Source organism: Burkholderia semiarida (genome assembly GCF_029268935.1).
Lineage (GTDB): Bacteria > Pseudomonadota > Gammaproteobacteria > Burkholderiales > Burkholderiaceae > Burkholderia > Burkholderia semiarida.
Map to the genome: position 1 here is coordinate 277,088 of NZ_JAHLCL010000007.1, position 107,753 is coordinate 384,840.

Sequence of the window (107,753 nt, forward strand, 5' to 3'; positions counted from 1 at the left end):
TGACGTTCGAGCGCTACATCCGCGGCATCTGGAAGTTCAAGGCGGTGGCGGAGGTGGACGGCAAGGTCGCGGCGGAAGCCGAGCTGATGTGCACGGTCAAGACGGCCGACGCGGCGCCCTGAGCGACGCGGCACGCATGGGCAACATAACGCGAGCAACGCGACACATGATATCGAGAGGCAACGGCGCATGACCAGGATTCATCCTACCGCGATCGTCGAGCCGGGCGCGCAGATCGACGAATCGGTCGAGATCGGCCCGTACGCGATCGTCGGCCCGCACGTCACGATCGGCGCGCGCACGACGATCGGCTCGCACAGCGTGATCGAAGGCCATACGACGCTCGGCGAGGACAACCGCATCGGCCATTACGCGTCGGTCGGCGGGCGTCCGCAGGACATGAAGTACAAGGACGAGCCGACGAAGCTCGTGATCGGCAACCGCAACACGATCCGCGAATTCACGACGATCCACACGGGCACCGTGCAGGACGTCGGCGTGACGACGCTCGGCGACGACAACTGGATCATGGCCTACGTGCACATCGGCCACGACTGCCGCGTCGGCAACAACGTGATCCTGTCGAGCAACGCGCAGATGGCCGGCCACGTCGAGATCGGCGACTTTGCGATCATCGGCGGCATGTCGGGCGTGCACCAGTTCGTGCGCATCGGCGCGCATTCGATGCTGGGCGGCGCGTCGGCGCTCGTGCAGGACATCCCGCCGTTCGTGATCGCGGCGGGCAACAAGGCCGAGCCGCACGGGATCAACGTCGAAGGGCTGCGCCGGCGCGGCTTCTCGGCCGACGCGATCTCGGCGCTGCGCAGCGCGTACCGCGTGCTGTACAAGAACAGCCTGTCGCTCGAGGAAGCGAAGGTGCAACTGCGCGAGCTCGCGGAAGCGGGCGGCGACGGCGATGCACCGGTGAAGGCGCTCGTCGAGTTCATCGACGCGTCGCAACGCGGCATCATCCGCTAAGCGATGCCGCTTCCGACCAACCAGCTCCGGCTCGCGATGGTGGCCGGCGAACCGTCGGGCGACCTGCTCGCGGCCTCGCTGCTCGGCGGCCTGCGCGAGCGGCTGCCCGAATCGGCCCAGTATTACGGGATCGGCGGGCCGCGCATGATCGCGCAGGGCTTCGACTCGCACTGGCAGATGGACAAGCTGACCGTGCGCGGCTATGTCGAGGCGCTGGGCCAGATTCCCGAGATCCTGCGGATTCGGGGCGAACTGAAGCGCCAACTGCTCGCCGAGCGGCCGGACGCGTTCATCGGCGTCGACGCGCCCGATTTCAACTTCAACGTCGAACAGGCCGCGCGCGACGCGGGCATCCCGTCGATCCACTTCGTGTGTCCGTCGATCTGGGCGTGGCGCGGCGGCCGGATCAAGAAGATCGCGAAATCCGTCGACCACATGCTGTGCCTGTTCCCGTTCGAACCGGCGATCCTCGACAAGGCCGGCGTCGCATCGACCTACGTCGGTCATCCGCTCGCCGATGAAATCCCGCTCGAACCCGATACGCACGGCGCGCGCATTGCGCTCGGCCTGCCGGCCGACGGCCCCGTGATCGCGGTGCTGCCGGGCAGCCGGCGCTCGGAGATCGCGCTGATCGGCCCGACGTTCTTCGCGGCGATGGCGCTGATGCAGCAGCGCGAGCCCGGCGTGCGGTTCGTGATGCCGGCCGCGACGCCCGCGCTGCGCGAACTGCTGCAGCCGCTCGTCGACGCGCATCCGCAGCTCGCGTTGACGATCACCGACGGCCGTTCGCAGGTCGCGATGACGGCCGCCGACGCGATCCTCGTGAAGAGCGGCACCGTCACGCTGGAAGCCGCGCTGCTGAAAAAGCCGATGGTGATCTCGTACAAGGTGCCCTGGCTGACCGGGCAGATCATGCGCCGGCAGGGCTACCTGCCGTATGTCGGCCTGCCGAACATCCTGGCGGGGCGCTTCGTCGTGCCCGAGCTGCTGCAGCATTTCGCGACGCCCGAGGCGCTCGCCGATGCGACGCTCACGCAGCTGCGCGACGACGCGAACCGCCGCACGCTGACCGAAGTGTTCACTGAAATGCATCTTTCGCTGCGGCAGAACACGGCCGCGAAGGCGGCCGAGGCCGTCGTGCGCGTGCTCGAACAACGTAAGGGGCGCGCATGACCGCAGTCCGTGCGCCACGCCGCCGCGCGTCGGCCGACGTGCAGGGCGGTTTCGATTTCAGCCGCCCGGACGAGATCGTCTGCGGCGTCGACGAAGCCGGACGCGGCCCGCTCGCGGGGCCGGTGGTGGCCGCCGCGGTGATCCTCGATCCGGCTCGGCCGATCGACGGGCTCGACGATTCGAAAGCGCTGTCCGCGAAGAAGCGCGACATGCTGTACGAACTGATCGTCGCGCGTTCGCACGCGTATTGCGTCGCGTCGGCGAGTGTCGACGAGATCGATACGCTGAACATCCTGCACGCGACGATGCTCGCGATGAAGCGGGCCGTCGAAGGCCTGTCGGTGCTGCCGACGCTTGCGCAGATCGACGGCAACCGTTGCCCGACGCTGAGCGTGCGCGCCGAGGCGATCGTCAGCGGCGACGCGCTCGTGCCGAGCATCTCGGCCGCGTCGATCCTCGCGAAGGTCACGCGCGACCGCATGCTGGTCGACCTGCACGAACGCTTCCCGGTGTACGGCTTCAACGTACATGCAGGCTACGGCACCGCGAAACATCTTGCCGCACTGCGCGAGCACGGCCCGTGCGAAGCGCACCGGCGCTCGTTCGCGCCGGTTCGTGCGGCGCTCGATCTGATTCGATGAAAAGCATCACTTCCCGCGACAACCCGCTGTACAAGCGCCTGAAGGCGCTCGCGGGTTCGACGCCCCAGCAGCGCCGCAGCGGCCAGGCGCTGCTCGAAGGTTTCCATCTCGCGAGCGCGTACCTCGATACGGGCGCGACGCCGGAGTTGTGCGTCACGACCGAAGGTGCGCTCGGCCACGCGGAGGCGCAGGCGATCGTCGCGCGCATCGACGCGCAGCGGGTCGTCTCGCTGCCGGACGCGCTGTTCGGGCAGTTGTCGAACGTCGTCAACGGCGTCGGCTTCCTGCTGCTGGTCGACCGGCCGGCGCACCCGCTGCCCGCGCGCGTGACGCATACGTCGGTCGTGCTCGACGGCGTGCAGGATGCCGGCAACGTCGGCTCGATCCTGCGCAGCGCGGCGGCGGCCGGCGTGCGTCACGTGTTCTGCGCGCCGGGGACGGCCTATGCGTGGTCGTCGAAGGTGCTGCGCTCGGGCATGGGCGCGCATTTCCTGTTGTCGATCCATGAGGACGTCGAAGCCGCGACGCTTGCCGAACGCCTCGACGTACCGGTCGCGCTGACCGATTCGCACGGCGCGCGCGCGGTTTACGACTGCGATCTGTCGGGGCCCGTCGCATGGGTGTTCGGCAACGAAGGCGCCGGCGTGTCGGCATTCTGGCGCGACGCGGCCACGCATCGTGTGACGATTCCGCAGCCGGGCGGGATGGAGTCGCTGAACGTCGCGGCCGCCGCCGCGGTGTGCCTGTTCGAGCAGGTGCGGCAGCAGCGGCCCGCGTGACGCCGCACGCGCGCAATGAATTACCGTAAAACGAAACAAGGCCGCGTTCGACGCGGCCTTGTTGCTTTCGGCGGCGGCTGGACAGCCGCCCGCGCATCCGCGCTCAGTACGACTGCCGGTCGAGGCGGATTTCCTGCAGGATCGTCGTCGCGATTTCCTCGATCGACTTGTGCGTCGACGACAGCCACTTGATCCCCTCGCGGCGCATCATCGCCTCGGCCTCGTTGATCTCGTAGCGGCAGTTCTCGGGCGCCGCGTACTTGCTGCCGGGCCGGCGTTCGTTGCGGATCTCCGACAGGCGCTGCGGGTCGATCGACAGCCCGAACAGCTTCTCGCTGTACGGCGCCAGCGCCGACGGCAGCTTGCCGCGTTCGAAATCCTCCGGAATCAGCGGATAGTTGGCGGCCTTCACGCCGTACTGCATCGCGAGGTACAGGCTCGTCGGCGTCTTGCCGCTGCGCGACACGCCGACCAGGATCACGTCGGCCTCCGACAGGTTGCGGTTCGACTGGCCGTCGTCGTGCGCGAGCGAGAAGTTGATCGCCTCGATCCGCGTCTTGTATTCCTCGGTGTCCGCGTTCTGGTGGCCGCGGCCCATCGCGTGGCTCGACTTGAGCTCCAGTTCCTGCTCGAGCGGTTCGACGAAGCGCTGGAACATGTCGAGCACGAGCGCGTTCGAGCGTTTGACGATGTCGTTCGACTCGCTGTCCACGAGCGTCGTGAACACGATCGCGCGACGGCCGTCGTGCACGGCGGCCTCGTTGATTTTCTCAACGGTCGCGTAGGCCTTGTCGAGCGAGTCGACGAACGGCACGCGCACGAGGCGGAATTTCTGGTCGAACTGGGAGAGGATCGAGTGCGCGAAGGTTTCGGCAGTGATCCCGGTGCCGTCGGAGACGATGAATACGGTAGGCAGCATGAATCTGGACGTCGAGCGTGAAGGGCGGTTGCGCGGACCGCTGGAGGTTCGCCTCCACACGCAGTGACAAGGTCGCGCCACATCCGGCAGCCGGCACGGTAGAATAGCGGCAACCTGTTGGATAAGCAATTGCGGGGCGGGGCGCGAACGGCGGCCCGTAGCTGGGCCGCACGATTCCAGAATTCCCGGCAAGTCTGGCGATTTGTCTGCAAATATCGCCCTTCTGCCGGGATTTTTGCAAATCGGGTCGGAACATTTTCGCCGCTGCGAGTGCTTATCTAACAGGTTGCGCAAGACGCGCCGCGCCTTTTTGCAAGCGCCCGCGTTCGAGCCCACTTGCGCGATCGAGCATTTTTTTCACACTTAGGGGCTTGTATGACTAACGCAGCAAACGTCGCAAAGGACCAGGCGTATGTAATTCCGTTCGAGCAGTTGCGGATGACCGATGTGGAAATCGTGGGCGGCAAGAATGCGTCGCTCGGCGAGATGATCAGCCAGCTTTCCGAAGCAGGCGTTCGCGTACCCACCGGTTTCGCCACGACCGCGCTCGCATTCCGCGATTTCCTCAAGCACAACGACCTCACCGATCGCATCGCCAAGCGTCTCGAGTCGCTCGACATCGACGACGTGAAGGCGCTCGCCGAAGCCGGTGCCGAAATCCGCAAGTGGATCGTCGACGCGCCGCTGCAGCCGCGCCTCGAGCAGGAAATCCGCGCGCAGTTCGAAGTGCTGAAGAACGGCTCGCCGAGCGAGCTGTCGTTCGCCGTGCGCTCGTCGGCGACCGCGGAAGACCTGCCCGACGCATCGTTCGCGGGCCAGCAGGAGTCGTATCTGAACGTCGTCGGCATCGACGACGTGCTCGACCGCATGAAGCACGTGTTCGCGTCGCTGTATAACGACCGCGCGATCTCGTACCGCGTGCACAAGGGCTTCACGCACGCCGAAGTCGCGCTGTCGGCCGGCGTGCAGCGCATGGTCCGCTCGGACGTCGGCGCCGCCGGCGTGATGTTCACGATCGATACCGAATCGGGCTTCAAGGACGCCGTGTTCATCACGTCGAGCTACGGCCTGGGCGAAACCGTCGTGCAGGGCGCGGTGAACCCGGACGAGTTCTACGTGTTCAAGACGACGCTCGCGCAGGACAAGTATCCGATCATCCGCCGCTCGATCGGCTCGAAGCTGATCAAGATGGAATTCACGCAGCCGGGCGAGCCGGGCCGCGTGAAGACGGTCGACGTGCCGCACGAGCAGCGCAACCGCTACTCGATCACCGACGAAGACGTGATCGAGCTCGCGAAGTACGCGGTCATCATCGAGAAGCACTACCAGCGTCCGATGGACATCGAGTGGGGCAAGGACGGCCGCGACGGCAAGATCTTCATCCTGCAGGCACGCCCGGAAACGGTGAAGAGCCAGGCATCCGGCAAGGCCGAGCAGCGCTTCAAGCTGAAGGGTCAGTCGCAGGTGCTCGCGACGGGCCGTGCGATCGGCCAGAAGATCGGTGCGGGCCCCGTGCGCGTGATCCAGGATCCGTCGGAAATGGAACGCGTGCAGCCGGGCGACGTGCTGGTGGCCGACATGACCGACCCGAACTGGGAGCCGGTGATGAAGCGCGCGGCGGCGATCGTCACGAACCGCGGCGGCCGCACCTGCCACGCGGCGATCATCGCGCGTGAGCTCGGCGTGCCGGCGGTGGTCGGCTGCGGCGATGCGACCGACATCCTGAAGGACGGCGCGCTCGTCACCGTGTCGTGCGCGGAAGGCGACGAAGGCAAGATCTACGACGGTCTGCTCGAGACGGAAGTCACGGAAGTGCAGCGCGGCGAACTGCCGGAAATCCCGGTCAAGATCATGATGAACGTCGGCAATCCGCAGCTCGCGTTCGACTTCTCGCAACTGCCGAACGGTGGTGTTGGCCTCGCGCGTCTCGAGTTCATCATCAACAACAACATCGGCGTGCACCCGAAGGCGATTCTCGAGTACCCGAACATCGACCAGGATCTGAAGAAGGCGGTCGAGAGCGTCGCGCGCGGCCACGCGTCGCCGCGTCAGTTCTACGTCGACAAGCTGACGGAAGGCGTCGCGACGATCGCGGCGGCGTTCTATCCGAAGCCCGTGATCGTGCGTCTGTCCGACTTCAAGTCGAACGAGTACAAGAAGCTGATCGGCGGTTCGCGCTACGAGCCGGACGAGGAAAACCCGATGCTGGGCTTCCGCGGCGCGTCGCGCTACATCGCCGACGACTTCGCGCAGGCGTTCGAGATGGAATGCCGTGCACTGAAGCGCGTGCGTGACGAGATGGGCCTGACCAACGTCGAGATCATGGTGCCGTTCGTGCGGACCGTGAAGCAGGCGGAGCGCGTCGTCGGCCTGCTCGAGAAGTTCGGCCTGAAGCGCGGCGAAAACGGCCTGCGCCTCGTGATGATGTGCGAAGTCCCGACCAACGCGATCCTCGCCGAAGAGTTCCTGGAACACTTCGACGGTTTCTCGATCGGCTCGAACGACCTCACGCAGCTCACGCTCGGCCTCGACCGCGATTCGGGCATGGAACTGCTCGCAGTCGACTTCGACGAACGCGACCCGGCCGTCAAGTTCCTGCTGAAGCGTGCGATCGATACCTGCCGCAAGATGGGCAAGTACGTCGGTATCTGCGGCCAGGGCCCGTCCGATCACCCGGATTTCGCGCAATGGCTGACCGACGAAGGCATCGCGTCGATCTCGCTGAACCCGGACACGATCATCGATACGTGGCAGGCGCTCGCCAACCGGAAGTAACGATCCGTCATGCAACTTCGGCGAAAGGGCGGTCCACCGCGCTTTCGTTGAAGGCAAAATGCAAGGTTCATGCTATAAACACCCCGGTAAGCACCGGGGTGTTTTTTTTCGTCGGTACGCGCCGGCCGCCCCTGGCGCGCCGACCGCTTCGTACAGTTGCAAGCGCGGCGAATATAGTGAGCATCGGGGGCGTTTTTCTGGAGACCACAATGATGTCGGGGCATCTGTTCTGGTGGGTCGGGGTAGGCGTGCTGGTCGTCGCCGAGTTGCTGACGGGTACGTTCTATCTGTTGATGATCGCACTCGGCTTTCTCGCGGGCGGCTTGCTGCAACTGGCCGGCTTCGCGCCGCACGTGCAGTTCGGCGCGGCGGCCGCGGTGGCGATCGTCGCGATGGTCGTGCTGCGCCGGTCGGGGCTCGGCCGCAAGCAGAAGCGCGACACGTCGGCGAATCCCGACGTCAATCTCGATATCGGCTCGACCGTCACGGTCGACGCGTGGCGTGACGGCCGCGCGCGCGTGCAGTATCGCGGCGCCGACTGGGACGTCGAGCTCGCGCACGGCGAGCGCGACGATGCGCACGTGTACCAGGTGAGCGCCGTGCGCGGCAATTGTCTCGTGGTCGTGGCGAAACCCGCGGGCTGATCGTCCGCCAATACAACAAGGAGGGAATATTTCATGGATTCGCTGATCATCTGGGTTGTCCTGCTCGTCATCGCGATCGTGATCGTGTCGAAGACGGTGAAGATCGTGCCGCAGCAGCATGCATGGGTGCTCGAGCGGTTCGGGCGCTATCACGCGACGCTGTCGCCCGGCCTCAATATCGTGCTGCCGTTCGTCGATCGGATCGCGTACCGGCACGTGCTGAAGGAAATTCCGCTCGACGTGCCCAGCCAGGTCTGTATCACGCGCGACAACACGCAGTTGCAGGTGGACGGCGTGCTGTACTTCCAGGTGACCGATCCGATGAAGGCGTCGTACGGGTCGAGCAACTTCGTGCTGGCGATCACGCAGCTCGCGCAAACCACGCTGCGCTCGGTGGTCGGCAAGCTCGAACTCGACAAGACGTTCGAGGAACGCGATTTCATCAACCACAACATCGTGTCGGCGCTCGATCAGGCCGCGGCGAACTGGGGCGTGAAGGTGCTGCGCTACGAGATCAAGGACCTGACGCCGCCGAAGGAAATCCTGCATGCGATGCAGGCGCAGATCACCGCCGAGCGCGAAAAGCGCGCGCTGATCGCCGCCTCCGAAGGCCGCAAGCAGGAACAGATCAACCTCGCGTCGGGTGCGCGCGAAGCAGCGATCCAGAAGTCCGAAGGCGAGCGGCAGGCCGCGATCAACCAGGCGCAGGGCGAAGCCGCCGCGATTCTGGCGGTGGCCGAGGCGAACGCGCAGGCGATCCAGAAGATCGCGAGCGCGATCCAGTCGCAAGGCGGGATGGATGCCGTGAACCTGAAGGTCGCCGAGCAGTATGTCGGCGCGTTCGCGAATCTCGCGAAGCAGGGCAACACGCTGATCGTGCCGTCGAACCTGTCGGATCTCGGCACCGCGATCTCGTCGGCGCTGACGATCGTCAAGAGCGCGGGCGCGGCGTCGGGCGCGAAGGGCTGAGCCGACATCGACGCGCGCGCGGCTGCCGCGTGCGCGTCGTCGTGCGGCGAATCGTCGCGCAGCCGCGCGACCGGCCGGTGCGATTCACCAGGTCCAAAGCAACACGGCCCGCTTCGAGCGGGCCGTGTCGTGTGCGATGAATGCGGTGGGCGTCAGGTGCCGGCGCGCATGATGCGCGCCTTCTCGCGTTCCCAGTCGCGCTTCTTTTCGGTTTCGCGCTTGTCGTGCAGCTTCTTGCCTTTCGCGAGTGCGATGTCGCACTTCACGCGGCCGCCCTTGTAGTGGAAGTTCAGCGGCACGAGCGTGTAGCCGCGCTGCTCGACCTTGCCGATCAGTTTCTTGATTTCCTCGCGGTGCAGCAGCAGCTTGCGCGTGCGAACCGGGTCGGGCTTGATGTGCGTCGAAGCCTCGGGCAGCGGACTGATATGGGTCCCGATCAGAAAGATCTCGGCGTTCTTCACCACGACGTAGCCTTCCTTGATCTGGCCGCGTCCGGCGCGCAGCGCCTTGACTTCCCAGCCCTCCAGCACGAGCCCCGCTTCGTAGCGTTCCTCGATGTGATAATCGAAGTGCGCTTTCCTGTTGTCGATGATGCTCATGAAAGGATTGGGCCAACTCGTTTAAAATCACGATTTTAGCAAAGCGGGGCGGCAATTGCCCGGCTTGGCGTTTCCACTTTCAGCGATGCCGCGCGATTTATGGCAGATGTCCAGAAAACCGTATTGATTCGCCATTCGGCGGAACAGATGTTCGACCTCGTCACCGACGTGGCCGACTACCCCAATTTCCTGCCCTGGTGCGGCGGTGTCGAGATTCGCCGTCAGGACGAGAGCGGAATGGAAGCGCGCATCGACATCAACTTCAAGGGCATCAAGCAGCATTTCGCGACGCGCAACACGCAGCAGCGCCCGACCCGCATCGACATGGAGTTCGCGGACGGGCCGTTCAAGAAGTTCACGGGTTCGTGGCGCTTCATTCCGCTGCGCGCCGATGCGTGCAAGATCGAATTCGCGCTGCACTACGAATTTTCGAGCATCCTGCTCGAAAAGATCATCGGGCCGGTGTTCAGCCACATCGCGAACACGTTCGTCGATTCGTTCGTGAAGCGCGCGGACCAGCGGTACGGAAAGGGGTGACGCGATGCTGTCGATCGAAGTCTGCTACGCATTGCCGGACCGCCAGACGCTGATTCCGCTGTCGCTGCCCGAAGGGGCGACCGTGCGCTCGGCCATCGACGCGAGCGGCGTGCTCGCGCTGCACCCGGAGATCGATCTCGCGCACGCGAAGACGGGCGTCTACGGCAAGCTCGCGCCGCTCGATGCGCCGCTCGTCGATCACGACCGCGTCGAGATCTATCGTCCGCTGATCGTCGATCCGAAGCTCGCACGCCAGCGGCGTGTCGACAAATCGCGCCGCGACGGCTCGATCGAGGGCCGCAAGTGGATGCACAAGGACGCGCGCTGACGCGCTTTTCGTTCCGATTGATCTGATCAAGCGCCGCGGCGCTCAGTGGGCCGCGGCGTTTGCGTTTGCGGGCGCGCCGCCCGGCGTGTCGCCGTGCCGTCGCACCGAGCCGTATACGCCCGCGAGCAGCAGCACGAGCGCGGCGATCTCGAGTGCGCGCGGCATCCGCTGGTCGTACACGAACGCATACAGCATCGCGAACACGGTTTCGAACACGATCAACTGGCCCGACAGCGTGAGCGGCAGCCGCTTCGACGCGGCATTCCACAGTCCGTTACCGAGCCACGACGCACCGATCGCAAGCACGAGGTTCAGCAGCCAGAACAATTGCCAGCGCGAGGCGGGGACGGCCGCCTGTACCGTCCCGGCGGGCAGCGCGAGGATCGCCAGCCAGCAGAGCCCGCCGATCAGGCCCGTCACGACACCCCACAGCACCGACCATTCGTTGCCGCCGAAGCGGTGATGGCGCTGCAGGTAGCGTGTGTTTGCCACCGCATACCAGGTCCAGCTCGCGAGCGCGCCCGCCGCGCAGGCGATACCCGCAAGCTTCTGGGCGAGCGTCGTCGCGTGCGCGGCTTCGGACGTAAACAGATCGACGTTGATGCACACGATGCCCGCGATCACAAGCGCGAGCGGGGCGGCGAGCCGCCGCAGCGGCATTGCGCCGTGGTCGCCGAGGCCCGCGAGCGTGACGGTCACCGGCAGCACGCCGACGATCAGCGAACTGGGCGCGATGCCGATCAGGTGCACGGCGCCGGACAGCAGCATGTAGTACGCGACGTTGCCGATGACGGCGAGCCTCACCAGTGCGACGAGATCCGCGCGGGTCAGCCGATCGAGCAGCGAGCGGGCGGCCGGCAGCGCGGCCGCGAGCGACACGAGGCCGTACATCGTGTAGCGGCCGGCGCTCAGCAGCAGCGGCGAGAAATCGGTCAGCAGCCGCGGAACCAGAAACACCATGCCCCACAGGGCGCCTGCCAGGACACCGTACACCACGCCGCGCTGCATCGACCGCTCCGAACGAATGACTGAGGTGCGCGCATCTTAGCGATGCCGGCGCGGCGGCGTCTTGTTCATTCCTGCACTCGCGGCCGGGTGCGGCCGTCACGCGGCTTCGGCGGGCGGCGAATCATTCGTCCGCCGAATCGGGGGTTGGCCGCGTGCCGTCGCCGGCAGCATCCGTGCGCGTCGGGCGGCGCACGGCACGCAGCTTGCCGCTGTTGCCGCCGCCGCAGTAGAAGCGGTCGCGGCCATCGGATTCGAGGCCCGACACGCCGACGCCGGGCGGCATGTCGACCTGCTCGAGCACTTCGCCCGTGCGCGGATCGATGCGCCGCAGGTCGCTGCGGTCGGCTTCCCACGTGCCGTGCCACAGCTCGCCGTCGACCCACGTCACGCCGGTGACGAAGCGGTTCGACTCGATCGTGCGCAGCACGGCGCCCGATTGCGGATCCACCTGATGAATCTTGCGCTCGCGGTACTGGCCGACCCACAGCGTGCCTTCCGCCCACGCGAGCCCCGAATCGGCGCCGCCGCCGGGCGCCGGAATCGTCGCGAGCACGCGGCCCGATTCGGGGTCGATCTTCTCGATGCGGTCCTCGACGATCTGGAACAGGTGGCGGCCGTCGAACGCCGTGCCCGCGTGCGCGGCGACGTCGAGCGAGCGGACGATCGTGCCGCGCTCGGGGTCGAGCGCATTCAGCTTGTCGCCGGACGCGTACCACACGTGCCGCCCGTCGAACGTGACGCCGTGCACGCCGTCGACGCCCGGAAACGGGCCGTACTCGTGAAGGATGTCTGCGGTGGAGCGCTTCATGTTCGTCACCTCGTCGTTCGATGAGGCCATCCTAATCGCCCGGCAGCGCAAGCGGGAGTAACAAGGTCGTCGCGAATCCGGGCAGCGGCGGCGTGAGCCAGCGGCGCGCGCGTCCGCGGCCGAGTGCCTGCACCTTGCCGGTTTGCGCGAGCGCATCGAGCGCGCGCTGCACGGTGCGCTGGCTCGCGCCGAGCGCGAGCGCCAGCGCGGAGCTCGACCACGCTTCGCCGTCGGCGAGGAGCGCGAGTACGGCCGCATGGCGATCGTCGACCGGCCGCGCGAGGACGACGGTTTCGCGCACGCCGAGCGGTTCGAGCGCGAAGCCGCGCGGCGTCGCGACGACGTTCGCGAGCGGGCGCAGCACCGCGCGCAGCCGGCCGATCTCGACACGCAGCCGCGCGCGGTGCGATTCGTCGGCCTGTTTCGCGCGGAACGCGGCGGCGACGAGCGCATTTCTCGACACGTCGGCTGGCCAGGCCTCGCCAAGTGCACGGACGAGCACGAACAACACCGGGCGTCGCGCGAGCGACACGGTCGTGCGCGCATCGCGCACCGTGTGGCGGCACGCGTCGACGACGAGCGCATTCGACTCGAACAGCGTCTCGACTTCGTCGAGCGGCACGAGCCGCGACGTGCCGCGCGCGATGAGCCGCGCGGCCGGTGCGTCGAGCACGCGCGCCGCGGTGTCGACCTCGGCCGCCAGCGCGGCGATGCCGGCGGCGCGGGCGGCTGTCCGTGCGCGGTCGAGCGCCGCGCGGGCCGCGTGCGTGCGGATGCGGCGCATCGCGATGCCGGCCGCGATCAATTCATGGGCGGCGCGCGACGCGGGCGGCAGCGGCGCGGGGTCGAGATGCGCGAGCAGCCGCTCGGCCTCGTCGAGATGGCCGATCAGCAGCAAGCGGCGGACGCCGAGATAGCGGCCATGCGCGGCGTTCGCGCGGTCGCCATGCGCGTCGAGCGTCGCGCAGGCCGCGTCGAGCGCGCGCGTCGGCCAGCGCAGGTCGCGCGACGCGAGCGCGATTTCCGCTTCCGCGACGACGCAGCGCGCCCGTGCGACCGCTTCCTTCGCGCCGAATGCGCGTGCGGCGCCGCGCACGAGCGACCGTGCACGTTCGAAATCGCCGAGCTGCGCCAGCGCGATCCCGCGCAGCGCGAGTGCCGGCGCATCGTCGCGCAGCGCGACGCGGTTCAGCGCGCCGAGCGCGTCACCGGCCGCGAGCGCGTGCGCGGCCGCCGTGATCAGCGAATCCATTCGAATCCCGACACACTTGTCACTCCCTTCGGTCCGATGCCCGCCACTAATCTAGCACCACGCACACGGCCCGTACGCCGTGCCCGGACACCCATCGGAAGGAGGACCCCACCATGACGACCCATCTCACCGGCACCCGCGACGAATGGCTGGCCGCGCGCCGCGCGCTGCTCGACGCGGAAAAGGCGCTGACGCGGCACAGCGACGAACTCGCGCGGCAGCGCCAGGCGCTGCCGTGGGTGCGCGTCGACAAGACCTACCGGTTCGACACCGAAGCAGGGCAGGCGACGCTCGACGACCTGTTTGGCGGCCGTTCGCAACTGCTCGTCTATCACTTCATGTTCGGCCCCGACTACAAGGCGGGCTGCCCGTCGTGCTCCGCGCTCGCCGACGGCTTCGACGGCTTTGCCGTGCATCTGGCGCATCACGACGTGACGCTCGCGGCCGTGTCGCGCGCGCCGCTCGCGAAACTGCTCGCGTACCGGCAGCGGATGGGGTGGACGTTCCCGTGGGCGTCGTCGGTCGGCAGCGATTTCAACTTCGATTTCAACGTGTCGTTCACCGAAGCGCAGCAGCGCGCGGGCGACGTCGAATACAACTATGCGAAGGCCGGCCATGCGATGGACATGGATCCGCCGCCGGCGCCCGTCGTGCAGTTCGCGGCCACGTGCGGCACCGATCCGGTCACGTATGCGCTCGATCGGCCGGGAATGAGCGCGTTCGTGCGCGAGGACGGCGCCGTCTATCACACGTATTCGACCTACGCGCGCGGCCTCGACGGATTGTGGGGGATGTATCAGTGGCTCGATCGCGCGCCGCGCGGACGCAACGAGGCCGGCCCGTGGTGGCGCCGTCACGACGAATACGCGCGTGGCTGAGCGGGCCGGCCACGGGCGGGAGCGCGCGATGACGCGAACGGCAACCGGCGAGGCGGCCCCCGATCCGCGGGCATTCGGCGTGGCGGCCACCGCCGTGTTCGCGCTCGCCGCGATGGCGACGTTGGCGCAGCACGCGTCGATGGGTGCGATGGGCGGCGAACCGATGCCCGGCGGCTGGATGGCTTCGGCCGTATGGCTGCGGCCGTGCGGCCAGGGCGCCGGCCGCGCATTCGCGGCCTTCGCCGGAATGTGGGGCGCGATGACGGTGACGATGATGCTGCCGGTGCTCGCGCCGCAGCTCTGGCATTACCGGCGGCGCATCGGCCCACGGGCGGCGGCGCGGTCGGCCTGGCTCGTCGTCGTCGCGGGGGCGGGATATTTCTCGGTCTGGATGGTGCTCGGGGCGCTCGTGTTGCCGGCCGGCGCTGCGCTGACGGCGGCCGCTGCCCGTCTGCCGGCGCTCGCCGGGGCGATGCCGTTCGTGGCCGGCGCCGTCGTGCTGGCCGCGGGCGCGTTGCAATTTTCCGGGTGGAAGGCGCGGCGGCTCGCGTGCTGCCGGCACCCGACGGCGCACGACGTGCATCGGCCACGGGCAGCAGCCGTCACGGCATGGCGGTACGGCGTGCACGCCGCGATCCGATGCGGCGCGTGTTGCGGGAATCTGATGGCGGTCGCGCTGGTGGCCGGCATGATGGACCTGCGCGTGATGGCCGCCGTGACGGTCGCGATCGCCGCCGAACGCGTTGCGCCTGCCGGCTGGCGCGTCGCGTGGATCGTCGGTTGCGGGACGGTGGCGGGCGGCATCGCGATGACCGCCCGTGCGGCCGGTCTGGCGTGAGGTCGGGCAGGCAAGCCGCTTCGGCGCGCGGGTCGCCGGGCCGTGCGCGGCCGCCGCCGTCGCGCCCGTGTCGCCTCGCCGCGACACGCGCACGTGCCGTCCGGCCGCCGGCGGCGCGAATGGCTCGACGCAGCGGTGAAACGAAAGTCGATCGAAAACGAACCGAACGGCGATCCGAACGATTCGGCCCCCGAACCGCCGAAACCGGCTAAGCCGTTGTTCGTGTTGTGAAAAATCACGGCGCTTCGCGTATAATTCGCTTTTGCGCCCATAGGATTTGCCATGCGTCTGATCCAAAAAGCACTCACTTTCGATGACGTGCTCCTCGTTCCCGCCTTCTCCGACGTTCTCCCGCGCGACACCAGCCTCAAGACCAAGCTGACCCGCAACATCTCCCTGAACATGCCGCTCGTGTCCGCCGCGATGGACACGGTCACCGAAGGTCGCCTCGCGATCGCGATGGCGCAGCAGGGGGGCGTCGGTATCGTCCACAAGAACCTCACGCCGGCCGAGCAGGCCCGCGAAGTCGCGAAGGTCAAGCGTTTCGAGTCGGGCGTCGTCCGCGACCCGATCACGGTGCCGCCGCAAATGAAGGTGCGCGACGTGATCGCGCTGTCGCGCCAGCATGGCATCTCGGGCTTCCCGGTCGTCGAAGGCCCGCAGCTCGTCGGCATCGTCACGAACCGCGACCTGCGTTTCGAAACGCGCCTCGACGAGCCGGTCAAGTCGATCATGACGTCGCGCGAGCGCCTCGTCACGGTCAAGGAAGGCACGCCGCTCGCCGAAGCGAAGGCGCTGATGCACAGCCACCGCCTCGAGCGCGTGCTGGTCGTCAACGACGCGTTCGAGCTGCGCGGCCTGATGACCGTCAAGGACATCACGAAGCAGACCGAGCACCCGGACGCGTGCAAGGACGAACACGGCAAGCTGCGCGCAGGCGCGGCGGTCGGCGTCGGCCCGGACAACGAAGAGCGTGTCGAACTGCTGGTGCAGGCCGGCGTCGACGTGATCGTCGTCGATACCGCGCACGGCCACAGCAAGGGCGTGCTCGAGCGCGTGCGCTGGGTCAAGCAGAACTTCCCGCACGTCGAGGTGATCGGCGGCAACATCGCGACGGCCGCCGCCGCGAAGGCGCTCGTCGAATACGGCGCGGACGCGGTCAAGGTCGGTATCGGCCCGGGCTCGATCTGCACGACGCGGATCGTCGCGGGCGTCGGCGTGCCGCAGATCAGCGCGATCGCGAACGTCGCGGAGGCGCTGAAGGGCACCGGCGTGCCGTGCATCGCCGACGGCGGCGTGCGCTTCTCGGGCGACGTGTCGAAGGCGCTCGCGGCCGGCGCGAACGCGGTGATGATGGGCAGCATGTTCGCGGGCACCGAAGAGGCGCCGGGCGACGTGTTCCTGTACCAGGGCCGCCAGTACAAGTCGTACCGCGGCATGGGTTCGGTCGGTGCGATGAAGGACGGCGCGGCTGACCGCTACTTCCAGGACAACTCGGCGAACATCGACAAGCTCGTGCCGGAAGGCATCGAAGGCCGCGTCGCGTACAAGGGTTCGGTCAACGCGATCCTGTTCCAGCTGGTCGGCGGCGTGCGCGCGAGCATGGGCTACTGCGGCTGCCGCACGATCGACGAGCTGCACGAGAAGGCGGAATTCGTCCAGATCACCGCGGCGGGCATGCGCGAGTCGCACGTGCACGACGTGCAGATCACGAAGGAAGCACCGAACTACCACGTGGACTGATCGCCGATGAAACCGCTGCTGCGAGCCGTGCTGATCGTCGATGCCGTACTGCTGCTGGCGTTCGGCGCGCTGTTCGTGCTGACGCCCTGGCAGGCGCTGTTCAATGCGCTGCAACTGGCGAACATCCAGCCCGCGATGCTCGGCCAGGCGTTCGGCATCGCGCTGCTCGGGCTCGCGTGGCTCGCGTTTCATGCGGCGTTCAACGGCGATCTCACGGCGCCCGTCGCGCGCCCGGTCGGCCACGTGTACTGGCTGACCGGCGTGCTGACGGTCGTGTGGTCGATCGGCACCGGCAGCGGGCCGGCGCTCGCGGCCGCCGGCCGGGTGCTGTCGGCCGTGGCCGGCGTCGCGCTGATCGTGCTCGGCCTCGGCGGCGTGCGGCTCGCATCGGCCGTGCGCCGGCGCGAAAGGGCCGACAAGGCGCAGGCGCTCGAGGGCCGCGATGCGAAGCGTCCGGTCGAACCGGCGCCGGCCTCCGTGGCGCAGCCGCGAGTCGAGCCGGTCGTCAGCCGTCCGGTGGCGCCTGCGGCGCCGGCCGCGGCTACCCCGTCGGCCGCATCCGACCGTGCGTCAGGCAGCGTCGCGTTCGACGCGCGCCCGCCGTCGCAGGATTGACCGGCGATGCGTCGCGCGAGCCGCCTGCCGCCCGACGCCGCTGTCCATGTTTTTGACGCAGCGCTCGATGCGCTGCTTTTCTTATTCTCTTCATCCCGTCCGCAGCCATGCACGACAAAATCCTGATTCTCGACTTCGGTTCGCAAGTCACCCAACTGATCGCGCGCCGCGTGCGCGAAGCGCACGTCTACTGCGAAATTCACCCGAACGACGTGTCCGACGACTTCGTCCGCGAGTTCGCGCCGAAGGCGGTGATCCTGTCGGGCAGCCACGCGAGCACGTATGAAGACCACCAGCTGCGTGCGCCGCAGGCCGTGTGGGATCTCGGCGTGCCGGTGCTCGGCATCTGCTACGGGATGCAGACGATGGCCGTGCAGCTCGGCGGCAAGGTCGAGTGGAGCGATCATCGCGAATTCGGTTACGCGGAAATGCGTGCGCACGGCCATACGCGCCTGCTCGACGGCATCGAGGATTTCACGACGGCCGAAGGCCACGGGATGCTGAAGGTCTGGATGAGCCACGGCGACAAGGTGGCCGAGTTGCCGCCGGGCTTCGCGCTGATGGCGTCGACGCCGAGCTGCCCGATCGCCGGCATGGCCGACGAGGCGCGCGGCTACTACGCGGTGCAGTTCCACCCGGAAGTCACGCACACGGTGAAGGGCCGGCAGATCATCGAACGCTTCGTGCTGCAGATCGCCGGCGCGAAGCCCGACTGGATCATGAAGAACCACATCGAGGAAGCCGTCGCGAAGATCCGCGAGCAGGTCGGTGACGAGGAAGTGATTCTCGGCCTGTCGGGCGGCGTCGATTCGAGCGTCGCGGCCGCGCTGATCCATCGTGCGATCGGCGATCAACTGACGTGCGTGTTCGTCGACCACGGCCTGCTGCGCCTGAACGAGGGCAAGATGGTGCTCGACATGTTCGAGGGCCGCCTGCATGCGAAGGTCGTGCACGTCGACGCGTCCGACCAGTTCCTCGGCCATCTGGCCGGCGTGACCGATCCGGAAGCGAAGCGCAAGATCATCGGCCGCGAGTTCGTCGAGGTGTTCCAGGCGGAAGCGAAGAAGCTGTCGAAGGCGAAGTGGCTCGCGCAGGGCACGATCTACCCGGACGTGGTCGAATCGGGCGGCACGAAGACGAAGAAGGCGACGACGATCAAGAGCCACCACAACGTCGGCGGCCTGCCGGAAACGCTCGGCCTGAAGCTGCTCGAACCGCTGCGCGACCTGTTCAAGGACGAAGTGCGCGAGCTGGGCGTCGCGCTCGGCCTGCCGCCGGAGATGGTGTACCGCCATCCGTTCCCGGGCCCGGGCCTCGGCGTGCGGATTCTCGGCGAAGTGAAGCGCGAGTACGCGGATCTGCTGCGCCGCGCGGACGCGATCTTCATCGAGGAACTGCGCGGCACGGTCGCGACCGCGCAGGATGCGGCGGCCGGCCTGTGCGGCGACGCCGACGTCGGCAAGAGCTGGTACGACCTGACGAGCCAGGCGTTCGCGGTGTTCCTGCCGGTGAAGTCGGTCGGCGTGATGGGCGATGGGCGGACGTATGACTATGTGACGTCGTTGCGGGCCGTGCAGACGACCGACTTCATGACCGCGCATTGGGCGCATCTGCCGTATGCGCTGCTCGGCCGCGCGTCGAACCGGATCATCAATGAAGTGCGCGGGATCAACCGGGTCGTGTACGACATCTCGGGGAAGCCGCCGGCGACGATTGAGTGGGAGTGAGCATTTCGGCTAAATCGGCGTTCGATTCCGCTTGTGTCGTGGCGCATCGCTTGATGTCGCGATAGTTCGCAAGCGGATGACCGATTCGGTTGGCTTGCTGCCCCGGCTCACGCAGGGGCAAGAAGCGGCCTGGCAATGGATTGCCAGGCCGTTTTGCGTTAACGCATGAAATCGGCGAGCGTGGCGTTTTCCGTTCCGGGACCGGATACGTCACACATGCGCCCGCCCGAGCGACCGCAGATACATCGGCACTTTCGCCTTGGTCGTCGCCTGAACGCGTGACATCAGCGCATGATCGATGCGATCCAGCCCATAAGTCCGCGAAATGTCCTGTTGCAACCGGCACCACAGATGGCCAGCCATCTCCGCATCGACCATCGCGCGGTGCGCACGGCCCGATTGCGGCAGCCGCAGCATCTCGGCCAGGCTCGACAGGCGGTGACTGCGCGCGTCCGGGTAGATCCGTCGCGCCACCAGCATCGTGCACGCAAATGCATGGTCGGCCGACATGCCGAGCATCCCGAGTTCCGACTGCCAGAAGCGTTTGTCGAAACCGGCGTTGTGGGCCACGACCGCATGCTGGCCGACGAACGCCGCCGCTTCCTTCATGACTTCGGAAGCCGGGGGCGCCGCCGCGATCATGTCGTTCGTGATGCCCGTGAGCGCGACGACGTCGGACGGGATGCGTCGGCCTGCATTCATCAAACTCTGGAAACGGTCGACGACCTGCCCGTCGCGCAGCAGGATGACGGCAATTTCGGTTGCACGGTCGCCCAGATTCGGCGACAGCCCGGTTGTTTCGAAGTCCAGTACCGCGACGGTTTGCATGGTTGAATTCGGGTGCTTCATTAGAGGATGTCGAGTGTGGCCGAGAGGGTAGCATCTTCGGGCGCGCGAACGGCGGGTTCGTCGAGCGGCGAGTGGGCAGGCTGCCGATTGACGATAATGAAAATCTCAGCCCGTCGGGATGATTTTCAGTCTCGACCGCCCCCGCGATAACGAAGATGAATCAGCGAATAAGGCCGCCCTTGTCCATCCAGCTCCGATCGCCCGCAGCGCTCGAATCCGAGCCGTTCATAGAATCGTGCCGCCGCTTCGTTCTGTTCGTTGACGTCGGTCGACAGGTCGGGATGGCGCTTGATCGCCTCTTCGACGAGCAGCCGCCCGATCCCCGCGCGATGGTGGGCGGGATCGACGAACAGCGCTTCCATGTGGCTGCCGTCGAGCAGCATGAAGCCGATCGGGCGATCGGTTTCGTCGACGGCCAGATCGAGCGGTGCGCCCGGCAGGAACGCGACGACTTCGGATTCGATCGCGCGACGATCGTCTTCGCTCAGGAAGTGATGCGTGGCATCGACGGCTTGGCGCCAGATATCAAGTACGCGTGTGCCGTCGGCCTCGGTGGATGGTCGGATTGTGATCATGGTCTGATGTGGGTGGTCCGGCGCTCGGCGGGTAGCCGGCTTAGTGACGGAGCGAACGCATCGCGATGATGCGCAAGCGACCGCGGAAGTGTTAGGCGGATGGCGGCCGCATGTTGTCCAGCACCGCCGCCCGCTCGATCGCCCGTCGCGCGACATCGCGCACGCCCGCGCTCATCGGCAAATCGTCGCGGTCGAGTTCGTCGAGGCCGAACCAGCGCGCGTCGAGCGCGTCGTCGCCGGCGGCTGGCGTGCCGCGCAGCCATCTGCACAGCACCGCGACCATGATGAAATGCTGGCGCACGGCGCCGTGCGCATCGTAATCGAACGCGTCCAGCGCGGTAAAGGCGTCGAGCGCCTCCACGTCGATCGTCGTTTCTTCCGCGATCTCGCGCACGACCGCCTCGGCAAGCGGCTCGCCGGGCTCGATCTTGCCGCCGGGGAAGCCCCAGCAGCCGGCATCGGGCGGGTTCGCGCGGCGCACGAGCAGCACGTCGCGTTCGCGCAGCACGATGCCGATCACGGCGGGAACGGGGCGCAACGGTGCAGCGTTGCCGGTTGCGGACGTGCCGGTTGCGGACATGGTTGTGCCTACCTGCCGCTGCGAACGAATAGGTGAGTGTGCACGCCGCTCATCGCATGTCCCCGGTACGCCGTTCGATCGCGCGGATCACGGCGACCATATCGGCCGCGCCATGTCCGGCCTGTTCGGTTTCGCCGTAAAGCGCATGGCAGATGTCGAGCAGCGGCGACGCGATGCCGATGCCGCGCGCGGACTCGGCGACGAGGCGCGCGTTTTTCAGCACGTCGCTGATCGCGGCCTGCACCGAGAAATCTTGCGTGACGAACTTGCCGAGCTTCACGCGCGACACGTCGCTCGCCATCGGGCCGGCATTCAGCACGTCGGCGAAGCGCGTGAGGTCGATGCCGTGACGTTGCGCGAAGTGCGTGGCTTCGGCGAGACCGGTGACCATCGTGATCAGGAACAGGTTGACGGCGAGCTTCATCGTCAGCGCTGCCGGCACGTAGCCGCACACGAAGCTGTCGCGGCACAGCGGCTTCACGAGCGTGCGGATGGCATCGACATCGTCCGGCGCGCCGGCCAGCATCACGACGAGCTGACCGGCTTCGGCCGGCTTGCGCGAGCCCGATACCGGCGCCTCGACGTAGCGGCCCGACGCGGCGGCGATGTCGTCGGCGAGCGCGCGAGAATACTCGGGCGCATTCGTGCCCATGTTGACGATCGTGTGTCCACCGACCCGCGCGGCAAAAGCACGTGTGCCGCGGGCGAGAGCGGCATCGATGGCCGCGTCGTTCGCGAGCATCAGGATCACGGTGCGGCAGGACGCGAATACGTCGTCGATGCCGTCGGCCACCTGTGCGCCGGCGTCGCGCAGTGCATCGTCGCTGCCGTGCGAACGACTCCACACGACGAGCGGCGTGCCGGCCCGCGCGAGATTGAGCGCCATCGGCGTGCCCATCACGCCGAGGCCGATGAATCCGACTGCGGTTTGCATGATGCTGCTCCCACGGTGAGTGATGCGATCGTGGGCGTCAGTATCGCAGCGTTTGCGCATGCCTGCCATCCGGCCCGCGCGACCGCGGCAGCCGGGTCATCGCCGCGACGCGATCTCCGCCAGGTACGGCCACGGATAGATGCCGCGTGCATGGCCGTCGCCGAACAGGAAGCGCACGCCGTAGCCGAGCGCTTCCACGCCGTCCAACGTCAGGCTGGCCCGCGCGTCGATATGGCCGCCATCGAAGCGGATTCTCCGGCATTGCGCACACGGGCAATCGCCGCGCAACCGCGCATAGCCGATGCGTTGCGTGACGCCGCCGGGCCAGTGCAACGTCAGTGCATGCGCGGGGTGATCGAGTGCAATTTCGGTCGGCGCGATCATCGCGACGCCTCGTCGATCTGTCCGATCGCGATCCGTGCGGCCTTGCGTACTTCGGGGTCGCGATCGTCGAGTGCGCCGTGCAGCGCCGGCAGCGTTTCCCGGTTGCGCAATTCGCCGAGCGCGAGTGCGGCTTCCTTGCGCAGATTGCTGATCGCATGCGAGAGCAGCGCGACGACGGCCGATGCCGCGGCCGCATCGCGCAATTGGCCGAGTGCGCGGACGGCGCGCACGCGCACTTGCCAGTAATCGTCGTCGAGCGCGGCGACGAGCGGGTCGCGCGCAACGGCGGCGCGCAGCTTGCCGAGCGTGGCAGCGGCTTCCTCGCGTACCTGCCATGCGGCGTCGCGCAGCGCGGCGAGCAATGCGGTGACGACGGCCGCATCGCTCGCCGAAGCAAATCCGATTGCGCCGACCGCGGCGCGCCGCACGTCCACATCGGTGTCCGTGGTCGCGACGCGCGCGAGCGGCGGCAGCGCGCGGCCGTCCTTGAGCCAGCCGAGCACGACGACCGCCTCGGCGCGGACGTCCGCATCGCTTGCATCGAGCGCGCGCAGCGCCGGCGCGAACGCATCGGGGTCGCGCAACTCGCGCAAGCCGCGCAGCACGGCGGCGCGCACGAACGGCTCGGGCCGGTCGGCCCAGCGGCACAGCACGGCGCCCGATGCCGCGCTCTTCAGTTCGGACAGGCTTTGCGCGGCGGTCGCGCGCACGCCGCCGTCCGGATCGAGCAGCGCGTGGCACAGCGCGTCGACGACATCGGGCTGCTCCCACGCGTCGAGCACGCGTGCAGCCTCGCGGCGCACATCGGCCGACGCATCGTCGCGCAGCGCCGCGACGAACGACGGCACGAGTTCGGGCGCTTCGAGGTCGGCGAGTTCGAGCAGCGCGATGCGGCGCACCGATGCATCGGCTGCGGCGAGGCGCGCGACGAGCACGGCGTGATCGGCGTGATCGCCGGCCGGCACGCCCGGCAGCGGAAAAGCGGAGGAAGAAGCGGTCATGGATAAAGTCGGTGCGGTGAACGGGCCGGCATGCGTACTGATGCGACGTTCGCGCAATAGCGCGAGACAGCGGCGCTCGATGTCGACGGAGGCCGGCTCGGTCGTGCCGTCGCCGGTGCGGGGCCGCGCGCCGTGTCAGCGCAGCAGGTAAGGGATGTCGACCTTGACCGCGCCGGTCGGGCAATCGCGTTCGCACGGCATGCAGTACCAGCATTCGTCGAACTGCATGTAGGCCTTGCCCTTGGTGACGTCGATCGCGAGCAGGTCGAGCGGGCATACGTCGACGCACACGGTGCAGCCCTTGTCGGCGATGCACAGCGACTCGTCGATCGTCACGGGCGCGCTGCTGCGCTGGAAGATGTCGTGCGGGGTATGCGGCATGGCAAGGCTCCTCAAAGGGCGGCCGCGAGCGCGGCCGGTTCGCGGATGCGCAATTGCGCGTAGGCGCCGCGTTCGTCGTCGGCAAGCGGCACGACGTACGGCTCGACCGGCCGCTTCTCGCTGCGCATCGCGCCTGCGGCATCCTTGCGCAGCCAGGTGTGGCAGAACCATTCGGCATCGTTGCGATGCGGAAAATCGACGCGATGGTGGTACAGGCCCCAGCGGCTTTCGGTGCGGAACAGCGATGCACGTGCGGCCATTTCCGCGCAGTCGCGGATCGCGCGCACTTCGGCCGCGCGCATCAGCTCGTGCGGATGGTTTGCTTTGATCTCTTCGATATCCTCGGTAATGGCGTCAAAGCGTTGCAGCCCGATTTCCATCTTGCGCGTCACCTTCGGCGGTTGCAGGTAGTCGTTCACCATGCGGCGCAGCTTGTACTCGACCTGCGCCGGCGCGAGGCCGCGCTCGCGCATCAGCGGTGCGAGCACGCGGGTGCGCTCGGCGTCGACCTGTTCGTCGTCCACCGGCGCATGGTCGCGGCCGGCCACGTAATCGGCCGCGTTCTGCCCGGCGAACCAGCCGTACGTAAACGCCCCGAGCATGTAGTTGTGCGGGACGGCCGCCATGTCGCCCGCTGCGTAAAGCCCCGGCACGGTCGTCTCCGCGCGTGCATTCACGTACACGCCGGATGCGCTGTGGCCGCTGCAGAAGCCGATTTCGGAGATGTGCATCTCGACCATCTGGCGGCGGTAGTCGGTGCCGCGCCCCGCATGGAAGCGGCCGCGGCTCGGCCGTTCGTTCGTGTGCAGGATCTGCTCGATGGTTTGGATCGTTTCTTCCGCGAGATGGTCGAGCTTCAGGAATACCGGGCCGTTGCCGCTTTGCAGTTCCTGGTAGAACTCCCACATCATCTGGCCGCTCCAGTAGTCGCATTCGATGAAGCGTTCGCCCTTGCCGTTCGCGGTGAATCCGCCAAGGGGCCCCGTCACGTACGCGCACGCCGGGCCGTTGTAGTCCTTGATCAGCGGATTGATCTGGAAGCATTCGAGATTCGCGAGCGCCGCGCCCGCGTGATAGGCCATCGCGTAGCCGTCGCCCGCGTTGGTCGGGTTCTCGTACGTGCCCATCAGGTAGCCCGATGCCGGCAGGCCCAGGCGGCCGGCCGCGCCGCAGCACAGGATCACGGCCTTCGCGCGGATCGCGTGGAACTCGGCGGTGCGGCAGTCGAAGCCGAGCACGCCGCTCGCGCGGCCCTGCGCGTCGGTCAGCACGCGCGTCGCGACGATCCGGTTCGTGATCGCGATGCGCGCGCGCTTCAGTTGCCGGTACAGCACCTTCTTGATGTCGTGTCCTTCCGGCATCGGCAGCACGTACGAGCCCATGTGGTGGACCTTCTTCACCGCGTAGTCGCCGGTGCCGTCCTTCTCGAACTTCACGCCCCAGCGGTCGAGCTGCTCGATCGTCGTGAAGCTGTGCGCCGCGTACGCGTACACGGCTGCTTGATCGACGATCCCGTCGTTGGCGATCGTGATCTCGCGCGTGTACTGCTCGGGCGTCGCATGGCCGGGAATCACCGCGTTGTTCAGGCCGTCCATCCCCATCGAGATCGCGCCGCTGCGTTTGACATTGGCCTTCTCGAGCAGCAGCACGCGCAGCGACGGATCGCGCTCCTTCGCCTTGATGGCCGCCATCGGCCCGGCCGTGCCGCCGCCGACCACGACGATGTCGTATTCGTGCACATGGGTGTTCATCGTGGGTTCCTTGCAGGTTTGCGCGCCTTCTGCCGGTCGACGCGCAACCGGTACTGGAAGGCGTCGCCGCGGAAGTACAGGTGTTCGTAGTCGATCGGCGCCCCCGACGCGTCGTGCGTGAGGCGCTCGATGCGCAGCACGGGGCTGCTTTCCTCGACGTGCAGCGCGTCGACGATGTCGTCGTCGGCGAGGATCGCGTCGATCGACACGTCGGCGTGGCCGAGCGGGATGCCGCAGTCGTTCTCCAGGATCAGGAAGATGTCGCGGGTCGCGAGATCGGCGCCCGCGAGCCGCTTGCCGAGCGCCTCCGGCACCCAGGTCTGTTCGAGCGACACGGGTTCGCGGTTCAGCAGCCGCACGCGATGGATCTCGACGAGCGGCGCGCCTTCCGGCACGTTCAGCTTCGTCGCGAGATGGCGATCGGCCTTCACGGTGCGCAGGCTGCGCAACTGGTTGACGATCTCGTAGCCCATCGACGACATCGCCTCGGCGAACCCTTGCAGCGACGTCACGTTCTGGAAGGCCTTCGGCTTCGACACGAACGTGCCCTTGCCGTGCAGCTTGAACAGCAGGCCTTCCTTCTGCAGGTCGCCGAGCGCCTGGCGCACCGTGATGCGGCTGACGTCGAACATCGCGCAGAGTTCGTGCTCGGACGGCATCCGGCTGTGCGGCGCATAGGTGCCGTCGAGAATGCGCGCGCGCAGCGTGTCCTTGATCTGCACGTAGAGCGGGGCCGCTGACAGCGGCACGACGTTGGGTGGGGGCATCGGTCAACTTGTTATGACAAGATGAGGCGAGTGTAGCCAGCGCAAGGGCGCGCCCCAACCAAGCATTTCTGATTTCGATTTCCCGTGGCGGAAAAAGGGGGCGGCGGCAGGCGGCGGCGCGAGCGGGTGAACCGACCCTTGCGAGCCGAGCGGGATCGCCGACAATAAAAGGCGTGGCCCGATGCGCGCCGCATGTCGATTCCCGGATGCGTCGCCCGTCGTATCGATATCGACCGGGCAGTGCGCCGCGCCATGCGGCCGGCACCCCGGTTTTCCGCGAATGGCGCAACGAACGAGGAGAGACCCCATGACACGCCACATGCCGGATTCCCGATACCGCTGGGTCATTGTCGCCGCGGGCGGCCTGATGGGGTGCGTCGCGATCGGCGCGATGTTTTCGTTGCCGGTGTTCCTGCGGTCCATCGCGCACGATACGGGCTGGTCGATGACCGGCATTTCCGCGGCGATGACGCTCGGCTTCATCGCGATGGCGTTTGCGAGCATGGCGTGGGGCAGCCTGTCGGACCGCGTCGGCACGCGGCCCGTCGTCATCGCGGGGGCCGTGCTGTTGTCGGCCAGCCTGGCGCTCGCGAGCCGCGCGCCATCGCTGCTGGTGTTCCAGCTCACCTTCGGGCTGGCCGTCGGCAGCGCGACGGCCGCGATATTCGCACCGATGATGGCGTGCGTGACCGGCTGGTTCGACACGCACCGCAGCCTTGCGGTGTCGCTCGTGTCGGCCGGCATGGGAATGGCGCCGATGACGATGGCGCCGCTGGCCGCGTGGCTCGTGTCGGTGCGAGACTGGCGCACGTCGATGCTGCTGATCGCCGTGCTGGCGGCCGTCGTGATGATTCCGGTGTCGCTGCTGGTGCGCCGGGCGCCCGCGCTCGAGCACGCGCCCGCGCAGGCGGCGGCCGAGTCGGCGCCTGCCGGCGCGCCGGCCCCGACGATGTCGGTCGCGGATGCGCTGCGCTCGCCGCAGTTCATGGTGCTAGTGCTGACCAACTTCTTCTGTTGCGCGACGCATTCGGGCCCGATCTTCCATACGGTCAGCTATGCGGTGACCTGCGGGATTCCGCTGATCGTCGCCGTGTCGATCTACAGCGTCGAAGGGCTGGCCGGCATGGGCGGCCGGATCGCGTTCGGGATACTCGGCGACCGCCTCGGCGCCAAGCGCATGCTGGTCGCCGGACTGCTCGCGCAGGCGTTCGGCGCGCTCGGCTACTACTTCGTGCGCACGCTCGACGGCTTCTACGCGGTCGCGACGCTGTTCGGCTTCATCTATGCGGGCGTGATGCCGCTGTATTCGGTGCTCGCGCGCGAGAATTTCCCGCTGCGCATGATGGGCACGGTGATCGGCGGCTGCGCGATGGCCGGCAGCCTCGGGATGGCCGCGGGCCCGGTGGCCGGCGGGCTGATCGTCGATGCGCTCGGCAGCTACGGCTGGCTGTACCTCGGCTCGTTCGCGATCGGGATCGGCGCGTTCCTGATCGCGACGCTGTTCCGCCCGTTCGCGAAAGCGCGACAGGAAACGGTGGCTGCGTAATCGGGCGGGGAGTGGGGCGCCTCGCGTTTTCGCCGGGCGCGCTGTGGCCACCTTCCTGGCGCGGATAAAAAATGGCTCGGACATCGCGCCCGTTCGGACGCGGTCGAACGGCGCTCGGCCTGCTGCGGCGCAGCAGCGCGGCAAGTGGCTGCGATCGGCGCGCATGCGCTGCGATTCGGCCCCTAAAAGCACAATATCGAGCATGTATTCGAAGGGCCTGTCATACCGGCGTCACCCTGATAGAATTCGGCCTGCCGCATTGTTCCGATTGACTGATGAGATTGCTTGACGCTCTGGTCGAACAACGTATTGCCGCCGCCGCCGCGCGGGGCGAGTTCGACGATTTGCCGGGTACCGGCGCGCCGCAGGCGCTGGATGACGACCTGCTCGTGCCCGAGGAGGTGCGGGTGGCTAACCGTATCCTGAAGAATGCGGGCTTCGTGCCGCCGGCCGTCGAACAACTGCGCGCGCTGCGCAACCTGCACGACGAGGTGCAGGCGGTCAGCGACCGCGCCGCGCGCTGCCGGCTGCAAGCGAAGATCCTCGCGCTCGACATGGCGCTCGAATCGCTGCGCGGCGGCCCGATGGTGATGCCGCGCGACTACTGCCGGCGTATCGCGGAACGCCTGTGCGAGCGCGGGCTCGACGAAGCGCCCGCCGAAGCGGGGCCGATGTGACGTCCGGCGCGCTGCCCGACGCAGCCCCTGCTGGCCTTGCGGCAGCCGCCTCGGGTGCCGAACCCGCCGCCGATTCTCCCGTTCTGGAAGCCGCGCCCATCTCGGCGCGCGATCTGCATTTCATGCGTCTTGCGCAGGCCGCCGCCGAAGAGGCGCGCGCGGCCGGCGAAGTGCCGGTCGGCGCGGTGCTCGTGCGCGGCGACGAAGTGATCGCGCGCGGCTTCAACCATCCGATCGGCGGGCACGACCCGTCCGCGCATGCCGAAATGGCCGCGCTGCGCATGGCCGCGCAGCACCTGCGGAATTACCGGATGCCCGGCTGCGAGCTGTATGTGACGCTCGAGCCGTGCCTGATGTGTGCGGGCGCGATCATGCATGCCCGCATCGCGCGGGTCGTCTATGGCGCGGCCGACCCGAAGACGGGCGCGTGCGGCAGCGTGATCGACGCATTCGCGAATCCGCAACTGAACCACCATACCGAAGTGACGGGCGGCGTGCTCGCCGACGAATGCGGCGCCGCGCTGAAGTCGTTCTTCGCCGAGCGCCGACGCGCGCTGCGCGAAGCACGGCTTGCCCGCGACGCCGAATCCGGCGCGTCATAGGCGCGTCGCCGCCGCGCCCGTCGTTGTGGGCGCGCATGGTTTCGTGAACCGCCCACGGTTCGGACCCTCTAAGCAGGTTTGACGACCCCGACACCTTTCGCCATGTCCTTCCAGCCCGCCGCGTCCTACACCATTCGCCTGCTGGCGCCGTCCGGCTATCCGCACGACCCCGACGCGATCAACCGCGCGCTCGAGCGCCTGAGCACCGCGCAGCAGCGCATCGAGAACATCGAGGCGACGCAGCGCCGCTTCCAGCGTTTCGGCGGCACCGACGGCGAGCGGGCAGGCGACCTGAACCGCCTCGCCGATCCCGCACGGCCGTTGCCGGACATCGGGCTCGCGGTGCGCGGCGGCTACGGCGCCGCGCGCATCCTGCACGGGCTCGACTATCGCGGGCTCGAACGCCGGCTGCGCGACCAGCCGGTCGCGCTCGTCGGTCACAGCGACTTCACGGCGATCCAGTTGGCGCTGTACGCGAAGGCGCGCATCAAGACGTTCGGCGGCCCGATGCTGTCGGCCGATTTCGGCGCGGAAACGCCGAGCGACTTCACGATGCAGCATTTCTGGCAGACGCTGACGCAGCCGAGCACGACGATCGTGGCCGACGCCCCGCAGGTGCAGGCGGTGAACGTGACGGGCACGCTGTGGGGCGGCAACCTCGCGATCCTCACGTCGCTGGTCGGCACGCCATACATGCCCGACATCGAGGGCGGCATCCTGTTCATCGAAGACGTCAACGAGCAGCCATTCCGGATCGAGCGGATGATCTATCAACTGCACCTGTCGGGGCTGCTCGCGCGGCAGCAGGCGCTCGTGCTCGGCCAGTTCACCGGTGCGCGGCCGTTCGAGTACGACAACGGCTACGACATGCAGGCGATGATCGACCAGGTACGGGCGGTGGTCGGGATTCCGGTCGTCACGGGGCTCCAGTTCGGCCATGTGCCCGACCTGTTGACGCTGCCGTTCGGCGCACAGGCGCAACTGGTCGCGAATGCGCACGGGTTCCGGCTCACGCTGTCGGACTATCCGCATCTCGGCTGACGCCGGCGATGCCGGCGCGATCGATCGAAAGGCGGGTTTTGAACTGACCCCGCAAAGTTGGACAGTTAAAGGCTAGGCGCCCAAGGGCTGAGTCCTGTATTGCACGGGACTCAGCCCTTTCAACTTGAGCCAACGATGCGTTGCTTGAACTGCTCGTTGTACTTCGTCATGAAAAACACCCCAAAGGTTGGACGGGTGTCCAACTTTTGGGGTGCAGTTCATTTCCCGCCTTTTTCTTTATGCAAATGCGCAACTAACCGTCGATATTTTTCATTGACGCCGACCTGAGTTTCGCCCGGTTTTGCACCATTTTTGTCAACAAAATCGGCGGAAGGGTATACGACGAGAAGGGCCTCCGTCTTGCCTGTGAGGCTTGATATGCATGGATTTCGTGCGCGTTGCACCGAATGCAGGCACGCCGGCGCACGCCGATTGTGCGAAATCCTTCAAAAGAATTGTTGACAATCTTTGTGTCCACTCTAGGATGAGGACCATCACACGATGCCGATCATGAACGAGCCCGATTCCCCTCCGTCCGGTGCGGCCAGCCCTGACGCGATCGCCGAGCGGATCCGCACCGCGATCCTCGAGCATCGGCTCGCGCCCGGCGCGAAGCTCACGGAGGCGCAGCTCTGCGACGTGTTCGGCGTGAAGCGCGGAACGATCCGCCAGGCGCTCGCGCAGCTCGCGACCGACAAGCTGGTCGAGCTCGAGCCGAACCGCGGCGCGTTCGTCGCGAGCCCGACGCTGCAGGACGTGCACGAAGTGTTCGAGATGCGCCGGATCATCGAGCTGGCCGTGGTCGAGCGGCTCGCGACCGGCCCCGGCGCCAGGCGGCTGAAGGGCGTCGCCGCGCTGATCGACAAGGAACGCAAGGCGTTCGAGCGGCACGACTTCGCGGCGTGGATCCGGCTGTCGGGCGAATTCCATACGGCGCTTGCCGCGCTGATGGGCAATGCGACGCTCAGCGAGTGCCTCGAAGGGCTCGTCGCACGCTCGACGCTGATGTCGGCGCTGTACGAATCGCACGGGCGCAGCCCGTGCTCGTGCGACGACCACGACGAGATCCTCGCCGCGCTGGAGGCGGGCGATCCGAAGCAGGCGGTGACGCTGATGGCGCGCCACCTGCAGCATGTCGAACTGAAGATGCTGGACCGGCCCGCGCAAGGGCAGGTCGATTTGCGCGAAGTGTTCGGCGGCGCCTGAGCGGCGACGCGAACACGGCCGCGCGCCACAGAACGAGCGAAATGCAGGCCCGCGGCGTTTGCCGCGGGCCGCTGGTCCGACTCCGGGCGACGATCCGGGGCGATATCGATGACGGTGGAGCGGCCTTGCGGCCGCGTCAAGGAGAAGTCATGGCTCAGTTCAGTGTGGCGCACGACAGCGCCTATCCGGCGGAAGAAGGCAGCGAGGGCGGTGGTCCGGCACTGCCGGATGGTTACAGCGAACGTCTGTACAACGAAGATTTGGCACCCCTTAAAAATCAGACGTGGGGTGCGTACAACATCTTCGCGTTCTGGATGTCGGACGTCCACAGCGTCGGCGGTTACGTGTTCGCGGGCAGCCTGTTCGCGCTCGGGCTGACGAGCTGGCAGGTGCTGATCGCGCTGATCGTCGGCATCGGCCTCGTGAACGCGCTGTGCAACTTGATCGCGCGGCCGAGCCAGCAGATCGGCGTGCCGTATCCGGTCGCGTGCCGCGCGACGTTCGGCGTGCTCGGCGCGAACGTGCCGGCCGTGATCCGCGGGTTGATCGCGATCGCGTGGTACGGGATCCAGACGTATCTGGCGTCGAGCGCGCTCGTGATCGTCGTGCTGAAATTCTTCCCGCAATGGCTGCCGTACGCGGACGTCCATCGCTACGGCTTTCTCGGGCTGTCGGCGGTCGGCTGGGCCGGCTTCATGCTGCTGTGGGTGCTCCAGGCGTTCGTGTTCTGGAACGGGATGGAGACGATCAAGAAGTTCATCGATTTCGCGGGCCCGGCCGTCTACGTCGTGATGTTCATCCTCGCCGGCTACATGGTGTGGCGCGCGGGCTGGCGCAACATCGGCATCAACCTCGGCGGCGTCAAGTATCACGGCGCGGAAGTGATTCCGGTGATGATCACCGCCGTGTCGCTCGTCGTGTCGTACTTCTCCGGGCCGATGCTGAACTTCGGCGATTTCTCGCGCTACTGCCGCTCGTTCGGCGACGTGAAGCGCGGCAATTTCTGGGGGCTGCCGGTCAACTTCCTCGCGTTCTCGCTCGTCACGGTGATCACCACCGCCGCGACGCTGCCGGTGTTCGGCCAGCTCATCACGGACCCGGTCGAGACGGTCGGCCGCATCGACCATCCGACCGCGGTGATCCTGGGCGCGCTGACGTTCACGATCGCGACGATCGGCATCAACATCGTCGCGAACTTCGTGTCGCCCGCGTTCGATTTCTCGAACGTCGCGCCGCGCCTGATCAGCTGGCGCGCGGGCGGGATGCTCGCCGCCGTCGCGTCGATCTTCATCACGCCGTGGAACCTGTTCAACAACCCGGCCGTGATCCACTACACGCTCGACGTGCTTGGCGCGTTCATCGGCCCGCTGTACGGCGTGCTGATCGCCGACTTCTACCTCGTCAAGCGCGGCCGCCTCGTGCGCGACGACCTGTACACGATGTCGGAAAGCGGCGCCTACTGGTATACGGGCGGCGTGAATCGCCGCGCGCTTGCCGCGCTGCTGCCGGCCGCGGTGATCGCGGTCGCCTGCGTGATGGTGCCGGGTTGGGAGGGCGTCGCGAATTTCTCGTGGTTCATCGGCGCGGGGCTCGGCTTCGTGTTCTACCGGATGCTCGCGAGTGCGAAGGCGTAAGGAGCGGGCGATGAAGATCCGACTGATCAATCCGAATACGACGCAGCGGATGACCGACGCGATGGGCCGCTGCGCGCGCGAGGTCGCGGCCGCCGGCACGGAGATCGTGGCCGTGAGCCCGCCGATGGGTCCGCCGTCGATCGAAGGGTATTACGACGAGGCGCTCGCGACGCCGGGGCTGCTTGCCGAGATCGCGCAAGGCGAGCGCGACGGTTGCGACGCGTACGTGATCGCGTGTTTCGGCGATCCGGGCCTGTATGCGGCGCGTGAGCTCGCGCGCGGGCCGGTGATCGGCATCGCCGAGGCCGCGATGCATGCGGCGAGTGTGCTGGCGCCGGGATTTTCGGTCGTGACGACGCTCGCGCGCACCTGCGGGATGGCGTGGCACCTCGCGGAACGCTACGGGATGAAGCGGTTCTGCCGCAACGTGCGCGCGACCGACGTCGCGGTGCTCGAACTCGACCGGCCCGGCTCGGCCGCGCGCCGGATCATCGCCGACGAATGCCGGCGCGCGCTCGACGAGGACGGCGCCGACGCGATCGTGCTCGGCTGCGCGGGCATGGCCGAATTCGCGCACGAGATCGAGCAGCAGATCGGCGCGCCGGTGGTCGAGGGCGTCACGGCGGCCGTGAAGTGGGCCGAGGCGCTCGTCGCGCTGCGCCTCGCGACCGCGAAGCGCGGCGACTACGCGCGCCCGCTGCCGAAGCGCTACGACGGCGCGTTCGCCCGCTTCAGCCCGCCGGATGGCGAAGCGGCGGAGCCGGGCCCGAATTTGCCGCAACCGCACATACACACCGTCTGACACGCACTATCTGCGCCGCTGTATGGGCGCGTATGAGCGTTTTCGCTACACTGGGCCGTCATCGCATCGGCTCGTGCGGCCGGCCTCGGGCGCCGTGCAGCCGATGCGAACCCATTACTTCAGCAAGGCTTTCGCCGCACCTCGAACCCATGCCACTCGATCCCAATTATCCTCGCGACCTGATCGGCTACGGCCGCCATCCCGTGCAGGCGAACTGGCCGGGGCGCGCCCGCGTCGCCGTGCAATTCGTGCTGAACTACGAGGAGGGCGGCGAGAACTGCGTGCTGCACGGCGATCCGGGCTCCGAGCAGTTCCTGTCCGAAATCGTCGGCGCGGCCGCGTACCCGGACCGCCACATGAGCATGGAGTCGATCTACGAATACGGGTCGCGGGCCGGCGTGTGGCGCATCCTGCGCGAGTTCGAGAAGCGCGGATTGCCGCTGACGGTATTCGGCGTCGGCATGGCGATCGAGCGTCATCCGGAGCTTGCGCGCGCATTCGTCGAGCTCGGCCATGAAATCGCGTGCCACGGCTGGCGCTGGATCCACTACCAGAGCATGACGCCGGAGCTCGAAGCCGAGCACATGCGCCTCGGGATGGAGGCGATCGAGCGCGTGACGGGCGAGCGTCCGCTCGGCTGGTATACGGGCCGCGACAGCCCCAATACGCACCGCCTGGTCGCCGAATACGGCGGCTTCCTGTACGACTCCGACAACTACGGCGACGACCTGCCGTTCTGGATGGACGTCGAGGTGTCGGGCGGCCGCACGTCGCCGCAACTGATCGTGCCGTACACGCTCGACACGAACGACATGCGTTTCGCGACGCCGCAGGGCTTCAACACCGGCGACCACTTCTTCCAGTACCTGCGCGACGCCTTCGACGTGCTGTACGCGGAGGGCGACGAGGCGCCGAAGATGCTGTCGATCGGCATGCACTGCCGGCTACTCGGCCGGCCGGGCCGGTTCCGCGGGCTGCAGCGTTTTCTCGACCACATCGAGCAGCACGATCGCGTATGGGTGACGCGCCGTGTCGATATCGCGCGTCACTGGCGTGAACATCATCCGTATCAGCCCAATCATCGAAACGAAGGGAAAGCATGAAGGCGATGCGTTACACGTTGGAGCAACTGAACACGATGGCGCCCGGCGCATTCGTCGCGGCGCTGTCGGGCATCTTCGAACATTCGCCGTGGGTGGCCGAGGTCGCCGCGGGCAAGCGGCCGTTCGCGAGCATCGACGCGCTGCACGAGACGATGTCGGATGCGGTGGAAACCGGTGGCGAAGCGCGCCAGCTCGCCCTGATCAACGCCCACCCGGAGCTGGCCGGCAAGGCCGCCGTGCGCGGCGAGCTGACGGCCGAGTCGACCCGCGAGCAGAGCGGCGCGGGCCTCGACCAGTGCACGCAGGAAGAATTCGACAAGCTGCTGACGCTGAACCGCACGTATCGCGAGAAATTCGGCTTCCCGTTCATCCTCGCGGTGCGCGGCTATGACCGCCACGGCATCATCGCGAACTTCGAGTCGCGCGTGAATCATTCGCGCGACGAGGAGCTGCGCGCGAGCCTCGACCAGATCTACCGGATCGCGCGCTTTCGCCTCGACGACCTGATCGACGCCTGACGTCGACGCCTGACCCCGCACTCTGGGCCGCCGCGTCGCGGCGGCCCGATCGCTTCACTGAAACAAGGAAACATCATGGCTGTTCCGCTTCTCGATCCGAACGCACCCGATTTCACGCGGCGCTACGTGAACCTTGCCGACCCGCGTCTCGGTGCGCAGGCGCTCGAGGCCAGCGACGATTTCTTCGCGCCGAAGGAGCGAATGCTGAACCCCGAGCCGGCCGTCTTCATTCCCGGCAAGTACGACGATCACGGCAAGTGGATGGACGGCTGGGAAACGCGCCGCAAGCGTACGACCGGCTACGACTGGTGCATCGTCAAGCTCGCGCGGCCGGGCGTGATCAAGGGCTTCGACATCGACACGAGCCACTTCACCGGCAACTTTCCGCCGGCCGCGTCGATCGAGGCCGCGTTCGTGGCCGACGGCGCGCCGACGCAGGCGACCGACTGGGTCGAGATCGTGCCGTCGACGACGCTGCAGGGCAACAGCCACCACTACGTCGAAGCGAGCGACGCGCGTGCGTTCACGCACCTGCGCGTGAACATCTACCCGGACGGCGGCATCGCGCGCCTGCGCGTGTACGGCCAGCCGCGGCTCGACTGGGCCGGCGCGAGCGCGACCGAGCAGTTCGATCTCGCGGCGATGGAAAACGGCGGCTACGTGGTGGCCGCGAACAACCAGCACTTCGGCGTCGCGTCGAACCTGCTGCTGCCGGGCCGCGGCGTGAACATGGGCGACGGCTGGGAAACCCGCCGCCGCCGCGAACCGGGCAACGACTGGGCGATCATCGCGCTCGCGCAGCCGGGCGTGATCCGCAAGATCGAAGTCGATACCGCGTTCTTCAAGGGCAACTACCCGGACCGCTGCTCGATCCAGGCCGCGTACGTGTCGGGCGGCACCGACAGCTCGCTGATCACGCAGTCGATGTTCTGGCCGGTGCTGCTCGGCGAGCAGAAGCTGCAGATGGACAAGCAGCACTACTTCGAACATGAGATCGCGTCGCTCGGCCCGGTCACGCACGTGCGGCTGAACACCATTCCGGACGGCGGCGTGTCGCGCCTGCGCCTGTGGGGGACGCTCGACAAATGAAGACGCTTGCCATCGAACCGCTGACCAGGGAAACCTTCGCGCCGTTCGGCGACGTGATCGAAACGGAAGGGGCGAAGCAGATCCCGATCAACCTCGGCACGACGATCCGCTTTCACGATCTCGCGAAAGTCGACGTGGCCGACGAAGGCGGCCGCCCGCTCGTCAACCTGTTTCGCGGCCAGCCGCGCACGCTGCCGTTCGAAGTGAAGATGCTGGAGCGGCACCCGCTCGGCAGTCAGGCGTTCGTGCCGCTGAACGACCGGCCGTATCTCGTCGTCGTCGCGCCGGCGGGCGATCTCGATCCGGCGAAGATCCGCGCGTTCGTCACGAGCGGCTGGCAGGGCGTGAACTACGCGAAGGGCGTGTGGCATCACCCGCTGATCGCGCTCGGCGGCGTCAGCGACTTCATCGTCGTCGATCGTGGCGGCGACGGCCTGAACCTGAACGAGCAGGATCTGCCGGAATCGCTGTGGCTCACCGACGACGCGCTGCATGCGTTGACGGCCTGAGTCGGGCCGATCGTCCGTCGATCGAAACCCGCGCGATTCGCGCGGGTTTTTTCATGCGCGTCGTTTTCAGGCGAATCAGGCCGCCGCGCCCTTGCGCGTGTCGCGCGCACCCTGACTGCGGCGGCGGCTCGCGACCGGCGCATGCCGCGCCATCAGCTCGGCCACCCAATCGACGAATACGCGCAGCTTCGCGCTGACGTGCCGGTTCGGCGGGAAGGCGACATACATCGGCATCGGTTCGAGTTGCCACTGCTCGAACAGCGGCACCAGCTCGCCGCTCGCGCGATGCGCGGCGGCCATGTAGTCCGGCAGCCACAGGATGCCGAGCCCCGCGAGGCCGGCTTCGAGGTACGCATTGCCGTCGTCGACCGCGAGCACGTAGCGCCCGCGCACGTTGACCTGCTCGCCGTCGCGTGCCATCGCGAACGGCAGCGTCTTGCCGGTGCGCGCCCACAGAAAGCCGACGACCCGGTGATGCGTATCCTCGAGTTCATCTGGATGCGATGGCGTGCCGGCGCGCGCGAGATAGGCGGGCGATGCGTACACGCCGAGCCGCAGGTCGCCGATGTGGCGTGCGACCAGCGCGCGGTCGGTCGGCTCGCCGCCGCGCACGACGCAATCGACGTTTTCGCCGATCACGTCGACCACGCGGTCGCTCACGCCCATGTCGAGCTGGATGTCCGGATGGCGCGCATGAAACGCGGGAAGCGCCGGGATCAGGATCAGGCGCGCGAACGGGGTCGGCACGTCCACCCGCAGCCGCCCGCGCGGCGACGCCGACGCCGCGGACAGGCTCGTTTCGGCATCGTCCATGTCGGCCAGCAGCCGCACGACGCGCTCGTAGTATGCGGCGCCGTCCGCGGTGACGACGACCTTGCGGGTCGTGCGATTGAACAATTTCACGCGCAGTCGCGCCTCGAGCTGCTGCACCAGTTGCGTGACGGTGGTGCGGCTCATGTGCAGCGTGTCGGCTGCCTTCGTGAAGCTGCCGGCTTCCACCACGCGGGCGAACGCCTGCATTGCGTCGAATCGATCCATCGGGTCGGGGCTCCGCGTCGGTCGCAGATTGTTTGGGGCGAGCAAACAGTGTTGGACAGGGTTGCCGGTTTATCCGCCGCGCAACGGTCCTTAAAGTGCCTCCATCGTTGATGCAAGGGCATGTCGCCCGACAAGACCGATGGAGGTGTCGAATGGCAAAGCGTAGCGTAGTTTTCCCGCCGGGTCGCCAGGCGCTGTACGACCGCAACCGTTACTCGCCGGCGCTGCGCTCGAACGGCTTCCTGTTCGTGTCCGGGCAGGTCGGCAGCCGAGAGGACGGTTCGCCCGAGCCGGAACTCGGCGCGCAGGTCCGCCGCGCGTTCGACAACCTGAATGGGGTGCTGCGGGCGGCCGGCTGCACGTTCGACGACGTCGTCGACGTGACGGTGTTCCTCGTCGATCCCGAGGCGACGTTCGAGCGCGTCTGGGAAATCGTGCCCGAATACTGGGGCGACGCACCGCATCCGACGCTGACCGCCGTCGGCGTGACCTGGCTGTACGGCTTCCAGTTCGAGATCAAGGCGATCGCGCGGCTGCCGGAGACGGTCGACGCGTGAGTCGAGCGTTGCGGTTCGACGTTCCGCGAAGCGGACGACGCGATGCGCGACCGACGCGCGAAGCGCATTCAGCTCCGCGCGGGCAAAAAAACGGGCCCGTCACCGGGCCCGAGAACGAGAGGCTGGCGCCGGCGAATGATTTCCGGTGCCCGGCGGGCGGCTTACTTGACCGCGCCGCCCTCGAACCACGCGGCGAGCTTCGTTCGCTCGTCGTCGGTCATGTGCGTGACGTTGCCGATCGGCATCGCCTTCAGGCGCACGGCCTGGTCGTAGATGCGCTGCGCGTTCTTCGACACTTCGTCGGGCGTGTCGAACATCACGCCGGCGGGCGCGCTGCCCATCAGCGTCGGCTTGGCCGAGTGGCACGCGACGCAGCGCTGCTGCAGGATCGGCATGATGTCGTTGATCACGATCTTCGGTGCGTTGGCCGCTTGCGCTTCCGGCGCCACCGGCTTCGGCATCGTCCACACCAGCGCGCCCGACAGCAGCGCGACGCCGCCGATCGGCAGGTACCACAGCTGCTTGCCGCGGTGGCGCATCACGAAGAACTGGCGAATCAGCGCGCCGGCCAGCATGATCAGCACGAGCACGACCCAGTTGAACTTGTTCGTGTACGTCATCGCATAGTGGTTCGACAGCATCGCGAACACGACCGGCAGCGTGAAGTAGGTGTTGTGCACCGAGCGCTGCTTGCCGCGCTTGCCGTAGATCGGATTCGGTTCCTCGCCCTTGAGCATCTTGTCGACCATCTTGCGCTGGCCCGGGATGATCACGAAGAACACGTTCGCCGACATGATCGTCGCGAGCATCGCGCCGACGATCAGGTAGGCGGCCCGGCCCGAGAAGATGTGGCATGCGAGGTACGCGGCGATGACGACGTACAGGCCCACGCAGATGCCGAGCACGCGGTCGTTGGTGCCGACGATGCGGCACAGCGAGTCGTAGACGATCCAGCCGGCCGCGAGGAAGCCGAGCGCGGAGGCGACGGCGACCACCGGGCCCATGTCGAGCACGTTCTTGTCGATCAGGTACGTGTTCGGGGCGAGCAGGTACAGCACGAAGAACAGCGTGAAGCCCGACAGCCACGTCGTGTACGACGGCCACTTCGACCAGTGCAGGTCGTCCGGCATTTCCGGCGGGGCGACCGTGTACTTCTGCATGTTGTAGAAACCGCCGCCGTGGACGTGCCACAGCTCGCCGAACACGCCGCGCTTGCGCTGGTTCGCGTCGGTCGGCGGTTTCAGGCTGTTGTCGAGCGCGACGAAATAGAACGACTCGCCGATCCACGCGATGGCGACGATGACGTGCAGCCATCGCAGCGCGAGGTTCAGCCAGTCGGTGATGAAGCCTTCCATGAAACTCCTCCAGACTCAGATCGTTTGTCTTGATGCGGGCGCTGATTCGTCTGTCAGCTGCCGCGATAGGTGCTGTACGACCACGGCGACACGAGCAGCGGCACGTGGTAGTGCGCGCCGGTGTCGGCGATGCCGAAGCGCAGCACGACGCGGTCGACGAAGCGGGGTTCGGGCACCTTCACGCCGAGCGACGCGAAGTAGTCGCCGGCATGGAACACGAGTTCGTATTCGCCGGCGGCGAGCGCGGCGCCTTCGAGCAGCGGTTCGTCGCAGCGGCCGTCGCTATTGGTCAGCACGGTCTTGATCGCGCGGCGCGATTCGCCGTCCAGCGCGTAGAGGTCGACCTTGATGGCCGCGCCGGGACGGCCGTGCGCCGTATCGAGTACGTGGGTAGTGAGCTTTCCCATTCGTTGTGTCCTTGTGTGAATGCGAGGTTCGGCGGCGACCCGATCCATGACTGTGCGGCGGATCGAGGCTCCACGTCACGTGGCTACATACCCGTCGGCGAGCGTGAAGCGAGCGCCGTGCAGGCATTGTAAAAAGGTTCCCCGTGCAAATACGTGCGCGATATCGAAGATAATGCGCCGCGCATGAGCGGCTGTCGACGGCCCGCCCGACAGGGCTTCGCGCGTGGATGCCGGGCGCCCGGCGGGGCGGCGGGCGGCGTACCATACCGAATCCCTGAAGGACGGTATTCGGGATCGCGCATTGTGCGCGGCGCGCGCTTGGGCGATCCTCCCGCCGTGCGCGTCGGCCCGTGGCCCGCGCGTACCCCGAAGACGGCGAGCACGCCGGGTAACCGGGCCAGGGCGTTCGAACGGACGCAGGCACCGGGGCGTGCCGCGATTCAGCGTTCGAACGGCTGTGTGACCGCCTCCAGGGCAACCCGGGAGGCAGACCGACGCGGAGAACGCATGAATCTCGAGCAGCACGCCGGCGCACGCGCGCCGAACCCCACCTCATCCCGCCCGACGACGCTGCTGGTCAAGCACGCCGACGTGCTCGTGACCATGGACGACACGCGCCGCGAGCTGCGCGACGCGGGGCTCTACATCGAAGACAACCGGATCGTCGCGGTCGGCCCGAGCGCCGAGCTGCCCGACACGGCCGACGAAGTGCTCGACCTGCGCGGCCACCTCGTGATCCCGGGGCTCGTGAACACGCATCACCACATGTACCAGAGCCTCACGCGCGCGGTGCCGGCCGCGCAGAACGCCGAACTGTTCGGCTGGCTCACGAACCTGTACCGGATCTGGGCGCACCTGACGCCCGAGATGATCGAGGTGTCGACGCTCACCGCGATGGCCGAGCTGCTGCAGTCGGGCTGCACGACGTCGAGCGATCATCTGTACATCTATCCGAACGGCAGCCGGCTCGACGACAGCATCGGCGCCGCGCGGCGGATCGGCATGCGCTTTCACGCGAGCCGCGGCGCGATGAGCGTCGGCCAGCGCGACGGCGGGCTGCCGCCCGATTCGGTCGTCGAGCGCGAACCGGATATCCTGCGCGACACGCAGCGCCTGATCGAGACCTATCACGACGAAGGGCGCTACGCGATGCTGCGCGCGGTGGTCGCGCCGTGCTCGCCATTCTCGGTGAGCCGCGAGTTGATGCGCGACGCGGCCGTGCTCGCGCGCGAATACGGCGTGTCGCTGCACACGCACCTCGCGGAGAACGTCAACGACATCGCATACAGCCGCGAGAAGTTCGGGATGACGCCGGCCGAATACGCGGAAGACCTCGGCTGGGTCGGCCACGACGTGTGGCATGCGCACTGCGTGCAGCTCGACGATGCGGGCATCGGCCTGTTCGCGCGCACCGGCACGGGTGTCGCGCATTGCCCGTGCTCGAACATGCGGCTCGCGTCCGGCATCGCGCCGGTGAAGAAGATGCGGCTCGCAGGCGTGCCGGTGGGGCTCGGCGTCGACGGTTCCGCGTCGAACGACGGCGCGCAGATGGTCGCCGAGGTACGCCAGGCGCTGCTGTTGCAGCGCGTCGGCTTCGGGCCCGACGCGATGACCGCGCGCGAAGCGCTCGAGATCGCGACGCTCGGCGGCGCGAAGGTGCTCAACCGCGACGACATCGGCGCGCTGAAACCCGGCATGGCCGCGGATTTCGCCGCGTTCGACCTGCGTCAGCCGCTGTTCGCGGGCGCGCTGCACGATCCGGTCGCGGCGCTCGTGTTCTGCGCGCCGTCGCAGACGGCGTACACGGTGGTGAACGGCAAGGTGGTGGTGCGCGAAGGGCGGCTGGCGACGCTCGATCTGCCGCCCGTGATCGAGCGTCACAACGCGCTTGCGCACGCGCTCGTGGAAGTGTCGCGCTGACGCGTCGGCGCGGAGGTCGCGCAGCACGTTGCGGATCGGTTGCGCGGCCGTGGCGGCCACCGCCCGCCGCGCAACCCGCCGCGGCCACGCGCAACGGCGTGACCGGCGCGCGCGCGGGGCGCGCCCTGTGCGCTTACGCCTCGATCAGCGTGCGGGTCGCTTCGGCGACGAGGCTGCGCAGCCAGCGCACTTCGTCGGAGTAATGGCAGCGCTCGTGCCACAGCTGGTAGTACTGCATCGGCGGGAAATCGAGCGGCGCGGGCACGACCGACAGCGGCAGGAACTTCGCGTAATGATCGGCGAACAGCCGCGTGGTCGTGAAGATCAGGTCCGACTTCACGAGCACGTAAGGCGCGAGGTTGAAGTACGGCAGCGTGACGACCACGTGGCGCTTGAGCCGTTCGCGCGCGAGATGCACGTCGATCGCGCCGCGCTGGCCGACCGAGTACGGCGTCGGCGCGAGATGCGGCGCGTTCAGGTACTGGTCGAGCGTGAGCCCGCCGCGCTTCGCGAACGGGTGCGTGTTGCTCATCAGGCAGACGATTTCGTCGACGAACAGGTTCGACAGGTGCAGTTGCTCGGGCGGCTCGGGCCAGTTGCCGACGACGATGTCGAGCTTGCCGTCTTCCAGCGCGAGCTCGTAGTCGAACGCGGGGCCGAGCGAGTGGAACTCGAGCGTCGCATTCGGCGCGGCCAGGCGAAAACGTTCGACGACGGTCGGCACGAACAGCACGTTCAGGTAGTCGGGGCAGCCGATCCGGTAGCAGCGGATCGACGTGGCCGGGTCGAAGTTGTGCTGCTGGAACTTGATGCGCTCGATTTCACGTAGTGCGTTCTGCACGGGCTCGAGCAGGCGCAGCCCGTATTCGGTCGGCACCATGCCGGACTTGCCGCGCACCAGCAGCGGATCGCCGGTGATGTCGCGCAGGCGCCGCAGCGCGGCGCTGATCGCCGGTTGCGACTGGTTCAGTTTGACGGCCGCGCGCGTGACGCTGCGCTCCATCAACAAGGTGTGCAAGACGCGCAAGAGGTACGTGTCGATCGCCTCGCGTTGCTGACTCATGTTATCTCCGGGTTATATGGCTGGGCTGATCGAGGAGTGGGTGGGGTATATCGTTTTTAATATGAACGAAAATCAGCGTCAAGAGATGGATACCCGCAGGTATCCGCCGGCCGGGCCGCGACAAGGGGCCTGAACGGATGGGCGCGCGGCGCCGCGCGGATCCGTATTGCGCAGATCCGGACCGCGGCGCGACGGGTGGCGACGGGTGCGTCAGTCGTCGATGCGCATGCCGACCTTCAGCGTGACCTGCCAGTGCACGACCTGATCGCCTTCGATGTGGCCGCGCGTTTCGGTCACCTGGAACCAGTGCAGGTTGTGCAGCGTCTTGCCGGCTTTCGAGATCGCGTTGCGAATCGCGTCGTCGCTCGATTGCCGCGACGATCCGGTCAGCTCGATCATCTTGTACACGTGGTCGCTCATGATGCCTCCCTGGGATATCGATCTGTTTTGCCGGTGCAAGGCGCGGTCCCGCTTCGGTCCCGCTACGGTCCCGCGTGCGTGCCCGGCTTCTTGAGTGATAGGTATGATGGGCGGCAACTGCAACCCATATCGGAGACGACGAACGTGGAAGTCGGATTTTGCGGACCGGGATTGATGGGCGCGCCGATGATTCGGCATTTGCTGGCGGCCGGGCATCGCGTGAGCGTGTGGAACCGCTCGCGCGAGAAGGCCGAGGCGCTGGTGAAGGACGGCGCGCAGGTGGTCGGCACGCCGCGCGAGCTGGCCGAACGCGTCGAGACGGCGTTCGTGTGCGTGCTCGACGGCCGGGCGGTCGGCGACGTCGTGTTCGGCGAGCACGGGCTGCTTTCCGGTGACGCGAGCGCGCGTCGCGTGCGGCGCATCGTCGATCATTCGAGCATTCCGCCCGCCGTCACGCGCGACTATGCGGCGCGTGCGGCCGCGCTCGGCGTCGGCTGGGTCGATGCGCCGGTGTCCGGCGGCGTGCCGGGCGCGCAGGCCGGCACGCTCGCGGTGATGGCCGGCGGCCGCGCGGCCGATCTCGATGCGGTGCGCCCGTTGATCGATACGTACGCGTCGCGCATCACGCACATGGGCGACGCGGGGGCGGGCCAGACGGCGAAACTGTGCAACCAGGCGATCGTCACCGCGACGGTCACCGCGATCGCCGAGGCGGTCGGCCTGGCGCAGGCGAGCGGCATCGACGCCGCGCGTCTGGCCGAGGCGCTGGCGGGCGGATGGGCCGATTCGGTGCTGCTGCAGACCTTCGTGCCGCGCATGACGTCGGGCGGCCATCCTGCGATCGGCGCGCTGAGTACGTTTCAAAAGGATGTCGACGCCATCGCGGACGCCGCGCGCGACACGGGCGCGGTGATGCCCGTGTCGGCCACCGTGCAGCAGGTGCTGAGGCTCGGCGCCGCGCAGGGGCTGGCCGGCGCCGATTTCGCCGCGTTCATCGACATTGTGCGGCCGGGAAACGGTCGCCGGCAGGCGCCGTGACGGGCAAGCAGGGCGCGTGAATGGCAGATGGGCCGCCCGGAGGCGGCCCATCGAATGACTGGCGGATCAGCCGAGCGAGCGGGGTGTCGTATCGCCGGCGTTCTGGCGGCCGAGGCCGCCGCGCAGGCTCGCTTTCGTGCCCGCACCAAACTCGGGCAGGATGCGCGCACGCGCGCGACTGGCGAACACGAGGAAGCCGAAGCCGTTCGCTTCGTACCAGTAACCACCGTTCTCGAGGCCGTCGAGCGGTTGCTCGAGCGCGTTGGCGATCGATTCGATGCAGCGCTTGCGCAGCTCGGCGATGGCCGGATAGGGCGGCTGCGCGCCGCGCACGCTGCACAGGAGCACGTCGAGGCCGGGCAGCACGTGCGCATAGAGGACGGGCTCGTCCTGCGCGCGGGCGCGGGCAATCTTGGTGTCGAGCTGGGCAAACGGCTTCGAGTGGCGCAAGACCGCGAGGAACGACTCCTGGCCATCCTGCGGCGCACGCCGACGTTTTTTCGGGAAGGACATAAACACTCGCCTCAAAAACAATTGCAAGAAATGCGGCACTTTCATGCGACCCACTCCCGGCTATGTACGCCGCATGTCGATCCTTTATAGCACACGAAAATGCTGCATTCGTGCAGTACGACGATCAATGTCTCCCGTCGACCTGCTCGCCATGATCGACACAGCCAGCGTCTTGGCGCCCGTACTGTCGTTTAGTCTCCATCATAGACCTGCTTTTCCCGCGCGTGCATTCGCCCGTCACAAAAAAGTGAGATGGGCCGCATGCGGCGGTGCATCGCATGCGCAATAAAAAGGCCCGCACGGGGCGGGCCTGGCACGCGAAGCGTGGCGCGATCAGCGCTGCTTGAGCGAATCGCGGATCTCGCGCAGCAGCACGATGTCTTCCGGCGTCGCGGCCGGCGCGGCTTCTTCCGGCTTGCGCAGCTTGTTGATGAATTTCACCATCAGGAAAATGATGAACGCGAGGATCACGAAATTGATCGCCACGGTGATGAACGAACCGTAGCCGAATGCGGCGACGCCCGCGGCCTGCAGGTCCTTGAACGAATCGGGATTACCCTTGAACGACGGGGGGATGGTGCCGAGCAGAATGAACTTGTTCGAGAAATCCAGGCCGCCGGTCAGCACGCCGATGACCGGCATGATGAGGTCCTTCACGACCGAGTCGACGATCTTCGAGAACGCGCCGCCGATGATCACGCCGACGGCGAGATCCATCACGTTGCCCTTGACGGCGAACTCCTTGAATTCCTTGATGATGCTCATGAGCGGCTTTCTCCTGTTTGGGGGCGGGGGAGGCGTGCCGCGACGCGCAGGATTGCCTTGCGTCGAATGAGGGTCGGTGGCACGCCGATGGCCGCATGATAGCGAACGTGCCCCATTGCCGGTAGTCCATCTTGAAATGATTGACAAATCCGCGCGTCGGCAGCGGGCGGCCATGCGGCAGCGCGCGGCGTGCGCGGCCGGGCGTCGAAACGGACGTCGACGCCTGGCCGTCGGTGCTTCAGGTGTTGTCGTCGGTCCAGCCGTCGTCGTTGCTGCCGAGGTCCATGCCGCCACCGCCACCATTGCCGTCGCTCCAGCTCGAATCGTCGCCGCGGCCGAGGTCGAAGCCCGGGTCGGCCTCCTGCCGGTGGCGTTCGCCGTCGACGATCACGTCGCGTTCGACCACGCGCTCGCGGCCGCCCGACATCGCTTCGCCGAGCAGCACGCCGGTCAGGAGCCCGCCCATCCCGCCGCCGAAACCGCCGCCTTGCTGAATCACGACGGGCGGCTGCTGTTGCGGATAGGGCTGTTGCGGCGGATAGGGCTGCTGCTGATACGGCTGGCCCTGGGCGCCCGTCATGCGGTCGGCTTCCTGCGCGTACACGGAGCCGCTGCCGTTCGCCGGCGCCGCGTGCTGCGCCGCCGGGTCGGGACGGCCTTCGACGCGCGCCTTCACGCTGGCGTGGCGCTGTTCGAGTTCATCGACGCGATACGGCGGCACCGGATTCTTGCCGCTCGAGAGCGTCTCGACGAGCGTGCGCGCGTCGTTCTCGATCGCTTCGAGCTCGCCGGTCAGCGCCGCGGCGCCGGGCGCCGTCGACAGCTTCGCATCGAGCTTCAGCGGCCGGATGTCGTTCAGCACGTCGGTCGCGCGCTTGAGCTGCGTGCGGCGTTCGTCGTCGGCGCGGCCGTCGTCGGCCGTGCGCGCGCGTCGCAGCGTCCAGCGCAGCACCAGCGCGATCACGGCGACGATCAGCCCGAGGCCGATCCACATGCCGGTCGACGGGCCGTGTTTTTCGGCCGGCGCGACGGCGGGAGCGAGCCCCGGCTGCAGGGTGCCCGCCTGCGCGGCCGACGGCGCGTTGCCGCTCACGCGCGCGGCATCGGCGCGAATGCGCGACTCCGTCTGCGCGAAGCGCGACGCGTCGGTGAACTTCAGTTGCGGATCGAGCGATTTCGCGCGCTGCAGTTGCGCGAGCGCGTCGGACGCGCGGCCTTCCCGGTCCAGCACCTGCGCATACAGGTAGCGCGCGTGCGCGTTGTTCGGATGGGCGTCGATGACTTGCGACAACTGCGTGTCGGCTTGCTGCCAGTTGCGCTGCGCGATCGATTGCTCGACCTGCTGCAGCGACGGGACCGCAAACGCGGCGGACGACAGCAACATCAGCGAGAGGCCGAGTGCGGCGAGAGATTTCTTCATGGTCGAACCGGGCGCGACGCGCCCGTCTCCTGACGATCGGTTCGCGCCGCGCGCCCGGGCCGGGGCGCGACGCGGGGGCTCGCGGCGGCGGTTACTGCGCGGGCGTATCGAGCTGCTTCTTCAGCGCGGCGAGACGATCTTCGACCGACGGGCCCTTGTTCAACGCGGCGAGCTTGTCCTCGAGCGCCTTGCCGCTCGACGTGTCGGCGGAATTGAGGCGCGCGTCCGAGCGGGCGTTCTGCAGCGCGACCTTGTCCTCGAGCTTCTGGAAATCCTCGGACAGGTTCTTGCCGCCGATGCCGCCCAGCGCGCTGGCGGCCACGTCCTTCGCCTGCGCGATTTCCTGCTTGGCCTGCAGGATGTTCGAGCGCGCGTTGAGGTCGTTGCGGCGCTGGCGCATGTCGGCGATCTGCCCCTTCAGCTTGTCGACCGACGGCTCGAGCGTCGCCAGTTCGGCCGCGAGCGCATCGCGCTCGGCTTCCGCGTTGGACTGTGCGGCGAGCGCCTCGCGGGCGAGCGCTTCGTCGCCGGCCTGCAGCGCACGCTTCGCGCCGTCCTCGTACTTCTTCACCTTGTCGTCGGCCGCATCGCGCTTGCTGCGCTGGGTGGCGACCTGTGCCTCGATCTCGATCAGCGAATTCTCGGCACGGCCGATGCTGTCGTCGAGCTCCCGCACGATCTGCCGTGCGTCGCGCGACGGATCCTGTACCGAATCGGCCGCATCGTTCAGCAGGCCTTTGATCGTGCGCGAAATAGAGTCGAAAAGCGACATGAAATCCTCCGTGGTTGAAAGGCGCCGCGTGACCGCGGCAATGCCCGCTGCGAGCTGGTCCCGCTACGGTTCCGCTACGGTTCCGGCCCGCGTGAGCCGGCGGATATTACACCACCGGTTCACTTAAATACGGCTTAAACGCGCGAGTTCAAGCGGCTCGTGCATCAGGATGCCCAACCTTTCGCGGCTGAAAGAAACGCGTGCGCACGCGCCGTGTCGCGTGTCCATCATAGGCCGAGGATGCCGACAATACGTGCCGGAAATCACGCCATTGCGGGAATTTTTACAAAAAATCGCGAAGGCCCCCGGTCGATTTCATTAAAATGCGCTGTCACGTCGCGGGAACGGATCGCCGCGCGGCGGGGTCTGTCGACGTGACAGCCGCATCTCGATGCACCCACTCTGATTCATCCGCTTGCATTTCCGCATGCGTCCGAGGGCGCCACGACCGCCCGCCATTCCGACATGCCAATTATCAAACGACCGCCTTCTTCTTCCGACAGGAACGAACCCCACTACACGCTGCGCCGTTCGCCGTCCGGAGCCTATTACCCCGATGACGACGATCGCGACGACGGCCGCCGTGCGCAGCAGCGCGGTGGCGGAGGGCGCCGCCGCACGTTCGGCTCGCGCGTCGCGCTGTGGTTCGTCGGCCTCATCGCGACGCTCGCGGTCGTCGGCGCGCTGATCGTCGGTTACGCGCTCGTCGTGATGGCGCCGCAACTGCCGTCGCTCGATGCGCTGACGAATTACCAGCCGAAGGTGCCGCTGCGCGTGTTCACCGCCGACCACGTGCTGATCGGCGAGTTCGGCGAGGAGCGCCGCAGCCTCGTGCGCTTCCAGGACATTCCCGACGTGATGAAGAAGGCCGTGCTCGCGATCGAGGACTACCGCTTCTACGAGCACGGCGGCGTCGATTTCCTCGGCATCCTGCGCGCGGGCGTGGCCGACCTGATGCACGGCGGCGCGCGCCAGGGCGCGAGTACGATCACGATGCAGGTCGCGCGCAACTTCTTCCTGTCGAGCGAGAAGACCTACACGCGCAAGATCTACGAAATGCTGCTCGCGTACAAGATCGAGAAGGCCCTGACGAAGGACCAGATCCTCGAGCTGTACATGAACCAGATCTATCTCGGCCAGCGTTCGTACGGCTTCGCGGCCGCCGCGCGCGTGTACTTCGGCAAGGACCTGAAGGACATCACGCTCGCGGAAGCGGCGATGCTCGCGGGGCTGCCGAAGGCGCCGTCCGCGTACAACCCGGTCGTCAATCCGAAGCGCGCGAAGGTGCGTCAGGAATACATCCTGAAGCGCATGCTCGACATCGGCTACATCACGCAGCCGCAGTACGACCAGGCGATCAAGGAAGAGATTCACGTGCGCACGCCGGGCAACCAGTACGCGGTGCACGGCGAGTACGTCGCCGAGATGGTGCGGCAGATGATGTACGAGCAATACAAGGACGAAACCTACACGCGCGGGCTGACCGTCACGACGACGATCAATTCGGCCGACCAGGAAGCCGCATACCAGGCCGTGCGTCGCGGGATTCTCGACTACGAGCGCCGCCACGGTTATCGCGGCCCCGAAGCGTCGATCAACCTGCCCGCGGCCGGCGACGAGCGCGACGAGGCGATCGACGACGCGCTCGCCGACCACCCGGACAACGGCGACCTGCAATCGGCGGTCGTGCTGTCGGCGTCGCCGAACGCGGTCGAGGTGCAGTTCGTCGGCGGGGCGACTACGACGATCGGCCCGGCCGGGCTGCGTTTCGTGTCGGCCGCGCTGGGCCCGCGCGCGAACAACGCGCTGCGCATCAAGCCGGGCTCGGTCGTGCGCGTGCTGAAGGACGGCAAGACGGGCTGGCAGGTCGTGCAGTTGCCGCAGGTCGAAGGCGCGCTCGTCGCGATCGCGCCGCAGGACGGCGCGATCCGCTCGCTCGTCGGCGGCTTCGACTTCAACAAGAGCAAGTTCAACCACGTGACGCAGGCGTGGCGTCAGCCGGGCTCGTCGTTCAAGCCGTTCATCTACTCGGCGTCGCTCGACAAGGGGATGGGCCCGGCGACGATGATCAACGACGCGCCGCTGTACTTCCCGCCGAGCGTGCCGGGCGGCACCGCGTGGGAGCCGAAGGACGACGACCAGCCGGACGGCCCGATGACGATGCGCACCGGCCTGCAGCGTTCGAAGAACCTCGTGTCGATCCGGATCCTCGCGTCGATCGGCACGCAGTACGCGCAGCAGTACGTGACGCAGCGCTTCGGCTTCGATCCGGCGAAGACGCCGCCGTACCTGCCGATGGCGCTCGGCGCGGGGCTCGTGACGCCGCTGCAGCTCGCCACCGGCTACGCGGTGTTCGCGAACGGCGGCTACAAGGTCGACCCGTACCTGATCGCCGAAGTCGACGACGCGCGCGGCCAGCCGATGCAGAAGTCGCAGCCGGTGGTCGCCGGCAGCACGGCGCCGCGCACGATCGAAGGCCGCAATGCGTACGTGATGAACAGCCTGCTGCATTCGGTCGCGACGGCCGGCACGGGCGCGGGCACCAACGCGCTGGGCCGCAACGACCTGCAGGGCAAGACGGGTACGACGAACGATGCGAAGGATGGCTGGTTCGCCGGCTACCAGCAGTCGCTCGTCGCGGTGGCTTGGATGGGCTTCGACCAGCCGAAGAGCCTGGGCAGCCGCGAATTCGGCGCGCAGCTCGCGCTGCCGATCTGGGTGAACTACATGCGCACCGCGCTGAACGGCGTGCCCGAGCAGCAGATGCCGATGCCGGACGGCCTGACCACGATCGACGGCGAGCTGTACTACGCCGATCGCACGCCGGGCAACGGCTTCGTCGCGAACGTCGACATCAACCCGGCCGAGAACGCGATCAGCGCGAACGACGCCCTCGGTTCCGCCGGCGCGGCAGGGCTGGCGCCGCCGCCCGTCACGCCGCAGGAGAAGCAGCAGATCATGGACATGTTCGAGAGCAAGTAAGCGATACGCCGTTCTCCGCGCATGCGACGGGCGCCTTCGGGCGCCCGTTTTTTTGCGTGCGGCCGGGCGGCAAAGACGGTGAATCAGAACGACGCGCAGGCCGGCACGACGGTCATGCCGACCGATTGCTGATGAAATCGCTCGACGTACGCTTGCCGGATCGCGGCGAGCCGTGCGCGCGTGTCCGGCGTATCGTCGGCGATGATACGGATCACGAAACTGTCTTCGCGCGTGATCGCGCCGCTCGCGCGGTCGCGCCACTGACCGTGCGTGTCCCAGTACGTGAGGCCGTCGGGGAAGCGTGGCGTGACCGTGTCGGCGAGGAATGCCGCGCGTTCGGCATCGGTGACGGGGCCGCGCCCGGCGATGTCGCGCCCGAACAGCAGGTCGGCCTGCAGCATGCGGCTTTCGCCCGGCCGCGCGCAGGACGCAGATTGCGCGGTGGAGGTGGACGAGGGTGGCGCCGCGCAACCGGCGAGCAGGGCGAGCACCGCAGCGCATGCGGCCAGCCGCCGCATCTGCCCATTTCGTGACGATCGACCTTCGCGCGCGCAAAACGCCGCCCGCTCAACCACTTGCGCGCTTGTCCGGCGGGTTATCAACAGGGCTGTCAACATAATCTGGGGATAACCCCGGGTCGGTCTGCGCACGCACGACGCGTGGTCAGTGCTGCAGTTGCGCATGCGCGAGGTGCATGCCGAGCGTGGCGGGATCGGTGTTCGTGCCCGATAGCAGCACGCCGACGCGCTTGCCCTGCAGCGTTTCGCGCAGCGGGCCGAGGAGCGCCGCGAGCGCGGCCGCGCAGGCCGGCTCCACCGACAGTTTCAGGTGCGAGAACAGGAACAGCATCGCGGTGCGCAGTGCATCGTCGGAGACGGTAACGATGCGATCGAGATGGCGCCGGCACAGCTGATAGCTGTATTCCTCGGTATGCGGCGCCATCAGCGAATCGGCGATCGACTGCATCGCGCTCATCTTGATCGTGTGATTGGCCGCGAAGCTGCGGCTCATCGCGTCGGCGCCTTCCGGCTCGACGCCGTACATGTGCACGCGCGGATTCGCGAGCCGCAGCGCGGTCGCCATGCCGGCCGCGAGCCCGCCGCCGCCGATCGGCACGATCACCGCGTCGAGGTCCGGCGTCTGCGTCGCCCATTCGTAGCCGAGCGTCGCGGTGCCGAGGATCGTGTGATAGCCGTTGAACGGATGAATGAAGAAGCGGCCTTCCTCGGCCTCGATGCGCCGCACGAGGTCGAATGCCTGCGACGCGCTGCCCGCGAGCACGACTTCCGCGCGGTACTGCTTGCACTGCGCGATGCGCGTCGGGCTCGCGGTATGGAACATCACGACTTTCGCGCTGCTGCCGAGCCGCATCGCCGCGTACGCGACGGCCGCCGCGTGATTGCCGGCCGACACGCAGGTGACGCCCGCGTTCTTGCGGGCTTCGTCGAGCGCGAGCACGTGCGTGAACGCGCCGCGTGCCTTGAAGCTGCCGCTCGCCTGCAGCAGTTCGAACTTGAAGTTGACGTGCGTGCCTTCGAGGGAGGGCAGGTCGGCGCGCTCGAATACGGGCGTGCGCGCGACCCACGGCGACAACGCGAAATGCTGCGCGGCGATTTCGTCGAGCGTCGGAATCGGCTCGCCGTCGATCGTCGTATGGGCCGTGCCCTGTTGTTCAGTCGACATGACGTGGCGGGTGGCGGAGTGGGCCGGCCCGCGCACGCGGGCCGGCGTGGCGGGAGGTAGTCAGTGCGCGTCGACCGACATGCTGCGGATGAACTTGCGCAGGAATTGCTCGCAGCCGGCGAGTTGCGCGAGTTCGACATATTCGTTCGGCTTGTGCGCCTGCTCGATGTTGCCGGGCCCGCACACGACGCTCGGGATGCCCGCGCGGGCGAACAGCCCGGCCTCGGTGCCGTACGCGACCTTGCGCTTGTCCTGGTCGGCCGTCAGCGCGCGCACGAGTTGCGTGATCGCCGCCTGTTCGGTCGCGTCGAGGCCGGGCGCCGCGGCGATCTTCGAGAACTCGATCGCGGCGCCCGGATGCTCGCGCAGCATCTGCGGCAGCAGCGTTTCCTGCGCGTAGGCTTCGATGCGCGCGAAGATCTGTTCGGGATCGAGCGTCGGCAGGTTGCGGAATTCGAAGTCGAAGCGGCACTCGGCCGGCACGGTGTTGATCGCGTTGCCGCCCTGGATCGTGCTCGTCTGCGCGGTCGTGAACGGCACGTCGTACAGTTCGTCGAACGGGCCTTCGGCGCGAAAGCGCTCGGCGATGTCGCGGATGTGGCAGATGAGGCGCGCCGCATACTCGATCGCGTTGAGCCCCTTCGGCGTCAGCGACGAATGCGCGGCGTGGCCGCGCACGCAGCAGCGGTACGCGTTGATGCCCTTGTGCGCGATGATCGGCCGCATGCTGGTCGGCTCGCCGACGATGCAGCCGGACGGCTGCACGCCGCGCTTCACGAGATCGGCGATCATCAGCGGCGCGCCCGCGCAGCCGATTTCCTCGTCGTAGGACAGCGCGAAATGGATCGGCTGCGCGAGCTTCGTCGCCTGCATCTCGGGCAGCAGCGCGAGCGCCGCGCCGATGAAGCCCTTCATGTCGCAGGTGCCGCGGCCGTACAGGCGGCCGTCGCGGATTTCCGGCGCGAACGGGTTGCTGTCCCATTGCTGGCCGTCGACCGGCACGACGTCGGTATGGCCCGACAGCACGATGCCGCCGTTCGTCGAACCGTCGTGCGCGGGCACGGTGGCAAACAGGTTCGCCCAGCCGTCGCGCGGATCGTGCGTGATCGTCGACGCGATGCCCTTCGCGGCGAGCGCGTCGCGCACCGTCTCGATCAGGCCGAGGTTCGGCACGCGGCTCGTCGTGTCCATCGACACGAGTTGCTTGACCCAGGGCAGGCTGACGAGCGATGCATCGCCTTCGGTGGCGGCGGACGGCGCCGTCGCGTCGAGAGTGGACATGGCAAAACTCCGTCTGATGAATGAGAAATCATACTCAAAAACGCGCCCGGCCGCCTTCGCCGGGCGCGATGCGGTGCAGCAACGTCGCGCCCGTCAGGATCGCATCGGCGCCGCGTCGGCGCTGCATCAACGGGCCGCGACGGCCGCCCCCTGTTTCGGGGCAAGCGCGCGCAGCGTTTCCTTGATCGTCGACACGCGGATCGCGAGGTCGGGCGAGCGCGTCTCGATGCGCAGCTTGTCCTGGCCCGCGAGCTTGATGTGGCGATGCTTCTGCACCATCTCGATGATCCGCATCGGGTCGATCGGCGGGTTCGGCTCGAACTGCAGCCCGATCGCGGCCTCGCTCGCGTCGATCTTCACGATGCCGAGCGGCTTCGCGGCGATCCGCAGCCGGTGCGTCTCGACGAGCGCGTGCGCCTGCGGCGGCAGCTTGCCGAAGCGGTCGATCAGTTCCTCCTGGATGCCGTCGATCGCGTCGCCGTGCTCGCAGTTCGCGAGCCGCTTGTACAGCGACAGCCGCTCCTGCACGTCCGCGCAGTAGTCGGCCGGCAGGATCGCGGGCGCATGCAGGTTGATTTCGGTCGTCGCGGCGAGCGGGGCGGTGAGGTCGGGCTCCTTGCCGTTCTTCAGCGCCTTCACCGCGTCGTTCAGCATGTCCGTATAGAGCTGGAAGCCGATCTCGTGGATTTCGCCCGATTGCTTGTCGCCGAGCACCTCGCCGGTGCCGCGGATCTCGAGGTCGTGCATCGCGAGATAGAAGCCCGAGCCCAGTTCCTCCATCTGCTGGATCGCTTCCAGCCGGCGCTGCGCCTGCTTGGTCAGCGACTGGGGATCGTGCACCAGTAGGTACGCATACGCCTGGTGGTGCGAGCGGCCGACGCGGCCGCGCAACTGGTGAAGCTGCGCGAGGCCGAACTTGTCCGCGCGGTGCATGATGATCGTGTTCGCGCTCGGCACGTCGATGCCGGTCTCGATGATGGTCGTGCACAGCAGCACGTTCGCACGCTGCGCGACGAAATCGCGCATCACGCGTTCGAGCTCGCGCTCGTGCATCTGGCCGTGCGCGATCACGATGCGCGCCTCGGGCACGAGCGCCTCGAGCATCGCCTTGCGGTTCTCGATCGTCTCGACCTCGTTGTGCAGGAAGTACACCTGGCCGCCGCGCTTCAGCTCGCGCAGCATCGCCTCGCGGATCACGCTTTCTTCCTCGCGGCGCACGAAGGTCTTGATCGCGAGCCGCTTCTGCGGCGCGGTCGCGATCACCGAGAAATCGCGCAGCCCTTCGAGCGCCATGCCGAGCGTACGCGGGATCGGCGTCGCGGTGAGCGTCAGCACGTCGACTTCCGCGCGCAGCGCCTTCAGCGCTTCCTTCTGGCGCACGCCGAAGCGGTGCTCCTCGTCGATGATCACGAGGCCGAGGCGCTTGAACTGCACGTCCGACGACAGCAGCTTGTGCGTGCCGATCACGATGTCGACGCTGCCTTCGTTGATCTGCGCGATCGCCGCGTTCACTTCCTTCGCGGTCTTGAAGCGCGATAGCTCGACGATGCGCACCGGCCAGTCCGCGAAGCGGTCGGCGAAGGTCTGCGTGTGCTGCTCGGCGAGCAGCGTCGTCGGCGACAGCAGCGCGACCTGCTTGCCGCCCATCACCGCGATGAACGCGGCGCGCAGCGCGACCTCGGTCTTGCCGAAGCCGACGTCGCCGCACACGAGGCGGTCCATCGGCTTGCCGCTCGTCATGTCGCCGATCACGGCCGCGATCGCCGCGGCCTGGTCGGGCGTTTCCTCGAAGCCGAAGCTTTCCGCGAATTTCACGTAGTCGCGCGGGTCGAGCGCGAACGCGTGGCCCTCGCGGGCCGCGCGGCGCGCGTACAGATTCAGCAGCTCGGCGGCCGTGTCGCGGATCTGCTGCGCGGCCTTGCGCTTCGCGCGCTCCCACTGGCCGGAGCCGAGCGCGTGCAGCGGTGCGCTGTCGGGATCGGCGCCGCTGTAGCGCGAGATCACGTGCAGTTGCGCGACGGGCACGTAGAGCTTGCTGTCGCCCGAGTATTCGAGATGCAGGAATTCGGTCTCGCCTTCGCCGAGATCCATTGACACGAGGCCCATGTAGCGGCCGATGCCGTGCTGCGCGTGGACGACCGGGTCGCCGACCTTCAGCTCGGACAGGTCGCGCACCATCGCGTCTACGTTGCTCGCCTGTTCCTGCCGGCGGCGGCCCGCGCGGCGGCCGAGCGCGCCGTAGAGCTCCGTTTCGGTGACGATCGCGTAGCCTTCGCCCGGCACCGCGAAACCGTTCGCGAGCGGCGCGACGCCGAGCGCGAAGCGCGCGTCGCTCGCGAGCCAGCTCGCGAAATCGTCGTTCGAGGATGGCCGCAGGTGATGTTCCGCGAGCAGTTGCAGGATCGTTTCCCGACGGCCGGCCGATTCGACGGTGAGCAGCACGCGCTTGCCCGACGATTCGACGAACGTGCGCAGCGACGCGAGCGGATCCTCCGCATGGCGGTCGACGGTGAGCTCGGGCAGCGCGGTCGCCCAGCCGCCGGCGGGCTGCGCGGGCAACACGACGCGCGCGAACGGCTTCGCGAACGCGAAGAAATCCTCGTCGGACAGGAACAGCCGCTGCGGCTCGAGGATCGGCCGCTCGCGATCGTGCGCGAGGAACGCGTGACGCTGCTTCGTATCGGCCGTGAAGCGGCGGATCGACGCTTCGAGGTCGCCGGTGAACACGAGGTGCGCGTCCTGCGGCAGGTAGTGGAACAGCGTGGCCGTCTCGTCGAAGAACAGCGGCAGGTAATACTCGATGCCGGCCGACGGCACGCCGTTGCCGATGTCCTTGTAGATCGGCGCGCGGCTCGGGTCGCCCTCGAAGGTTTCGCGCCAGCGGCTGCGGAAGGCCGTGCGCGCGGCCTCGTCGAACGGGAACTCGCGGCCGGGCAGCAGGCGCACGTCGCGCACCGGGTACAGGCTGCGCTGCGTGTCGGGGTCGAACGCGCGGATCGAGTCGACCTGGTCGTCGAACAGATCGATCCGGTACGGCAGCGGCGAGCCCATCGGGTACAGGTCGATCAGCGAGCCGCGCACGCAGTATTCGCCGGGCCGCACGACCTGGCTCACGTGCTCGTAGCCGGCCAGCGTGAGCTGCGATTTCAGCTTCGCCTCGTCGAGCCGCTCGCCCTGCGCGAACGCGAACGTGTACGCGGCCATGAACGACGCGGGCGGCATCCGGTACAGCGCGGTGGTCGCGGGCACCAGCAGGATGTCGCAGCGGCCCTCGCCGAGGTCGTGCAGCGTCGCCAGCCGCTCGGACACGAGGTCCTGGTGCGGCGAGAACGTGTCGTACGGCAGCGTTTCCCAGTCGGGCAGCAGGCGCACGCGCGCGTCGGGCGAGAAGTAGCGGATTTCCTGCGACAGCCGCTGCGCGTCGACCGCGTTCGCGCAGATCACCGCGAGGAGCGGCACGTCCTGGCGGTTGTCGGCGAGATAACGGGCGATGGCGAGCGCGTCGGCGGAGCCGTGCGCGCCGTCGAAGGCGAAACGCTGGCCGGGCTTGACGCGGGCAACGGGTGAAGCGGACGGGGTGGAAGCGTTATCTGGCATAGGGACGACAGGGGTGGCGTGCACGGGCGCATCGCGGTGCGCCGGTCGAGACGAAAGACCTATTATAAAATCCGCTTCTCGATTTCACCTTTCCGGCGTTTCCCTTCGTGACTCCCCGACTTTTCGCCCTGATTCCCTGTGCCGGCACGGGCAGCCGTTCCGGTTCGGCCGTGCCGAAGCAATACCGCACGCTGGCCGGCCGCGCGCTGCTGCACTACACGCTCGCCGCGTTCGACGCGTGCAGCGAGTTCGCGCAGACGCTCGTCGTGCTCGCGCCCGACGATACCCATTTCGACGCGCGCCGCTTCGCGGGCCTGCGCTTCGCGGTGCGCCGCTGCGGCGGCGGCTCGCGGCAGGCGTCGGTGCTCAACGGGCTGCTGGAGCTGGCGGAATTCGGCGCGACCGACCACGACTGGGTGCTCGTGCACGACGCCGCGCGCCCGGGCATCACGCCGGCGCTGATCCGCACGCTCGTCGCGACGCTGAAGGACGACCCGGTCGGCGGGATCGTCGCGCTGCCGGTGGCCGATACGCTCAAGCGCGTGCCGGCCGGCGGCGACGCGATCGCGCGCACGGAGCCGCGCGACGCGCTGTGGCAGGCGCAGACGCCGCAGATGTTCCGTATCGGCATGCTGCGCGAAGCGATCCTGCGCGCGCAGCGCGAAGGGCACGACCTGACCGACGAAGCGAGCGCGATCGAATGGGCCGGCCATACGCCGCGCGTCGTGCAGGGCAGCCTGCGCAACTTCAAGGTCACGTACCCGGAAGATTTCGCGCTCGCGGAGGCGATCCTCGCGCGCCCCGAAAACGCTTCCTGACTTTCACTTCTCTCAATCGGAACACGCATGGATTTCAGAATCGGACAAGGCTACGACGTGCACCAGCTCGTCGAAGGGCGCCCCCTCATCATCGGCGGCGTGACGATTCCGTACGAGCGCGGCCTGCTCGGCCACTCGGACGCGGACGTGCTGCTGCACGCGATCACCGACGCGCTGTTCGGCGCGGCGGCGCTCGGCGACATCGGCCGCCATTTCTCCGACACCGACGCGGCGTTCAAGGGCGCCGACAGCCGCGTGCTGCTGCGCGCGTGCGCCGAGCGCGTGAAGGCGGCCGGCTTCGCGATCCAGAACGTCGACAGCACCGTGATCGCGCAGGCGCCGAAGCTCGCGCCGCATATCGACGGGATGCGCGCGAACATCGCCGCGGATCTCGGGCTGCCGCTCGAGCGCGTGAACGTGAAGGCGAAGACCAACGAGAAGCTCGGCTATCTCGGCCGCGGCGAGGGGATCGAGGCGCAGGCCGCCGCGCTGCTGGTGAAGCAGGGCGGCTGACGTCCGGCCGTGGCGGCGTGCGGTTCGCGCCGCACGCCGCGCCGCCGAAATGAAAAATGCCACGCGCATGCGTGGCATTTTCGTTGGAAGCGGGCGTCGCGTATGGCGAGCGCCGCGCAACCGCTCATTCGCTCATTCGCCTTCGGCGGCGATCACCTGCGCGGCGGCGTTGATCACCGACGCGATGCGGCCGACGTCGCGCAGTTGCGTGACGGTCATCCCTTGCTCGTTCTTCAGCAGCGCATAGTGCGACTTCACGCAGAAGTGGCACTTGCCGACGATCGACGCGGCAAGCGCGTACATCTCGAACTTGCGCTTGTCGACGCCGCCGTGCGTCGCATACGCGCCCATCCGCAATTCGGCGCGCTGCGTCTTCAGGTCGGCGTCGTCGGCCATCTCGACATACGGATACCACGTGTTGTTCATCCCCATCAGCGCGGCCGCCGTCAGCACGGCGTTCGTCTCTTCGGGCGACAGCACGCCGGCTTCGCGGATCGTCTTCACGAGCACCGTGCTCTTCGCCGCGATGGCCGCCGCCAGCGCCACGCCGACCGCGTCGGTGCCTTCGAGCGACGAGCGCGAGATCGTGCCGTCGAGGTTCAGGCGAATGTCCTTCGCGTAGTCGGGGATACGTGCCTTAATCGAGTCGATGAATTCCATTGATATCTCCTATGGGTTGGCCGTTAAAAAAGCCCGCAGGCAGGACGTGCGCCGCGGGCTTCGTGCATCGATGCGCTTACAGCGTTGCGCCGCCGACTGCACGGTTGCACGGGCACAGTTCGTCCGTTTGCAGGCCGTCCAGAATACGCAGGACTTCTTCCGGGCTGCGGCCGACGTTCAGGTTGTTCACCGAAACGTGCTGGATCGTGTTGTCCGGATCGACGATGAACGTCGCGCGCAGGGCCACGCCGGCTTCCTTGTCGCGCACGCCGAGCTGGTCGATCAGTTCGCCCTTGACGTCGCCGAACGAGTAGTGGTTCAGCTTGTCGAGATCCTTGTGCTCACGGCGCCATGCGAGCTTGACGAATTCGTTGTCCGAGCTGCCGCCGAGCAGGACGGCGTCGCGCTCTTCGAACTGCTTCGTGAGCTTCGCGAATTCGACGATTTCCGTCGGGCACACGAACGTGAAATCCTTCGGATAGAAGTAGATGATCTTCCACTTGCCCGGGAACGACGCTTCGGTGATCGTCTCGAACGCCGACTGGCCGTTTTCCTCATGATTGTTGAAGCCCGGCTTCGCGGCTACGACGGTGAATGCTTCGAGTTTATCGCCCACGGTTTTCATGCGGATACTCCTGTGTGAGTTGGGAAGAAGACTGAGTCAAGCTACCTCGGTGCTGCAACGATGATGTGACAGCATGCCGAAGACTATAACACTATTAATAAGGCACTTCAATAGATTTTGACTAACGACCCTCATAGCTTTTATCAACCGGGCCGATAGTGTGACGCGCAAGATGCGTGCGCGAGCGTGTCACGCGGTCGCACGCGCCTTGCCGGCGCCCGGGAACTCGAGCGTGACTTCCAGGCCCGCTTCGGGGTGGCGGTTGCGCAGGCGCAGCGCGCCGCGATAACGGCTGACGAGCCGCAGCACGATCGCCATCCCGAGGCCCGTGCCGTCCGCCTTGGTGCGCGCGGTGTCGACGCGGTAGAACGGCCGCATCACGAGCGGCAGTTGATCCTCCGGGATGCCGGGGCCTTCGTCGCTCACCGCCAGTTCGACGCGCGCATGCGACACGCGCGTCTCGAGCGTGATGCGCGAGATGCCGTCCTGCTTGCTCTGGCCGTACTTGCGCGCGTTCTCGACGAGGTTGCCGATCACGCGACGCATGTCGGTCTCGTCGGCTTCGATGATCGCGCTCGGCGCGAGCCGCGTGCGGATCTCGACGCCGTCCTCGCCCGACACGCGCGCGGCGACTTCGTGCGCGATCGACGACAGGTCGACCGGTTCGGGCTTGCGCTGCGACGGGCGTGCGTAGTCGATGAAGGCCGCGATGATGCGGTCCATCTGCTCGATGTCGTCGACCATCGCATCCTTCGTCGCCTGATCGGACGGGCTCATCTCGGTTTCGAGCCGCAGCCGCGCGAGCGGCGTGCGCAGGTCGTGCGAGATGCCCGCGAGCATCAGCGCGCGATCGGCCTCGAGCTGTTCGAGGTCGCGCACCATCTGGTTGAAGCTGCGGTTGGTTTCGGCCGCGACGCCCATCCCGCGCTCGGGCAGCGGCTCGGGCGCCTGGCCCGAACCGACCTGGCGCGCGGCGAGCGCGAGCCGCGAGAACGGCCGGTTCACGAGGCTCGTGATGAACGCGGAGCCGAACAGCGACAGCGCGAGCGCGAACAGCCCCCAGCCGGCCCACTGCAGGCCCGTGACGTTGTCGAGCTGGTCGCGGTCGAGCGCGACCCAGTAATCGTCGTCGTCGATCTTGAAGCTGATCCATACGCCGGGAATGTCGTTGACCGACTGCGCGATCACGGTATCGTCGCCGAGGCGGCTGCGGATGTCGTGCTCGATCAGGCGGTTCAGCGATTCGTCGGGCTGCAGCTTGAACTTGTCGGTTTTCTCGCGCGGGTACACGCGCACGCCCTCGTTGCTCTCGAGATCCTGCAGCAGCGCGCGCCGCAAGTCGGGATCGGAATAGAGCAGGGCGGTGCGCGTGAGCTTCACGACCGCGACGAGCTGGAGCGCGACGCGCTGCGCACGCGGCTCGCGCTCGATCACGCGAAAACTCTGGAACCACGCGGCGAGACTGACCGAGATCAGCAGCGCGATCAGCAGGAAGGTGCGCCAGAACAGCCCGCCGAACGCGAGCTGCAGAAGGCGCCGGTCGATACGCATGGGACGGGCCGTGGGCGGGGCGAAACCGGGAAGAAAAAACTCAGGCGGCGCCGTCCGGGATGAACACGTAGCCGAGGCCCCAGACGGTCTGGATGAAGCGCGGGCTGCCCGGATCCGGTTCGATCAGCTTGCGCAGGCGCGAGATCTGCACGTCGAGGCTGCGGTCGAACACTTCGTATTCGCGGCCGCGCGCGAGCTCCATCAGCTTTTCGCGCGACAGCGGCTGGCGCGGATGACGCGCGAAGACTTTCAGCACCGAGAATTCGCCGGTGGTCAGCGGAATTTCCTGGCCGGACTTCGTCAGCGTGCGCGTGGCGAGGTTCAGCGAGAATTCGCCGAACTCGAACACCTCGGTGGTTTCCGACGGCGCGCCCGGCAGTTCGGCCGGCGCCTGGCGGCGCAGCACCGCATGAATGCGCGCGACCAGCTCGCGCGGGTTGAACGGCTTCGGCAGGTAATCGTCGGCGCCCATCTCGAGGCCGACGATGCGATCGACGTCTTCGCCCTTCGCAGTGAGCATGATGATCGGCGTGCGGTCGTTACTGCCGCGCAGGCGGCGGCAGATCGACAGGCCGTCTTCGCCGGGCAGCATCAGGTCGAGCACGAGCAGGTCGAAACGCTCGCGTACCCAGAGCTTGTTCATCGCGGTCGCGTTTTCCGCGACGTAGACGTTGAAACCCTGCTCGCCGAGGTAGCGGCGCAGCAGATCGCGCAGGCGAGGGTCGTCGTCGACGACGAGAATCTTGGAGGGGTTTTTCGTTTCCATGATCGGCATCTTATCGCGAATGGGAATTGACGCACGGCCGCGTATTTTCGTGCGTTACAGTCGGTTACAAAATTTACCCGTAGTGTCGCGCCGAGTAAAGGCAGGCTATATAGATTCCTTTACTCGAAGCCGAAATTCGGTAGATACTCCCCTGCACTCCATCTTTCATCTTTGCACACCCGAATTCCGCAGGGTTTTTCAAGTACCAGAGGTAGCCGGTTGCCGCGTGACGAAGGGAACAAATCGACCAAAGAAGCGAGGACGGTCATGCGATCTGCCCGGATTGCACTGATGCTGACGATCGCGCTTGCCGGTCCGTATGCGTCGAACTTCGCGTATGCGCAGCGCCCCGAGCAGGGCGCACCGTCGCGCAAGCTGCCGCGCGGCAAAGCGTCGCAACCCGATCGCGCCGCCGACATGACGGCCCGTTCCGCCGTGCCTCCCGATCTCGAACAGCGCCGCCGCGACGGGCACATGACGCCCGAAGAGCGGCACCTGTTGCGCCAGCACATCGAAGACGCCGTTCGCGAGCTGTACAAGCGCTGATGCGTGCCGTCGTTTTTCGTGCGCGGAAATGCCCGCGCGGAAAGAATTCGTAGCACTTTTTCCGTCAACTTTCGGCCGCCGAATGCCGTTGTACGGGCATCCGCACCGCCGGTGCGTTCCGGGAGTCCATGACGATGAAAGCGAACGCTGCCGCACCGGCGCCGTCGCCTGCCATGCAGTCGCCGCTCGATGCCGACGACGCGCTGTTTTTCCTCAGCCGCACCGGTTTCTCTCCCACACCCGCCGAGGTCGCGCGCATCGTCGGCATGACGCGCGCGCAGGTCGTGGCCGACACGCTCGGCGATGCGCGGCGCGAGCCCGTCACGACGTGGCCCGACTGGCTCGCCGAGCCGCCGCCGACGCGCGCGCAGCGCCAGGCGCTCACGCCCGACATGCGGCGCGACGAGCAGCGCGAGCGCAATCGCGGCTACGATGCGTTGCGGGCGGCCTGGATCAACGAGATGGTCGCGACGCCGTCGCCGCTCACCGAGCGCATGACGCTGTTCTGGCACGGGCACTTCACGTCCGGGCAGGACAAGGTGCCTTACCCGCAGACGATGGCCGCGCAGAACGCGCTGTTTCGCCGCGAGGCGCTCGGCAACTTCGGCACGCTGCTGCATGCGGTCGCGAAGGATCCGGCGATGCTGCAGTATCTCGACGGCGCGAGCAATCGCAAGGGGCGGCCGAACGAGAATTTCGCGCGCGAGGTGATGGAGCTGTTCACGCTCGGCGAAGGGCGCTACACGCAACACGACGTGACCGAAGCCGCGCGCGCGATGACGGGCTGGACGGTCGATCCCGACACGCTGCGCTTCGCGGTGCGGCCCGACTGGCACGATGCCGGCGACAAGACGATCCTCGGCGAAACCGGGCCGTTCGACGGCGACGGCTTTCTCGACATCCTGCTGAAGCGGCCGGACACCGCGCGCTTCATCGCCGGCAAGCTGTGGCGCGAGTTCGTGTCCGATACGCCGGAGCCGGGTGCGCTCGATGCGGTGGCCGACCGGTTTCGCGCGAGCGGCTACGACGTTCGCGCGGCGCTCGCCGCGCTGTGGTCAACCGACGCGTTCTGGGATCCGCGCAACCGCGGCGTGCTCGTCAAGTCGCCGGTGGAATTCGTCGTCGGCTCGGTGCGGCTGTTCGACGTCGCGTACGGCGATCCGCTGATGCTCGCGAACACCGTGCGCACGCTCGGGCAGAACCTGTTCTATCCGCCGAACGTGAAGGGCTGGCCGGGCGGCGCGCTGTGGATCAACAGCACCACGCTGCTGTCGCGCAAGCAGTTCGTCGAGCAACTGTTCCGCGCGACCGAGACGGCCGGCATGCGGCCGCCGGCCCGTGCGGTCCCGACGCCGCCGAACGCGCGGGCACAGGCGATGCCGGTGGCCGACGCGGCGTCGGCCGGCATGCGCGGCACGCCACCGAAGCCGGCGCGCGGCGGCCTGCGGTTCGATCTCGAGCGCTGGCTGGCCCAGTATCGTGCGCGGCCGCAGGCGATCGCGGGATTGTCGACCGAGCTGCAGTTGCAGCATGCGGTGCTGCAACTCTCGCCGGTCGCCGCGATCGACACGGATTCGACCGGCGGCGCGTATCTCGAGGCGCTGCTGATGGATCCGGCCTATCAACTGAAATGATGCGAACGATGACGAAGCGGGCAGCCGCCGCGGCCAAGGCGCCGGGCGGAGAACCGAAGGATGTGCGATGAACCGACGTGATTTTCTGACGCTGACCGGTGCCGCGGCCGCCGCCGGCGTGTCGATGTGGCAGGCGCCCGCGACGGCGGCTGGCGCGACGCCGGCCGAGCGAAAGCCGGCGGCCGGGTATGCGAACGTGCTGATTCTCGTTGAGCTCAAGGGCGGCAACGACGGCCTCAACACGGTCGTGCCGTACGCGGATCCGCTGTACTACCAGTGCCGACGCAGCATCGGCATCAAGCGCGACCAGGTGCTGCAGCTCGACGCGCGGACGGGGCTGCATCCGTCGCTCGCGCCGCTGATGCCGCTGTGGCGCGACGGTCAGGTCGCGGTCGTGCAGGGCGTCGGCTATCCGCAGCCGAACCTGTCGCATTTCCGCTCGATCGAGATCTGGGACACCGCGTCGCGCTCGGATCAGTACCTGCACGAAGGCTGGCTCACGCGCACGTTCGCGCAGGCGCCCGTGCCGCCCGGTTTCGCGGCGGACGGCGTCGTGCTCGGCAGCGCCGAGATGGGGCCGTTGTCGAACGGCGCGCGCGCGATCGCACTCGTCAATCCCGCGCAGTTCATCCGTGCGGCCCGGCTCGCCGAGCCGTCGTCGCTGCGCGAGCAGAACCCGGCGCTCGCGCACATCATCGACGTCGAGAACGACATCGTGAAAGCGGCCGACCGGCTGCGCCCGCGCGGCGGGATGCGTGAATTCAGGACGACCTTTCCGGCCGGCGCATTCGGCACGTCGGTGAAGACCGCGATGCAGGTGCTGGCCGCGTGCGAAGCGTCGGGGCCCGGCGTGCAGGACGGCGTCGCGGTGCTGCGCCTGACGCTCAACGGCTTCGACACGCACCAGAACCAGCCGGCGCAGCACGCCGCGCTGCTCAAGCAGTTCGCGGAAGGGATGAGCGCGATGCGCGCCGCGTTGATCGAACTCGGGCGCTGGAACGAGACGCTCGTGATGACGTATGCGGAATTCGGGCGGCGCGTGCGCGAGAACCAGAGCAACGGCACCGATCACGGCACGGCCGCGCCGCACTTCGTGATGGGCGGCCGCGTGGCCGGCGGGCTGTACGGCGCGCCGCCGGCGCTCGGGCGGCTCGACGGCAACGGCAACCTGCCGGTCGCGGTCGATTTCCGCCAGCTTTACGCCACCGTGCTTGGGTCCTGGTGGGGGCTCGATGCGACGCGCGTGCTGCAGCAGCGCTTCGACACGCTGCCGCTGCTGAAGGCGTGAGGCGCGCCGCTCAGCGGCGGCGCGCGGCGCGCCACGCGATCCACAGCTTGCGGATCGGCGTCAGCGCGATGCGCTGGTGCAGCACCTGGTAGCCGTCGCGCGCGATTTCGTCGAGCAGCGCGCCGGCCAGCGCGATCTGCGCGCGCAGCGTGCGTTGCGCGCGGCGTTCGGCGGCGGGGATCGCCGCATCGGCCGCCGCGAGCGCGTCGCGCGCACGGGTCGTCTGGAATTGCAGCAATTCGGTGAAGGCCGGGCTGTAGCGGCGGTTCAGCAGATCGGCCGCGGTTACGTTGTAGCGCTGCAGTTCGTCGATCGGCAGATAGATACGGCCGTGGCGCGCGTCGTTGCCGAGCTCCTGCACGAATTGCGCGAGCATCAGCGCGCGGCCGACGTCCGCGGCCCACGGTTGCGGTGCGGCCGGATTCGCCGAACTGGCGCGCGCGACCAGCGACGCGAAGGTGCCGCCGACCTGCGCGATATAGCGCTGCAGGTTCGCGAAGTCGAGGTAGCGCGCCTGTTCGAGATCCATCCCGTAACCGTTGACGAGCGTGCGCAACGCATCGGCTTCGGCGGCGATCGCCGGGTGATGCTGCGCGAGCGCCTTCGTGACGGGGTGCGACGGCTGCCCGTCGGCCAGTGCCGCGAGTTCCTTGTGCCACCAGGCGAGCTTCGTGTGGCCGACCGTCGGATCGCTGGTTTCCTTGACGGTTTCCTCGAGTTCGCGGCGCAGCGCGAACAGCGCGGTCAGGCGCGGCTGCGTGGCGAGCGGCGCCTGGCGCAGCGCGTAGTAGACGCTGGAGCCTGCGGGGGCGGCCTTTTGCTGACAGTAGTCGTCGAAGTTCACGGGCTGAATCGGGTGGGGCGGGTTCGGGGGACGCGCGGCGGCGCGTTGCCGAAACGTCGAGCGCGGCATTCTAGCACCGCGGCACGACGGGCGCCGGCAGGGCGAGACAAGACCGCAGGGATCGGGTAGAATCTCGCGCTCGCCTGATCGGGCGTGCCGGTTTTCGGGCCGGCGTGAAGTCCCGGGCGCGTGGAGCACGCATCTTGCGTGCCGCGCGGTCAGGCGACGGAATGCGCGTGAGTGGCGAAATTGGTAGACGCACCAGGTTTAGGTCCTGACGCCCGCAAGGGTGTGCCGGTTCGAGTCCGGCCTCACGCACCACATATACTCCCAAGCAATCCCATGTTTGGCCAAAAAGCCCCGTCAGTCAAGTGCTTACGGGGCTTTTTGTTACCAGCGTTGCCCATCGTTTCCCATTGACACCCACGGAACCCGGGGGCATCGTAGGGGGCAGTTTTCCTGATCTGGGGCATCGAAATGCCCCCGCGCTCAAATGCCCCTCACCGATGTCGCTGTCCGTGCGGCCAAGCCCCGCGAAAAGTCCTACAAGTTGGCCGACGGCCAAGGCATGTACCTCGAGGTCATGCCGAACGGCTCCAAGTACTGGCGGCTGAAGTATCGCATCGACGGCAAGGAGAAACGGATGGCCCTCGGGGTCTATCCGGCGGTGACGTTGCTGGCTGCTCGGAAGGCTCGCGACGAGATCAAGGACCAATTGCGCGCCGGCCTCGACCCGTCGCACGAAAAGAGGCGCGTGAAGGCTCAGCGCAGCCTGGACCGTGCGAACTCCTTCGAGCCCATTGCCCGGGAGTGGCATGAGCAGAAGAGGGGCGCGTGGAGCGAGCGACACGCTGACCGGATCATGAAGCTGCTCGAGCGCGAACTGTTTCCGGTGCTCGGCGTGCGACCGATCGCCGAGATCACGGCGCCCGAGTTGCTGGCGGTGATTCGAAAGATCGAGTCGCGCGACGCGATCGAACTGGCTCACAAGGCGATCCAGGCGACGAGCCAGATCTTCCGGTATGCCATTGCCACCGGCCGGGCAGAGCGCGACCCTGCGCCTGACCTCCGCGGCGCGCTGAAGACCCGTACCGTCGTACACATGAAGCGCGTCAGCGAGGCAGAGCTGCCGGAGCTCATGCAGAAGATCAGTACGTACGACGGGGACTTGCAGACGCGCCTGGCGCTTCAGTTCATGGCGCTGACGTTCGTCCGCACAAGCGAACTCCGGTTCGCTGAGTGGACGGAGATCGACGAAAAGAAGAAGGAGTGGAAGATACCGGCCGAGAAGATGAAGATGCGGTCGCCGCACATCGTGCCGCTGTCGACGCAGGCCCTCGAGGTGATCGCGAAACTCCGCGAACTGAACGGCCACAGCCAGTTCCTGTTCCCGAGCCGGTCGAGCTCCAAGAAGCCGATGAGCGAGAATACGATCCTGTACGCCCTGTACCGGATGGGGTATCACTCACGGATGACGGGACACGGCTTCCGCGGTCTCGCGTCGACTATCCTGAACGAGCACAATTTCAACCGAGATTGGATCGAGCGCCAGCTGGCTCATAGCGAGCGCGACGGCGTACGGGCGGCATACAATCACGCCGAATACTTGCCCGAGCGCCGGAAGATGATGCAGTGGTGGGGAGACTTCATTTTTCAATGTCAGGGCGATACCAGATCATCCTGATGACAGATGTCGCACTCGTTATTTCTGTGGATCCGTTTTTTTCTTGAGATCGGTGGTATCAAAAAAATACGGAATCTCGAAATCTCGCATCATCGGTTTGGGGAATTTCTTGGTATTTTTGAGTGTGGTTATTTTATTCTTGGAATTAACGAGTGATTCCATGTACGCCAGAGTTGATCGTCTAATCAAATTCAAAAGAGAGATGCAGAGATCCATTAGCTCAGAATGTAACTGCATTGCTGATTGATGGGTATTGTCGCACCCGGACTCTATATAGAATGCTATTAGTGCGGTCTGGGCGGATGCGAGGAAGTAATTTTCGGATTGTGTTTTTCCGATAAATTGGCTGTATCCAATTTTTTCTTTTTCCAAATAGTCTATCGCGGCGTCCCACTCGGTAGGAGTAGGGAAGTGCATGCTATGACCATTCCTTGCGATTGCGAGCCATTTGCAACCCGAGGCTTTTTTGTTGAAATCTTTCAGTAAGAATTTTCCTTCATCCTCTCCTAGTATAGAGAAACATGAGTTGGTCAGGAAGTTTTTTATCGTCTTCGAATTTATCGCCTTGTGCGCTTCGTATATCTTTCCGGCGGTTAATCTGTCCATTAACTGTTTTTGGCCTGACATTGCGTGAAACTGTGGGTTTTCTTCTCCTCTTGGATGTGAGGAGAACATCAACTTCTGAAGGATCATGATTTCGTTGAATATCTGTCCCAGTAGGAGAAGTGAAAACTTGTCCCCGGGGGGGATTGATTTCCAGTGATCTCGTGTTATTGTAAGTTTCATAATGGAGTTTTCGGCGAACACATTATCTAGAGCCGATAGGGAGGCGGTTTGGGATGTCTTTTTCATGTTTTCGCTAATTCTCGGTCTCGACTTTTTTGCGTGCCGTAGCTAACAGATGGTAGCGCCGAAGATATCCAATTGGAAGTTAATGAGGGCGAGGCTGAGACAAATCAGCGACTTGTGCTGCCTGCTATCGCATCCCGGCCCGCCGCATCTCCTCGCGTAGTAGATGCATCAGCCGATGCAACTGCCCGTGTGCTCCAGCGAGGTCGCCCTTGTTCGCGACGTTCTTGTCCGTGTAGAGGTACCAATCCTCGATGCGCTCGAGCGACTTCCTCAGCGCACGGATTTCCAGGATTAACCACCGCACCTGAAGGTCCGTGTACTCGCGCCACAGCGCGCGCAGCTCGGAGTCGGTCGGTGCGTCAAAATCAGGCACCTCCGGCCGCAGCTTGAACCGCGGATCCGTCAGTGGGACGCGGTTGCGATCGATTCTCGTCGCCTCGATCGGCACGCATGCGCCAAGGAACGTCGACCGAGGGTCCTCGTCGATCCAGTGCTCAAATTCGCGTTTGGTGAGCTCGACCGGGGTCCTCAGGCGCGTCTTCTCGCCTTGGAATCCGTACTCCCAGATGTATGCCCACTGTGGCTTGATCACGGCACAAATACTGTATAAAAACACAGTGTATCGCGAGGTACGATGGTGCGGTCAAGAACGAAAAACAGGGTGGCGAACGCCGCAGTAAGATCTTCAGAGGCGAGCCCATTGAATGGGAGGAGGGGACATGTCGCGACCCATGACCGCGGTGCAAAAGGCGTTCGTTGAGATGTGTATCGCGGATGCCAAGTACGAGATTCTGAGCCTGATGGAGATCACCGTCATAGGGTACGAAGCGCGGTGCTACAACGATCTAGGCGGGAATATCGTCATGGGGAAATATGGCTTCTGCGAGCATCAGGTGACGCTAGGCCGGGATTTGTTTCCCGACGCACCGGGGCAACCCGAAGGCTCCGGATTCGACGAGGTCTACTATGACGTCATCTGTACTGCACTGGACGAGTGGCTGAGCGGTCCGGTTATTCCGCTCGGCGAGATTCGATCGCCCCCGGAGCTGGGTTACGACGAGCCGGACACCGACATTTCGGACGAGTAGGGGACGCAAACTGTGTGCACCAACTACGTGGCACCGGGCGAAGATCCCGGCTTGAGCGAACTCAAGATCGACAGTTTTCACGACCTGTACCGCTGGACGCCGTGGAAGCCCGAGATCTACCAGGACTACGACGCGCCGATCGTCGGCTACGTCGACGGGCAGTTCAAGCCGCTGATCGCCGGCTTCGGCTTTTGGCCGCGGGCACTGCAGAAGGCCAACGTCGAGAAGGCGAAAGAGCAGGGCCGCAAGCCGCCCATCATCCGCAGCACGATGAACGTGCGCGACGACAACCTCGGCAAATCCCCCTTGTATGCGCCGGCTTGGCGCGCAGGGAAGCGGTGTCTCATTCCTGCCAAATGGATCTATGAGCCGAACTGGGAGACGGGTAAGCATGTGCGCTACCGGATCGGCCTCGCCGGCTGGCGGCCGCTCTGCGTCGCGGGTATCTGGCGCACGCTGCAGTATCCCGACGGTGTCGAGCGTCACACCATGGCGATGATCACGGTCAACGCCGACGAGCATCCGATCATGATGCACATGCACCGGCCAGGCGAGGAAAAACGGTCGGTCGTGATCCTGCGGCCGGACGATTGGGAGGAGTGGCTAACGACGTCGAACGTCGAGGCGGCGCGTGCGATGCTGCAGTTGTATCCGGCAGACGAACTGGCTACCGAGCCGGCGCCCGATAATATGTAGCCGGATACACCGACGGCCGGCTGTCACGACAAAGGAGCAGTCTATGCACGCAGCAGATGCATACCGAGAAAAGAAGCGATCACAGCGATTGATCGGAGCTTCTATCGCAGTGGCCGTGTTGTTATCGATTGCTGGTTGCTTCGGGGTGATCAGATCGATGGTGGGCGGCAGTGCTGCCGCACTGATCTCATCCCTTTACGGAATCGCCTCTGTTTGGGGCGGATTCTGGGCTGCCAATGACATGCGTACGTTCGAGCCGTTCGTCGATGTGCGAGCTCAGTTCGAAGCTGCAGAACGCCGCCGAAAGACCACTCAGGAGGAACTGCGCTACGTGGTGGAGATCCTGCGGTCCGATCCCGAATTGGCCCGCCGCTACGAGCAGTTCAAGCTATCTAAGAGGGCAAGCCTTCTAGATCCGAGTAAGCCTGGTTTGACTCTCCCTTGGCCTTGAGCTCGGCCGTGTGAATGAGGCTAGTCCGTGATCCACTTCCTTCCATGAAATGACTCGTACTCCTTGATAGCGGCGGCGCGCTGCTTGTCGATGTAGAGTGCGAGATCCATGATATGGACACCCCTGGCGGCCTTCTGTGACGTACCCATCCGAACGAGGGGAAGGGCGATGTCACCGGTTGCGATCTTCTGTAGAAGTTTCGGCAAAGTGAGCGGAGCGAAGTAATCCCGGCAGATATCTCCGATTGGGACAATCGCACGCGCGTCGTACTGGGCCATGAGTATGAATACGGTTTTCATCGCTCGTCTATCTGTAGATTTTGTCTGCTGCCGGTCAACGTGATTGCAGTGGGCGTGTCGCGCCCCGAAGGCGACAACTTTGGACGGAGAATCTCATGAATGGTGAACCACTCGTTTATCGGATCCATATCGCTATGGAGAAGCTCGGGTTGTCGCGTGCCACGATCTATCGCCTTGCGGCAAATGGCGATCTCAAGCTGATCAGGATTGGACGCAGAGCCAGCGGGATTAACGCTGAGAGCATACGGGAATTGATTGAACGAGGTAGTGCTTCGTAATCCAATAGCGTCCGATGCGGCAGAGGCGGCGAAGTGTCATCTCTGCCGTCGGTCCGTCCCAGCCTACAACCTGTGTTCGGTCGGCTCACGCGCTGCACCATAGGGCAACACATGAAAATTCGCTTGGATGAATGGTTGAAGAGAGAATTTTATCCGCCTCCTGCCATACGGACGGCGAGGGCGTGGATCAAGCAAGGCAAGATATACCCTCCGCCGGTGAAGGTGGGGCGTGCTTACTACGTCGAAGAGAAGGCCGTGTTCGCGGACGGCATGACTCGATCTCGTCTAGTCGATCGTATTCCGAAGTAGTTGCCTGTTTACAAATTTCTGCTTGACGACGTAGCACCGCAGACATAACCTTGTACTGCGCTTGAGACAACAAGCGCCGGGTTTGGCGACCTGAGCTCTACAGGCGGACGACCGCCACAAGGCGGTATTTTTTCGTCCGTTGTATCATCACGTCCATACTGTTACGGGTGGGCCGTGATGGGGAGACCTTCGGGTCTGCCGGTTTCCTGTAGGCCGGTTCGCCAACCCTGTCACGTGCCCGCCCACCCCATTTGGCGATGGGAGGCGAGCTCCAAATCTACAGGAGCCATCATGTCTCGTCATCTCGAAGCCGCAACGCCGGCAGCCGATCAAGTAAATTACCTCAACCGTGTGTTCAATCGCGTGAATGCGCAGGGATTGACCATGGACGGCGCCAGTCGCGCTCTGAGCGATGTGTATCGCGGCCTCATCGGCATCAGCGCCATCTCACAGATTCTCATTGCGAACGAAGTCGCCAAGGACAGTTCGGAGCCGGCGCTTGATGGCCATTTGGCGGGTGGCCTGCTCGATGCGGTCAACGCGCTCTCGTCCTTCATGATTGACCAGATCGAGGATCTGGCCGACCAGGCTGACCGGCGTTCGGAAGATGCGGAGGTGCACCATGGATAACAACGTGCACCACTTGCCGATGCGGACGAAGCCCGGCAGACATCGTGCTCGTCCAATTCCGCAACTGCCTCTGGCAGAGGTTATCAACTTCGCGCAGGCCAAACCGGACCCTACGGTCGAGAAGCAACTCGCCGACTACCGGGAGGCGTTGACAACGGTGACCCGCTGTCTATTGACAGCGGCGAGGGCGATTGCGGCGATCGACCGGAAGTAGCCGGACGGTCGCGAGTAATTACAGTCAGATTTGAGCGTATATTTATTGATCACAGGTACAACCGCGTCTAGCCCGACGGGGCGAAAGCAGGGCCCCCTTACCCTGTTGGCGCGGTTCCTCATAGGGGGCGCGTGAGGGCGCAATGAACAACCAAAAGAAAATTCTGTCGACTGTTCCCGACTGGTTCGATCTCAAAAAGTATGATGGCGTTGCAAGCCTCGATATTTGGGGATGGCATTGGAACATCACGCACCGGCTCCGACTACAACAGCAGTTGCGGTTTAAGGTTCCCGAGGACTTTCCGTTCCAAGTAAATCAGGAGTACGAAGACGAAGAGCTGGACCAAGCACGTCAGTCAATCAGACAACATCTGGAATATCCGGTCGTACGAAGGAATGAACCACATTCGCTCGATAAAACTTCACCACGCGAAGCGGTGAACGATGAAATGGTTATGGACGCTCTTTATCACGCTGAATCACTACTGGAGGACGAAACGTATGCTCGGGCGTTCGAGGCTCATAAATTTGCCATGAGCACGACGGAGGAGTGGGCGAGTAAGGAGGCATACAAGAAATCGGAACCAATAGAGGATTCGATAAATGAAATTTTGGCGAAGAAATTCCCTGCCAGTGCTCGCTATGTCTATGCCGAAGTCGACATCGGTGCGCCGATAGAGAAGCTTCTCGAATCCTTCGAAAAATGGGTTCGCAACGTTAAGCAGTCTCGAAATCAGATTTTTTCGAAGAAGAAGCAGTTCGGCGAATCAGACTTCTCAAAGTGGGAGCGGTATCGGCTTCTCGCCTACTTCGACTTGGCGCTCTGGGCTGAGATGGAGAACTACCATCTTTCGCACGACCTCTATGTAAAGTGCCTGTTTCCGGAACGCTCGGGCGATACTCTCAGCTTTTTTCGGAGGACAGTCAAAGACGAAGCTGAAAGCGTCTTCACTTGGGAGTGTTCGGAGGCGCTGCAGGCCCAAGCGGACATCAAGTGGTAAATATGTGTAGCCAGGAATCTACTGGTAGAAAACAGTACACATAAAACTGCCAGTACATTTTTAGCATCAAAAGATCACCTTCCAACAAAAGCTGCCGTATACCACCATTAGCTCGCGAACTACACCAACAGCGAGCGAACGTGAAGAAGACAGCAGCGCCAGCCGATTCCGGCAAGCCGATCGAGCCGATCCTCCCGCGGGTCGGTCTCTCCAAATGGGCCCAGATCGCGCCCTTTATTCCGATGTGCCGCGAGTCATGGCGGAAGTTGGGGATCGCCGGCAAGGCTCCGCAGCCGATCCGGATGAGCCGAACCCACTCCTGTTACAGCAACGCCGAAGTGCACCGGTGGCTGGCGGATCCGCTTGGCTACGCTGCGGCGCCTCAGGAAGGGCGGGAGGCGGCATGACGAAGGCGAAGATTACGCACGCAAGCGATTGCGCGCTGCACAACGAACCGGCATTCCCGGCGGCGCAGTGCAATTGCGGCGCTGAGCTCACAGCTCAGCGTAGATATGCGGCATGGCTAAGTCGCTGCGCTTATAACCAGGTCGCGCGTTTCGGAAAACTGCTCCGCTTTCGTGTAGGGAGCCAATTTCGTCGGTCCGGAGAAGCTTCCAGCCAACCGTGTTCCCCGACTGACTGCCGCCGGCCGTCTGATAGCAGCGGAGTAGGTAATGACCTTCATCGCTGACTCCGTACGCGTGCGGCTCGACGATGCGGAAATAGCCATCGTAGCGAAGCTCAAGAACGCGCATATGGTCAATAGCGCTGACAAGCTGTTGGTGAAATCGCATAAGTGTCCCCGACGAAATAGTTATTGTGGTCTCAGCCGCGACGATTTTACTCCCAGCGCGGGTCACCGTTCCGCCGGCAGCCTGCCGATGATCGCAGACAGCATCAGCAAGCCGACACCCGGGGTGTTCGAGAACATGCCGTACAACCGCGAGTTCGAGAGACTGAACGAGATCACCAAGCACATGGTCGACAACGTCCGAGACATTGCCGAGATCGCCTATAGCAACGACTGTACGGCTACTTCCAAGGCTTCGGCGGCTTGTTTTGTGGCACCGGATGCCCGCCAAATCGTGCAAAACGAGGCTGGCCTGTCCCTCGTCGCCTGAAACGTTCGGGAAATTGATTTAGCTTATGTCTGTCGACTGCCAATCGATGGACAAAGAGGGAAGCCCCGCTTGGGGAGAGTTGAGGTAAGCCGAACCCTCCGGCAAACCGAACCGGCTTGGCCGCCGGCAGCTTTCCCCCAGCGGGGTTTTATTTTGTCTAATTCGCACTGCTTAGGAAGTGGTGGGAAAGGATGGCAGGTATGAGACGCGTTGAAATTGATCGGTCAGTTGTTGATGACAAGGCACGCGAAAGGCGCATCGCCGAGCTCGGACGCTTGCTCGAAGCGTCGTGTGATTCGGCCACACGTCGACAGCGCTGGCTGGAGATGCAAGCCGAGATCTCCGCAAGGAGCTCAGCCCAGGTGGCTCGGATGGAGCGGGCACGGGGGCTGAGCCGATGAGAACGCTCCTGAAACGTGCCCTGATGCGGGCATACGGCGCAGGCCTCTTGTCGCTGCAGAGCACGCAGCGCGTCTATGACTTCTTCCGTCTGTCGAGGCACTGATGGCTGCCACCGATTACCTGCTCGATCTCGGGCATCCCGTTGCGTACTACCCGGGCCTCGTTAAGCACCTCGGCAGCGTCAACGCCGTTCTTTTCTTCAGCCAGATTTTCTATTGGCAGGACAAGGCCGCGTCCGACCTTGGCGTGTACAAGACCGTCGAGGAAATCGAGGCTGAGACCGGCATGACCTATCGCGAGCAGGCGACCGCCAGGAAGCAACTCGTTGATCGTGGTGTTCTGGTCGAGACGAACAAGCGGCTCGAACACCGCGTCTACTACCGCATTGACCTCGATCGCCTGAACGAGATGTTGGAATCCGCGAACTGCGGAAAGCGCATTTCGGGGGAGGCTGATTCCGCAGTCCGCGGGGCAGCGAAAGCGCAAGTCGTTAATAAGACAAAGACTACTACAGAGACTACATCAAAGAGTACGGCTGACGTGTCAGCCAAGCGCGATGTCGTCGATGAAAAGTTCGATGAAGCATGGCGGCAGTATCCGAAACGTGAAGGCTCGAATTCGAAGCAGGCAGCTCAGCGGGCATGGAACGCTCGGATCCGTGAAGGCATCGATCCGAACGTGCTGGTCGCGGCGGTGGTTGCCTACGCTGCGGCGATGAAGGCTGCCGGGAACATCGGTACGCCGTACGTGAAGCAGGCGTCGACGTTCTTCGGCCGTGATCGCCACTTCGAGGAATTCGCGAAGCCCGGCGCGAAGGGCGATCTCTTCGATGGCGGCGGCACGGCGGTTCCGTGGTGGAAGGCGGCGGGCTTCACGTACCAGTGGCAGGCCATCAACGCCGGCTGCAGCGAGCGATCCGCGCATCTCTGGGCGAACGGAGTACGGCAAGGAGCGCCGGCATGAACGCACGAGAACTGGCCGAACTGATGGCGCAAAACGCGCCGTCCGTCGCCGAGCACCTCCTGCCGAACGGGCGCAAGTCGGGCAAGGAGTGGAAATCCGGCAGCACGGCGGGCGAGAAGGGGCAGAGCCTGTCGGTGTGCCTCGCCGGCGCCAAGCGGGGCGTGTGGAAGGACTTCGCCAGCGGCGAGGCGGGCGATCTGCTCGACCTCTGGTGCGCATGTCGGTCGCTGTCGGTGGCTGATGCGATGCGCGAGGCGAAGCAGTTTCTCGGCGTCCGCGACGACATGCCGAAACGGCAGGCGCCGACGTATCAGCGTCCGGCGCGGCCGAAGGCAACGCGACCGACTAGCTTGCTTGACGAATGGTTCGGCGGCCGCGGCATCACTGCCGAGACCGTCCAGGCATTCAAGGTCGCCGAGCAGACCAACGGGCCGAAGACGCACATCGTCTTCCCGTACCTCCGGGGCGGCGAGCTCATCAATGCCAAGTACCGGAACATCGCGGACAAGAAGGACATGCGGCAAGAGGCCGGCGCCGAGCCGTGTCTGTTCGGCTGGAACCTGATCGACCCGGCCCAGCGCATCGTCGCGATCGCCGAGGGCGAAATCGACGCCATGACGTTGCATCAGGTCGGCATTCCGGCGCTGTCGGTGAACGCCGGTGCCGGCAACCACCAGTGGATCGACAGCGACTGGGAGCGCCTCGAGCGGTTCAGCGAGATCCTGCTTTGCTACGACAACGACGAGGCCGGCCGGAAGGGTGCTCAGGAGGTCGCAAACCGCCTCGGCATCGAGCGCTGCCGCGTCGTGTTCTTCGGTGAATCGAAGGATGCGAACGAATACCTGCTCGCCGGCGCCACGGTGGAGGATTTTCGCCGCTGCTGCGATCAGGCATCGGGCTTCGATCCGGACGAGCTCAAGTCGATCGAGCGCTTCTGGTCGAACGTCAAATCGATGTTCTACCCGGCGCACGAGGAATCGAATTTCCCGTACCTGTCGTTCTGCGGCCGCAACGAATTGTGGTTCGAGTTCCGCCCGGGCGAGGTGACGGTATGGACGGGCATCAACGGGCACGGCAAGTCGCTGTTGCTTGGCCAGGTGCTCATCGGCCTGATGTGCCAGGGCGAGCGCGCCTGCGTCTTCTCCGGCGAGATGCGGCCGGAGATGCAGGGCAAGCGGATCGCGAAGCAGCTGGGCGGGCTGGACAGGCCGGCGCCGGAGTATCTCGACCACATGGGCGCATGGCTGCGCGATCGGATGTGGGTCTTCGATCTCGTGGGAGTTGCGGCGATCGAGCGTCTCGTGACGGTGTTCACGTACGGCTTCAAGCGCTACGGGATCCGCCACTTCGTGATCGACAGCCTGATGATGACCGACGTCCCGGAAGACGGCCACGGTGCGATGACGGCGCAGAAAGAGGCGATGCGACTGCTCGCCAACTTCGCGCGCCAGTACAACGTCCACGTGCACCTTGTCGCTCACCCGCGCAAGGGCCAGGACGAGAAGCGCAGCCCTGGAAAGATGGACGTCGGCGGCAGCGGGAAGATCACCGACGCCGCGGACAACGTGTTCTCAGTCTGGTCCGCTCAGAAGGATGAGGACGACCAGAGCGTCGACGAACCGGACGCGTTCCTGACGCTGCTGAAGGCGCGCAACGGCGAGACGCAGCGCCGGTCGCTCGCGCTGTTCTTCAACCGTGAATGCATGCAGTTCGGTCCGAGCGAGAGCCGCCGGCCGTACGTGTATTTGCCGTTTAGCTGCGTTTCCGAGGATTACACCTGCTAGGCCACACCGTGAGAAAGGAGACAAATGATGGCGAAAATCGAAGTGACGAACTCAATGATCGCTGCGGCGATGGATATCGGTACGAGGACCGGTCTTTTCGCGCCGGGCCCGAAGCGTGACGACGTGATCAAGATGATCGAAGGCGTCCTCTCATTTGTGGGCGCTCACGCCGCTGATCGATTCAATTGTCGGGTTCGAACTGCGGACGGCAAGAAGGAGGTTCGAGGACGGATTGTCGGGCCGGCACCCGAGCGCCGTGGCTTCTTCCGCGTGGAAACCGAGGATGGAAAGCAACTCTTCCTCAGCGGAAACGAAATTTATCCGTACTCGACGTACAAGCCGAGGTAACACGGGTGAAGCAGATCGAACGCCAAGGATCGGCGCAGCGAAGCATTTGCGAACTCCTCGAGCGACACGGTGCGATGACGATCAACGAGCTCGCCGCGGCCCGCGGTGTCGATCCGCGTCCGATCGCTCGTCAACTCGATGCGCTGCTCGAGGCCGGCTTCGTCTCGGCGTCGGGCTCGCCCAAGCGGTACACGCGTAGCGAGAAACCGATTCCCGCGGTTGTCCCACTCAAGCCGAAGTCCGCGCGTATCGCCGAAAGCCGGCGTCGCGACGCGGCGCGTGTTTCGATGCCGTTCCGGATTCCGGCGCCGACGGAGCTCGATCGCGTGATGTTGTCCTGGGTTGGAGTAGAAGCATGATCTCGCTGCGCAACCTGTCCAATCCGGGTCTCGTCGGCCACCGCATCTGCGAACTGCTCGAGCAGCAGGGCATGCTGACCCAAGCGAGTCTCGGTATGCAGATTGGTGTACCTCGCGGGACGATCTCGAAATACCTCACGGCACTGACCGCCGAAGGCTATACGTACATTGCGAACAGAATCGCCTATTCCAAGCCGAGTCCATCGAAGGGAATAAGGAGTGGGGTGATCCTGCTTTACGCACGGACAAACAAGCCCTTGCCCATCCCTCGCGACCAACGGGTGGAACTGGATGCAGTCGATCTACATCGGATCATGTGCGGAATCGTCCAGCGCGGGAAACAGAATTAACGTGAGGACGTCTCCTTCACTGCGGTGATTTGCCCGGCTCGCCCGGGCATTCTTTTCTGGAATGCGCCTCGAATCCTCAATCTGCCCTCAGTGCAAGCGTCTATGGCGACTGGACATCGTCGCCATGCTGCGTGAAGCGAAAGGGAAGCGATGGGTGTGTCGCGTCTGCCAGATCGCCAACGAAGCGGACGTCGCAAATAGGCAGCGCGACTCAGAAGAAACGCCAAGCGGGGGCCATTAGCCCAGCCCTGAATAACCGGTGTCGAGCCGGCTCAATAAACGTGGACGAATGGCGGAGTCGCACCGCCACGCGCAGATGGATGGCTACCGCACAAAGGCGCAGCAGTCTGCACGAATCCGGATATACCGCCCTCGACCTAGCAACGCTTCTAAAAAAAGCGGGTGGGAGGTTGCGCCCGTTCCATCGGTCCGGAGTTGAAAATGATCGCGTACGCCATCTTCACGTCTGACGGCACACTGCTTGCCACCATCTCGACACCGACACCGCCGACGCTCGAGCAGATGGCGGACTACTGCGCGGAGATCAACGGGTTCGCCGATCGAGATGAATGGATGTACGAGGCGCGCATCGACGACATCGCGTACGCGCCTGTCCATTAGCCTTAGCGGCGGTCCGTAAGCCGGCGACCGTGGAGGCAGGCTCTGAGACAGTCCTCTAGCCGAAGCGGTAGAGCCGCAACGCTATCCGCGCCGATATCGCCAAGCTTGCCGGTCTTGATCCGGTTCGCATGATATTCGGGAAGGTCGCCGTGATAGTCCCAGAGAATTACCCCGTTCCACGCATCAAGCTCGATCCAAAAGCGGCAGTCTTTGTCACGGTCGAGTGGAACACCAAGCTTGTCGCGATGAAGCCGGAAAATCACTTCGGCTTGCGCCATGTATGGTTCTTCCGTCTGCTCGGAGTAGACGGCCTCGAACTTGCACTCGACGATTTGCTCCACGAAGCCACGAAATTCCAGCCGCAATTCGCGCATCAAGTCTTCGTACGCGATACGGTTGATCATGGCAGCTCTGTTTCGCGCGGAATCCGCGTCTCTAAGCCTCCGGAACTCCGCTTTCTCACGCTCGGCCTTTTCCTGCAGCAGCTCGCTATACCTTTTCATCTATTCCCCGTGGCCATGGTCTGTTTGGCGATCGACTGCTCGCGATCGTTGTTCGTATGCGCAGCGATTGATTCGTCGCTCATGGCGCGCAGGCATTTAATCACATCCGCGGCGATCGAGAGTCCTCGTAGCTTTCGCAGGTCAATTCCCTCGCGTGCGCGCACGTACGCGCGTGGAAAGGCTCAGGCGGATACAGCAGAACGGATGGGAAATGGAGGAAGAGGGTGTCCTGCATGCCTCAAAAACACGCGTTTCCCGCTCCACCTCATTTCATTCAAATACCTTTCTGTCACATTCAAAGGCTTACATGCTGCAGTGCGTTCGCCGAGATCAGCGTATCGACCAACTGCGGAAATATCGCAAGTCATTGATTTTATTGGATTGGTGCGCCGCACATAGATTTGACATAATGGACGCTATCAGTCGAAACGGTGTAGTAGCTTTATAAAAATGTCGTGTTCTAGCCGTTTAGAAATGTCGCGTTTCGACCTCGATATGCTAGCTGGTTCCCCGTAAGACCACGAAGCAGTGCCCTGTTAAAGACGACCTCTTTCCTCTGAAAACACGACATTTCTATTTAGCTGCGAACACGACATCTTGATATGGCCATGACATACATTGTAGTGGCTAGATTGAAATGTCCGCTTTGGGGGTGCGGCGGAATTCTTGGACTGGGTTATGTCGTCAGCCCGAGACTCTCCCGGTACTCAATCGGACTGAGTGCGCCAAGCGAGATCTTGCTCCGTTTCTCGTTGTACCAGCGAATGTACGAGTCGACGACCTCGATGAATAGGTCGGTGGTGATGGTCTGTCAGTCTCGAGAGTAAAACAGTTCCGTTTTCAGCCGTCCCAAGAAGCCTTCGCACGCCGCGTTATGGGGCGAGCAGCCCTTGCACGACATTGAACGGATCAGATTGGCCTCCCGTATCCGGGTAAGCCAGCCTGGCCAACGATAGTGACGCGCCGGGTTGCAAGCATGCTTCGACCAGGCGGCGTTTCCCATCTGGATCGAACGACCGTTTGCCGTGCGGCGAAACGTGCATCACCTTCAGGGGCAGGTAAACGAGGTCAATCGTGTCAGCTGTCATCGTGGTTGCGTCCGCAAGTGTGAGTTGCGGACGCAATCGTGGATCGATTCAGCAGTGCCGGCTAGGTGCGGAGGATTTCGCGCTTACGCATCAGGCGTTTTGATCCTAATTTGGCCCCTACCGAAGACGTGTCCCCATGTCGCTCAAATCTGCGCAGGGATCGTGATGCTGCTCGGGCAGGACAGCGTCGCGCCGGTATCCGGAATCCCCACTACTTGTCCGTTCGAACCGGTCGAGGTCGTCGCGCTGCTGTGGCTGCCCAGTTGCAATTCGCCGTCGGTCACGGAGAAGGCCTTACCGCCACTGATCTGGCTATTGGTGATGCTGATTCCCGTGTCGCCCGATTTTGGCACGCCCATCAGGCTGTTCGAGAGCCCGATTATGGCGCCTTGCTGCTTGGTGGCGGTGGCGATCACGTTGTCGATGGTGACGTTGGCGATGATCGGCAGGGCGCCGCCGGTGCCCGAGGCGTAGGCGTAGGTGAACAGGAAGGGCTGCTGGACGTTGCGCATGCAGGTGTTCCGGTAGGTCACGCCGGTGGTGGCACCGCTGTCCTTGGCGGTCTGGTCGGTCTTGATCCGGTAGCCGTAGTCGGTGCCGCTGAACTGCATCGTGTCGACCGTCACCTGCGAGACGCCGGGCTTGGCGAGCGTGGTGCCGGCCGCCTCCTGGCCGCCGATCGAGATGCCATGACCACCGCCCACCACGCAATGGCTGACGTTGACGCTCGAGGTGGCCGCCCCGCCCGCGTTTGACTTGATGGCGATATCGTCGTCGCCGGTGTCGAGCAGACAGTTCTTGATGGTCGCCGTCTGGGTGCCGATGATGTCGATCGCGTCGGTGTTCGGCGCGAGATCGTCACCGCTGGCATTGCGGTTCGGATTCGCGTAGATCCACACGCCGTCGATCGTGACGTTCTTCGAGCCCGATTCAATCACCAGTTGCTCCTTCGGCGAGTTGCGGATGATCAGTGCGCTGCCGGTAGCATTGGACGAACTCGGGAAGGCCACGATCGACTGCGATTTGCCGGCATCGGTGAAGTTCGAGCCAATCTGCAGGTTTGAGCCGGTGATGGCGATCAGTTTGGGCCGGGCCGTATTGTTCTGCCCGACTGCGGCAGGCCAGTAGTCCTGTCCGTCGCCGTCGATCGCGCCGGTGCCGGTAATGGTCAGGTTGCTCAGATTGCTGCCGGTCAGCATTGCGCCGCTCGAGGGCTGCGCGGGCGAGCCCTTCAGCGTGAAGCCCTTCTCCAACTTCAGCACGATATTGCTGGCGAGATTCACGCTGGTGATGACCGCCGTCGAGATGCCGTTGTTGCTGGCCAGGTCGACCAGGCCCGGACTGCTGCTGGTGCCGCTGGCGGCGCACTGTTGGATGGCGTTCTGCAGATTCGTGGTGTTGGTGCTGGCCGAACTGCTCCACTGCGGCGTGCAGGTGGCCGCTTGTGCGGACGCTTGCACGGCGAGCGCGGCCAAGGCGGAGAGCATTAGGACGAGGCGCGTGCTGCTTTTGCCTTTCATTGGTTTTCCTTGTATTTAAAATAAGAGAGCGAAATAGGTGCAGCCGGCAAGCAGTGGGGGGGGTAACCTATGAGTCGCAATTCGCCGCCGGACGAACCTCGGCCGGGACACAACACGTATCCCAGGATACTGCTCAGGGCCTCGGATTTTTCTCGAATCCCTGCGCACTAACACGGATCGGTGACCATAATGATCCTCAGTTGAGAACGTCGGCAAAGTGATGGCACTGACGGGAGTGCGAGCAGCAATCACAATGGCGCCTCTGTTTATGCGATAACCAGGCGTCAAACAAGTTGCATCTCCCGGCGGCCCCTCATGTACAAAGCAATTTATGACATATGGCTTTCAAATTCACTTAATTATACGCTGCATAGTCATTGACGTGCATCCAGCAACCGCAGATTTTTGATCAAACAATAAATAAAAGATGCAATAGCTCTAAATCAAATATCGACTCTCCAGTCGCGCCCTCATTCTCGCCGCACTAGCAAAATTCCGGAGTTCTTTTTGAAATTCATCGATCAAACTCTTACGCGAATATTAATATTCGTCGTTTTTTGTAATTATTTTGAAAATTTAGGTCTCTCTTCTGTATGCACTAGTAATAACTGCATAGACATACGATCGGTTATGTCGTCAGCCCGAGACTCTCCCGGTACTCAATCTCACTGAGTGCGCCATGCGAGAACTTGACCGAACCAAGGTGATGCTGATCGCCGAGATGGGTTGGAAACCCGGGCGTGCAGCGTAACGGATCGGTCTGAGCGTTCGCCAAGTCAACCCGCTGATGCGGCGCTATCAGGAAGTCGATGACGGAGGCTGGCTCGTGAATTCGCCGCCGACGTCGTCGGCCGAAGGTCTGCCAGCCGCGAGCGCGTCGGGCACGTCCGGCCTCGGGGTAAAGACGCATTGTCACCGATTTATGGTGTGCGCACTGTCAGCACTGGTCTTCGTCCATCGCCCAACCTGCCATGCCGTACACCTCGTTGCCGCCCGCGACAACCGGCGACTCTTCGACCGACGGGATGCCGTTCATCCGGCGCTTCACCTGCAATGACGTCGACAGCCTCGCCGAATGCACGCACGGCTGGTCGATCCACCTCGATCAGCTCTCGCCTGGGCCTTTCCAGGGTACCGTCCATGCGATCCGCCTCGACGAGATGCAGCTCCTGAGGGAACGCGTGAATCGCTCGCTGCTGAAACGCGGCGACCAGTGCGCCGGTAGCACGTCGTTCAGCATCCCGCTGGAAACCTCAGGCACCGGATACTGCGGCGGCTCACCGCTGCGCGACAAAGCGCTGCTTGTCTCCAGCGGCACATCGCTGCCGGAGTTGCGCACCCCGGACCACCAGGACGTCGTATTGCTGACTGTCCCAACCGATACGCTTCGCAGGCTGGTATGGCTCGGCGATAACGATGGCGAAGCCGGCGGAACGCCGTCTAGCGAAACCAGCATCGCGCGCGTGCCGGTGGCCCGCTACGAAGCGTTGAAATCCTTGCTGGTAGCGGGTTTCAGCGCTGCAGACACGTCGGAGCAGCGCCTTGCGCGTCTGCAGACGCGCAAGGCGCTGCGCGACACTATTCTGATCGAACTCGTCGACGCGCTTGAAGCGGCCGGCCGACCCGTTCGGCTCGATCCATCCGCGCGGCGTCGCATCGTCGACCGCGTGCGCGAACTCGTGATCTCGCAGCCCGGCGTTCCACTGACCGTGCTCGACGTATGCCGTGCGGTGGGCGCGAGCCGGCGCAAGCTGCAGTACTGCTTCGAGGAAATCCTCGGCACGCATCCTGCGTGGTACTTGCGTGTGGTACGGCTCAACTCGGTGCGTCGCGAACTGCGCGAACATTCCCCGGCGAGCGCTTCGGTCAGCGACGTCGCGTGCCGCTGGGGCTTCTGGCACCTGAGCCGATTCGCGTCGCACTACCGGGAACTGTTCGGCGAACTGCCGTCCGATACGCTCAAACGCCCCCCACGATAATTACCAAAAGCGGATAACGCGCCGGATTTTGACGTTCCTAGACTCCGTACACATTTCAACTGTACGGGAAACGGCACGATGAAAGTCCTCAGGCGCCCGCATGGCGTGCGGCACTGTCGCACACGCACCACCGTCGTCGCGATCGGCACATTGGCGGCAACGCTCGCATGTCAGAGCGCTGGCGCGCTTGAAAACGACGGCCCGATCACGCCGTTCGGCGTGTTCGATTTCGGCGCAGGGATGACGCCGCCGCCCACGCCCAACGGCACGCTCGCCACACGCTTCGCGTACTACTCGACGCACACGATGCGCAACGGCGGCAATGCCGACTTCTCATTAACAGCCGCGTCGTGGAGCCTCGCATACATCAGAATGACAAACGCGAGGCTGTTCGGCGCGAACGTCGGCTTCGGCGCGATCGTGCCGTTCCTGAATCTGAACGGGCACGTGAACGTACCGACGCCCGCCGGAACGCTCGCAATGTCGGCCGATCCGACCAATATCGGCGATGCGGATTTCCAGCCGCTGATTCTCGCGTGGACTTTGCCTAATCTGTTCGTCAACGTCGCACTCCAAGTGCAGGCGCCAACGGGAGCCTATCGGTCCACTCGACTTTTCAATCCTGGCGTCAACCACTGGACCTTCTCGCCGATCATCGGCGCAACGTACATCACCGACAGCGGATTCGAAATCTCGACCAGCATCGAGGTCGATCAGAACACGACGAACCGTGCAACGAACTATCGAAGCGGCACCGGGTTCCGCCAGGAATTCGCGCTCGGACAGCACATCGGCCCGTTCACCGCCGGCCTCGGCGGCTACATCGAGCGGCAACTGAGCAACGACCACGGCCCGAATGTCGACGGCAACCGCGCGCACGTGAACGCGCTGGGCCCCGCGATCAGCTATGTCGAACCGGGAAAGCCGGCGGTATGGCTGCACGTTTACAAGGAATTCGGTGCGCAAAACCACGCGCAGGGGTACCAAATCGCGCTGCGTGCCGCGCTGTCGTTCTGATGTTCTGATTCGGGAGCAGTCGATGAATCCGCTTTCTTCCACGCATACCGCGCCATATTCACGTGCCGCTAGGCAAGCCGGCGCCAGCCAGGGTGCTGTGCTGCTGCTCGGCAGCAGTCTCACCGTAATGGGCGCAGTCATGATCGCGCCGATCCTGCCGAAACTCGCGGCGGACTTCGTGCCAGCCAACCCGCGCCTCGCCGCACTCGTGCCGCTCGTCGCGACGGGCCCCGCCCTTGCGATCGCGCTGTGCGCGCCGCTCGCCGGCTGGCTTGCCGATCGCGTCGGACGCAAGATGCTGCTTTTGCTAGCAACGCTCGTGTACGGGCTGGTCGGCGCTGCGCCGGCATGGCTCGACAGTTTCACCGCGATCCTCGTCTGCCGGTTCGCGCTCGGCGCCGCGGAAGCGTGCGTGATGACGTGCTGCACGACGTTAATCGGCGACTACTGGCACGGTGAACAACGGGTGCGCTACGTGAACCGGCAGGTCGTCACGATCGGTGTCGTCGGCACGATTTTTTTCGTGCTCGGCGGCGCGGCCGGCGAGCACGCATGGCGCTATCCGTTCTATCTTTACCTGCTGCCGATCCTGCTCATACCTGCGATTGCCGCCCTGCTGTGGGAGCCGCTGCGTCATGGTCGGCCCGCCGAGCCGGGCGACGGCGGCACGCCGCTGTCCGGCGGCAAGCTCGCGTCGACGCTCGCCATTGGCTATCTGCTGATCTGCGTCGGAATGGTCAGTTCCTTCGTGGTCCCGGTGCAGATGCCGCAGCTGATGATCGACATCGGGCAGCACTCGTCGACGATGATCGGTGCGGTCTCGGGTATCGGTTTGCTTTCGACGCTGGCCGGCTCCATCGCATGGCCATGGTTGCGCGACTCGCTCGGCCGGCGCTTCGTCAATGTCGCGCTCCTTGTGCTGCTTGCGGTGGGTCTGTATCTGCTTGCGAGCGCCAATACGGTGCCGGCCATCGTCGTGGCGGTCGTGATTCACGGCTTCGGCGGCGGCATGCTGGTCCCAAACGCAATCCTGCCGCTGATGCGCAGGCTATCGCTCGCGATTCGTGGCCGCGCCCTGGGCGGTTTCACAGCCGCGCTCTATTTGGGCCAGTTCCTCAGCCCGTTGGTCGTGCTCGGATGTGCACAGGCGTTCGGCGGACTGCGTCCCGCAATCGTCTCCATCGCGTCCGGTACAGCCGCCACGGCACTGCTGTGGTTGCTGCCGGCATTTCGTAGCCGCGGCGACGATTGATCCACTCCCATTGTCTTGTTCTCGAACGATAGACCTATGAAAGATTTCCAAACGCTCATCGCCACGCATGATGGCATCGCGCTCGCGGCGCTCGTTCGCGAGAAAGAAGTAACGCCGACGGAACTGCTGGACGCCGTCCTCGCCAGTCTCGACGCGATCAACCCCTCGCTGAATGCCGTCGCAGAGCGCCTCGACGAAACGGCCAGACTAGCCGCATCGACCATCACTGGCCACGAGAGCGTACTCGCCGGTGTCCCGACACTCATCAAGGACCTTTTCATGCCGGTGCGCGGCGCACGCATGGCGAACGGATCGTTCCTGTTCGGCGACTACCGGCCCGACTTCGACGGCGAACTCGTGGGGCGCCTACGGCGCGCGGGCATACCGATCGCTGGAACCTCGCTGTCGCCCGAACTGGGCACGTCGTTTTGCACCTCCTCAGCGCGTTTCGGCGTCACACGCAATCCGTGGAATCCGCATGTGAGCGCCGGCGGATCGAGCGGCGCCGCGGCAGCGCTTGTCGCCGCGCGCGTGCTGCCGTTCGCGCACGGCAACGACGGCGGTGGCTCGCTGAGGGTGCCCGCGTCCTGCTGCGGCGTGTTCGGATTGAAGCCGACACGCGGCCGAACGCCGAATGGCCCGATGATCGGCGAAGGATGGGCCGGCATGGCCATCAACCACGCGATCACGCGCTCGGTTCGCGACAGCGCCGCCCTGCTGGACCTGACCGCGGGTGCCGATACCGGCGCGCCCTATGCGGCGCCATGCCAACCGGAGACGTTTCTCGCGGCCACGCAGCGCGATCCGCGGCCGCTAAAAATCGCCGTGATCGAGCAAGCGCCACCGTGGCCGCTTCATCCGGCCTGCCGACCCGCACTCGCACATACCGTCGCGTTGCTGCGCTCGCTCGGACACCACGTCGAGCCGCTCGATAGTCCGGTCGATTCGGAGGCGTTCTATGACCGTGTATTCACGATCATCGGCGCACAAACGCGTGCGCTGGTCGACATGATAGGCAACCAGCGCGGACTTCCGGTGCGCGACGGCGAAATCGAGGCCCGCACCCGTATCATCCTGCGGGAGAAAGGCAATGCAAGCGGCGCCGAATACGCGAGCGCCGTCGACTGGATCCATGCATTGGGCCGGACGTTCGGCCGGTTGATGGAGCGCTACGACGTGCTGCTAACGCCGACGCTCGCAATGCCGCCGCTTGCGCCGGCCGAACTTGCGACCGCGGACGACACGCAGTCGTTGAGCGAAGTCATCGATCGCGCGCATCGGTTTTCTCCGTTCACGGCATGGTTCAACGCGACCGGTCAGCCCGCGATGTCGGTGCCGCTTTACTGGGACGAGCAAGGCCTGCCGATCGGCAGCCATTTCGCGGGGGCGTTCGGCGCAGAGTCGCTGCTGTTCTCGCTCGCCGCGCAGCTTGAGCGCGCTGCACCGTGGGCGGATCGGATCCCCCCGCTTTGCGTTTGACTGACGGTCCGGTGAACTTCCTGGCTGCAGGCGACTGAGTGCACGGGCGCGTTTGGCGAGCCGAGCGCAGGGCACCATGCGCGTCCGTCAGGCGTCGCGCCGGACCATCGCCGCCGGCATGACCGGGTTGCGCAACACGCCGAGCCGCTCGATCTCGACTTCGCAGACGTCTCCGGCTTTCATCCAGAGCTGCGGTTCGCGCGCCATCCCGATACCGGCAGGCGTGCCCGTGACGATCACATCGCCGGCCTGCAGCGTCATCACGTCACTCAGCAGCACGACCAGCGTCTCGACATCGAAGATCATGTCCGACGTCGACGCCTCCTGCACGACCGCCCCGTTCAGGCGCGTCTGGATCTTCAGCCCCTTGCAGCCGCGCGGCAGTTCGTCGGCCGTGACGAACCACGGCCCGAATGTCCCCGTCCCGTCGAAGTTCTTACCCATCGTCCATTGCGGCGTGCGGAACTGGTAATCACGCAGCGTGGCGTCGTTGAAAATCGAATAGCCGGCGACGTGATCGAGCGCCCGCTCGCGCGCTATGCTGCGTCCGCCCTTGCCGATCACCGCCACTAGTTCGCCCTCGTAGTCGAGTTGGGACGATTGCGCCGGCAGCGCGATCGGGTCGCCATGGCCGATCAGGCTCGACGCAAACCGCGCGAATACGGTCGGATAGGCCTGCTTCGCAAACCCGGTCTCGGTCGAGTGGTCGAGGTAGTTCAATCCGACACAGACGATCTTGCCTGACCGTCCGAACGGCGGCAGCAAGCGCACCGCCTCGAGATCGACCGGCGCGCCGCGCGCGAGAAGCGCGCCCACTTCGGCAAGATCAGCGCCGTGCGCCAGCAGCGCATCCAGATCGCCCGGATAGGCGGTGTCCTCGGCGGTCAGCCCGAACCATCGCCCGCCGTGCTCCACCGCGATGCCGCGGTGCCCATCCTTTTTATAGACTGCAAATCGCATCGCACACTCCTTGCTCGCCGTCCATGAAGTCGCCGACTACGCCTTCAATGTCCTGTTGGAGCACCGCTGGAGGCAGCGGTAGCCCCTCCTTCATCACGTTTCCGTCGCCCATGTACTGCTAGCGCGCGTACATCCAAACAGCCATCATTTGCGCACGGCCATCACCCCCGCATCCACATTCCAGATGGCACCGGTTACCCACGAGGTCTTGTCTGAAAGAAGGAAGACGATCGTGTTTGCAACGTCTTCGGGCGTACCGACGCGTCCGAGCGGATGAAACGACTCGAGCGCTTTCATCGCACCGGCAATGTCTTCCTTCGCCATGAAGCCTTCATAAATCGACGTCTGTACGATCGCCGGCGAGACAGCATTCACTCGGATACCCGCATCGGCGAGTTCAATCGCGAGATTGCGCGTGAGCGCGTGCAGACCTGCTTTTGCCATGGAATACGCCGATGCCGCGGAGTCGCCCAGCGCTGCCTGGGCTCCGATCGACCCGACGTTCACGATAGCGCCTTGGAGCTTCGCAGCGAGCATGTTCCTGACCACGTCCCGCGTAATGAAGAAAGTGGCACGATTGAGCGACAGGTACATGTCGTAATCAGATTCTTCGTGGTCGATGAAGGCCTTCGGAGCAAAGATGCCCGCGGAATTCACCAGAAGCGAAATATCTTTGTGATTCGCGTTGATCTCCGAGCGAATGGCGTTCATGCCTTCCTCTGTCATGAGGTTCGCCGCAATCACGGAGACCGGACCGAGCCCGCTCAGTTCGGCACGGACCGCTTCAGCTTTGTCTTTCCTGTTTCCCGTCAAGACGACGCTACCGCCGCTTTTCAGCACTTGTTTGGCCGTTGCGAGCCCGATACCGCTGGTGCCACCGACGACAAGAAGTTTCTTACCGGAAAAATCGTTCATTTTGGCTTCCTTAATTTAAATGTCTGGATCAGTTCCGCATGCGCGGCCGCGCCAACGCGGACATTACTCGTCTTGCCGCGTCCATGAATCAGCTCGCCTCGCGGAGAACGCAGAACGCGGCCGGTTTCGCAAGCACCTCCGCTGGTTAGCCTTCGCGGACTTCGAGAGTCGAGACCATGCGGATCGCCTTCGAGAAATTCGCGAGGTTGACCGAAGTTTTCGTCACGACCCGGTGCAACTCCTCGACACGCTCGCGCGAAGCGTCCGTGTGCAGGCGAACGACATAGCTCACTTCGTCGTATCCCGGGTTCACGCTCTCGTCGAGCCCGAGGAAACCGCGCAAGTCCAGCTCACCATCGGTCTCGATTTCCAGACTGTGGACAGTGATCCCCATCGCGGCGGCGTTGACCACGTATCCGACCGTCAAACAAGCGTTGAGCGCGGCCATGAGCAGCTCTTGCGGATTAGGCGCGCTATTCATGCCCAAAAGCTGGGTGGGTTCGTCCGCTGCGATTTCGAAATGCCGCTGGTGAGTCACCCCGCCCAGCTCATAGTGGCTGACAGTCGCCACGGAACGCGTCTGGTGTTCCCATTTCGTCTTGACGTTGAAGCGCGCGTTTCGCTTCGTGGGGTCCGTGGCGACTTCTTGCGCGAATTGCTGCAAAGCCGGCACATCGATTCCGTTCGGGTGGGTAGTCATCTGCTGGTCCTCCTAGGAGCGCTCTCGCGCAGGGAAAAGTTCAAACACGCGGCAAGCCTACCATCTAGTTGGTAGCTTCACAAGGGCATTTCTCGTCCTTGTAGTCGTGACGCTCCTTCGAGATTGATCGGACGAATTTGCCGCGCTGCCCGCTCAATGAAAAAATGCACGAGGTCGGTTAGTGCAATTGGGGACACGTTCCTCTACCATCTGCTTGCGGGGCGTCCCTGCAAGGTTGGCCCGCTGCGAAGACGAGATGCGCCGTCATGCTTGACAAAAAACCAACTAGTAGGTAGACTCCGCTTGCAGTGATTCGCTGGGTTCGTTCAATTGAAGATGGCAGTGTGCCGGAGGATGCATGGCAGTAGGTACGCGCGACGCGTTGGTTCAAGCTGCAGAAGGCCTGATGCGCTCGAGGGGTTATGCCGCCTTCAGTTATGCGGATCTGGCCGAAACCGTTGGCATCCGGAAGGCAAGCATTCACCATCACTTCCCGACGAAGGAAGATCTGGGCGTTGCGATTGTGGAAGCCTATGTCGCGAGAGTGGTGGAAGCGTTCGAGCGAATCGACCGCGAGAATGAGGACTTCTGGGGCCGCTTGAACGGATTTTTCGATACCTTTCGCGCCAGCAGTGATGGAAGCCTGCTCCCGCTCTGCGGTGCGCTTGCCGCCGAGATGGCTGCTTTGCCGCCCGAACTGCAGAAGCTCACGCACCGGTTTTTCGAGCTGCAACTGCGCTGGCTGACCAGGGTCATCGACAAGGGCATCAGCGACGGTGAGATCCCCGCCGGTGTGGGGAGCTGCCAGAAGGCGTATCAGGTATTGAGCGTTCTAGAGGGAGCCAGCTTTGTCGAGTGGGCCATGAAGAACGGCGAAACGCTCGACCGCGGCATCATTCGACTCATCGTCTCCGCAGCATAAAAAGGGGATCGCTTCCCCAAACGATTCATCGTTGCACCCAGCGCCAGAGCCGTTTTCCGCGTGAACATGGCTCTTTTATTTGAGTATTTACCCTACCAACTAGTTGGTTGTTATTTGGAGAAAACCATGGAAAACTGGACTGAAACAATCGGCGCCGTCACCCGTCGCGTGCATGAACTCGCACGGTACACCCCGGACACGCTCAAAGGCGTTGGTTTGCTCGGTGCCGCCGGCGCCAAGACAAATCATCTCGACGCAAAGACGCGAGAGCTGATTGCGTTGGCAGTCGCTGTCACAACACGCTGCGACGGCTGCATCGCTTTTCACGCGGCAGAAGCCAACAAGCTCGGTGTGACGAAGGAAGAAGTCGCAGAAGCACTTGGTGTCGCCATCAATCTCAATGCCGGCGCCGCTGTGGTCTATAGCACTCATGTGCTCGACGCGCTGGACCATCTCGGTCGCGAGTAAATGTCCTACCCGGCGCTGCCGCTGCGAGCGGAGCGCCACGAGGCAGCAATTTCTAGCTGAGGATGAAACATGAAGCGGGTCAATGTAGAAGTGTGGTCGGACTTTGTCTGCCCCTGGTGCTGGATCGCAAAACGACGCCTGGAAAAAGCGATAGAAGGCGTGACGCAGCACGTCGACGTGGTCGTGACACACAAGTCCTACCGTCTTGCGCGAGGCATGGTTCCGACTGGCTTTACAGACGCGCTTTATGCCAAGTTCGGAAACCCGACAGCAGCGCAAAGAATGATGGATGCGGTGTGCTCGGCCGGAGCCCAGGAAGGTCTGAACTACCGATTCGAGACCATGCGCTTTGGCGATACGAGCGACGCGCACCTACTCGTCAAAAGTGTCCAAACGTCCGAAGACAAACAACGGATGATCGAAGCGATCTACCGGGCCGCGACGACCGACGGGATTGACATCTTCGATAGAGCCGCGCTCATCGACCTTGCGAAGAGCATCGGCATTTCTGCTGCGTCGCTCTCCTTCGACGATCGCGAGATGGTGTCCGAAATCGCGCGAGATGAAGCAGAGGCAAATCGAATCGCAAATGGCGTTCCGCTGTTTGTCTTCAACAACCGAACGTACCTCTCGGGCGCACGTGAAGTCGCCGTGTTCGAAAAAGCGTTGTTCGACTCCGCCGAGAACGTACCGGACGAAAGCGAAGACACCGGAGGCATGAGCTGCAGCATTGACGGGTGCGCTCACTAGGCAGGCAGCCCCCCATTCACAAGGTATCGATTCTTTCCGGACTGACCGAAATGCGCGTGAAGCAGATTCCCGGCTGTTAGATAGCCGTCCGTTTCATTTCGCATTTAACCCGACACTCACCAGCGCCCTGGCGCACCTACATTTTGAGCAACATGATGAGTAAATTGTTTACGCCCTACGATCTCTCCGGGACGCAGCTCGCCAACCGCGTCGTCATGGCACCGATGACGCGTACGCGTACGCCCGATAACATTCCCAACGATCTCACCGCGCTCTACTACGCGCAGCGTGCTTCCGCCGGCTTGATCATCACCGAAGGTCTTCCGGTGTCCGAAGAGGGCCGCGGCTATCTGTATACGCCGGGTCTGTACACCGACGAGCAGACGGAAGGATGGCGGAAGGTCACCGACGCCGTGCACAAAAAGGGCGGCAAAATCTTTGCCCAGCTCTGGCACGTTGGCCGGCTGTCCCACGTTTCCATCCAGCCTGGCAATGCGGCTCCGGTGTCGTCGGGCGAAGTGCCGGCGACCACGACCATGGTCTACGCGTGGGTAGAACCCGGCAAGGAGGGCCCGGTCCTCCCGAGTGTGCCGCGTGCGCTGACCACGGACGAAGTGCAACGTGTCACTCAGGACTTCGTTGCATCCGCGCGTCGGGCGATGGACGCAGGCTTCGACGGCGTGGAAGTGATGGCGGCCAATGCCTTCCTGTTCGACCAGTTCCTGAGCAGCGCGCTGAACACCCGCACCGACCAATATGGTGGTTCCATCGCTAATCGTCAGCGCTTTTTGCTGGAGACGATCGACGCCCTGGCAGACGCCATTGGCGGTGAAAAGGTGGGCGTGCGGGTCTCGCCGTTCGGGCGCATCTACGATATGGAGGCCTTCGAAGGGGAAGCGGATGCGTGGGCGAGCATGGCCTCGGCCTTGAACGAACGGAAGCTGGCGTTCGTGCACCTGAACTATCAGACGACCATTTCTGCAGCAGGTACTCCGGATGGCTTTGGTGCGGCCTTTCGCAAGGCCTACCAAGGCACGCTGATCGGCGCCGGCGGCTTCACGCAGGAGCTCGCCGAAGCCGAACTGGCGAAGGGAGAACTTGACCTGATCGCGTTCGGCACGGCCTTCATTTCCAATCCCGATTTGGTGGAGCGGATGAAGAACGGTTGGCCGCTCACGGAGCCCGATCGGTCGACCTTCTATGGCGTCATTGGTGCCAAGGGCTACACCGATTATCCGACTTTCGAGCAGGAAACCGCGTAATCGGACTGAAATACCGACGCATCATTCCGGTCCCCGACATGAACGCGAGATGAGGTACGGCGGGCTCGGACTGCTTGCATGGGAAGTCTCCGAATCAACTTTTCCAAGTCGTTCGAAGTGCTTCCCATCGGCATTTAATAGCATCAGAAGATCTGGCGAAACTTGGCCGGCCGACCGTGATCCGGGCCGGTCAACGCGTCGCCTCAGGTTGCATGCCACATTCAGACTCCCCATCGACGTCAATGCAGGCCTTCGAAACTGTTGCGCGTCATGGGACCGAAAGGTCAAGCGGATATGCCGTCGTCCGTCGGTGCGATAGACCAACAGCTGCATCGCGCGAGGCTCGTTGAATGCTTGATTTCGTACATGGAGAATCCAGTATGGGCTATAACTTTGATCGCTCGATCTCCCGCCGCAACACAAATGCAATGGCGGAGGAAGGTTTCGCGAATTATCTGTTCGGAGCGGATGCACCTGCACTTGCACTCGAGATGCCGAGAGAAGAGCTGATATCGATGTGGGTCGCCGACATGCAATTCGCCGCCCCCGATGCCGCCATCGATGCCATTACCGAGCGCCTCAAACATCCCATCTTCGGCTACACGGCGGACCTGGACGAGCAGCTCTATCAGGCTTTCCACTCCTGGTGTGCGCAACGATACAGCTGGCATTTCGCTCGCGAGGAAATGCAGGTCTCACTCGGCGTCATACCAGCCCTCTTCGCACTCGTAGAATATGTGTGCCGCCCCGGCGACAAAGTGCTTAGTCTGACGCCGGCCTATGGATACTTCAAACACGCGGCGCTTCAGCGCGATCGCGAATTCGTGACGTCGCGCATGCTCGCATCCGACGACGGCAAGTACTCGATCGACTTTGAGGACTTCGAAGCGAAAGTTAGCGATCCGGCGGTGAAGCTCTTTTTCCTCTGCCACCCTCACAATCCGACCGGCCGGATCTGGACAAGCGACGAGCTGCGCCGAATGGGTGAACTCTGCATCGCAAACGGTGTGAAGATTGTTTCTGACGAGATCCATTGCGACTTGCTAAGAACCGGAAATGCACACACGCCGTTGGCGAAGTTGTTCCCGGGTAGCCCGGACATCATCACGTGCATGGCCGTTAGCAAGACGTTCAATCTGGCAGGAATGATGATCGCGACCGTCATCATCCCGGATCCGGAATTGCGCTCAGAATGGAAACGGCGCCACTACCCGTTCGTGAACCCGCTCAGTCTCGCCGCCGCCATCGGTGCGTACCGCGATGGCGCTCCGTGGTTGGATGCGCTGCGGCTGTATCTGGACGAGAACTTCGCCCTGACTCAACGCTTTGTGAGCGATCACTTGCCAAAAGCAAAATTTCGCGTTCCGGAAGCGACTTATCTGGCGTGGATCGACCTACGGACCTATTTCGACGATTCAGTCAACCTCACGCGTTTCTTTCTTGAAAAATCAGGCGTCGTTCTGGAAGGCGGAGAGATGTTCGTCGAGAACGGCGACCGCAGAGTGCGACTCAATCTTGCGTGTCCGCGGGCGCAGCTTCGGCTGTCCCTCGAACGAATCCGAGATGCAATTGTGAAGCAATACCATTGAATCAAGCCGACGTAAGGCAAGACAGCAGCATCAATTCAAACGAACTAAAGGAACACTTATGCCGCTCATTAACGTAAAAGTCATCGAAGGCGTTTTCTCCGCAGCCGACAAGGAAAAGATCATTTCTACCCTTACCGACGCAATGGTGTCGATCGAGGGCGAAAGCATGCGGCCCGTTACCTGGGTTATCGTTGAAGAAGTAAAGAGCGGTGACTGGGGCATTGCCGGCAACGCACTAACAACCGAGAGGGTTAAGGCACTGGCCGCAGGCCAGTAACTGGCTGGCCCTGAACGGGCTCCAGCGGCAGTGAAGCGACCATCGCTTATGCCGTTGGAGCCCTTTTTCATTGCTTCCACGGCATGCTACCTATAACGCGCAGCCAGCTCGATAGATCGAGTGGGCCCGGTCACCGCTCCGAATTTCAACAGCCGCCCAGTGCCAAAGTGAGCATGACGACAAGAGGCGCCTGAGATCACAATAACCAATCCGCCGATCTTTGCGGCGGCTTGCGCGTCAAACGGCAGCGGCAGGTCGGGCGTGATCGTCATGCGGGCTTGCTGCGTGATTTTCGCCTCGGTCGCTACACTGCTACAGCGATGGTGAGAACCCCACAGCCGAGAACGGATCGTAGGTTGACACCGGGTGCGAACATGCCAGAGGGTTCCATGGGGACGCCCTCCCGTTTATAAGCACTCGAAACTACTTTACATAACAGATACTAACGTCGGAACTGATTTGCATTTTCAACGTGCTGCGTTTTTCTGGACCGGGCCAAGCCTTAAGGTGTATCGCTAATGGCCACACTTGGCCAATCTATCGCGTCGACCTTGTAACCTCGTTCACGCAGGAGCGTGATCAGCCCAGATGGCCCAGGAAAATGCATCGCGCCCACCACGACGACGGCATGGCCGTCCTTGAGGATTGCGTCGAGACGGGGAAGCCATTCGACGTTTCGTTCGTCAACCATGTACCTCGTGAAGACCGTCGCCGCGGCCGGTGAACCGAGGGACTCGAGGACCTGAATGCGAATGGCGTCGTAGTCGCCGACGTTCAACGCGTCACGGGTCTGCTCCAACACTGTTTTCGGATCGTGCGCGAGCGCCCACCTGAACCCGCTGACGTCGAAGCTGGCCGGTACCTTTCTACGCTGCAGTTCGACCCAGTCAGCATCCTCCAAGACCTCTGGGTGCAGAGCAAGTGCGACGGGGGCAATACTGTTCAAATAAGCGTCCCGCGACGTTGCATGACGTGGTAGCGAGCAAATGGTGTACGCGAGGCCGTTCGACTCATGCGGAGTCGGCTCTTGGAGCAAGTTCCGAGCAAAAGTCTCCGTCAGTCCGGCACAATTGGCCCGCCGCAGATAAATATTGATCTCAGCGTCAGTTAGCGATTTCGCCCAGTGCTGCGCAGTACCGGATCCTGAAGACGTGTCGGCCGGCAAGGTCGAAAACCCGCTGTGCTCGATGACATAGTGGCGGGCCCCAGCAAAGATCGACGGAGACGGTTGGTTCAGGCCCTCCACTGGCACGTGTAGGGAGCCGACAAGAATGCTGGACTGACCATTAGGCGCCGTTACTCGCAGTACCGGGACGCTGGGGGTCACGGCCGTCGCGACGGTGGAGGCAGCCACCATGACCACGGCAATGGTATGGCCTACGAATTTTTTAAGCATGCTCGTTGTTTGGGATCGTTGACATACCATGCGTCATTTCCGCTATTTTCCTGCTACAGCAATCCCGCACCGCGAGCGTCTTGAGCAATGTCGCGCATAACTTGCAGTTCCGTCACCTGAGACAAAATGTCCAGATGGACATGCGCATCGAGTTTTTGAAGGCGCTCGAGCGCCGGTGTCCCGCCGAGCGCGAGCGCGGGGACGAACCCGTACATCGTGGTGTGATCGAGAGGCCCCAGCTTGTCTAGTGCACGCTCAAAGAGGGGCGCCTCTTCGCTATCCAGCAGATCAAACATCTCTTTGCTGCATGTACTAAAAAAGAGCTGGATAGTGAGGTCCGGGCCGTCCTCTTCGAACTCTTCCTCGTCAAAGGACGGAAAGATCATGCCATACGGGGTTTTGACTTTCAGAGACTGCCCGGTCTTCTCGCCCCACAGGATCAATCCACCAAAGGCCGTACGCGCAATGACGTAATACGCATCGCGCTCCATGAATTCCGTCTCGCCGATCCACGCTTCCAACTCGTCTTCCCATTCGTCCGGGTCGACCGTCCAGAGCAAGCCGTTGGCATAGCCGCACCACCCGTACTCCTGCCAGTATTCCAGTAGCTTGTTCGGCAACTTGCCCCGGAATTTCTCGATTTTTTCAGAGGGAACGTCGCGTCGATCTATTGCTGGCCCGAATCCCTTGTACCCCAAGAAATTCTCCATGAAATTATCCATTGCGCTTCCTCACTATTGGCATCGCTTAAGCTTAGCGTTCATTTTAGTACCCCCCCGCTCTGCCTCAGGGACTTTTTTCGCCGCATCGTCAAGCTCAGCTACGCGATCCTTCCACTGCGATCCGATGGACGAGTTGACGCCGCGATCACCCATCATGGTGACGGCATCCTTGCCACCTGCGATCATGTCTGGATTATGCAACGCAGCCAGCGTGCTCATCCGATCTGCCGCCATTGCTTGGGCCTGTTTCGTGGCGGCCTCGCCGGTGATACCCTGCTTGCTCAACGCCTTTTCAAACTTGGCGGTCAATTCGGCTGAGTACGCAGCTCTCGCCTCGGCCTGCGCGGCGCCAGTGCCTGCCCGACCGATCTGCTGATAGCGCGCTCGCCCTTCGAGATACTCTTTCACGCTCAGGTCGTTCAAGCCCTTTTCCTGCTCGAGCAGCTGACGGTCATACTCTTTCGGGTCGCCCTTCGCATTCTTCTTGAAGCACTTCACCAAGTGCTCCTTCATGCGCTTCAGCTTGACCTTCAGACCGTCCTTGCCTTTTTCAGCCGCCTCGCCCTCCTCTTTCAACTTCCGGAGTCGCTCGGCTTCCGCCTGGGCTTTCTTGGCCTCTTCGGCCTCCTTCGCTAACTTAGCCGCCTTCGCCGCCTCTTCAGCCTCTTTCGCCACCTTGGCCGCTTTCGCTGCTTCTTCCGCAACGTGCGCGCCCTTGGCGAGACCGACCGCACCTTTCGCAAGCTTGCCGGCCGTGGTCACCACCTTCCCGCCGGGGATCATGCTCGCAGCGGAAAGGCCGGCCTCGACCATATTCCCTTCGGCCGCATAGATCCCGGCATCGACCGCGCCACTGACGACGGAGAGGCCTGGCACAAAGCTCGCGACGCCTAGCACGCCGTGTACCCACGGACTCGCCGCACCCCACCAACCCTCTTCCTTCGGTGTCTCCGGCTTGACCGGTGGATTGCTGCTGGCACTCGGCTTGCCGCCGTCGATCGATGCGCTCGGAGCAGACTGGGTCACGTAGATGCCCGGGCAATTCCCGCTATTGAGCGTGCACGGATCTCCTTCGCGAATGACCGGCTTGCCCGTGATGCGAACCGTGCTCGAACCCTTAACCGGCTTCACCTCACCGCTCACGGTCCCGCTCTTCACACCGTTACAGGATCCAGCGGCATCCCCTTTGCAGCTCGGCTGGGTGCTCTGACTGAGCACGTAAGCCGGATCGCCGTTGAATCGGACGTTCGGCACCGTACCCATGCTACTCGACAGGTCCTCGGTCACTGGGTAGGGCAACGGGGGCGTGCTGCTGCCGACTGGTGTTTTGTTGATTGACGGCGCGGTTGAAACCGCCTTGAACGAACTGTTCTTTCGAGCCCCGAGGTGATCAGCCATGCGCCCTCCCCTCGCCTTGCGAGCTCGCCGACGCCATCAGGTCGACGTCGCTGCGCTCGAGCATGCGCAGTTCGACGGCACGCACGCCAGGTTGCTTGGCCAGTGTTGCTCGCCACACGCACGACACTACGCGTTGATCAGGATCGATCAGCACGGTATCGAGTCGCGCCTCCAACTCCCCGATACTCCCGTTTTCGAACCGCACCAGCACAAACGGCAGGTGGCCGGGAAGAGTCAATGTCAACGTGACATTGCCAGAGGCGTCCTTCGTGGCACGGGGCGTAGCCGGCGCGCACAAATTCACCAGTTCGATCTGCTCATCGCCTCGCAGCACATCCACCTGCTGATCCGGCCAGGCCGCATTCCAGACGGAAAAATCAAAATCCTTCGGCAAGGACGCGTTGCTTTCGATGAACGCGCGATCGATGGTGCCAACCAGCTTGGCGCGTTCGGGATGCCCTTTCGGTCGAATACCGAGCCCGGCGACGAGCGGCGCCGTATCAGCAAGTTTTCCGACTCGCCCCGTATCGAAGTCGGCCACGGTAATGGGCTGCGCCGCATATTCGATTTGCGGCGCAGCGACAACGTTGATACCTGTCGCCTCCAGATACCAGTCGCGTACGAACCCCTGTCCCGAGACGTTGGCTGAAAACGCATCATGGGCGACCGGGGCATTGGGCGCGTCGGGGTGGGTATCCGCCTGGTCAGGCGTCAATCGTTGCTTCTTTGCGACCCGCTCGGCCGCCTTGCTGCCGATCTCGATGCGACATTGGCCACCGAACGCATGCTCTAAGTTAACCTGAATATCGCGTGCTGGCAGCGGAGACGTTAATTGCCATGCCGGCAGGCGGAAGATGCCCAGAGAGCCAATTTTGAGCAGCGCGGCCGCGAGACGTCGCAACCCCGTCCGCCGAACGAAGTGACGCTCCCCCGTCACAACGAGCGTCTTGTCGATCAGGCGTTCACCTTGCGGTGGCGCCTTCTTTGCTCGCTCGACCTCCGCTTTCCACGCACTGATCGCCTCTGGCGAAGCGGGCATTAACGGATTGAGTCCATGCGGCTCCAGCGGCAATGGCACGGGCGAACCCGGTCGACTCACCCCAAGCCGTACGTCGAACTTATTTGGAGCGCGCCCGTCCGGCCCCCTGGGCGGATAGGCCGTCGCGTTGACGATCACGTCGCACCGCGGCTTGTACTGGCACAAGTCCGATTCCTGTCGAACACTGCCCTGCATGTCCGGACCAAAGAATTCGTCTGCCTCACACAACGGTTGTTGCACGTCAGAGAAAAAGAGGTCGCGCGAGTCGTTCCATGTCAGGGTCTGCCGCAAGACCACGACATGAAATTCCTGCTCACGCGCATCAACACCCGCGAAGGCCAGCGCTGGAAAGGGAGTGTGGTTGATGAACTCCATCGGATCAGTTCACGTCCACGTCTTTGCCGTTGATTTCGATCGGACCAGAGCCTTCTATGAGCAGCTTCACGCCCTTAAGGGTAATGTTGCCGTCCTCGTCCATGCGAAAGGTCGACTTCCCGACCGTAACCTCGAACACCTTGCCGGCCTTGATCGTATAGGACTGCCCCACCATCGACGTCTTGGACAAGCCCACTTCTTCGGCACTGGCCAACCCAGCAGTCGTGTTGACTGCGCCAGCGACCGTGACCTGATATCCACCGCCAACGGTCAGTGCCTTCGCGAGCCCAACCGTCTCGGTCGAGGTGAGCGCGATCACGAGGTTCTCCATCCCGTGGATGGTCTCGTTCCGATTGCCGCCGACCGTCAGCGTCTCGTTATTGCCGACGCGCTCGGTACGATCCACACCGATCGTGATCGTCTCATTGTTGTCGACGGTTTCGGTTCGATCATGCTTCACGTGCACCGTTTCGTCGTGGTCGATATTCTTCGTGCGATCGTTGCCGACCCAGTGCGACTCGTCGTGCTCGACCTCGAGGCGCTGATCTTTTTCGGCGTGCAACCAGACTTCTTCCGAGCCCTTCTTGTCCTCGAAGCGTATGGCGTTGGCGGTGTTGACGTTCCCGGTCTTGGTCGATCGCGTGAGAATCCCACTTTGCGTCGCGCTCCCCGGCAAGACCCACGGCGGCATGTTGGCTGAGTTGTATACGCTCGAGATGATCAGGGGCCGGTCCGGACTACCGTCGAGGAAAATCACGACCACCTCGTCTCCGATCCGCGGGATCTGGATCATGCCGAAGCCGCGCCCTGCCCACGGCTGCCCTACGCGCACCCAGCACGAGCTACCTTGATCGCGCTTGCCGAGCCGATCCCAATGGAATTGCACCTTCACGCGACCAAGGTTGTCGGTATAGATTTCCTCGCCCTGAGGCCCCACGACGACGGCCGTTTGAGGGCCGATGATCGATGGCCGCTCGATCGTAAACGCCGGGCGATACGGGATCTTCTTGCGGATGCAGACGAAGCTGCACTGGTACGTCGCGCCACCTTCGCTGGCCTGGTAGTTGTTCGTGCCACTGTGCGTGACCGTCGTCAGCAGGAACTGGCGATCCTCGGCCTTCGCGGCGCCATGGTCGTAGTGGTCATCGAGTTCGAAGTACTGGCCGGGCGACAGCCGCCGGCTCGTGCTCGTGCCGATAAAGACCTTGCTGTGCGCGGCGAGCGCTTGCGTCCTGAAACGCGTCAACGCTTCGCCGCGATCGCTGTCCGGGAAGCCGTGCTCGCCCAGGTAATCGTAGACTTCGTACGGCGGCACTTCGCCTTGGTCCACTTCCGTGCCACCCGACACAAACCGCCGCGCGTGCGGCACCTTGTAGTCGAATGTCTTCAGTCCGACGCTACTCGATTCCAGTTGCCGGCTCGCCTGGAACGACGTGACGACTGCCAGGTTGTCGAGCGCTTCGCCTTTCGTGTACTGCAGCACGGGGCTTCGGCCGCTGATCGGCTTTGCAGCGATCGAATTGTCCGAGATGACCAGCTTGTGACCGTCTTTCGCATGCTCGAAAAAGAAGAACAGCCCGTCTTCCTGCATCAGCCGGTCAACGAACTCGAGGTCGGTTTCGCGGTATTGCGTGCAGTAGCTGCGATTCTTCGTCGCTTTCGACAGCCGGAACTCAAACGACGCAATCTTGCCGTACTCACGAAAGACCTTCGCGAGAATCGCCTCTGTGTTTTCTTCCTGAAAAATGCGGATGTCGCGGCTGCGCGAAAGCATCCAAAGCCATGGCACGAGTGTCGCGCTATAAATCGTGAAGCTACCGTCGTGATCGAGATGACTGAAGTTCGCGACGTAGCCGTGGAAATACCGTTCTTCCGAGCTCGCCAGCGCGTCGGTGAGCTGTAACGTAATTGTCACTGGCTGGCCGATCAACTTCTTCAGTTCGATATTCGGGTCTTGCGAAGCAAGCCGAACGTGAAACTCGAAATTTTGAGATAAGCCTTCAGTGCCTTGAAAATCGACCAGCACGAGATCCGACCGCCCTTTCATTGGCGTCTGAATGGTGAACAGTCGGTTGCTCTGTAGCCCAAAGAAACCCGGAATATCTGACAGTTGCATGGCGCCCTCGGAACCCCGCATAGGAACGGCAGGATATTATTCGTCGGTGGATTTTAAACTGCCTGCCCCCGGAAGGATCAAGTTTTGCGTTTCTTGAACCTTGCATATGGGGACGGAGCTGTATGGAAGGTGAATGGATAACCTGCTACCCCACTACGAATACGAGGTTGGCCTGCTGTTACGCGGCATCACCGAATTTGCTCAGTGCTATCCGAAAATCGGCGCGCGGCTTGGGATCGCAAATGGGCAAGGCGATCTGCATGTCGACCGGATGGTCCAGACGTTCGCGCTGCTGGCTGCCCGTGTCGATGCGAAGCTTGAGGACACCTATCCGGAGTTCACGGAATCGCTACTCGAAGTGTTGTACCCGGAGTACTTGCGGACGCTGCCTGCGTGTGCAATCGCGCAATTCGACCCGACAGATCTCTTCGGTCAGTTGACGACGCCGCTCTCGATGCCCCGCGGCACCTTGCTCGACGCCAATGCGGCGCCGTGCCGGTTTCAAACCACGTACGACGTGAAACTGTCGCCTTTGCGGATTGACTCTGCGCGCTACGCGCCAGCCACACTGGCGCCGTCCGTGGTCCAGCTGCCCGACAAGGTGGCAGGCATCCTCTCGATTACGTTCGCGAGCGCGTCGGCGACCGAGACCTTCGATGACGCAATTCCGCATGGCTCTGTCCGCGTTCATCTGACCGGCGATCGACCGCGAGTTGCCGCGCTCGCCGATGCACTGTTGCTGCAGGCCGGAGCAGCATTCGTCGAAGTCGAGCAAAGTGGTCGGTGGTCGAAATTATCTAAGATCCCGATCGAATCGGTGGGCTTCAACGAGAATGAACGGCTGATTCAGAAAGAATCGGTGCCGACCTCGGACGCGTACCAGGTTCTGCTCGAATCGTTCGCCTTCCCTGAGAAGTTCGACTTCATCGACATCGATCTCGGGCGGATGCGTCGCGCTGCGCGTGCGCCGACGGCAAAGCGCCTCACGTTGCACGTCGCGATCCAAAGCGCGCGGCTGCAGGCGGCCACCGCGGCGACCTTGACCGACCTGGACGCGAGTGCATTCCGATTGTTCTGCACGCCCGTCATCAACCTATTTAAGCGCAATGCGACGCCGATCCAGTTGACGGGCGCTGACAATGCGTACCCGGTCGTGCCCGAGCCGCTGGAAACCGGTGCCCCGCTCAACGTGTATTCGATCGACGCCGTCCATCTGGGCGACCGGGCTGAAGCTGAACAGGACAAGCACGCGCCGTCGCCAAGGAATCTCGCGCGCACGACCGTGCTGCCGTACCGAGCCTTCAGTCATGGGCGCCCGGCCGATTCCTCGATCGTATACTGGACCGCGTTTCGCGACCCCCACTCGGCGGCAGGACCGGCGCGCTCGTCGCTTCTGCTCTCGCTGGTCGGTCTGGACGGCGGTAGTGTCCTGCCGAAGCATCCACAGATCGAGGTCAACGTGACGGCCACCAACGGCGACCAGCCGTCTCGGTTGCCGATCGGCGCGCCGGACAGCGACCTGCTACATGAGGGCGCAGCGCTGACCTGCCCGATCCGGCTGCTCACGCGGCCGACGCTGCCGAGCACCTTGCCGCGCGGGCACGACTCGCTTTGGCGAGTCGTTGCGGGCATGTCCCTGCATCCGTTTGACCTGACGCAAACCGGCCTGAAGGCATTCAAAGACTTTTTGCGGTTGCACGCTCCGCGCGCAAACATCGTCGCGCAACGCAGCATCGATGCGATCACGGGTTTAGAATACGCGCCGGCGATCAGGTGGATGCCGCTCGACAACCAATTTCCGTCGTTCGTGCGGGGTGTTGAAGTCGTGGTGTCGCTCGACGAAGCCACGTTGCGCGACGTCACTCTGCATGTATTCGCGAGAACGCTCGACACGCTGTTCGCTCCGTACGCGCCGACGAACAGCTATGTCGAATTGGTCATCCGCTCGTCGCAGACCGGACGGGAACTGCAGCGACGTCCTGCGCGGCCAGGAACGCGGCCGTTGATCTAGTCAGTGCAGGTAACCGACGAGAATGCCAGCGCCGGCACCCGCCTGCAAACCAACGGTCGTGCCGCCCATGATTAGAATCGCCGGCGCATGTGCGATGGCGATCTCGGCGAGCCAAGACAGTGCGGGATTCGACAACCCCAGCGCGAGCTGCGCGGAATTGATTCCGAGGATCATGGCCGATCCGGCCTTGCCGTATCCGATGCCTACGCCGCCGTCTAGGTACACCGTGGCACCCTGGAAATCGGACTCGGAGAGTTCAGTCCCATGAAACCCCGGCGCCATGTAGATGAGCCCTGCGCTGTCGAAGGACTTGGCAGAGCCCGCGCCTCCAACCTCGCGCCCGGCGATCTTCGGGATCTTGATCTCCGGCAAGGAAAATCGGGGAAGCTTGATCTTCGGGACACGAAGCCCGAAACCAATGCCGACACCCACGCCCCCGTAGTAGAAATCGGTTAATTTCCCGGCAGGGTCAGCGAGAACGATGGTGCCGCCAGAGGCGACGACGAACTCGATGCTGACGCCGCCCGTCGCACCCGTCTTGTAGCTCCAGTTGCTGGGTCTCAGAATTGACACGGCCGATCCTCTCAGTGCTGTTATTTTTTGGACGGGAGATTCATCAACGCGAAGAGAATGAATCCCACGCCGAATATTGTCGCCATCAACGTCCAGTTCCACACGGCGCCAATCCTGTCGATCGTGGCGGTCCGTGCCGGCGCCTCCGGCTGATACAGCACCGTGACCTTATCGCCGACCTTGGTGCCGTAGATCATTCCGCCCTGCGGATACGATATACGTTCACCAGTTTTCGTCACGAACTCGATCTGAGGGTGGCTTCCGCCGGCATTGAGGCTGACCACCTCTCCAGGAACCGCGATCGCCGTCTGCAGGAAACCTCGGGTAGACCAACCGATGATCGCCGCGATGATGAGAAAAGCGACGCCGATCGCTATGCCTGCAGTAGCCTTGAACATGTGCCCTCTCGATCTCTCACATTTCCAGTCCGAATCTCGTCGGCCTGCTTGCGAAGGATTTTAGCGTACTGCCCTCCGTGGAAGGCGGACTCGCCTTACAGGTTGTCAATAGGAGGCAGAGGCGAGGGCTACCCCTATGGCCTTCGCGGCAGCCCTCTGGGTCGCGGGAGGTTTGGTTCGCCCATCGCCAAGCGAGCATAAGCGCCGGGCACGCTCTCGAGACTTGTCCGGATCGTAGCAGAACGCTTCGCGCCGTCGACCTCGTTTAACGATTGTTCACCGGGGCGACTGGAGTTGACCCTGTAATCCCGGACACAGCGTCACACTAAGGTTGCTGACTCCATTGAGCGCCGGAACTCGCGAGGCGAGCGGTACTTCA

110 protein-coding genes, 1 tRNA gene and 2 pseudogenes (1 of these 113 cut by a window edge) are annotated in these 107,753 nt (G+C 64.5%); 64 read left to right on the plus strand and 49 right to left on the minus strand.

The features are described 5' to 3' along the window. The 5 genes from fabZ to KPB06_RS14225 form a co-directional block, all read left to right on the plus strand. A protein-coding gene (fabZ, locus tag KPB06_RS14205; RefSeq protein WP_006402657.1) for a 3-hydroxyacyl-ACP dehydratase FabZ crosses the window boundary here: on the plus strand, positions 1 to 122 show its 3' end. 346 nt of this gene lie to the left of the window's left edge; the window shows 122 of its 468 coding nt (coding positions 347-468); the start codon falls outside the window, past its left edge; its stop codon occupies positions 120 to 122. 67 nt (positions 123 to 189) lie between these two features. After that, entirely contained in the window at positions 190 to 978 is a 789-nt protein-coding gene (gene lpxA, locus KPB06_RS14210) for an acyl-ACP--UDP-N-acetylglucosamine O-acyltransferase (protein ID WP_059573703.1), read from the plus strand. 3 nt (positions 979 to 981) lie between these two features. Continuing rightward, positions 982 to 2,151, plus strand: coding sequence for a lipid-A-disaccharide synthase (gene lpxB / locus KPB06_RS14215; protein WP_059573704.1), 1,170 nt, complete (start codon positions 982 to 984; stop codon positions 2,149 to 2,151). After that, on the plus strand, positions 2,148 to 2,792 hold the full coding sequence (gene rnhB, locus KPB06_RS14220; RefSeq protein WP_059573705.1) for a ribonuclease HII: 645 nt from the start codon (positions 2,148 to 2,150) through the stop codon (positions 2,790 to 2,792). The genes lpxB and rnhB overlap by 4 nt, the downstream gene beginning before the upstream one ends. Beyond that, positions 2,789 to 3,571, plus strand: a complete 783-nt coding sequence (locus KPB06_RS14225) for a TrmH family RNA methyltransferase (RefSeq protein WP_059573706.1) — start codon at positions 2,789 to 2,791, stop codon at positions 3,569 to 3,571. Before rnhB ends, KPB06_RS14225 begins: the two co-directional genes overlap by 4 nt. 103 nt (positions 3,572 to 3,674) lie before the next feature. On the opposite strand, the gene ppsR is transcribed toward KPB06_RS14225, so the two are convergent. Next, positions 3,675 to 4,490: a posphoenolpyruvate synthetase regulatory kinase/phosphorylase PpsR gene (gene ppsR, locus KPB06_RS14230; RefSeq protein ID WP_011549549.1), complete on the minus strand. Its 816-nt coding sequence runs from the start codon at positions 4,488 to 4,490 to the stop codon at positions 3,675 to 3,677. 375 nt (positions 4,491 to 4,865) lie between these two features. On the opposite strand from ppsR, the gene ppsA reads away from it, so the two are divergent. The 3 genes from ppsA (at position 4,866) to KPB06_RS14245 (ending at position 8,878) form a co-directional block, all read left to right on the plus strand. Next, a complete protein-coding gene (gene ppsA, locus KPB06_RS14235; protein ID WP_059573707.1) occupies positions 4,866 to 7,265 on the plus strand; it encodes a phosphoenolpyruvate synthase in 2,400 nt (799 codons plus the stop codon). 209 nt (positions 7,266 to 7,474) lie between these two features. Continuing rightward, positions 7,475 to 7,909 carry an NfeD family protein gene (locus KPB06_RS14240; RefSeq protein ID WP_059573708.1) on the plus strand — a complete coding sequence of 145 codons (435 nt, stop codon included), beginning with the start codon at positions 7,475 to 7,477 and terminating at the stop codon, positions 7,907 to 7,909. Positions 7,910 to 7,942: 33 nt separating this feature from the next. Beyond that, on the plus strand, positions 7,943 to 8,878 hold the full coding sequence (locus KPB06_RS14245) for an SPFH domain-containing protein (RefSeq protein WP_059573709.1): 936 nt from the start codon (positions 7,943 to 7,945) through the stop codon (positions 8,876 to 8,878). A gap of 152 nt (positions 8,879 to 9,030) precedes the next feature. Here the strand turns inward: KPB06_RS14245 and smpB are convergent, their stop codons facing one another. Beyond that, complete coding sequence (gene smpB / locus KPB06_RS14250) at positions 9,031 to 9,477, minus strand: SsrA-binding protein SmpB (protein WP_006478511.1); 447 nt, start codon at positions 9,475 to 9,477, stop codon at positions 9,031 to 9,033. Positions 9,478 to 9,576: 99 nt separating this feature from the next. On the opposite strand from smpB, the gene KPB06_RS14255 reads away from it, so the two are divergent. Both KPB06_RS14255 and KPB06_RS14260 read left to right on the plus strand, forming a co-directional pair. Beyond that, entirely contained in the window at positions 9,577 to 10,014 is a 438-nt protein-coding gene (locus tag KPB06_RS14255) for a type II toxin-antitoxin system RatA family toxin (protein ID WP_006483809.1), read from the plus strand. A 4-nt stretch (positions 10,015 to 10,018) separates the two neighbouring features. Continuing rightward, positions 10,019 to 10,342, plus strand: a complete 324-nt coding sequence (locus KPB06_RS14260) for an RnfH family protein (protein ID WP_050012887.1) — start codon at positions 10,019 to 10,021, stop codon at positions 10,340 to 10,342. A gap of 42 nt (positions 10,343 to 10,384) precedes the next feature. On the opposite strand, the gene KPB06_RS14265 is transcribed toward KPB06_RS14260, so the two are convergent. The 3 genes from KPB06_RS14265 to KPB06_RS14275 form a co-directional block, all read right to left on the minus strand. Further along, on the minus strand, positions 10,385 to 11,350 hold the full coding sequence (locus KPB06_RS14265) for a DMT family transporter (RefSeq protein WP_059573710.1): 966 nt from the start codon (positions 11,348 to 11,350) through the stop codon (positions 10,385 to 10,387). A 121-nt stretch (positions 11,351 to 11,471) separates the two neighbouring features. Beyond that, a complete protein-coding gene (locus KPB06_RS14270; protein WP_059573731.1) occupies positions 11,472 to 12,158 on the minus strand; it encodes a Vgb family protein in 687 nt (228 codons plus the stop codon). Positions 12,159 to 12,189: 31 nt separating this feature from the next. Continuing rightward, a complete protein-coding gene (locus tag KPB06_RS14275) occupies positions 12,190 to 13,410 on the minus strand; it encodes a helix-turn-helix domain-containing protein (RefSeq protein WP_089464908.1) in 1,221 nt (406 codons plus the stop codon). A 113-nt stretch (positions 13,411 to 13,523) separates the two neighbouring features. On the opposite strand from KPB06_RS14275, the gene KPB06_RS14280 reads away from it, so the two are divergent. The 5 genes from KPB06_RS14280 to guaA all read left to right on the plus strand — a co-directional run bounded on the left by KPB06_RS14280 (position 13,524) and on the right by guaA (position 19,211). Beyond that, the gene (locus KPB06_RS14280) at positions 13,524 to 14,288 is read left to right on the plus strand and encodes a DUF899 domain-containing protein (RefSeq protein WP_059573712.1); all 765 of its coding nucleotides are present in this window, start codon (positions 13,524 to 13,526) and stop codon (positions 14,286 to 14,288) included. A 28-nt stretch (positions 14,289 to 14,316) separates the two neighbouring features. After that, positions 14,317 to 15,126: a DUF2182 domain-containing protein gene (locus tag KPB06_RS14285; RefSeq protein ID WP_089464907.1), complete on the plus strand. Its 810-nt coding sequence runs from the start codon at positions 14,317 to 14,319 to the stop codon at positions 15,124 to 15,126. 282 nt (positions 15,127 to 15,408) lie between these two features. Further along, on the plus strand, positions 15,409 to 16,869 hold the full coding sequence (gene guaB, locus KPB06_RS14290; RefSeq protein WP_275906115.1) for an IMP dehydrogenase: 1,461 nt from the start codon (positions 15,409 to 15,411) through the stop codon (positions 16,867 to 16,869). Positions 16,870 to 16,875: 6 nt separating this feature from the next. Continuing rightward, positions 16,876 to 17,484 carry a hypothetical protein gene (locus KPB06_RS14295; RefSeq protein ID WP_089464906.1) on the plus strand — a complete coding sequence of 203 codons (609 nt, stop codon included), beginning with the start codon at positions 16,876 to 16,878 and terminating at the stop codon, positions 17,482 to 17,484. Positions 17,485 to 17,591: 107 nt separating this feature from the next. Further along, positions 17,592 to 19,211 (plus strand): glutamine-hydrolyzing GMP synthase, encoded by a 1,620-nt coding sequence (gene guaA, locus KPB06_RS14300; protein WP_059573715.1) that lies wholly within the window; start codon positions 17,592 to 17,594, stop codon positions 19,209 to 19,211. Positions 19,212 to 19,421: 210 nt separating this feature from the next. Here guaA and KPB06_RS14305 read toward each other — a convergent pair whose 3' ends face one another. The 9 genes from KPB06_RS14305 to KPB06_RS14345 all read right to left on the minus strand — a co-directional run bounded on the left by KPB06_RS14305 (position 19,422) and on the right by KPB06_RS14345 (position 26,433). Next, positions 19,422 to 20,039 (minus strand): 3'-5' exonuclease, encoded by a 618-nt coding sequence (locus tag KPB06_RS14305; protein WP_059645438.1) that lies wholly within the window; start codon positions 20,037 to 20,039, stop codon positions 19,422 to 19,424. A gap of 146 nt (positions 20,040 to 20,185) precedes the next feature. Beyond that, positions 20,186 to 20,635 carry an acetyltransferase gene (locus tag KPB06_RS14310; RefSeq protein ID WP_275906131.1) on the minus strand — a complete coding sequence of 150 codons (450 nt, stop codon included), beginning with the start codon at positions 20,633 to 20,635 and terminating at the stop codon, positions 20,186 to 20,188. Positions 20,636 to 20,726: 91 nt separating this feature from the next. Continuing rightward, positions 20,727 to 21,215: an NUDIX hydrolase gene (locus KPB06_RS14315; protein WP_275906132.1), complete on the minus strand. Its 489-nt coding sequence runs from the start codon at positions 21,213 to 21,215 to the stop codon at positions 20,727 to 20,729. A 49-nt stretch (positions 21,216 to 21,264) separates the two neighbouring features. Continuing rightward, on the minus strand, positions 21,265 to 22,209 hold the full coding sequence (locus KPB06_RS14320) for an NAD(P)-dependent oxidoreductase (RefSeq protein ID WP_124864138.1): 945 nt from the start codon (positions 22,207 to 22,209) through the stop codon (positions 21,265 to 21,267). A gap of 36 nt (positions 22,210 to 22,245) precedes the next feature. Next, the gene (locus KPB06_RS14325; RefSeq protein ID WP_059573720.1) at positions 22,246 to 22,533 is read right to left on the minus strand and encodes a gamma-butyrobetaine hydroxylase-like domain-containing protein; all 288 of its coding nucleotides are present in this window, start codon (positions 22,531 to 22,533) and stop codon (positions 22,246 to 22,248) included. Beyond that, positions 22,530 to 23,534, minus strand: a complete 1,005-nt coding sequence (locus KPB06_RS14330) for a HEAT repeat domain-containing protein (protein WP_275906133.1) — start codon at positions 23,532 to 23,534, stop codon at positions 22,530 to 22,532. Before KPB06_RS14330 ends, KPB06_RS14325 begins: the two co-directional genes overlap by 4 nt. Before the next feature lie 135 nt (positions 23,535 to 23,669). Beyond that, on the minus strand, positions 23,670 to 23,915 hold the full coding sequence (locus KPB06_RS14335) for a 4Fe-4S dicluster domain-containing protein (RefSeq protein WP_006490846.1): 246 nt from the start codon (positions 23,913 to 23,915) through the stop codon (positions 23,670 to 23,672). A gap of 11 nt (positions 23,916 to 23,926) precedes the next feature. Then, on the minus strand, positions 23,927 to 25,666 hold the full coding sequence (locus KPB06_RS14340; RefSeq protein ID WP_275906134.1) for a fumarate reductase/succinate dehydrogenase flavoprotein subunit: 1,740 nt from the start codon (positions 25,664 to 25,666) through the stop codon (positions 23,927 to 23,929). Further along, entirely contained in the window at positions 25,663 to 26,433 is a 771-nt protein-coding gene (locus tag KPB06_RS14345; RefSeq protein ID WP_059573723.1) for a GntR family transcriptional regulator, read from the minus strand. The genes KPB06_RS14340 and KPB06_RS14345 overlap by 4 nt, the downstream gene beginning before the upstream one ends. A 319-nt stretch (positions 26,434 to 26,752) precedes the next feature. Between KPB06_RS14345 and KPB06_RS14350 the strand changes: the two genes are divergently transcribed. The 11 genes from KPB06_RS14350 (at position 26,753) to KPB06_RS14400 (ending at position 37,160) form a co-directional block, all read left to right on the plus strand. Further along, the gene (locus KPB06_RS14350; protein ID WP_059573732.1) at positions 26,753 to 27,979 is read left to right on the plus strand and encodes an MFS transporter; all 1,227 of its coding nucleotides are present in this window, start codon (positions 26,753 to 26,755) and stop codon (positions 27,977 to 27,979) included. Positions 27,980 to 28,254: 275 nt separating this feature from the next. After that, positions 28,255 to 28,656 carry a DnaJ family domain-containing protein gene (locus tag KPB06_RS14355; RefSeq protein WP_012328731.1) on the plus strand — a complete coding sequence of 134 codons (402 nt, stop codon included), beginning with the start codon at positions 28,255 to 28,257 and terminating at the stop codon, positions 28,654 to 28,656. A gap of 11 nt (positions 28,657 to 28,667) precedes the next feature. Then, positions 28,668 to 29,258: a tRNA adenosine(34) deaminase TadA gene (gene tadA, locus KPB06_RS14360; RefSeq protein ID WP_373453007.1), complete on the plus strand. Its 591-nt coding sequence runs from the start codon at positions 28,668 to 28,670 to the stop codon at positions 29,256 to 29,258. A gap of 102 nt (positions 29,259 to 29,360) precedes the next feature. Continuing rightward, positions 29,361 to 30,299, plus strand: coding sequence for a muramoyltetrapeptide carboxypeptidase (gene ldcA / locus KPB06_RS14365; protein WP_059608799.1), 939 nt, complete (start codon positions 29,361 to 29,363; stop codon positions 30,297 to 30,299). 501 nt (positions 30,300 to 30,800) lie between these two features. Continuing rightward, positions 30,801 to 31,505, plus strand: a complete 705-nt coding sequence (locus KPB06_RS14370; RefSeq protein ID WP_059585145.1) for a GntR family transcriptional regulator — start codon at positions 30,801 to 30,803, stop codon at positions 31,503 to 31,505. A 149-nt stretch (positions 31,506 to 31,654) separates the two neighbouring features. Beyond that, a complete protein-coding gene (locus tag KPB06_RS14375) occupies positions 31,655 to 33,139 on the plus strand; it encodes an NCS1 family nucleobase:cation symporter-1 (protein ID WP_059585146.1) in 1,485 nt (494 codons plus the stop codon). Between the two features lie 10 nt (positions 33,140 to 33,149). Then, positions 33,150 to 33,941, plus strand: a complete 792-nt coding sequence (locus KPB06_RS14380; protein ID WP_059585147.1) for an aspartate/glutamate racemase family protein — start codon at positions 33,150 to 33,152, stop codon at positions 33,939 to 33,941. Between the two features lie 149 nt (positions 33,942 to 34,090). Further along, the gene (gene puuE, locus KPB06_RS14385; RefSeq protein WP_059585148.1) at positions 34,091 to 35,044 is read left to right on the plus strand and encodes an allantoinase PuuE; all 954 of its coding nucleotides are present in this window, start codon (positions 34,091 to 34,093) and stop codon (positions 35,042 to 35,044) included. After that, positions 35,041 to 35,562 (plus strand): 2-oxo-4-hydroxy-4-carboxy-5-ureidoimidazoline decarboxylase, encoded by a 522-nt coding sequence (gene uraD / locus KPB06_RS14390; protein ID WP_059585149.1) that lies wholly within the window; start codon positions 35,041 to 35,043, stop codon positions 35,560 to 35,562. Before puuE ends, uraD begins: the two co-directional genes overlap by 4 nt. Positions 35,563 to 35,637: 75 nt before the next feature. Further along, positions 35,638 to 36,651 carry an allantoicase gene (alc, locus tag KPB06_RS14395; protein ID WP_275906135.1) on the plus strand — a complete coding sequence of 338 codons (1,014 nt, stop codon included), beginning with the start codon at positions 35,638 to 35,640 and terminating at the stop codon, positions 36,649 to 36,651. Then, complete coding sequence (locus tag KPB06_RS14400) at positions 36,648 to 37,160, plus strand: ureidoglycolate lyase (RefSeq protein WP_275906136.1); 513 nt, start codon at positions 36,648 to 36,650, stop codon at positions 37,158 to 37,160. Before alc ends, KPB06_RS14400 begins: the two co-directional genes overlap by 4 nt. A 75-nt stretch (positions 37,161 to 37,235) precedes the next feature. Here the strand turns inward: KPB06_RS14400 and KPB06_RS14405 are convergent, their stop codons facing one another. Then, positions 37,236 to 38,198 (minus strand): LysR family transcriptional regulator, encoded by a 963-nt coding sequence (locus tag KPB06_RS14405; protein ID WP_275906137.1) that lies wholly within the window; start codon positions 38,196 to 38,198, stop codon positions 37,236 to 37,238. 152 nt (positions 38,199 to 38,350) lie between these two features. Here KPB06_RS14405 and KPB06_RS14410 point away from each other — a divergent pair, with 152 nt between their 5' ends. Then, a complete protein-coding gene (locus tag KPB06_RS14410) occupies positions 38,351 to 38,755 on the plus strand; it encodes a RidA family protein (protein ID WP_275906138.1) in 405 nt (134 codons plus the stop codon). A gap of 161 nt (positions 38,756 to 38,916) precedes the next feature. Here the strand turns inward: KPB06_RS14410 and KPB06_RS14415 are convergent, their stop codons facing one another. Next, entirely contained in the window at positions 38,917 to 40,110 is a 1,194-nt protein-coding gene (locus tag KPB06_RS14415) for a urate hydroxylase PuuD (protein WP_275906139.1), read from the minus strand. A gap of 53 nt (positions 40,111 to 40,163) precedes the next feature. Then, on the minus strand, positions 40,164 to 40,517 hold the full coding sequence (uraH, locus tag KPB06_RS14420; protein ID WP_060966249.1) for a hydroxyisourate hydrolase: 354 nt from the start codon (positions 40,515 to 40,517) through the stop codon (positions 40,164 to 40,166). A gap of 507 nt (positions 40,518 to 41,024) precedes the next feature. Between uraH and KPB06_RS14425 the strand changes: the two genes are divergently transcribed. After that, on the plus strand, positions 41,025 to 42,437 hold the full coding sequence (locus KPB06_RS14425) for an 8-oxoguanine deaminase (protein ID WP_275906140.1): 1,413 nt from the start codon (positions 41,025 to 41,027) through the stop codon (positions 42,435 to 42,437). Positions 42,438 to 42,570: 133 nt separating this feature from the next. Here the strand turns inward: KPB06_RS14425 and KPB06_RS14430 are convergent, their stop codons facing one another. Together KPB06_RS14430 and KPB06_RS14435 are read right to left on the minus strand one after the other, a co-directional pair. After that, positions 42,571 to 43,500: a LysR substrate-binding domain-containing protein gene (locus KPB06_RS14430; RefSeq protein WP_006478550.1), complete on the minus strand. Its 930-nt coding sequence runs from the start codon at positions 43,498 to 43,500 to the stop codon at positions 42,571 to 42,573. Positions 43,501 to 43,710: 210 nt separating this feature from the next. Continuing rightward, the gene (locus tag KPB06_RS14435; protein ID WP_006493215.1) at positions 43,711 to 43,920 is read right to left on the minus strand and encodes a dodecin; all 210 of its coding nucleotides are present in this window, start codon (positions 43,918 to 43,920) and stop codon (positions 43,711 to 43,713) included. 144 nt (positions 43,921 to 44,064) lie between these two features. Between KPB06_RS14435 and KPB06_RS14440 the strand changes: the two genes are divergently transcribed. Continuing rightward, positions 44,065 to 44,958, plus strand: coding sequence for an NAD(P)-dependent oxidoreductase (locus tag KPB06_RS14440; RefSeq protein ID WP_104012063.1), 894 nt, complete (start codon positions 44,065 to 44,067; stop codon positions 44,956 to 44,958). 66 nt (positions 44,959 to 45,024) lie between these two features. On the opposite strand, the gene KPB06_RS14445 is transcribed toward KPB06_RS14440, so the two are convergent. From KPB06_RS14445 to KPB06_RS14460, 4 genes are all read right to left on the minus strand, one after another. Continuing rightward, on the minus strand, positions 45,025 to 45,471 hold the full coding sequence (locus KPB06_RS14445) for a hypothetical protein (protein WP_006488003.1): 447 nt from the start codon (positions 45,469 to 45,471) through the stop codon (positions 45,025 to 45,027). A 333-nt stretch (positions 45,472 to 45,804) separates the two neighbouring features. Then, entirely contained in the window at positions 45,805 to 46,236 is a 432-nt protein-coding gene (mscL, locus tag KPB06_RS14450; RefSeq protein WP_059585158.1) for a large conductance mechanosensitive channel protein MscL, read from the minus strand. Positions 46,237 to 46,474: 238 nt separating this feature from the next. Further along, on the minus strand, positions 46,475 to 47,656 hold the full coding sequence (locus tag KPB06_RS14455; RefSeq protein ID WP_275906141.1) for a tetratricopeptide repeat protein: 1,182 nt from the start codon (positions 47,654 to 47,656) through the stop codon (positions 46,475 to 46,477). 91 nt (positions 47,657 to 47,747) lie between these two features. Continuing rightward, positions 47,748 to 48,428, minus strand: coding sequence for a PspA/IM30 family protein (locus tag KPB06_RS14460; RefSeq protein WP_059585160.1), 681 nt, complete (start codon positions 48,426 to 48,428; stop codon positions 47,748 to 47,750). Positions 48,429 to 48,893: 465 nt separating this feature from the next. Here KPB06_RS14460 and KPB06_RS14465 point away from each other — a divergent pair, with 465 nt between their 5' ends. Further along, entirely contained in the window at positions 48,894 to 51,410 is a 2,517-nt protein-coding gene (locus KPB06_RS14465; protein WP_275906142.1) for a penicillin-binding protein 1A, read from the plus strand. Between the two features lie 83 nt (positions 51,411 to 51,493). Here the strand turns inward: KPB06_RS14465 and KPB06_RS14470 are convergent, their stop codons facing one another. From KPB06_RS14470 to mfd, 4 genes are all read right to left on the minus strand, one after another. Beyond that, positions 51,494 to 51,928 (minus strand): DUF3574 domain-containing protein, encoded by a 435-nt coding sequence (locus KPB06_RS14470; RefSeq protein WP_060316651.1) that lies wholly within the window; start codon positions 51,926 to 51,928, stop codon positions 51,494 to 51,496. A gap of 145 nt (positions 51,929 to 52,073) precedes the next feature. Beyond that, the gene (locus tag KPB06_RS14475; RefSeq protein ID WP_275906143.1) at positions 52,074 to 53,093 is read right to left on the minus strand and encodes a threonine/serine dehydratase family protein; all 1,020 of its coding nucleotides are present in this window, start codon (positions 53,091 to 53,093) and stop codon (positions 52,074 to 52,076) included. Between the two features lie 60 nt (positions 53,094 to 53,153). Continuing rightward, complete coding sequence (gene argE, locus KPB06_RS14480) at positions 53,154 to 54,374, minus strand: acetylornithine deacetylase (protein ID WP_060316642.1); 1,221 nt, start codon at positions 54,372 to 54,374, stop codon at positions 53,154 to 53,156. A 126-nt stretch (positions 54,375 to 54,500) separates the two neighbouring features. Then, positions 54,501 to 57,971, minus strand: a complete 3,471-nt coding sequence (gene mfd / locus KPB06_RS14485) for a transcription-repair coupling factor (protein ID WP_060316639.1) — start codon at positions 57,969 to 57,971, stop codon at positions 54,501 to 54,503. A gap of 107 nt (positions 57,972 to 58,078) precedes the next feature. On the opposite strand from mfd, the gene ispD reads away from it, so the two are divergent. Both ispD and ispF read left to right on the plus strand, forming a co-directional pair. Beyond that, entirely contained in the window at positions 58,079 to 58,789 is a 711-nt protein-coding gene (gene ispD, locus KPB06_RS14490; protein WP_059585166.1) for a 2-C-methyl-D-erythritol 4-phosphate cytidylyltransferase, read from the plus strand. A gap of 27 nt (positions 58,790 to 58,816) precedes the next feature. Beyond that, a complete protein-coding gene (ispF, locus tag KPB06_RS14495) occupies positions 58,817 to 59,302 on the plus strand; it encodes a 2-C-methyl-D-erythritol 2,4-cyclodiphosphate synthase (protein WP_059585167.1) in 486 nt (161 codons plus the stop codon). A gap of 132 nt (positions 59,303 to 59,434) precedes the next feature. Here the strand turns inward: ispF and KPB06_RS14500 are convergent, their stop codons facing one another. The 4 genes from KPB06_RS14500 to ompR all read right to left on the minus strand — a co-directional run bounded on the left by KPB06_RS14500 (position 59,435) and on the right by ompR (position 62,913). Further along, positions 59,435 to 59,962, minus strand: a complete 528-nt coding sequence (locus tag KPB06_RS14500; protein ID WP_006478562.1) for a carboxymuconolactone decarboxylase family protein — start codon at positions 59,960 to 59,962, stop codon at positions 59,435 to 59,437. A 76-nt stretch (positions 59,963 to 60,038) separates the two neighbouring features. Then, positions 60,039 to 60,587, minus strand: coding sequence for a peroxiredoxin (locus KPB06_RS14505; protein WP_034207560.1), 549 nt, complete (start codon positions 60,585 to 60,587; stop codon positions 60,039 to 60,041). A 189-nt stretch (positions 60,588 to 60,776) separates the two neighbouring features. Continuing rightward, the gene (locus KPB06_RS14510) at positions 60,777 to 62,138 is read right to left on the minus strand and encodes an ATP-binding protein (RefSeq protein ID WP_059585168.1); all 1,362 of its coding nucleotides are present in this window, start codon (positions 62,136 to 62,138) and stop codon (positions 60,777 to 60,779) included. A 40-nt stretch (positions 62,139 to 62,178) separates the two neighbouring features. Further along, positions 62,179 to 62,913, minus strand: coding sequence for an osmolarity response regulator transcription factor OmpR (gene ompR, locus KPB06_RS14515; RefSeq protein ID WP_006478565.1), 735 nt, complete (start codon positions 62,911 to 62,913; stop codon positions 62,179 to 62,181). A 258-nt stretch (positions 62,914 to 63,171) separates the two neighbouring features. On the opposite strand from ompR, the gene KPB06_RS14520 reads away from it, so the two are divergent. The 3 genes from KPB06_RS14520 (at position 63,172) to KPB06_RS14530 (ending at position 66,372) form a co-directional block, all read left to right on the plus strand. Next, positions 63,172 to 63,450 carry a hypothetical protein gene (locus KPB06_RS14520; protein WP_059585169.1) on the plus strand — a complete coding sequence of 93 codons (279 nt, stop codon included), beginning with the start codon at positions 63,172 to 63,174 and terminating at the stop codon, positions 63,448 to 63,450. Between the two features lie 134 nt (positions 63,451 to 63,584). Continuing rightward, positions 63,585 to 65,084 carry a DUF1800 domain-containing protein gene (locus KPB06_RS14525; RefSeq protein ID WP_275906144.1) on the plus strand — a complete coding sequence of 500 codons (1,500 nt, stop codon included), beginning with the start codon at positions 63,585 to 63,587 and terminating at the stop codon, positions 65,082 to 65,084. Positions 65,085 to 65,151: 67 nt separating this feature from the next. After that, positions 65,152 to 66,372, plus strand: a complete 1,221-nt coding sequence (locus KPB06_RS14530; RefSeq protein ID WP_059585170.1) for a DUF1501 domain-containing protein — start codon at positions 65,152 to 65,154, stop codon at positions 66,370 to 66,372. A 10-nt stretch (positions 66,373 to 66,382) separates the two neighbouring features. Here KPB06_RS14530 and hpnD read toward each other — a convergent pair whose 3' ends face one another. Further along, a complete protein-coding gene (gene hpnD / locus KPB06_RS14535; RefSeq protein ID WP_059585325.1) occupies positions 66,383 to 67,216 on the minus strand; it encodes a presqualene diphosphate synthase HpnD in 834 nt (277 codons plus the stop codon). Positions 67,217 to 67,450: 234 nt separating this feature from the next. Between hpnD and KPB06_RS14540 the strand changes: the two genes are divergently transcribed. Then, positions 67,451 to 67,537, plus strand: a tRNA-Leu gene (locus KPB06_RS14540). A 172-nt stretch (positions 67,538 to 67,709) separates the two neighbouring features. Then, positions 67,710 to 68,900 carry a tyrosine-type recombinase/integrase gene (locus KPB06_RS14545; RefSeq protein WP_275920460.1) on the plus strand — a complete coding sequence of 397 codons (1,191 nt, stop codon included), beginning with the start codon at positions 67,710 to 67,712 and terminating at the stop codon, positions 68,898 to 68,900. A gap of 18 nt (positions 68,901 to 68,918) precedes the next feature. Here KPB06_RS14545 and KPB06_RS14550 read toward each other — a convergent pair whose 3' ends face one another. Together KPB06_RS14550 and KPB06_RS14555 are read right to left on the minus strand one after the other, a co-directional pair. After that, on the minus strand, positions 68,919 to 69,752 hold the full coding sequence (locus KPB06_RS14550; protein WP_275920461.1) for a hypothetical protein: 834 nt from the start codon (positions 69,750 to 69,752) through the stop codon (positions 68,919 to 68,921). 124 nt (positions 69,753 to 69,876) lie between these two features. Next, positions 69,877 to 70,368 carry an aldose epimerase family protein gene (locus tag KPB06_RS14555; protein ID WP_275920462.1) on the minus strand — a complete coding sequence of 164 codons (492 nt, stop codon included), beginning with the start codon at positions 70,366 to 70,368 and terminating at the stop codon, positions 69,877 to 69,879. A gap of 103 nt (positions 70,369 to 70,471) precedes the next feature. Between KPB06_RS14555 and KPB06_RS14560 the strand changes: the two genes are divergently transcribed. The 3 genes from KPB06_RS14560 to KPB06_RS14570 are packed head-to-tail and all read left to right on the plus strand — an operon-like array spanning position 70,472 to position 71,987. After that, positions 70,472 to 70,840: a hypothetical protein gene (locus KPB06_RS14560; protein ID WP_275920463.1), complete on the plus strand. Its 369-nt coding sequence runs from the start codon at positions 70,472 to 70,474 to the stop codon at positions 70,838 to 70,840. 12 nt (positions 70,841 to 70,852) lie between these two features. Beyond that, a complete protein-coding gene (locus KPB06_RS14565; RefSeq protein WP_275920464.1) occupies positions 70,853 to 71,536 on the plus strand; it encodes an SOS response-associated peptidase family protein in 684 nt (227 codons plus the stop codon). 43 nt (positions 71,537 to 71,579) lie between these two features. Further along, the gene (locus KPB06_RS14570; RefSeq protein ID WP_275920465.1) at positions 71,580 to 71,987 is read left to right on the plus strand and encodes a hypothetical protein; all 408 of its coding nucleotides are present in this window, start codon (positions 71,580 to 71,582) and stop codon (positions 71,985 to 71,987) included. Positions 71,988 to 72,007: 20 nt separating this feature from the next. Here KPB06_RS14570 and KPB06_RS14575 read toward each other — a convergent pair whose 3' ends face one another. Then, on the minus strand, positions 72,008 to 72,286 hold the full coding sequence (locus KPB06_RS14575; protein ID WP_275920466.1) for a pyocin activator PrtN family protein: 279 nt from the start codon (positions 72,284 to 72,286) through the stop codon (positions 72,008 to 72,010). 134 nt (positions 72,287 to 72,420) lie between these two features. Between KPB06_RS14575 and KPB06_RS14580 the strand changes: the two genes are divergently transcribed. The 13 genes from KPB06_RS14580 to KPB06_RS14640 all read left to right on the plus strand — a co-directional run bounded on the left by KPB06_RS14580 (position 72,421) and on the right by KPB06_RS14640 (position 80,665). Beyond that, a complete protein-coding gene (locus KPB06_RS14580) occupies positions 72,421 to 72,564 on the plus strand; it encodes a helix-turn-helix transcriptional regulator (RefSeq protein WP_275920513.1) in 144 nt (47 codons plus the stop codon). A gap of 111 nt (positions 72,565 to 72,675) precedes the next feature. Further along, positions 72,676 to 72,873 (plus strand): excisionase, encoded by a 198-nt coding sequence (locus KPB06_RS14585; protein WP_275920467.1) that lies wholly within the window; start codon positions 72,676 to 72,678, stop codon positions 72,871 to 72,873. Between the two features lie 291 nt (positions 72,874 to 73,164). Further along, on the plus strand, positions 73,165 to 73,503 hold the full coding sequence (locus tag KPB06_RS14590; RefSeq protein WP_275920468.1) for a hypothetical protein: 339 nt from the start codon (positions 73,165 to 73,167) through the stop codon (positions 73,501 to 73,503). Further along, entirely contained in the window at positions 73,496 to 73,717 is a 222-nt protein-coding gene (locus KPB06_RS14595) for a hypothetical protein (RefSeq protein ID WP_275920469.1), read from the plus strand. The genes KPB06_RS14590 and KPB06_RS14595 overlap by 8 nt, the downstream gene beginning before the upstream one ends. Positions 73,718 to 73,859: 142 nt before the next feature. Continuing rightward, positions 73,860 to 74,717 carry a DUF6387 family protein gene (locus KPB06_RS14600; RefSeq protein WP_146075180.1) on the plus strand — a complete coding sequence of 286 codons (858 nt, stop codon included), beginning with the start codon at positions 73,860 to 73,862 and terminating at the stop codon, positions 74,715 to 74,717. A 140-nt stretch (positions 74,718 to 74,857) separates the two neighbouring features. Beyond that, complete coding sequence (locus tag KPB06_RS14605) at positions 74,858 to 75,124, plus strand: transcriptional regulator (protein ID WP_275920470.1); 267 nt, start codon at positions 74,858 to 74,860, stop codon at positions 75,122 to 75,124. A gap of 267 nt (positions 75,125 to 75,391) precedes the next feature. Then, positions 75,392 to 75,838 carry a hypothetical protein gene (locus KPB06_RS14610; RefSeq protein ID WP_275920471.1) on the plus strand — a complete coding sequence of 149 codons (447 nt, stop codon included), beginning with the start codon at positions 75,392 to 75,394 and terminating at the stop codon, positions 75,836 to 75,838. Positions 75,839 to 76,342: 504 nt separating this feature from the next. Continuing rightward, entirely contained in the window at positions 76,343 to 77,203 is an 861-nt protein-coding gene (locus KPB06_RS14615) for a helix-turn-helix domain-containing protein (RefSeq protein ID WP_275920472.1), read from the plus strand. 23 nt (positions 77,204 to 77,226) lie between these two features. Then, complete coding sequence (locus tag KPB06_RS14620) at positions 77,227 to 78,987, plus strand: toprim domain-containing protein (RefSeq protein WP_275920473.1); 1,761 nt, start codon at positions 77,227 to 77,229, stop codon at positions 78,985 to 78,987. Positions 78,988 to 79,014: 27 nt separating this feature from the next. Continuing rightward, entirely contained in the window at positions 79,015 to 79,335 is a 321-nt protein-coding gene (locus tag KPB06_RS14625) for a hypothetical protein (RefSeq protein ID WP_146075181.1), read from the plus strand. 5 nt (positions 79,336 to 79,340) lie between these two features. After that, positions 79,341 to 79,694, plus strand: coding sequence for a winged helix-turn-helix domain-containing protein (locus tag KPB06_RS14630; RefSeq protein WP_275920474.1), 354 nt, complete (start codon positions 79,341 to 79,343; stop codon positions 79,692 to 79,694). Beyond that, complete coding sequence (locus KPB06_RS14635) at positions 79,691 to 80,044, plus strand: hypothetical protein (RefSeq protein ID WP_275920475.1); 354 nt, start codon at positions 79,691 to 79,693, stop codon at positions 80,042 to 80,044. The genes KPB06_RS14630 and KPB06_RS14635 overlap by 4 nt, the downstream gene beginning before the upstream one ends. A gap of 441 nt (positions 80,045 to 80,485) precedes the next feature. Then, positions 80,486 to 80,665: a beta-lactoglobulin I gene (locus KPB06_RS14640; RefSeq protein WP_275920476.1), complete on the plus strand. Its 180-nt coding sequence runs from the start codon at positions 80,486 to 80,488 to the stop codon at positions 80,663 to 80,665. Positions 80,666 to 80,667: 2 nt separating this feature from the next. Here KPB06_RS14640 and KPB06_RS14645 read toward each other — a convergent pair whose 3' ends face one another. The 4 genes and pseudogenes from KPB06_RS14645 to KPB06_RS14660 form a co-directional block, all read right to left on the minus strand. After that, positions 80,668 to 81,069: a hypothetical protein gene (locus KPB06_RS14645; RefSeq protein ID WP_275920477.1), complete on the minus strand. Its 402-nt coding sequence runs from the start codon at positions 81,067 to 81,069 to the stop codon at positions 80,668 to 80,670. Positions 81,070 to 81,844: 775 nt separating this feature from the next. Next, positions 81,845 to 82,126: pseudogene (locus KPB06_RS14650) on the minus strand (IS3 family transposase); the annotation flags it as partial. Continuing rightward, positions 82,119 to 82,256 (minus strand): annotated as a pseudogene (locus tag KPB06_RS14655) (IS66-like element accessory protein TnpA); the annotation flags it as partial. The pseudogenes KPB06_RS14655 and KPB06_RS14650, both read right to left, overlap by 8 nt. Before the next feature lie 143 nt (positions 82,257 to 82,399). Then, entirely contained in the window at positions 82,400 to 83,776 is a 1,377-nt protein-coding gene (locus tag KPB06_RS14660; RefSeq protein WP_011695179.1) for a glycoside hydrolase family 28 protein, read from the minus strand. A 971-nt stretch (positions 83,777 to 84,747) separates the two neighbouring features. Between KPB06_RS14660 and KPB06_RS14665 the strand changes: the two genes are divergently transcribed. The 4 genes from KPB06_RS14665 (at position 84,748) to KPB06_RS14680 (ending at position 89,503) form a co-directional block, all read left to right on the plus strand. Next, positions 84,748 to 85,755: a helix-turn-helix domain-containing protein gene (locus KPB06_RS14665; protein ID WP_011695177.1), complete on the plus strand. Its 1,008-nt coding sequence runs from the start codon at positions 84,748 to 84,750 to the stop codon at positions 85,753 to 85,755. Positions 85,756 to 85,833: 78 nt separating this feature from the next. Next, entirely contained in the window at positions 85,834 to 86,772 is a 939-nt protein-coding gene (locus KPB06_RS14670) for a SphA family protein (protein ID WP_011695176.1), read from the plus strand. Positions 86,773 to 86,794: 22 nt separating this feature from the next. Continuing rightward, positions 86,795 to 88,024 (plus strand): MFS transporter, encoded by a 1,230-nt coding sequence (locus KPB06_RS14675; RefSeq protein ID WP_011695175.1) that lies wholly within the window; start codon positions 86,795 to 86,797, stop codon positions 88,022 to 88,024. Positions 88,025 to 88,060: 36 nt separating this feature from the next. After that, positions 88,061 to 89,503 (plus strand): amidase, encoded by a 1,443-nt coding sequence (locus KPB06_RS14680; protein ID WP_011695174.1) that lies wholly within the window; start codon positions 88,061 to 88,063, stop codon positions 89,501 to 89,503. An 87-nt stretch (positions 89,504 to 89,590) separates the two neighbouring features. On the opposite strand, the gene KPB06_RS14685 is transcribed toward KPB06_RS14680, so the two are convergent. The 3 genes from KPB06_RS14685 to KPB06_RS14695 form a co-directional block, all read right to left on the minus strand. After that, positions 89,591 to 90,463, minus strand: coding sequence for a fumarylacetoacetate hydrolase family protein (locus KPB06_RS14685; protein WP_275920478.1), 873 nt, complete (start codon positions 90,461 to 90,463; stop codon positions 89,591 to 89,593). 144 nt (positions 90,464 to 90,607) lie between these two features. Then, positions 90,608 to 91,378 carry an SDR family NAD(P)-dependent oxidoreductase gene (locus tag KPB06_RS14690; protein ID WP_011548515.1) on the minus strand — a complete coding sequence of 257 codons (771 nt, stop codon included), beginning with the start codon at positions 91,376 to 91,378 and terminating at the stop codon, positions 90,608 to 90,610. 145 nt (positions 91,379 to 91,523) lie between these two features. Next, positions 91,524 to 92,078: an OsmC family protein gene (locus tag KPB06_RS14695; RefSeq protein WP_011695172.1), complete on the minus strand. Its 555-nt coding sequence runs from the start codon at positions 92,076 to 92,078 to the stop codon at positions 91,524 to 91,526. A gap of 358 nt (positions 92,079 to 92,436) precedes the next feature. Here KPB06_RS14695 and KPB06_RS14700 point away from each other — a divergent pair, with 358 nt between their 5' ends. The 6 genes from KPB06_RS14700 (at position 92,437) to KPB06_RS14725 (ending at position 97,346) form a co-directional block, all read left to right on the plus strand. Then, entirely contained in the window at positions 92,437 to 93,000 is a 564-nt protein-coding gene (locus tag KPB06_RS14700) for a TetR/AcrR family transcriptional regulator (RefSeq protein WP_011695171.1), read from the plus strand. A 126-nt stretch (positions 93,001 to 93,126) separates the two neighbouring features. After that, positions 93,127 to 93,468, plus strand: a complete 342-nt coding sequence (locus KPB06_RS14705) for a carboxymuconolactone decarboxylase family protein (RefSeq protein ID WP_011548518.1) — start codon at positions 93,127 to 93,129, stop codon at positions 93,466 to 93,468. Positions 93,469 to 93,537: 69 nt separating this feature from the next. Continuing rightward, positions 93,538 to 94,218 carry a DsbA family oxidoreductase gene (locus KPB06_RS14710; protein WP_011695170.1) on the plus strand — a complete coding sequence of 227 codons (681 nt, stop codon included), beginning with the start codon at positions 93,538 to 93,540 and terminating at the stop codon, positions 94,216 to 94,218. A 152-nt stretch (positions 94,219 to 94,370) separates the two neighbouring features. Continuing rightward, positions 94,371 to 95,480 (plus strand): alkene reductase, encoded by a 1,110-nt coding sequence (locus KPB06_RS14715; RefSeq protein WP_011695169.1) that lies wholly within the window; start codon positions 94,371 to 94,373, stop codon positions 95,478 to 95,480. 380 nt (positions 95,481 to 95,860) lie between these two features. Further along, the gene (locus KPB06_RS14720; RefSeq protein ID WP_011695168.1) at positions 95,861 to 97,069 is read left to right on the plus strand and encodes a MalY/PatB family protein; all 1,209 of its coding nucleotides are present in this window, start codon (positions 95,861 to 95,863) and stop codon (positions 97,067 to 97,069) included. A gap of 58 nt (positions 97,070 to 97,127) precedes the next feature. After that, positions 97,128 to 97,346, plus strand: coding sequence for a tautomerase family protein (locus KPB06_RS14725; RefSeq protein ID WP_011548522.1), 219 nt, complete (start codon positions 97,128 to 97,130; stop codon positions 97,344 to 97,346). A 502-nt stretch (positions 97,347 to 97,848) separates the two neighbouring features. Here KPB06_RS14725 and KPB06_RS14730 read toward each other — a convergent pair. The 5 genes from KPB06_RS14730 to KPB06_RS14750 are packed head-to-tail and all read right to left on the minus strand — an operon-like array spanning position 97,849 to position 104,392. Next, positions 97,849 to 98,742 (minus strand): TraB/GumN family protein, encoded by an 894-nt coding sequence (locus tag KPB06_RS14730; protein WP_165940678.1) that lies wholly within the window; start codon positions 98,740 to 98,742, stop codon positions 97,849 to 97,851. A gap of 53 nt (positions 98,743 to 98,795) precedes the next feature. Further along, positions 98,796 to 99,452, minus strand: a complete 657-nt coding sequence (locus KPB06_RS14735) for a GAD-like domain-containing protein (RefSeq protein WP_234044167.1) — start codon at positions 99,450 to 99,452, stop codon at positions 98,796 to 98,798. A 24-nt stretch (positions 99,453 to 99,476) separates the two neighbouring features. After that, positions 99,477 to 100,862 carry a polymorphic toxin type 15 domain-containing protein gene (locus KPB06_RS14740; protein ID WP_134256631.1) on the minus strand — a complete coding sequence of 462 codons (1,386 nt, stop codon included), beginning with the start codon at positions 100,860 to 100,862 and terminating at the stop codon, positions 99,477 to 99,479. Then, entirely contained in the window at positions 100,855 to 102,276 is a 1,422-nt protein-coding gene (locus KPB06_RS14745) for a DUF2169 family type VI secretion system accessory protein (RefSeq protein ID WP_134256632.1), read from the minus strand. Before KPB06_RS14745 ends, KPB06_RS14740 begins: the two co-directional genes overlap by 8 nt. Before the next feature lie 4 nt (positions 102,277 to 102,280). Beyond that, positions 102,281 to 104,392, minus strand: coding sequence for a type VI secretion system Vgr family protein (locus tag KPB06_RS14750; protein WP_134256633.1), 2,112 nt, complete (start codon positions 104,390 to 104,392; stop codon positions 102,281 to 102,283). A gap of 133 nt (positions 104,393 to 104,525) precedes the next feature. Between KPB06_RS14750 and tssF the strand changes: the two genes are divergently transcribed. After that, on the plus strand, positions 104,526 to 106,403 hold the full coding sequence (gene tssF, locus KPB06_RS14755) for a type VI secretion system baseplate subunit TssF (protein WP_275920479.1): 1,878 nt from the start codon (positions 104,526 to 104,528) through the stop codon (positions 106,401 to 106,403). On the opposite strand, the gene KPB06_RS14760 is transcribed toward tssF, so the two are convergent. Next, positions 106,404 to 106,976, minus strand: a complete 573-nt coding sequence (locus KPB06_RS14760) for a hypothetical protein (RefSeq protein WP_134256635.1) — start codon at positions 106,974 to 106,976, stop codon at positions 106,404 to 106,406. Positions 106,977 to 106,996: 20 nt separating this feature from the next. Then, a complete protein-coding gene (locus KPB06_RS14765) occupies positions 106,997 to 107,374 on the minus strand; it encodes a DUF3592 domain-containing protein (protein WP_134256636.1) in 378 nt (125 codons plus the stop codon). Positions 107,375 to 107,753 lie beyond the last annotated feature (379 nt).

Bases quoted from the DNA above. Each gene is read 5' to 3' on its own strand.
- KPB06_RS14615 (WP_275920472.1), top strand. From the start codon at position 76,343: ATGGCTGCCACCGATTACCTGCTCGATCTCGGGCATCCCGTTGCGTAC.
- KPB06_RS14735 (WP_234044167.1), bottom strand. From the start codon at position 99,452: ATGGAGAATTTCTTGGGGTACAAGGGATTCGGGCCAGCAATAGATCGA.
- KPB06_RS14645 (WP_275920477.1), bottom strand. From the start codon at position 81,069: ATGATCAACCGTATCGCGTACGAAGACTTGATGCGCGAATTGCGGCTG.
- KPB06_RS14340 (WP_275906134.1), bottom strand. From the start codon at position 25,666: ATGAACACCCATGTGCACGAATACGACATCGTCGTGGTCGGCGGCGGC.
- puuE (WP_059585148.1), top strand. From the start codon at position 34,091: ATGCCACTCGATCCCAATTATCCTCGCGACCTGATCGGCTACGGCCGC.
- KPB06_RS14265 (WP_059573710.1), bottom strand. From the start codon at position 11,350: ATGCAGCGCGGCGTGGTGTACGGTGTCCTGGCAGGCGCCCTGTGGGGC.
- mscL (WP_059585158.1), bottom strand. From the start codon at position 46,236: ATGAGCATCATCAAGGAATTCAAGGAGTTCGCCGTCAAGGGCAACGTG.
- tssF (WP_275920479.1), top strand. From the start codon at position 104,526: ATGGATAACCTGCTACCCCACTACGAATACGAGGTTGGCCTGCTGTTA.
- KPB06_RS14345 (WP_059573723.1), bottom strand. From the start codon at position 26,433: ATGCCCCCACCCAACGTCGTGCCGCTGTCAGCGGCCCCGCTCTACGTG.
- KPB06_RS14245 (WP_059573709.1), top strand. From the start codon at position 7,943: ATGGATTCGCTGATCATCTGGGTTGTCCTGCTCGTCATCGCGATCGTG.
- ompR (WP_006478565.1), bottom strand. From the start codon at position 62,913: ATGCCGATCATGGAAACGAAAAACCCCTCCAAGATTCTCGTCGTCGAC.
- KPB06_RS14430 (WP_006478550.1), bottom strand. From the start codon at position 43,500: ATGAGTCAGCAACGCGAGGCGATCGACACGTACCTCTTGCGCGTCTTG.
- KPB06_RS14590 (WP_275920468.1), top strand. From the start codon at position 73,165: ATGTCTCGTCATCTCGAAGCCGCAACGCCGGCAGCCGATCAAGTAAAT.
- KPB06_RS14575 (WP_275920466.1), bottom strand. From the start codon at position 72,286: ATGAAAACCGTATTCATACTCATGGCCCAGTACGACGCGCGTGCGATT.
- lpxA (WP_059573703.1), top strand. From the start codon at position 190: ATGACCAGGATTCATCCTACCGCGATCGTCGAGCCGGGCGCGCAGATC.
- KPB06_RS14700 (WP_011695171.1), top strand. From the start codon at position 92,437: ATGGCAGTAGGTACGCGCGACGCGTTGGTTCAAGCTGCAGAAGGCCTG.
- KPB06_RS14520 (WP_059585169.1), top strand. From the start codon at position 63,172: ATGCGATCTGCCCGGATTGCACTGATGCTGACGATCGCGCTTGCCGGT.
- KPB06_RS14510 (WP_059585168.1), bottom strand. From the start codon at position 62,138: ATGCGTATCGACCGGCGCCTTCTGCAGCTCGCGTTCGGCGGGCTGTTC.
- KPB06_RS14355 (WP_012328731.1), top strand. From the start codon at position 28,255: ATGAGATTGCTTGACGCTCTGGTCGAACAACGTATTGCCGCCGCCGCC.
- KPB06_RS14375 (WP_059585146.1), top strand. From the start codon at position 31,655: ATGGCTCAGTTCAGTGTGGCGCACGACAGCGCCTATCCGGCGGAAGAA.
- KPB06_RS14530 (WP_059585170.1), top strand. From the start codon at position 65,152: ATGAACCGACGTGATTTTCTGACGCTGACCGGTGCCGCGGCCGCCGCC.
- KPB06_RS14745 (WP_134256632.1), bottom strand. From the start codon at position 102,276: ATGGAGTTCATCAACCACACTCCCTTTCCAGCGCTGGCCTTCGCGGGT.
- KPB06_RS14525 (WP_275906144.1), top strand. From the start codon at position 63,585: ATGAAAGCGAACGCTGCCGCACCGGCGCCGTCGCCTGCCATGCAGTCG.
- KPB06_RS14635 (WP_275920475.1), top strand. From the start codon at position 79,691: ATGATCTCGCTGCGCAACCTGTCCAATCCGGGTCTCGTCGGCCACCGC.
- KPB06_RS14710 (WP_011695170.1), top strand. From the start codon at position 93,538: ATGAAGCGGGTCAATGTAGAAGTGTGGTCGGACTTTGTCTGCCCCTGG.
- KPB06_RS14660 (WP_011695179.1), bottom strand. From the start codon at position 83,776: ATGAAAGGCAAAAGCAGCACGCGCCTCGTCCTAATGCTCTCCGCCTTG.
- KPB06_RS14670 (WP_011695176.1), top strand. From the start codon at position 85,834: ATGAAAGTCCTCAGGCGCCCGCATGGCGTGCGGCACTGTCGCACACGC.
- guaA (WP_059573715.1), top strand. From the start codon at position 17,592: ATGCACGACAAAATCCTGATTCTCGACTTCGGTTCGCAAGTCACCCAA.
- KPB06_RS14435 (WP_006493215.1), bottom strand. From the start codon at position 43,920: ATGAGCGACCACGTGTACAAGATGATCGAGCTGACCGGATCGTCGCGG.
- KPB06_RS14685 (WP_275920478.1), bottom strand. From the start codon at position 90,463: ATGCGATTTGCAGTCTATAAAAAGGATGGGCACCGCGGCATCGCGGTG.
- KPB06_RS14350 (WP_059573732.1), top strand. From the start codon at position 26,753: ATGCCGGATTCCCGATACCGCTGGGTCATTGTCGCCGCGGGCGGCCTG.
- KPB06_RS14550 (WP_275920461.1), bottom strand. From the start codon at position 69,752: ATGAAAAAGACATCCCAAACCGCCTCCCTATCGGCTCTAGATAATGTG.
- KPB06_RS14765 (WP_134256636.1), bottom strand. From the start codon at position 107,374: ATGTTCAAGGCTACTGCAGGCATAGCGATCGGCGTCGCTTTTCTCATC.
- ldcA (WP_059608799.1), top strand. From the start codon at position 29,361: ATGTCCTTCCAGCCCGCCGCGTCCTACACCATTCGCCTGCTGGCGCCG.
- KPB06_RS14310 (WP_275906131.1), bottom strand. From the start codon at position 20,635: ATGATCACAATCCGACCATCCACCGAGGCCGACGGCACACGCGTACTT.
- KPB06_RS14730 (WP_165940678.1), bottom strand. From the start codon at position 98,742: ATGCTTAAAAAATTCGTAGGCCATACCATTGCCGTGGTCATGGTGGCT.
- KPB06_RS14335 (WP_006490846.1), bottom strand. From the start codon at position 23,915: ATGCCGCATACCCCGCACGACATCTTCCAGCGCAGCAGCGCGCCCGTG.
- alc (WP_275906135.1), top strand. From the start codon at position 35,638: ATGGCTGTTCCGCTTCTCGATCCGAACGCACCCGATTTCACGCGGCGC.
- KPB06_RS14255 (WP_006483809.1), top strand. From the start codon at position 9,577: ATGGCAGATGTCCAGAAAACCGTATTGATTCGCCATTCGGCGGAACAG.
- guaB (WP_275906115.1), top strand. From the start codon at position 15,409: ATGCGTCTGATCCAAAAAGCACTCACTTTCGATGACGTGCTCCTCGTT.
- KPB06_RS14285 (WP_089464907.1), top strand. From the start codon at position 14,317: ATGACGCGAACGGCAACCGGCGAGGCGGCCCCCGATCCGCGGGCATTC.
- mfd (WP_060316639.1), bottom strand. From the start codon at position 57,971: ATGCCAGATAACGCTTCCACCCCGTCCGCTTCACCCGTTGCCCGCGTC.
- smpB (WP_006478511.1), bottom strand. From the start codon at position 9,477: ATGAGCATCATCGACAACAGGAAAGCGCACTTCGATTATCACATCGAG.
- KPB06_RS14280 (WP_059573712.1), top strand. From the start codon at position 13,524: ATGACGACCCATCTCACCGGCACCCGCGACGAATGGCTGGCCGCGCGC.
- KPB06_RS14270 (WP_059573731.1), bottom strand. From the start codon at position 12,158: ATGAAGCGCTCCACCGCAGACATCCTTCACGAGTACGGCCCGTTTCCG.
- KPB06_RS14690 (WP_011548515.1), bottom strand. From the start codon at position 91,378: ATGAACGATTTTTCCGGTAAGAAACTTCTTGTCGTCGGTGGCACCAGC.
- lpxB (WP_059573704.1), top strand. From the start codon at position 982: ATGCCGCTTCCGACCAACCAGCTCCGGCTCGCGATGGTGGCCGGCGAA.
- KPB06_RS14315 (WP_275906132.1), bottom strand. From the start codon at position 21,215: ATGTCCGCAACCGGCACGTCCGCAACCGGCAACGCTGCACCGTTGCGC.
- KPB06_RS14370 (WP_059585145.1), top strand. From the start codon at position 30,801: ATGCCGATCATGAACGAGCCCGATTCCCCTCCGTCCGGTGCGGCCAGC.
- KPB06_RS14750 (WP_134256633.1), bottom strand. From the start codon at position 104,392: ATGCAACTGTCAGATATTCCGGGTTTCTTTGGGCTACAGAGCAACCGA.
- KPB06_RS14455 (WP_275906141.1), bottom strand. From the start codon at position 47,656: ATGAAGAAATCTCTCGCCGCACTCGGCCTCTCGCTGATGTTGCTGTCG.
- KPB06_RS14225 (WP_059573706.1), top strand. From the start codon at position 2,789: ATGAAAAGCATCACTTCCCGCGACAACCCGCTGTACAAGCGCCTGAAG.
- KPB06_RS14625 (WP_146075181.1), top strand. From the start codon at position 79,015: ATGGCGAAAATCGAAGTGACGAACTCAATGATCGCTGCGGCGATGGAT.
- uraH (WP_060966249.1), bottom strand. From the start codon at position 40,517: ATGGGAAAGCTCACTACCCACGTACTCGATACGGCGCACGGCCGTCCC.
- KPB06_RS14445 (WP_006488003.1), bottom strand. From the start codon at position 45,471: ATGTCCTTCCCGAAAAAACGTCGGCGTGCGCCGCAGGATGGCCAGGAG.
- rnhB (WP_059573705.1), top strand. From the start codon at position 2,148: ATGACCGCAGTCCGTGCGCCACGCCGCCGCGCGTCGGCCGACGTGCAG.
- uraD (WP_059585149.1), top strand. From the start codon at position 35,041: ATGAAGGCGATGCGTTACACGTTGGAGCAACTGAACACGATGGCGCCC.
- KPB06_RS14545 (WP_275920460.1), top strand. From the start codon at position 67,710: ATGCCCCTCACCGATGTCGCTGTCCGTGCGGCCAAGCCCCGCGAAAAG.
- KPB06_RS14460 (WP_059585160.1), bottom strand. From the start codon at position 48,428: ATGTCGCTTTTCGACTCTATTTCGCGCACGATCAAAGGCCTGCTGAAC.
- KPB06_RS14475 (WP_275906143.1), bottom strand. From the start codon at position 53,093: ATGTCGACTGAACAACAGGGCACGGCCCATACGACGATCGACGGCGAG.
- ppsR (WP_011549549.1), bottom strand. From the start codon at position 4,490: ATGCTGCCTACCGTATTCATCGTCTCCGACGGCACCGGGATCACTGCC.
- KPB06_RS14275 (WP_089464908.1), bottom strand. From the start codon at position 13,410: ATGGATTCGCTGATCACGGCGGCCGCGCACGCGCTCGCGGCCGGTGAC.
- KPB06_RS14505 (WP_034207560.1), bottom strand. From the start codon at position 60,587: ATGAAAACCGTGGGCGATAAACTCGAAGCATTCACCGTCGTAGCCGCG.
- KPB06_RS14260 (WP_050012887.1), top strand. From the start codon at position 10,019: ATGCTGTCGATCGAAGTCTGCTACGCATTGCCGGACCGCCAGACGCTG.
- KPB06_RS14410 (WP_275906138.1), top strand. From the start codon at position 38,351: ATGGCAAAGCGTAGCGTAGTTTTCCCGCCGGGTCGCCAGGCGCTGTAC.
- KPB06_RS14725 (WP_011548522.1), top strand. From the start codon at position 97,128: ATGCCGCTCATTAACGTAAAAGTCATCGAAGGCGTTTTCTCCGCAGCC.
- KPB06_RS14320 (WP_124864138.1), bottom strand. From the start codon at position 22,209: ATGCGCAAACGCTGCGATACTGACGCCCACGATCGCATCACTCACCGT.
- KPB06_RS14240 (WP_059573708.1), top strand. From the start codon at position 7,475: ATGATGTCGGGGCATCTGTTCTGGTGGGTCGGGGTAGGCGTGCTGGTC.
- KPB06_RS14740 (WP_134256631.1), bottom strand. From the start codon at position 100,862: ATGGCTGATCACCTCGGGGCTCGAAAGAACAGTTCGTTCAAGGCGGTT.
- KPB06_RS14425 (WP_275906140.1), top strand. From the start codon at position 41,025: ATGAATCTCGAGCAGCACGCCGGCGCACGCGCGCCGAACCCCACCTCA.
- argE (WP_060316642.1), bottom strand. From the start codon at position 54,374: ATGTCCACTCTCGACGCGACGGCGCCGTCCGCCGCCACCGAAGGCGAT.
- KPB06_RS14295 (WP_089464906.1), top strand. From the start codon at position 16,876: ATGAAACCGCTGCTGCGAGCCGTGCTGATCGTCGATGCCGTACTGCTG.
- KPB06_RS14665 (WP_011695177.1), top strand. From the start codon at position 84,748: ATGCCGTACACCTCGTTGCCGCCCGCGACAACCGGCGACTCTTCGACC.
- KPB06_RS14585 (WP_275920467.1), top strand. From the start codon at position 72,676: ATGAAAATTCGCTTGGATGAATGGTTGAAGAGAGAATTTTATCCGCCT.
- KPB06_RS14695 (WP_011695172.1), bottom strand. From the start codon at position 92,078: ATGACTACCCACCCGAACGGAATCGATGTGCCGGCTTTGCAGCAATTC.
- KPB06_RS14610 (WP_275920471.1), top strand. From the start codon at position 75,392: ATGACCTTCATCGCTGACTCCGTACGCGTGCGGCTCGACGATGCGGAA.
- KPB06_RS14325 (WP_059573720.1), bottom strand. From the start codon at position 22,533: ATGATCGCGCCGACCGAAATTGCACTCGATCACCCCGCGCATGCACTG.
- KPB06_RS14620 (WP_275920473.1), top strand. From the start codon at position 77,227: ATGGCGCAAAACGCGCCGTCCGTCGCCGAGCACCTCCTGCCGAACGGG.
- KPB06_RS14380 (WP_059585147.1), top strand. From the start codon at position 33,150: ATGAAGATCCGACTGATCAATCCGAATACGACGCAGCGGATGACCGAC.
- KPB06_RS14600 (WP_146075180.1), top strand. From the start codon at position 73,860: ATGAACAACCAAAAGAAAATTCTGTCGACTGTTCCCGACTGGTTCGAT.
- KPB06_RS14465 (WP_275906142.1), top strand. From the start codon at position 48,894: ATGCCAATTATCAAACGACCGCCTTCTTCTTCCGACAGGAACGAACCC.
- KPB06_RS14680 (WP_011695174.1), top strand. From the start codon at position 88,061: ATGAAAGATTTCCAAACGCTCATCGCCACGCATGATGGCATCGCGCTC.
- KPB06_RS14705 (WP_011548518.1), top strand. From the start codon at position 93,127: ATGGAAAACTGGACTGAAACAATCGGCGCCGTCACCCGTCGCGTGCAT.
- KPB06_RS14305 (WP_059645438.1), bottom strand. From the start codon at position 20,039: ATGCAAACCGTCGCGGTACTGGACTTCGAAACAACCGGGCTGTCGCCG.
- KPB06_RS14470 (WP_060316651.1), bottom strand. From the start codon at position 51,928: ATGCGGCGGCTGGCCGCATGCGCTGCGGTGCTCGCCCTGCTCGCCGGT.
- KPB06_RS14405 (WP_275906137.1), bottom strand. From the start codon at position 38,198: ATGGATCGATTCGACGCAATGCAGGCGTTCGCCCGCGTGGTGGAAGCC.
- KPB06_RS14400 (WP_275906136.1), top strand. From the start codon at position 36,648: ATGAAGACGCTTGCCATCGAACCGCTGACCAGGGAAACCTTCGCGCCG.
- ppsA (WP_059573707.1), top strand. From the start codon at position 4,866: ATGACTAACGCAGCAAACGTCGCAAAGGACCAGGCGTATGTAATTCCG.
- KPB06_RS14580 (WP_275920513.1), top strand. From the start codon at position 72,421: ATGGAGAAGCTCGGGTTGTCGCGTGCCACGATCTATCGCCTTGCGGCA.
- KPB06_RS14570 (WP_275920465.1), top strand. From the start codon at position 71,580: ATGCACGCAGCAGATGCATACCGAGAAAAGAAGCGATCACAGCGATTG.
- KPB06_RS14330 (WP_275906133.1), bottom strand. From the start codon at position 23,534: ATGACCGCTTCTTCCTCCGCTTTTCCGCTGCCGGGCGTGCCGGCCGGC.
- KPB06_RS14595 (WP_275920469.1), top strand. From the start codon at position 73,496: ATGGATAACAACGTGCACCACTTGCCGATGCGGACGAAGCCCGGCAGA.
- KPB06_RS14640 (WP_275920476.1), top strand. From the start codon at position 80,486: ATGATCGCGTACGCCATCTTCACGTCTGACGGCACACTGCTTGCCACC.
- KPB06_RS14560 (WP_275920463.1), top strand. From the start codon at position 70,472: ATGTCGCGACCCATGACCGCGGTGCAAAAGGCGTTCGTTGAGATGTGT.
- KPB06_RS14415 (WP_275906139.1), bottom strand. From the start codon at position 40,110: ATGGAAGGCTTCATCACCGACTGGCTGAACCTCGCGCTGCGATGGCTG.
- ispF (WP_059585167.1), top strand. From the start codon at position 58,817: ATGGATTTCAGAATCGGACAAGGCTACGACGTGCACCAGCTCGTCGAA.
- KPB06_RS14715 (WP_011695169.1), top strand. From the start codon at position 94,371: ATGATGAGTAAATTGTTTACGCCCTACGATCTCTCCGGGACGCAGCTC.
- KPB06_RS14500 (WP_006478562.1), bottom strand. From the start codon at position 59,962: ATGGAATTCATCGACTCGATTAAGGCACGTATCCCCGACTACGCGAAG.
- KPB06_RS14720 (WP_011695168.1), top strand. From the start codon at position 95,861: ATGGGCTATAACTTTGATCGCTCGATCTCCCGCCGCAACACAAATGCA.
- KPB06_RS14675 (WP_011695175.1), top strand. From the start codon at position 86,795: ATGAATCCGCTTTCTTCCACGCATACCGCGCCATATTCACGTGCCGCT.